We start from the raw sequence: 115,343 nt of genomic DNA, 5'->3' as shown, positions 1-115,343 counted from the left end.
CTGGGAAATGGCAATCTTATTCTTACGATCCCTCAAGCGTATCTTGAATATTCGGCACCAAACTGGGATCCACCTTCTCGGTGGGATCATGGTATCTCAGGAGTACTGTTTGACTATAACGTTAATGCTAATGTGACCGATCCCGCTAATGGAAAACAGCGCCAACAAGTTACAGGCTTAGGAACCGTGGGAGCAAACCTTGGTGTTTGGCGTTTCCGTGCCGATTGGCAAGCAAGTTATCAGCATACAACGGGGCTTCCTGATAGCACTGAAAATAGTTGGAAATGGAACCAGCTTTATCTTTATAGAGCAATCACGCAATTAGGGGCTCGCCTAGTGATGGGGGAGACTTACTCACGTTCTGATATTTTCGATAACTTCCGTTTTACTGGGGTTAACTTGTCTACGGATGACAATATGCTGCCACCTAACTTAAGAGGATATGCCCCTGAAGTAACGGGTGTGGCAAAAACGAATGCGAAAGTGACAATTAGTCAGCAAGGCCGTGTGATCTATGAAACTCAGGTTGCTCCAGGACCGTTTCGCATTCAAGACATCAATGATGCAGTGAGTGGCAAATTAGATGTACGTATTGAAGAGCAAGATGGATCTGTTCAAGAATTCCAAATGGATACAGCAAGTATTCCTTATTTAACACGTCCTGGCCGAGTGCAATATAAATTATCTGCGGGTAAACCGTCGGATATGGACCGTAATATGGAAGGTCCTATTTTTGGTATGGGTGAATTCTCATGGGGGATCAGTAACGGTTGGTCACTTTATGGTGGTTCATTAGTCTCGGGCGATTATAACTCGGTTTCTGCAGGTATTGGTCGTGACCTAATGGTGCTGGGGGCTATCTCTTTTGATGCGACACATTCTTGGGCCAAAATACCAAATGATAACAAGCGTTATCACGGTGGTTCTTATCGCTTAAGTTACTCAAAACGTTTTGAACAAATAAATAGCCAAGTGACATTCGCAGGCTATCGATTCTCTGAACGTGACTTTATGAGTATGAATCAATATTTAGATCGCCGTTATCGTGACGGTGAAGAAGATAACAATAAAGAGCTTTATACCATTATGTTTAGTAAGCAGTTCCCTGAATGGGGTTTGAGTGCTTACTTAAACTATAGTCATCAGACTTATTGGAATAAGCCTAATAACGATAACTATAACTTGTCATTAGCTAAAACGATGGATATTGGTAACTTTAAAAATATCAATCTTAGTCTGTCGGCGTTTCGCAATAAATTCAATGGCACCAATGATAATGGTGTTTATATGAATGTCAGCATGCCTTGGAGCGATCGTGCAACCATTAGCTACAACACGGTGATTAATAAACACGGTAATTCACATAATGTCAGTTATTACGATCGTATTGATGACAATAGTAGCTATCGTGTTGGTGCTGGTTTAAGCAGTAACGGTAAACCATCTGCAGATGCCTATATCATGCATTACGCTGATGCTGCATTGGTCACTGCTAGTGCGAGCCATATTAATGGTGAATACACATCAGCCACATTATCACTACAAGGTGGGGCAACTTTAACACCAAAAGGTGGTGCATTACACCGTACAAGTCGTACTGGTAGTACTCGTTTACTGGTTGATACCGATGGTATTTCAGATGTACCAGTGAAAAGTATCGGCGCGATTACTCGTACTAATGCTTTTGGTAAAGCAGTACTGCCTGATATCAATGATTATTACCGTAGTAGTGCCAGCATCGACCTTGATCAGATGCCTGATAACGCTGAAGCATTACGCTCAATTCAGCAACTTACCCTAACAGAAGGCGCAATAGGCTACCGTCACTTTGATGTGATATCGGGACAAAAAGCCATGGCTGTCATTCGCTTACAAGATGGAACTTATCCGCCATTTGGTGCCAGTGTCACAACCGAGAAAGGGCGTGAGCTTGGTATTGTCAATGATGGAGGGAATGTCTATCTGACTGGGATTAACAGTGATGATGTATTGAGTGTACGTTGGAATGGGCAAGATCAGTGCAAAGTCCGTATACCAACATTAGTTGAAGGGGTATTTATGTCTTCATTATTACTGACTTGTAGTGATGGTGAATCAACACCTTCGACAATTAATCAAAGAACAGAGCCCTTACCTAAACCTCAACTGATTACGAAATAAGGTTAGGAAAGAAGGGAAAGATAAAAATAATTTCAGACAAAAAGAGTAATTTAAGATGATGTTATCAAAGCGCTTATTCATTGTAACAACCACTTTATTGACTGGAATGGTCTTTACTAGTCAAGCCCTTGCTGCGATTGCTTTAGATAGAACGCGTGTCATTTTTAATGGTGCTGATAAATCTATTAGCTTAAATGTCAGTAATCAAAATAAAGAGCTACCTTATTTGGCTCAAGGCTGGATGGAAAATGAAAATGGAGAACGTATTGACAGTCCATTGTTAGTTTTACCGCCTATTCAGCGTATTGAGCCGGGTGATAAAAGCCAAGTAAAAGTGCAGTCCTTACCCGATATTGCCAAATTACCACAAGATAGAGAAAGCGTTTTCTATTTTAACTTGCGTGAAATTCCACCTCGTAGTGATAAACCCAACGTGTTGCAAATTGCATTACAAACACGAATTAAGTTGTTTTATCGCCCAGCATCGATTTATGCCACACAAACGGATCTCACCCATCCTTGGCAGGAAAAAATTACCTTAATAAAGAAAGGTGATCGCTATGAAGTGAATAACCCAACACCTTATTACGTGACATTAGTGGATGGGTTAACAGGGTTACAAGGAAAAAGCCTCGATGGTTTTGAACCGATCATGATTGCCCCTAAAAGTACAGGAACGATAAATCTGCATGCTTCTGCGTTTGGGGCATCACCTGTACTCAGTTACATCAATGATTATGGTGGACGTCCACAGATGAAATTCACTTGTAATGGCAATGAATGCAAAGTTACAGAAACATCAGCAGGAAACTAATAGGTCTATTTTATGAAAATGGAACAGCGGTTTAGCCTAAGCAAAGCAGTGTTGATTCTTATTTTGGCAACGTTTACTGGAGGCCTAAGTTTTACTGCTGTTGCGAATTTACCCGCTAGAGCGGTGAAAGATGTTATTCCTGGAATCGTTTATATCAATATTTCAGGGAATGTCATTGCGCCACCGCCTTGCTTAATTAATGACGGCAAAATGATCGAAGTTAATTTTGGTGAGGTGATGAGTACACGTATTGATGGTGTTCGTTATAAAGAGCCTATCCACTACACAGCAACTTGCCAAAAAATGCCAACCAATGCCATGAAAGTTTATATTACGGGTGGCGCAACTGGATTCGATTCAAATGCGCTACAAACAAATATTACGGGGTTGGGGGTGCGCATTCTGTATCAGGGAAACTTATTAGATTTAGGTAAGGCGGTGAATTTTACCTATCCCAACTTACCTGAATTAGAAGCAATTCCAGTTCGTGATCAGAATGAAGTCTTAGTGGGTGGTGATTTTGTCGCAAGTGGCACACTGCATGTGGATTATCAGTAAGAGGTCAGAAGATGAATAAATTAAAGTACATATGTCTGATTGCATTACTGAATTCTTATTCTGTCATGAGTGCAGACGCACCTAATATGAAATTATATGGCACTTTATTAGTACCGCCTCCTTGTGTCATTAGTAACAACGAACTGATTGATGTCTATTTTGGGCACAATGTAGGTATTCATAAAGTAGATGGCATTAACTATACCGAATCAGTGAATTATCGATTGGTCTGTGATCCAAATTTAAAAGGTTGGGATTTAGGGCTTTCTATTATTGGCCCTAAAACACAGTTTGATGAAGCTGCGCTACAAACCAATATTCCAGATCTAGGTATTCATCTAACGCAAGATGGTAAGCCTTTTAAATTAAACGAGCGTATTGCGATATCACCGGATAATCCACCTGTGATCCAAGCGGTGCCCGTTAAAAGACCCGGTAGCACTTTGCCTGAAGGTGCATTTGAAGTTTCGGCAACACTGCTTGCTGAATACCAATAGGAGCGTATTGATGAATATTAAAAGATTATCGATCCCGTTCATATTGGGTCTAGTTACATTTACGGGATTAACATCAACTGCTTTTTCAGCGCCGGACAATATGCGTTTTCACGGCATATTAGTTGACGAGCCTTGCACCATAAAACCCGGTGACGAAACTGTTGAGTTAGATTTTGGCAATATTCCGGACAAAAACCTTTATGCGTATCAAAGAACACCAAGCAAGTTGTTTCAAATACGCTTGTCTGAATGTGATTTAACGATTGGTAAAAGTGTCAAGATCACCTTCAAAGGTGATGAAAATCAAGCCATGGCAGGGCAAGGTTTTTTAGCAATTAGCCCAAGTAGTCAAGCGTCGGGTATTGCTGTTGGTTTGGAATCTGAAAATGGAAATGCGCTACCTGTTAATAAAGAAACAGACAAAATGTCATTAAATGCGGATGACACGATTTTAAATTTTTATGCCTTTATTCAAGGGGAGCCAGATGCGATTGCTAACCAATCCATTAAACGCGGCCCATTTAGTGCGATTGCCACATTCCATTTGAATTATGACTAATTATTAGGGTTGAGGTTTTATATGTCCATATTAAAGCGACTTCCAGCTTTATGTATTGCAATAGGTTTGCTGTTTTCAGCGCCTGCGATGGCATCCATCTTTTCTTATATAACCAAATCAACAGGAACACCAGCAAATGCAACCTATACCTATGTTATTCAACGCTGGGATCCTGAAGATCCTTACACTCCAAATCCTTGTTATGGTTGGAGTCAATGCTGGATAACAATTAACCATAAGCATGATGCTAATGGTTCTCCAGGATCGGCGGTAAGAAGCATTGTCCGTGTTGAAAAAGAGCCTTATTTAGCTGGCGTTCGTGATGCGGTAATGCGAATGGAAAGCTTTCCAATACAAGGCACGGCACGGCATGTTGGTGATCCGCTTACCTCAAATCAAGAATGTGTCGGGCTATTTTATGAATCTAAGGAAGGAGGCTGGTCACCAAATGGACGTTTATTACCGGGATCACTATGTGGGATTGCGCCACCACCTGTTGGTGCATGCAAAATAACAGAAGGAGCTGTAAACCTTAATTATGGTGATATTGACGAAGCGAGTTTAGAAAATGCAACACGAGCTAAAAATATTAATGTGACTTGTAATTTAGCTATGAAAGTTCTGGTTATTGCATCAGGCTCAGACAGTGGCCGAGTACCATTGCGACCTGATAATAGCCTTTATGCCGATTTGTTTCTTGATAATTATCCTGGTGAAAAAGGTACAGTAATTAATGTTCCTGCAAATGGAACCATACCTGTAGAGGTTAAATCAATTTTACACACGAATGGTCGCGTTGCACCGGGCTATTTCTCTGGTTCGGGCTCAATTATTTTAACGATGCCTTAATCATGATAATAGGTGAATATATGATGAATTACGATTTTACAGATATTAATGTTAATGCGTTAGTTGGAAAACGAATTCAGAAAAAGCGTAAAGAATTAGGTTACACTGGTATGCAAATTGCTAAAAAAATTGGTGTAAGCCAACAGCAATTCTCTCGATATGAGCGAGGCATGAATAAAATTGATTTAAGTTATCTTGTTTTATTAGCCAATTATCTTAATACACCTATTTATTGGTTTTTTGAAGATTGTTTTATACCAAAATCCTCATCAGAAAATTCGCGCATTGATAAATGTAGCAATATCATCGCTGAAGCAACACCTGATGTTTTTTCATACTAGTGCATATCGCTAGAGGATACTCAAACTTGGTGTTTTAATGCGTATTTTTATTCTTTGATTGATTACCAAATTGGTAAGGCAGGGACATCCCTGCCCTTTTTTTGTTCATAGAAAACCCCTGCAAGGCTGGGGGATCCCGTAAAGCTTTCAGCTTTGAATAAGCTATTAACTCCTTTTTAATTTGTTAAAACATCTTGCGGTCTGGCAACTGCAAGAGTCAAACAAAAAATCAGAAAGGGGTTCCATGGGGGACGAAAAGAGCTCAGCGTGTACAGGCATGATGGAATTGTAAATATCACATTTTATCTTTCAAATATCTGTGACATTCTTTTAAATATTTATTTTACGGTTTCTAATTCTCTTTTTTAGATCAGCAATTCTTCATTTTATGTATATTAATACGTTTAATATCTACTGCAAAATCACTTCATAATGTTACAAATAATCTAAAGTTTTAACCTAATCTGACTGTTTATTCGTCATTATTTTTTCTTTTATAGTAATTACGACCGTTACTATCAGGTTTGCCTGAGTGTTTAATCGTTTCTGATTATTAATTCAAGGTGTTTTTATCTGCTTTAGGTTAATAAATAATCATAATTATGTTAAAAAATGTTACCTTATGCACATTTTTTAATTTTAGATATTATAAATTAATTTTAATATAAGTGATTTGTAATTGTGTAATTTTCTTTTATTTTGTTGTTTATTAAGGTAAAAAATATTTAACCTGATAATTTTATACTGATATTTATCCTAAATAAGATGCTTATAAATAGGATTAACAGATAGTCATAACAAAAAGGGTTGTGTACTGTGCATTTTCTGTTTTTTTATAAAAAGGATAAATGATGCAAACAAAAAAACAGGGAGGCAGTCGCTTTCTACGCACAGTGGAATGGCTAGGAAATGCGCTACCCCATCCCGTCATTTTATTTATTATTTTAATTGCTATTTTACTTGTCTCTTCTGCCGTTGGCGAATACTTCGGTGTTACGGTACAAGATCCTCGGCCGGAAGGTGCCAAAGGACGCGCAGAAGATGGCTATATCCACATTATTAGTTTGTTAGATGCAGATGGTATTCGTCGTATATTGGCAAATGTTGTCACAAACTTTACAGGGTTTGCACCATTAGGTACGGTGCTGGTGGCGTTATTAGGTGTCGGTATTGCTGAACGTGCAGGTTTATTATCTGCGGTTATGCGTTTAGTGGTAATGAAAGCACCTCGTAAAATGACCACTATGGCAATTGTTTTTGCAGGTATTATGTCTAATACTGCGGCTGAATTAGGTTATGTCGTACTGATACCGTTATCAGCAATTATCTTCCATTCGTTAGGACGGCATCCTCTTGCTGGTCTAGCGGCTGCATTTGCAGGGGTTTCAGGTGGTTATTCTGCTAACTTACTCTTAGGAACGATAGATCCGTTATTATCAGGTATTACGCAACAAGCAGCGCGCATTATAGATCCAGCTTATATCGTTGGTGCTGAAGCAAACTGGTACTTTATGTTTGTCAGTACATTCCTTATTACTTTCTTAGGTTACTTCATTACAGAAAAAATCGTTGAGCCTCAGCTAGGGCCTTATAACGGTAACGAACTTGATGATGAAGAAAATGATTTAAGGAATGCTGCTGAAGTCACGCCCCTAGAAAAGAAAGCATTATGGGCTGCAACAGGAACCTTTATTGTTATGGGGGTGATTTTAGCGCTAACGGTTGTTCCTGAAAATGGTATATTGAGAAACCAAGAGACAGGGTTAATTGGCAATTCTCCTTTCTTAAAATCTATTGTTGTCTTTATTTTCTTATTCTTTGCAATTCCGGGTATTGTTTATGGATGGATTGCTAAAACAATGCGTACAGATAAAGATATCGTTGATGCTATGGCTAATTCGATGAGTACGCTTGGGCTCTATTTAGTCATTATTTTCTTTGCGGCTCAGTTTGTTGCATTCTTTGGTTGGACAAACATCGGTCAGGTTATTGCTGTTAAGGGTGCAGCACTACTTAATAGTATTGATATGCCGAGTGGATTACTATTTTTAGGCTTTATTTTAATCTGTGCATTTATTAACTTAATGATTGGTTCAGCATCAGCACAATGGGCGGTTACAGCACCTATCTTTGTACCAATGTTAATGCTTGCAGGCTATGCGCCAGAGACAATTCAAGCAGCCTATCGAATAGGAGATTCTGTTACTAATATCATTACACCAATGATGAGTTATTTTGGTTTGATATTAGCCGTTGCAACAAAATATAAGAAAGACACGGGGATTGGTACTATGATCTCTATGATGTTGCCATATTCTATTATTTTCTTAATTGGTTGGTCATTATTATTCTACTTATGGGTATTTGTATTTAACTTACCTGTAGGGCCTGGCTCACCAACGTACTATTCTCCAACAGCAGGTTAATTTTCTGCGATGAAAAAAGCTTATACAAGGATGTATAGGCTTTTTCTATTCTGATATTTCATTATTTTTGATCTACTTCTTTTTTATGATTTGCCAATTTTTCTGTTAGTTGTGTAGCATAGTCTGCATGTAAAAACTGAGTATCTAAACCTGCTTGTTGTAATTTTAATTCAAGCAATACTAAACGCTTTTGTAGTGATTCATGCTCTTCTCCTGCTTCATTCAGCGTACTTAGGATTTCGGCTAGAGATAATGCTTCTTTTCTATCTTGCATTTCAGGAGGTAAGAAACCTGCATTTTTTAACAAATGATAGCTAGCTCTAAGTGACTCAGGTACATGACTATTATCATCAATGATCAGCGGTTTACCTTCACCTTTAAGTGATGATAGCTCACCTTTTTGTAGTGCTTGTTCAATATGGCGTTCAGCCCATTCATCAATAATTGACATTGTAAACCTCGTTATTTTGAGCTTATTTTAAGCAGAAAAGATCACTATGCTTAATTTATCTTGATCAAATTATATAATTTGATATTATATTTTTATATTATATAAAAATATATATTAATAAAGGGATATCTAATGAGTAAGTACAAAGAAATAGTAACAGACATTGCTAGTAATATGGGGGCATTGTCTCAAAATATTCCAGAAGTAATGAAAGCTTTTATGAGCACGACAAAAGCGGGTGGTAAAGAAGGCGCTTTAGATGCAAAAACAAAAGAATTGATCGCTATCGCCATTGCTGTTGCCAATCGTTGTGATGGTTGCATTGGATTTCATACTAAAACTTTAGTCGAACTCGGTACAACAGAACAAGAACTTGCAGAAGCATTAGGTGTTGCTATTTATATGGGCGGAGGGCCTTCAGTTATGTATGCATCCAACACCATGGGCGCTTTTAAAGAGTTTAGTAAATAAGATCCTTATATATCATATAATTTAATAAAATAATCAAAAACCAGAATAAGTTCCTTCTGGTTTTTTGTTTATCTGCTGTTTATGTTTAATTTTTTACCTTCTATCTTTATTTCAATACTAATTAGATTAATCTTTTGATCAAAACTCGCTGCTACTAATAAAAGATTAATAACGCAATATTTAACTTTCCAACTGAATTACAGTTTATCATATTGATTAATATTGAAGATCTTGGTTTTTGATACTCTTTTTTTGGTTAAAAATAAAGCAATATAATAATTAATTATAATTTAATAAATAATAATTGAATCTTTTATAGGATAGCTATTCTAAGTGAATAGTTTGTATAAAGTGATATTGTTTTATTTTAACGAGGAATATATGCGTGTTGATTTTGTAGAAAGATATAAATGGTTTCTACTTTTTATTTTTATATTTTTAACTTATTTCATTCCTCTCGAAACCCGACTACTCTGGCAACCAGATGAGATCCGCTATGCTGAAATTAGTCGAGAAATGCTTGTATCAGGTAATTGGTCTGTACCTTATATGCTGGATATTCGCTATTTTGAAAAGCCAGTGTTGGGGTATTGGCTTAACAGTATTGCACAATGGTTATTTGGTGAGGGGAATTTTTCTGTTCGTATTGTCGTTGTCACTTCAACTTTATTAACTGGCTTATTTGTTTATCGTGCCGCTATGCTAGTTTGGCATAATCGTAATTTGGCGTTTAATGCACTAGTGGTCTTTTTATCCTCGTTTCTGGTATTAGCTATTGGTACCTACAATATTCTTGATCCTATAGTGACAATGTTTGTCACTATTGCGATGTATTATTTTTTAAGAGGATTATCTGCACAGAATAGAAAACCAAAAATCAGTGCTTATATTTTAGTTGGTGTCTTCTGTGGATTAGGTTTTTTAACTAAAGGTTTTATTGCTGTTGTATTACCTGCATTAGTTTTTGTTGTAACTGCAATTAGCTTATCTCGTTTTAAAGAAGTCCTTTGTTATGCACTAATCGCGCTTATTTCTATGCTTATTATTGCTGGTCCATGGGTTATTTCGGTTGCACTTCAAGCTTCTGATTATTGGCACTATTTCTTTTGGATTGAGCATGTTCAACGCTTTGTTGAAAAGGGGTCTGCAAGATCACAACCTATGTGGTTTTATTTACCTATTATTATTTTAGGTATTTTGCCTTGGTTAGGATTCTTATTTGGGGCTATTAAATCAGCTATTTTATTGAAAAAAGGGACGCTTTATTTTTCATTTTGGTTCTTTCTATTTTTTTCTTTTTTTTCTGCCTCTAGCGGTAAGTTATTAACCTATATGTTACCTTGTTTTGTGCCACTTTCTATCTTGATTGCACATTACATAGAAGAGCTAAGAAATGAACAAAATGAAAAAATTCATAATATTAATGCAATTATAAATACTGTTTTTGGGCTTGTCGGCATTTCTATTATTATTTATTCACTTTTCTCTACACGATTTACGTTATATGAAACAAATGAGCAATATAAAGCATTGCTGGGTATTGTTGGTTTTTTATGTTGGAGTGTGATGGGAATTGCTTCATTCTTTAAACCTACTCGGTTACTGACTTTATTTTGCTCAATAGGATTAAGTCTAGTAATTGGATATGTTATTCCTCATAAAATAGAAAGCAAAAGCACCCCTGAAAAGGAAATTAATCATTATTATAATGAGTTAGCAAATAAGCCTTATATTTTAACTGATGAAGTTGGGATTGGAACGTCTTTAGCATGGGGGTTAAAACGCACTGATATTCGTTTAACAGAGACGAAAGGAGAGTTAGCTTATGGTCTAGCATATCCTGATTGATGTGCAAAATAAATATTATGATATTAAGCAGCTAGTTAACTTAATTGAAGCGAATAACTACCAAGGGATTGCAATTGTTTTGGTTCGTCCAGAGCGGAAAGATATATTATCTATTATAAGCCAGTTAAAGGTAAAACCTATCGTAGAAAAGCAGGGTGATTTAACATTTGTTTTCTTTAATTAACTGATTTTAAAATTATTTCTTTCTTTAAATGCGGTTATAAAAGAGTAAATAAATTTAACTTTAAAAATGACATTGATTTGATTTTTTGTGTTGTTTTTATGTGATCAAAGTCCAAAAATGGATTTTGTTGAAAAATATATTTTGCTCTTTGGGGTTTTAATGATAGGTTTAAAATGTGTCCATTAAATCGGAGTTAGCTAAGCATTATATGACAAGTCACTTTACTTTATCAGAGCCCCCGCCCAAACAGAATGTACTTATGAATGGGGGTAATTTATGCTGATTTTCCTAGCTGAGTGTTTTATCGGTCTGGCATCAATTGCTCTTACTCACCGTGTACTAACGTTGTACGGTAATAAAAAGAAGTGATGATACCCGCTAGCTAAAATAAGTAATTAACGATTACTTATAACTAAAAGTCCTATATCTATCCACGATCTAGGACTTTTATAATTATACTCATATCTGTTATCAAAGATAATTAACAATTCTATTGAAAATAGTCTTCAATTAATTTTATTTTTTCAATATCTAATGTATTAGTATATTGATGCAATAATGCCCAAGCCTGAATGTAATCATATTTAGCTTTAATTAAATCTTGTTGAGAACGATATAATAATTCTTCAGCATTAAGAACATCAACCATTGTTCTTTGTCCGCCAATATAACTTTTTTGAGTTGCATCTAATTGCAATTTAGCAGAGGAAACGGATTGCTCATAGGCATTCAATTTAATATTACTGGTTGTACATATTTGGTATTGATGACGTAATTCTTGCGTGATTTTCTGGATGATTGCATCTCTTTCAAAAGCACTCATCTGATACAAGGCAGTAGATTGGCGCATTGAGGCTGTTGTTTTTCCGCCATTAAGTAAAGGCAAGCTGACATAAAATCCAACGTTTGCTGATTGATATTTTTGATTTACGGTATTATTGCTATCAGAATCACTATTAGAATAAGAAGCATAGAGTTGCACTGTTGGGAAAAATTCACCTCTATTTTTTTCTATTTCTTGTTTTGCTATTGCCATTTCATAACGAGCGGTTTGAATATTGAGGTTGTTTTGCATAGCCTCATTTTCCCATGATTCATAATTATTGGGTGTGATTGGTTGTAATATAAAACTATTATTATTTAATCTTGCTATATGTTCAGCATCAGGTAGTGGTGTACCAATCATTGAACTTAGTTTATTTTTAGCGTTATCTAATTCAAGCTGGATATCTGTATATTGCGATTGAGTTAAATATAATCGTGTTTGGATCTCTGAAATATCTGTTTTTGTTCCTTCTCCTAATTCGAATAAACGCTGGCTTGATATTAGCTGTTGTTTATAAATTTCTTGCTGTGATAGATTTAATAATAATTTATCCTGCGCATAAGCCAATTCTATATAATTATCCACTAATCTGATCACTAGTTCGGAAAATTTAACTTGATAACGACTGTCTGATAATAATGTTTTGATTATTGATGATTTGTAATCACTAAATGCCGTGTAATCAAAGAGTGGTTGGCTAATAATGGCACTGACAGAATGGCTTTGGTAATTTTGATATTCTATTCTTTCCATTTCTCCTTTACTTGTATTAATAGGATAAACTTTTCGTTGCCAATTTCGTGGGTTATTTTGATAATTGACATGTACGCTTGGGAGTAATTGAGATAATCCAATATTTTCATACTCTTTACCTGCAATCTGCTCTTTAATCGCAGCATTAAATGTAGGATCATTTTTTATTGCTAAGAAATAAAGATCAGACAGAGTGATCGCAAAAGCGTGAAAACTTAGCATCCATATAAATAAAATGGCAGAGAGTTTTTTTATTCGCATTATTATTCTTCCGTCAATGAAGTGTGGATCCTATCTAAAACAGGCTTGAAGAGATAATTTAGTAATGAGCGATCGCCTGTGTTAATGAATACATCAACTGGCATTCCTGCCTTTAATTTATTTTTATCGTCTGTAAGGAGGTCATTATCTTTAACATTAATAAATACTTGGTAATAAGGTTCTGTTGTTCTTTCATCAATCAGTCTATCTGCTGAAATTAATGTTACCTCTCCAGGAATTTTAGGTGTTGTATTTTGATTGAATGCACTAAACATTAAATCAACAGGAAGACCAAGAGTAACTTTATCAATAAGGTGAGGGGCTAAGCGTGCCTCAATAATTAATTGATGATCTTGAGGAACGATATCCATTAATGTTTGACCTGTTCTTACAACACCACCTTGAGTAAAAACAGATAAATCCATTACTATTCCCGAAATAGGCGCAGTAATTTGCATCTTTTTTAGTTTATCTATTTCAATGATAAGTTGTTTTTCTGTTTCACTTATTTGTAACTGAACTTGGTTAAGTTCAGTACGAGCTGATTGGTAAAAATTAGCATTACGCTGCGATATTTTTTGCTGATATTCCAATTTTTGTTTTTCTAATGTACTTATTTGCCCATATGTATCATTAAGATGGTTATTATTTTCAGCGAGTTCTCGCTCAATTTCTTGATAACGATGACGAGGAATATAGCCTTCATTAGCAAGTATGTATAAATCTTTGATTTGATTTTTTAAACTATTGATTTGATGCTGTTTATTTATCGTAGATTTTTTTAAATGAATTAAACGATTAGAAATACCATCAATAATTGCATTATAGCCATTTATTTCACTATGCAATTCAATATACTTTTCATTAAGTAATTTATTTTGTAGCTGGGATAATTTATTTAAATTCTCTGAATGAGAATAATATTTTTCATTAGGATCTAAGATAAATTCTGTTTTTTCATTTAATTGAGCATATAAGCGTTGTTGAGTAACAAGTAAATTATCATATTGTTCTGATAAGGATTTTACTAAGGCTTTTGATTGAATAGGGCTTAATTGAATAAGAGTTTGCCCTTCAATTACGCTATCGCCATTCTTCACTAAAATGTCAGTAATAATACCTTCTACTGAAGCTTGAACACTCTTTTTATTACCTGAAATTGAAACATTACCTTTCGTAGATACGCCTTTATCTAAAGGTGCAAAGGCAGCCCAAAAAATAAAAATAGCAAGACCTAAAAGAATAACTGACCATCCTATTATTAAGAATTTTCTAGGATCATCTGAAATACCATGAACAATATCGATTTCATTTTTTTTGTGATCATAATAATCTTCTCAATATTAAATATTGCTTTGTGTAATAGGTGTGGTTGTCGGCGTACTTTTGATTACTGATGATTTATTTAACTCTGCAATAACTGCTGTTGTAGAGCCAAATAATTTGGTGTGACCATCGAACAGAACTAAGAGTTTATTGGTTACTGAGAGCAATTGTTTTTGATGAGTAATTAATATAACGGTTTTTTTATTTTTTTTAAGTATTTGAATTGCTTGTATTAAAGCTTTAATGCCTAAATCATCTAAATTAGAATTGGGTTCATCTAAAACGACTAGAGCAGGATCACCATACAATGCTCGAGCTAATGCAATACGTTGTTGTTGTCCTCCTGACAATCCTTCGCCATGAGCGCCAATAACGGTTTCATAGCCATCAGGAAAACGTAAAATCATTTCATGAACATTTGCCATCATTGCAGCTTGAGTGACTTTCTGAGGATCTATTTCAGAAAATCGGGCAATATTTTCGGCAATTGTACCGGGAAAAAGGGCGATTTCTTGAGGAAGGTATCCAATATATTGTCCAACTTCACTTTTATTCCATTGATATATATCTGCATTATCAAGACGTATGTCTCCAGTTTTAACTTCCCATATTCCAACAATAAATTTAGCTAAAGAGGATTTTCCTGAAGCACTAGGGCCAATAATGCCAAGTACATCACTGGGACTTAGTGAAAAATGAATATTATTTAATAGCGTGCGTTCTGTTTGAGGGTATTGAGCTTGTTTAATATTTACTGTTAATTCGCCTTTAGGAGCAGGTAGCGCCATTTTTTTATTTTCTTCCGGATACGTTTTTAATAGTGTGGTTAGCCTTTTGTATGCTTCTTTACTACTATCCCAGTTTTTCCATACACCAATAACTTGTTCGATTGGCGCTAAAGCACGACCTAGTAGTATTGATCCAGCGATCATCATTCCTGGGCTAATTGTATTATCTATTGCTAGCCATCCACCAAATCCTAGCATTAAAGATTGCAGTGCCATTCGAGTCACTTTTGTTATTGCATTAACACCAGCTGCACTATCACTTGCATGAGTTTGTGCCTGTAGATATTTAAAGTGAGTAATTTGCCATTGATTACGTAAATAACCCAACATTCCCATTGCTTCAATAGGCTGTGGATGTTCAAAATGATGACCTTGTATTACTTGTGCTTGATTAGCAAACTCATTGGCTTTTTTTAATGATGATCGAGATAAATATTCATTTAGAATTGCCAAAGAAAATAAAATGACTGCACCACATAATGCAAATAATCCTAACCATGGATTAAATAATGCAATAACAAGAAGATAAATAGGGAACCATGGTAAATCAAAAAAAGTAAAAATGGCGTGACTTGTAATAAATTGCCTAATAGTCACTAAGTCATTAAATGCTAAAGAAGAATTAATTCCGGGGGTTTTGTTTAATTTTGCTTGATATGCAGCAGTATAAATTCTTGAGTTTAAGGATAAATCAAGTTTATTACTCATTCTAATGACAATAATACTTCTTAAGTATTCTAATCCTCCCATAAAAATAAATAATGCTAACATAATAAGTGTCAGCATTAATAAAGTCATTTCATTACCTGAAGGTAATACTCGATCGTAAACTTGTAACATATAAATGGAAGGAACTAACATTAAAATATTTATTAAGGCTGTAAATATTCCAATGGAAAAAAATACTTTCTTTCTCTCTTTTATAATATTGGTTATTTCATTATAGTTTTCGCTTACTGACATAATGTTATTCCTGATTTTATTCCTATCTGTTTTATTGTTATTTACTGCATTTCTTCTATCAACACGGAGTGATAACTCTATCTTTTTTTTAATAAGATAATATAAAAATAACTCCTTATAGTTAAAAGAATGGTAGGAGAAATGTCTTTCTCCTACTCGATGATAAATTAAACAATAAAGTCAGTTTCGTAATTAACAAATCCTACAATGTCAATTTTGAAATCAGGGCTATATCCATAACCATAAGCGTTAATAGCGAGTTCGCTTGAGTTTGTTGATTGATCATATTTAACGGTTGCTTCACCCGAGCGACCTGTAAAATTGTCAACAAAATTAAGGAATTTATGGCTAAAGGTATTTTCGATTAATTCTGATAAATCAATCTTATCAATACCCGATTTGAAGTCCATTATCTTGTCAGCAGCAGAGGCAAGAGAGTCGGAGATCTCTTTATAAACAAAGGTATTGCTACCTGTATCGCCCCATAATATATCTTGACCACCGCCACCATACAGTATGTCGTTACCACCGCCACCGATGAGAATATTATCAGCATCATTTCCATAGATAATATCATTACCAGAGCCACCGATTGCATTTTCTATTGTAACACCTTGTGCAATCGAAACGTTTTTCTGTAGGCCGCCAACATCAGAGAAATGACCCTCACGTAAATCAATAATTTGATCTTGATAAAATCCTGAGAAGTCGAAAGTATCGTTACCACTGCTATCCCAAACTGAGAATATTAATTTATCATTACTGCTTGTTGCAGTGTAATAATCAATACCTGTATTTGAGTTGAAACCGTAAACATCATCACCTGTTCTGGTCGTTGTATTTGCGCCATAAAGGTATTGCATTGCTGAAATATCATGAAGTAGAGGAGCACCCGCATAAGCACCTTGGAAATGTGCGCCCGTTTCATATTCATCCCAATAGCTCATCACTGTATATTGGCGACTATCTTCAGCGTAATCAGATTTTAAATAGCCAGGTACATTTTGGCCTGCGTTATAATCACCAGGATGCATTAAACCAAGTGTATGACCAATTTCATGGATAATAGTTAAACGACCATAATTACCTAATTCAGGTGTTGTGTTACCTGCATAATAATAGTCACTAAACCAAGCTTGGCCTGAAAGATCACGGCCATAACTATAGGTATTTGGTAAAGTTGCATAAGCTTGGAATTGACCATACGGATCAGTAATATTTCCAAAAGTAATATCTGATTTTGTGCCTGGTGCTACTTCTGTAAATTTGATATTTGCAATATCAGACCATGCATCTAAAGATTGTCTTGCATGATCTTTTTGTGTTGAATTAAACCCATAGGGATTTTTATCACCAAAATCATTAAATTTTTTACCAGCCCAAGTTGGAAATGAATATGTCACTTCTGCTGCTTGCCCAATAATATGCTTCCCATTCCATGTGGAATTTTCGCGTGCAATATGCTTTCCTGCAGTATCATAATCAAAAGAAGGAAGAGTCTTAGCTGAGAAATTATAAAAAATTCCACTTTTATCTAATAAATCGGAAACATTAGATAATCCTACTGCTTTTTTTAATAAAGAAGAACCCATAATATCCTCCGGATATCAAGTTTAGGTTAAGTTTATTTTCATATTGAAAATAGTTTTATTATCTGGTGAATGCCAGCGATAATAAAGATAGCCACTTATTGATATTAATCTAGAGGGGGAAAATATGTTTTTAAATAATTGTGAAGTGAGGTGTGTTTTAAGTCAGAATAATTTAATGATGTAAATAAATCCAAAGTTATATTTTCTACAGCGATTTTTTTTATTGTTATTATTATTTTGGATAAGAAAATTTTATACCTTTATAGAATATCCTATATTTTATAAAGTATTTATTTATAACTGAAGTAATTTACTATATTAATTGATAATTACTCATCAAGTAATATAGTAAATAATAGAAATGGTTAATTAACAGAATAAATCTTCATATTCGTATTTTCCTATGAGGTAAATATTTAAATATTTAGGTGTTAATGTTTCTGTTGTATTTATTTTTAAATTTGTAATGTTATTATTATTGTCATAATAAAGTTTACCTTCATTGTTATTTAGATGATTAGAGTTAACAATATTAATTTTTTCTATAAAACTACGATCATCTGTTTTTTTATAAAAAAATAATTTATCAATACCTGATTCAAAATCAGTAATTATATTTGAGGAATCATTATCTTGAGTATTAAAACTAAAAGTATCATAACCTGTACCACCTTTTAATGTGTTATTACCCATTCCAGGATCTAAATGATCATTGCCTTCACCGCCATTAAGTTCGTCATCACCGTCACCACCAAATAAAACGTCATCACCCAACCCGCCATCAAGAATATTATCTCCCTCAGAATCCCAAAGATAATCATCTCCTTGTCCACCATATAGGTGATCGTTGCCATCAGAATCCACTAGAACATCATTATCTTGCTCTCCATATAAGTAATCATTACCTTTTTCTCCATAAAGATGATCATTTCCTTGTCCACCATATAAAATATCATTGCCTCCTTTACCATATAAAGTGTCCTCACCGAGTTTACCAAAGAGGCGGTTATTAGCATCATTTCCAGATATAATATCTGTTTGACTACCGCCTATTGCGTTTTCAATAACAGCATCATAGGCAATAGAAATATTTGCACGTAGTCCTCCTACATCAGAAAAGCTCCCTTCATTCAGATCTATTTTTTGGTCAACGGTATATTTTGAAAAATCTAATGTATCTATTCCACCAGTATCCCAAATACATGCAACAATTTTATCTTCAGATGTTTTTAATGAATAATAGTCTTTTTTTGTATTAGAATTAAAACCATAAATGGTATTACCAATGCGTGTAGCTTTATTCTGTCCATATGTTTCTTGAATAGCGCAAATATCCATTAACTGTGGTGTTAAAGGATCCATACCTTTAAAATCGGCATGTTCATATTTAGGTACGCTATATGCCATTACTGAATATTTGTGGCTGTTTTCTTCACAATTAATTGATTCTTTACGCTTGAATGTATGATGTAGACCAAGAGCATGGCCTATTTCATGATTAATTGTTCGCTGAAAATCGAGTTTATCTTCAAATATATTTTTTGTATTATTAATATGAGACCAAGCATTACTGTTTTTCATGATTAAATAATAGTCATCAATTTCTTCAACCACATGATAAATAATATTTGCTGTAGATTTAAATTGATTTACTCTTATTTGTTGCTCTGGAGTTATTTCTGATTTACGAATATATTCAATATCATCCATTTTAGACATGTTTATCCAAATTTGCCCATTACTACTATAATCTTCAGCTTTCTCTATTTTATTCTTTTTTTTATAATTATAGTACATATTGTATGGAGAATAGGCAAATCCGTTCGTTGAATAGCTTTTATAATTTGCGAGCTCATTAATATTATTATACAGACCAAATTTAATATCTGTATCTTGTTCTCTACTTACTTCAATAAATTTAATATTCGCAACTTCTTCCCATTGCTGGAGTTTTTCTCTAACTAAATCTTTTCCTTTTTCTGTAAATGTTGTAATTGTTGTATATTTGTTACCTCTTAATGCAGACCAGTTAGGAAAGCTATAGGTTATTTCAGTATAACCCTTTTCAATATTATAATTTTCCCATTTACCAGTATATTTATTGGTTTTCATTATATTGTAAATATAATTAAATTGAGGTGATGTATATTTTAAATACTTATTCATAATTAATACTCCTTTATTATTTGAACGGCGGGTAGTTTATCAATAACCTGCTAAATACCTTTCAAAAAAAGAAATATTTAAAATTATTTTGAAGCTAATTAATCTTGTGAATTGGTGTTTCAATGAAAGGTGATAAAATTTATCATTATGTAATTCTCTATTTATGTATTTACATCACAGGCTTATTTAATGAGTAATTTATATGGTTTCATTGATTTTATGGATTAATAAATGTTAGTCAATGGATAATAGTGAATAATAAAAAAGTGCTGTTATATCCATTAACAGCACTTTTTGTTTTTTTATTGTTAATTTTTACTGCTTTAACCCTGGTGAGGTTACCTGCTAAAAGCAGGTTTATTGATATAGACTAACTTTTTGCTGCAAACTACTTTTATTTACTTCATTGTGAGGAAGGTGATTCTTTTTATTTTTGGTTTAATTTAAACTATCTGAACTGACGCCTTATTATTGTGCCGTTACTTTACCCTGGTACTTTGTGCATTTGGGAGCCAATTATAAATATGCCTTACATACCTAGAGAAAAAATAGATTACCAATCCATTGGATATCGCTTGCGTGCTTACCGTATAGCCTCTTCATTAAAAGCTGAAGATGTGGCTGAAAGCTTGGGTATTTCTCGTGCTGCTGTATATCGGTTAGAAAAAGGCGAAATTGTTAAAATTGAAACACTTGATAATCTTGCTAAATTATTAAATACCTCGTTAACCAGTTTGTTGGGTATTAATACTGAATATTATTCAAGTGCAAATGGCTTTTTTGAACGAATGCGCCAACTTGAAACTCAATCTTCACATATTTACACCCACTTCGAACCTTTCTCTTACTTATTAACTTCAGATTGTTATGACAAAACATTGGTTGAAATGCTAACTGAGGCATCACCTTTAAACCTTCTGTCTGAGAAACAACAAGAAGTTTTGTCTATTTTAAAAGAGCGTAAGAAACATCAGTCCTTACATTCACCTCATATTTATAACCTTATTAGTCAACAACAAATTGAGAAATTTCTTTATGTTGGCATGTTAGGTTCGGTTAATTTAACTAAAACACTTCAACAAGAAAGAAAAGAACGAGCAAAAAATGAAATTCTTCATTTAATTGAAAAGTTAGAACAAAAAAATAGTTATCTTAATATTGCAATCATTTCAGATACTATGCCGTCTTTAACTTTCCAATTATTCTATCAAGATAAAGTACCGCTTTCTTTAGCTGTTAGCCCGTTCCGCTTAGGTGAATTCCCTAATGTCAGTACGGGCATTGCCACTGTAACCTCTTCAACTGAGGCGATATTTCAATATCAATCTCTTTTTGATAAATTATGGTTAAAAGCGACCAAAGGGAGTGATGCAATTAACCTTTTAAAACAAATAGTCAGTCATTATTGATTTGCTAATGTACCTAATGTTTCTGCTAATAAATCTGCAGCGACAGCAATATCACTAAATTCGGTAAATTCATCTGGGTGATGACTAATACCAGCAACTGAAGGTGTAAAGATCATTGCTGTTGGATAAAGTGGCGCTATATTCATTGAGTCATGACCTGCGCCACTTAGCATTGTCATATAGCTGATATCGTGTTTTTGGCACAAACTTTCAATAACTTGGCAAATTGAATCATCTAATTTTACTGGCGATTCAGCAGAAATCGGTTGAACGTCAATAGCGACACCAAAATCTTTTTCTGCTTTTTCAACACTATTATTTAGGCGCTGTACAACACGTTGAATACTTTCTATATCAATACCTCGAATATCAACCGAAAATTTTACTTGCCCTGGAATGACGTTCATGGAGTTCGGGATAACATTGAGTTTACCCACTGTACCTACTGTGCCATAAACGGATTCAGTACATGCTGCACGGTTAATATCGGTAATAATCCCAGCGCTTGCTACTAGAGCATCTTGACGTTGATACATTGGCGTTGCACCAGAGTGATCCGCATGACCATTAACAGTAACTGAAAAACGTGTTGGTGCTGCAATACCGTTGACAATACCAATAGTTTTTTTGTCATTTTCAAGGCGTTTACCTTGTTCAATATGAAGCTCAACAAAGGCACTAAAACGATCTTTTGTGATTAAGCAATTATCAAAATTATCATGCTGATAACCTAAAGATTTTAGCACTTCAAAGAAGTTATTACCGTCATCATCTCTATTTTGTTCCCAACGAGCTTTATCTATTTTTCCTGTTAATACTTTACTGCCAATACACGAAAAGCCAAAACGACTAGATTCTTCTGCGCGGAAAACAACTAGTTCAAGGTCACGTTTAAGTTGTTGTGGTTTGTATTGCATTAAGGCATAAAATCCTGCGATAACACCTAAAGCTCCATCATAAGCGCCACCTTGAGGAACGGTATCAAGATGAGATCCTGTACCTACTGCCGGTAATGAGCGATCTTGACCTGGTAATCGTGCGTAAAGTGTACCAATACCATCACGATAAACTTCAAGACCCGCTTCTTTCATTAAACTAGCAAGATACAGATGTGCGGCTTCATCTTCTTCGCTATAGGCAATGCGAGTGATCCCCTTGCCACTGTTATCTTTTTTATAAATTTGCATTGTCTCGATTAATGCTTTCATATCATCAATCGAATAATGAGTTGCTGTATCTTGTTTAGTCATAAGGTAATTCTCCCGTGGTTTCTGTAATATCACTTTGTCTAAAAAATGAGACAATTTGAGGATTAAAAAAGCCATCTTCAAAGATGGTCACTGTTTTTATGATCATTGCTTATTATATTTACTGCTGAAGTTATATTTCGTCAATGATAATTAGGGTGAATTTCATATTCTGTGAGGTAGGTATTAATTAAAAGGAGATATATATCTGGAGTATTTCTTAAATGAATTTAAATTGTATGATAAATGTTATAAAACAGATCGCTTTTATTTATAATGCATTAGGCTTTATTTTTTATTTCACTTATTAAAAGTGAAGAGGGGAAGTAGATAATGCATTTAAGAAAGAAGATAGATAAATGACGCCTCTATAGTTTAGAAGGCGTCAATTTATTATATTTTTATATCGAAAATAATGGTAAATATAAATTATCGTTCACGTAAACTCTCTTTTACGGATTCTTCTAGAGGACTGAGAAGATAACTTATTATGCTCCGCATACCTGTTTTAATTTCAGCATTAACAGCCATACCTGAACTTAATGGAATATTTTTATTTCCAATTGATAAATTATTTTCTTCAATAGAAATAATAACATTAAAAACAAGTCCTAATTGTTGGTTTTCTATAGCATCTAAATTGATATTTTTTACTTTACCAACTAAATAACCATATCGAGTATAAGGAAAAGCTTCTACTTTAATAATAACGTCTTGCCCAACATCAATAAAACCAATATCTTTATTTTGTATTAATGCTGTGACTTCTAATGTATCATTTTCTGGCACTATTATCATTAGTGTCTCAGCGGTTGTTACAACACCACCTTCTGTATGTACTTTCAATTGTTGAACTTTCCCAGAAACTGGTGCTGTTATTACTGAAGCTTGTTGACGTTGTTCATTTTTCTCTAATTCTAGTGCTAATAACTTAACACTATCTGTTGTTTGTCTTATTTTATCTAAGATTTCATTTTTAAATAACTGAGTGACTAGTTGATATTCTTCTTTTGCTAATAAAATTTCACTTTCAATCTGCTCTAATTGAGTTTTATAAATACGTAGTTCATTTGCTGCCTCAAGGTATTTATTTTCCTGCTCAAGTACAGCATGTTTTGAAATAGCTTGCTTTTGCAATAAATTCTTAAAATCATCTAAACGACTCTTTTCAATTTGTGATAATTTTTCATAGCGATTTATGCGTGCAAGTATTGTTAACCTTTCTGCTTTTTTCTTATCTAAATTTAATTCTTTTTGATATTTCTGATTTTGCCAAGTTGAAAATTGTTCTTCAATTAAAGATGTTAAACGTAACATTTCATCTTCAGAAATATTTTGAAGATCGGGATCATTAGGTAATTTTATCTCTGGTAATTTATTTGATTCAATTGATTTAGCCAGCATTTGATAACGAAACTGTTCCAACTTCGCTTGTAGTAATGACGATTGCGATTTTAATGTATCAGCTTCGGCGCCTAATGCTGTAAGTTTTAATAATACATGACCTTTTTTAACTAACTCTCCTTCTTTTACCATAATTTCTTGAACTATTGAGTTTTCAATAGGTTTTATTTCCTTACTTCGCCCGCTTAATGCTAATTTTCCATTTGCAGTGGCAACAATTTCAACTTTACCTAAAATTGATAAAATAATAGCAATCACTAAAAAAGCCATAATAAAATAAGCGATTAAACGTGGGCGCTTAGATACGGGAGTTTCAATTAATTCCAAATGTGCAGGTAAAAATTCATGTTCATCTTTTTCACGTATAGGCGCATCTAATTGTTGGCGGATCTTCCAAGTTTCACTCCAAACTACTTTATAGCGTAAAAAAAACTCATAAACACCCATTAACCATGTTTTCATATTATTCTTCTCTTTTTATTAATCTGATTGTAATTGATGTAAATAGTGATATAGGCTTTCAGGATCAGAGAGAAGTTCCTTGTGTTTGCCTTGTTCGATAATTTGTCCTTTTTCCATGACTATAATACGATCCGCGTTTTTTACTGTAGATAAACGATGAGCAATAATAATGACAGTTCTACCTTGGCAAATTTTGTGCATATTACGCATAATGACATGCTCAGATTCATAATCTAAAGCACTGGTTGCTTCATCAAAAATTAAAATCTTGGGATTGTTGACTAACGCTCTCGCAATAGCGATTCGCTGGCGTTGCCCACCAGATAATCCCGCACCTTGTTCACCAACAATTGTGTTATAACCTTCACGTAATTCTGAAATGAAATCATGAGCACCGGCTAATTTTGCAGCATAAATAACTTTTTCTACTGGCATACCTGGATCTGCCAACGCAATATTATCAATAATACTACGGTTAAGTAGTACATTATCTTGTAATACAACACCAACTTGACGACGTAACCAGTTGGGATCGGCTAGTGCAAGATCATGTCCATCAATAAGTACTTGGCCATTTTCAGGAATATAAAAACGTTGAATTAGTTTAGTTAATGTACTTTTTCCTGAACCTGAACGTCCCACAATACCGATGACTTCGCCTTGTTTAATATCTAAGTTAATATTATTTAAAATAATTGGTGCGTCAGGTTTATAACGAAATCGAATATTACGAAACGAGATATCGCCATTAATTTCTGGTAATGCTAATTTTCCTTGATAACTTTCAGTAGGATAATTAAGTACATCACCTAAGCGAGTTACAGAAATACCGACTTGCTGAAAGTCTTGCCAAAGTTGAGCGAGACGGATCACTGGTGCAACAATTTGCCCTGCTAGCATATTAAAAGCAATTAATTGACCAATACTTAAATCACCAGAAATAACCAAATGTGCACCTAGCCAAAGATTAATAATCATAACGGCTTTTTGTATTAATTGGATCCCTTGTTGGCCTATAGTTGCTAATACCGTTACTTTAAATCCAGCTGCAACATAACCCGCTAATTGTTTATCCCATATATTTGTCATTTGAGGTGAAACAGCCATGGCTTTTATTGTGTTAATTGCTGTTACAGACTCAACTAGAAAAGATTGATTATCTGCATTACGAGCAAATTTATCATCTAAACGACGGCGTAAAATTGGACTAATAAAAATAGACCAGGCAGCATAACAAGGTAATGAAAATAAAATCACTAATGTTAATTTTGGACTGTAATACCACATTACAGCAAAGAATATAAATGAAAATAATAAATCTAAAATGGAGGTTAATGCTTGGCCAGTTAGAAAATTACGAATTTGATCTAATTCTCTTACTCGAGCAACAGTATCACCTACACGACGACTTTCAAAATAAGAAATAGGTAGTGCTAATAAATGTCGAAAAAGTTTTGCACCAAGTTCAACATCTATACGACTTGTACTATGCGCAAAAATATAAGTACGTAAGCCACTTAATGTAATTTCAAATATGACTACGACAGCTAATGCAATAGTAATAATATTGAGTGTTGAGAAGCCTCTGTGTACTAAAACTTTATCCATAACCACTTGAAAAAAAAGTGGGGTAATTAAAGCAAATAATTGTAAAAATACAGAAACGATTAATGTTTCAATAAATATTTTTCTATATTTAATAACAGCAGGAATAAACCAAGTAAAATCAAACTTTGCTAATTTACCTATGACAGAGGCTCTTGAGGTAATTAAAATAACTTTATCTTGATATAATTCGCAAAACTCATCCTGAGTAAGAACTCTTGGGTTTCTCTGTTCTAAATCATAAATTAAATAACGATTTGAGTCTTTACTTACTTTAGTTAAAATAAAATGCTTTCCATCTTCACGCCAAATTAATGCTGGAAGATAAATAAATTCTAATCTGTCTATTGTTTTTTTTACTGGCTTTGCTTTTAATTCCAGTGATTTTGCTGCAAGTAGCCATGACGTTAAATCTAATCCTTTTCCATTAATATCAAATTTATGTCTAATTTCTTCAGGATTAATAGCAATGTTATGGTATTGGGCTAATATTTCTAATGCATATAGCCCATAATCATTTTGATTATTAAAATCCATAGTGACTCCAAAAAAATAGCAATCCTATTTGACATAGTCTTATAAGATTGCTATTAAAAATTAAAATATTATGCTACAGAAGGAGCTAAATTTATTGCGTTACTAGCAATATTTATTCCATTATTAGAAGACACTAGTAACGAAGCAGCTGCAGGTTTTTCTTTATTGGTATCAAAATTACCAGCAGATAAAATAATTTTATTAATCTCATTATTTAATGGATTTAGGTTATTTTTATCTGCATAACGGCTTAATGCATTATACCCATTTACATAATTAAGGCGATTCTTGCTTTGGTCTTTTAACGCATTTTCAAGAGATTCCGCTGTAATGACCCGACCATCTTTATCAAAGAGTTGCTCTATTTTATAGTTATAAGCACCTTTTTGGTCTTTTTTGAACCAATTTTTAAATGTAATACCATTTTTATTACCAATTGAAATGGCATTATTTTCCGCTTTATACATCACTAGGTCATCGCCTTCTTGTTTAAATACAACATTCTTGAAGTCAATGTTTAGTAAGCCAAGTTTATCGTTATTTCCACCTTCATCTTCGATGATATGATGGCCATATTCAGCAAAGTAGCGGTAGATATCATCGCCATTGCCACCTTTTAGAATGTCATCACCTTCTCCGCCATCAAGTAGATCAACGCTTTCACTACCGTATAATTTATCGTTACCTTTACCCCCTAGTAGTATATTGTAATTTGTCTTATTACCTTGTACTTGTAACTCATCGTCACCATCTCCGCCACTTAGGTAATTATTACCGGAGCCTCCTATTAATTTGTCATTGCCATTACCGCCATATAATCGGTCATTACCGTGCCCACCTCTCAAAGTATCATCGCCATCATCACCATATAAACGATCGTGACCGTCATTGCCTTCAATTGTGTCATTACCTTTGGTGCCATGGAAAATATCATTGAATTTACTACCGAGGAAAGTATCGTTGCGGTCACTACCAATAATCTCTTCCACCGAATGCAAATTATCTACTGCTTTTAAATCTTGAGAATAAATGTGTTTAAATTCATAATGGCGATATTGTGTTTTTTCAGTTCTTTTTCCAACTGAAACTTCTTGTTCCTTAACTGTTTCTTGTAAGATCTTAACGTCACCACCCAGCAGTCTCGTAACGGTATAGTGACCTGCTTCAGTTGCTTTTGTGCCATCAATAGTTAAATAGCCAGTGTCTGTTTTATCATAATAAACAGTATCGTGACCGTTACCTGCAAAAACATCGGCAGAACCTGCAGCTAAGAAAACTTTGTCATCTCCATTACCTAATTTTGATTCAATACGAATTTCTCTATATTTGTTATTTCCAATACCTGCATGCTGGATTAAGTTAGAGTAGTCATATACAGCATTTTTATTTTGGACTCCTTTTACTGTCCATCTATCAACATCATTGACTAACAGTTCTGTTATATATTGATATTTGCCTGATTGTTTTCTGTGACGAATTTCTTCGCCAGGTGTTAATAGGGGAGTGACAAATTTAAGTAATGATGAATCCTTAATATCAGATAGATCTATATTTCCTTTTAATGGATCAAATATCTTTTTCTCAAATTCATCAGATTTTTTTTCTAGATGTTTACCTTCTTTGTAGTAATCAACATAAGCTTTGCCACTAAATACTCTTGCTCCATTTTTAGTGACACCTGCTAATTCACCAATGAGGTCATCCCAATGTTGTTGTGTGATAAGAATGGATAATTCAGTAGAATGTTCTTTACTGTATTTAGATAATAATTCGAAGTTATCTTCTAAGAATGCAGAGTGGCGGGCATCATATCCATTTTCAAAATAGTTTTTACCATGTTTTTTCTCCCATTCTGCAATGGTATTAGCCATTTTGTTTGCAACATGTTCAAACATAGATTGTTTTGACGCTTCTAAAATACCAGTAATAATACCTGATACAGCACCGACTAATGCACTTATTGGTGCGCCAACAAGGCTTGCTGTTGTCGCTGCACTAACACCAGCAGATACAGAATTCAATACTGTGCTAATAGTTGTTAATGCTGCATCAATAGCGCCGGTTTCTTTACGGAATGCAGCAAGTAAGCTATCACCTTCATAACCAAGTTTCTTAAAGCGTTGAGCATATTCTTCAATTTGGTTTGCTCGCTTAAATTGATCAGAAATAGCTAAGAATGATAATGGACTAATTGCGAGTGAAACCGCTGAAGCAATTAAACCTGCACTTGCTGCTGTAGTTGATAATCCTTGAGCAACACGTTGTGCGAGGATATATTGAGAAACAGCTTTACCTACATTACCTAATATTTTGGTTGTCAATTCAACACCAGCAGCAGCTTTGGTACCCGCATCTGCATCTGCATTACTTAAAATAAAACTTGCTGAAATAGCGGATAAAATACCTGAAACGGTATCTAATCCTGTACCTAACTTACCAAGATCAGGTAAATTTTGTAATTTATTACCAACACCACTTAGGTGTTTTGTATTAGACAGAACACTACCTAAGTTATTCAATTGTTGTGAAAAAGCATCAATATTATTATTGATACTTGAGGCTGTATCTATGAGTTGATTAATGAGATCGATACTTGCTTTTGCTAGTTCTGTTGAGCTGACATCTTCACCATTTCTTTGTTTTTTTATTAACTCATTTATTTGCATTGACGAAAGTGCAGTCCCTAAAAAGTTTTGAAGGGTTGAAAAAATCCCGCCAACTTTACCTAAGTGACTTCCTAGATTTTCTGCGCTTCCACCAAGTTTATTACCTACGTTTGGATATTTCTGCAACAATTTATCTAATTGTGGTGCAAATATAGCGACTCCTCGTTCTGTTAATCCAAGTAATTTTTCGCCTGTTCCAAAAAATTGTTTGGCTATCTCTGTACTGTCTTTTTCTTCATACTGAACTTCAATACCAAGTTCATCAGCGGCTTTAACTAGATCATTCAGACTTGAACCTTGTCCTTGATAATCTTTAGGTATCAATAAAATAAGCTTATCACCAGCTTTGCGTGCTTGACCTGCTGCTTTTTTTAACGCGTTTTTTGTTGATTGTCCTGCGGACTGTAATTTTTTCGTCGCTGATTGTTTAGCTGATTGAAGCGATGTTTTAATTTGAGTGGTTGTTATTGTTGGCATTATAATTTACCTTTAACTTATCAATGAAAATTTAAAGTCGGGATAGTTTTTAACTTCAGTTATTAATTCATGGTGATATTGTTTAAATATTTTATTTGCCAATTGTTTATCTATTTTACCTCCGTGAAATTCTGACACTTTACCAATCTGAGTTTCAGGATCTACTCTGATTGCCCTAAATAATTCATTAGGAAAGTTTTTTCGCATATATTTATATAGTGCTCCGTTATCCCCAAAAGGGGCTATCCAATCAATGAACCATTTACGATCACCAGAAGTCCAGTCCTCTGCAATTAAAGAAGTCACATCATTTAGATATTTAACTTCATTTTCTAAATTTAAATTAGCCCAGCTACAATATGCGACAGGGAAACCATCTCGAGTTAATAAAGCATATTGGTTAGCTTGTATTGCGGGTAATACATTTATTGCGAATAAAGATACAGGCCAATTTCTATGTAAAGGGGAGCTTGCCCATAACCATACAATATGACCAAGAATATCTAATGAATTATTTCTATTCATTTTTTTTCCATGAAATATGTTTGATTGATAGATTTTGATAATAACTTTTCCGCGATTCTATAAAAAAAATAAAAATGGAAAATTTTACGATTTAATATTTCTTTAATATAAATTTAATTTTTCTATGAAATAAAAAAATGCACATCGCTATTTGTTAAGTATCTGTTAATTCTGTGTATCTGTTTAACTTTTTTGTTTTCTTGGGATTTTTTTTATTGTGTTGTTTTTATTTGATTTGTTTTTTATTTTTTTTGTTTTTTTACTTTTTGTCTTCATTTTTTTAAACTGATTTTGTTTTTTTAATGAATGTGATTTATTTTTTATTGACAGCCTACCTTCTGGTAGGTAAATTTTTTCTTTAAACTTAGGTTATATTATTTTTTATAGAAAGAATTTGGAGTAATTAACTTTTTGAAATCTCTCTAAAATAGAATTGATTTGATGATATGGCTTTATTTCTATAATGATAGAAGAATAATATTCTTATGTAATCGCATTATACCTATAAAACAAGGATTATTAATGACAACATATGATAAGATATTGCATCAGGCGAATATACTTATTCAACAACGCGGTTTTTTAGGGTTTAGTTATGCTGATCTAGAGAAGAGAATAGGTATTAGGAAAGCAAGCATACATCATTATTTTCCGAGCAAAATAGATTTAGGATTAGCATATTGTCAATATAAAAAAGAGGGATTTATCCGACTTGAAGGATCTTTATATAATATACCCTCTGGATTACAACGATTAAAAACGTATTTAAATGCTTTCTCTGATTGTGCAAAGAAAGGAGAAATGTGTGGTGTCTATGCGATGTTATCTGATAGCCATCAATTCCCGTTAGAGTTGCAAGAAGCCGTTAATTTATTGGCTGATTTTGAATTAAATATATTGAAGAATATTTTAATTTTTGGTCAAGAGAATGGTGATATTCGGCTTTTTTCTGCGGCTAATGAGCTAGCTGTAATTGTTTGTTCTTCATTGAAAGGAGCATTAATGCTTAATCGAATACCTCCGCATAATGCTTATTTTGAAACAGTAAAAGTATTACTTACGATGCTTGATTCAAAGCAATAGATTTATCGTTATCTCATCATTATTATCATTTTTAGAGGTTCTAATGAAAAATCTTATTAAACGTTTTATTAATTCAGATTACGATATCGTTTTTCTTCGATTATCCGTCATTGGCATACTCATGTTATTTGGTACTTATAAATGGTTTGATTTTGAGGTAATGGCATTAGAACCTCTTATATCTAAATCTTGGTTGAATATTTTATATACTTTATTTGGTGTGTATGGAGGAAGCTATTTCCTTGGTATAGTAGAAAACCTCACTTTTCTCGCTTTAATTGCAGGCTTTTATAAACCTGTGATTGGTATGATGGGAGATATCATCGTTATTGGTATTGGCGTTATTACTCTTAGTTTATTACCCCAGTTAGGAAAAGTTGATAGTTTTATTATAAAAGATATTCTTCTCATTGGTGCTGGTATCGTTTTACTTAAATATGATTTAAAACGTCACTTAACTATTTGTTAATAGATGTATTAAATATAAAATTATTCTAATTAAATGAATAATTATATTTTATACACTCAAACTTAATAATTATGATGTTAGTTTATCGCGTGATTATTTGTGTTGGTATTTTTGTTAGGGAAATTAAATAGACAATATACGATTTAATAAAAACAAATAGTTAAATATAAATTAAAAACATTTAATATATTTTTAAGTTAAATTATTGACAGGATTTTATTGAAAAAATAAAATCTGCCACCTTATTGTTCTAGTCATTTTTTATTTTCATTTACATTTATATATTATGGGTTTGTGATCATGAAGAAAACATTAATCGCTTCTTTAATTTTTACTTCTTGCGTAGCAAATAGCTATGCCGCAGATGCAACATATAATGCAGGTGATCGTAGTAAAGCAGACAGTGATTATGCTACTGCTATTGGTGTATCGGCGAGTGCAACAGGAAATTCATCGTCTGCAATAGGTGCTAATTCATCAGTTAATGGTCATAATTCTGTTGCCATTGGTTCATTTAGTAAAGCTTCAGGTCATTCAAGTTTAGCTAATGGTGCAGCGAGCGAGTCGGCAGAAAATTCTACGGCTGTTGGTGCTGTTGCAAAGGCGACAGGAGAAAACAGTGTCGCTTTAGGGAATTCTACATCATCAAAAGGCCAAAGATTCCATTGCTATTGGTGCAGGTGCCCATTCTGATATGGAAGGTGCTATCTCTATTGGATCTGATAGTCAGGCTATGCATATGGGAAGTGTTTCTATTGGTCATGCAAGTACTACTGATAGAGAAGATTCTGTTTCTTTCGGAAATGAAAACATAACAAGACAATTAACGAAAGTTAAAGCAGGTACAATGGATACTGATGCTGTAAATGTAAAACAACTGAAAGATCATACAGCACTAGAAATCACAAATAATAATAAAGTTATTAACCAACGCATGAAGGAAGTTGTGCAATTAGGGCAAAAGGCGGCTAACAACGCTGAAAGAAATGCAAATGACTATACAGATGCAAAATTTAACCAAATTGATAATAGAATAAATTCATCATTTCAACAGTTGAATGACAAAATCGACGAGAATGCAAAGAAAGCTAATGCGGGAATTGCATCTGTTGCCGCAATGACTAATATTCCTTATGTAAATTATCAAAAATTTAGTGTTGGTGCTGGGCTTGGTAATTATAGAAATGGGAATGCTATTGCTGTAGGCATGCAGTATAAATTAAATGAAAATACACATGTGAGAGCATCTACATCATGGAATAGCTCAGATAGTGCAGTATTTGGTGGTGGTATTGCCATTGGTTGGTAATATACTGTGATAAAATGATTTCTATTTAGAATAATAATTCTAAATTTCATCTTAATTGTAAGAGATTTAATTGTTTTTTGTACACTGCTGTTATGGCAGGTGACTATTTTTATTATTATTATCTCTATTATTATCTCTATTTTTTTCCCAAAAGTTGGGTTTCGATCCAACTTTTGTTTTTTTATATTTATAATTAATAGCGATGATGGGTATTAGGTTTTTCTCTAGTTTAAAAAAGAGAAAGTAAGGATGGTATTATATATTTTGAGGAGAACGTAATGGTTCAAAATATTATATTTAGAGACTATGAGAAAGTAATTAAAGCAAAAGCTTTTACTTCATCTTCTGCAGACGAGTTGCATTTTATTGAACATTCTCTTATTTGTATTGATAAATTAGGTTTTATTGCAAAAATTTATCATTCTAATGAAGAAGATTATTTGCCTCTTCTATCTTGGGCTAAAAATAATAATATTCTTCACGAACTTAAATCTGATCAATATCTATTACCTGGTTTTATTGATTTACATGTGCATGCACCACAATGGCCTAACCTTGGTAAAGCATTAGATCTTCCTCTGGATCAATGGTTACAAGAATATACTTTTCCACTTGAAGCTCGTTATTCAGATTTAGAATTTACCCGTAAAACTTATCAGCATCTAGTGCAAACATTATTAGAAAATGGAACAACAACAGCTGTTTATTTTGCGACTATTCACAGAGAGTCGAGTGTAGAATTAGGGCGGATCTGCCTTTCTCTTGGGCAACGAGCTTTAATTGGTAAAGTGGCTATGGATGATCCTAATTCTTGCCCAGATTATTATCGTGATAAATCAGCTAAAAGTGCAATTGAAGAAACACATCTATTTATTGAGGATATAAAAAAATTATCGGGTAATGAGAATAATCAAATATTACCTGTTATTACTCCTCGTTTTATACCTAGTTGTACAACAGAGTTACTCAAAGGATTAGGAGAACTTGCACAAGAAACACATTGTCATGTTCAGACACATTGTTCGGAAAGTGATTGGGAACATAATTATGTATTAGAGCGGTATGGTGTAACAGATGCTCAAGCTTTAAATAATTTTGGCTTAATGACTCGTAAAACTATTTTAGCACATAGTAATTTAATTTCTGATGATGATATCAATATCATTAAATCTAAATCAGCAGGGATCGCACATTGTCCTTTATCTAATTTCTATTTTGCGAATTGTGTTTTTCCTTTGCGTAAGGCACTTAATCGACATGTTCATGTTGGATTAGGAAGTGATATAGCTGCGGGACATAGCCCTTCAATTTTTGATGCTTGTCGTCATTCAATTACAGCAAGTAAGGCGCTTAATGATGGTGTTAATTCACAATTATCAGCAGAACAACGAGGATGTTCTGGTTCTGAAATTACATTTAAAGAAGCTTTTTGGTTAGCAACAGGTGGTGGTGGTGAAGTGCTTGATTTGCCTATTGGCCAATTGAGAGAAGGATATTTATTTGATGCAATGGTTATTGATACCAATGTAACGAGTTCTGATATTCTTATTCGTGAAGAAGACTCTAGCCATGATATTTTACAAAAGCTTATTTATAATACTCAGCGAATTAACATTACGGATATTTGGGTTGGAGGAAAAAAGGTTTATTAATTATCAAAAAAATTAATATAGAGTATATGCAATAAATATATCGATTTTTTATTTAAATAATAATCCCAATTAATTAACGATTAATTGGGATTGCTATTTATATAGAGTGAAATAGAGTTCTATAAATAATAGTGAAGCATTATCTTTTATTCAACATTTTATAAGGCAAAGCACATAAAGTATTTTTATATTTTATTGTGTTTATTCAGTCCCAAGTAATTTTATTTTTTTACGATATTCGCCAGGAGTACAGTTAAATTCACGTACAAAAGCCTTATGAAATGATGATTCATTGGCATAACCTACTGATTCAGCTATCACCACTATTGGTAATGTTTCACGAGATAAAGTTTGTGCAGCTATTTGTAGTCGTAACATTGTTAATACAGACATCGGTGTAGTGTTAGATATTTTACGAAAGAGTTGTGCAAAACTAGCTCGTGACATATAGCTCTGTTGAGCTAGCTCTTTAATTGTCCATGGGTGTGATGGATTTTCCATCATTTGTGAAATAACTAGACCCAGTCGAGGATGTAATAGCAAATTGAGTAGATTCTTCTCAGTAGTAACTTGAGTTAGCCAATTACGAATTGCAAGTGTGAATAATGTAGAACATTGCTGGCTACACAATGCATCGGACCCTAACATACCCGTATCAGATTCTTGTTGTAAAAAACAGATAACTTCCTTAAGCCAATAGAACTCTAAGCTATTATTTGATGGAGCTAGATATAGCACTTCAGGCAATGTGGTTAAAAAATGACGTGCTGAATATTGTAATCGTAGACTGCCACAAATAATGTGTGTTGGCTCATCTTCTAATTGATTTAAGCAATGAGCGGAATTATGAGGTAATAATACAATCCTTCCCGGTCTTAAGGTAAATGTTTGGCCTGTCGGTGTTTCTATTTTTGCGGCACCTTGAGTGACAGTATGCCAGCGAACCACTGAAAATTCCCCTGTTGTATGATGAATTTTCCAGCTATCACCTAAAAGGCAATTTTTATCGATTGCTCCTTCTAGTATATTCAGAATTAGCAAACGGCTAAGCGTATCCATATAAAGCTCCCGAATATCATATAGGATATGATGTTATATCTTCTTCATTGTATTTTGATTTTTCATTATCATAATATTGAAATTACTATTTTTTCAGTACTTTTTATGTTGACTTCGATATTTTAGACTCTAAGACAAAAATAGTCATTTTATGGAAAATTCGTATTTCTTCTTGTTCAACTATCATAGAGTAAATTAAATAAATATTTACTGATAGGTGGAATTAATATGAATAAATATCAGGCAGTAATTATTGGTTTTGGAAAAGCGGGTAAAACGCTGGCTACCACATTGGCTAAAGCTGGATGGCGCGTTGCTATTATTGAACAGTCAAAGAGTATGTATGGAGGTACTTGTATTAATATCGGCTGTATTCCAACTAAAACATTAGTACATGAAGCGCAATTACATAAAGATTTTTCTTCCGCAATGCAACGTAAAACTGATGTTGTTAAGTTTTTACGTAATAAAAATTTTCACAATCTTGCTGATATGGATAACATTGATGTTATTGACGGTCGTGCTGAGTTTGTTGATAGCAATACGATACTTATACATCAGTCTAATGGTGAGTTGAAAATAGTGGGTGAGAAGATATTCATTAATACAGGAGCACAAACAGTGTTACCGCCTATTTCTGGATTAACCACAACTCCTGGGGTATATGATAGTACGGGAATACTTGATTTGGACTTTTTACCAACACACTTAGGTATCCTTGGTGGCGGGTATATTGGAGTAGAATTTGCATCTATGTTTGCTAACTTTGGTAGCAAGGTGACAATATTTGAAGCAGCCCCATTATTTCTACCTAGAGAAGATCGAGACATTGCGGATGCTATTGCCAATATTTTGAGTGAACAAGGAGTCGATATTATTCTCAATGCTAATGTGAATAGCATAAATCGAAAGGATGATAAAATTCAGGTTCACATGACTCATGGTTCACAGGATGTTGATATATTGTTGGTTGCTTCTGGTCGTAAACCTGCAATAGAACAATTACAGTTACAAAATGCGGGTGTAGCTGTAAATGAGAATGGCGCTATAATTGTTGATAAACATTTGCATACTACAGTAGATAATATCTGGGCAATGGGGGATGTTACTGGTGGACCTCAATTTACTTATATATCGTTGGATGATTTTCGTATAGTGAAAGATGAATTATTAGGTGATGGCAAACGTAGTACAGATCTACGGCAAAATATCCCTTATTCTGTTTTTATGACACCACCATTATCACGTATAGGAATGACAGAAGAACAAGCTGTGGCAAGTGGCGCTGAAATTGAGATTGCTACTTTGCCTGTTGCTGCGATCCCAAGAGCTAGAGTTATGAATGATACTCGCGGTATATTGAAAGTAATAGTTGATCGCAAAACACGGTATATTCTTGGTGCTTCATTACTATGTATTGAGTCTCATGAAATAATTAATATTATAAAAATAGTAATGGATGCAAAATTACCATTTACTGTGTTACGAGATCAAATATTTACCCATCCTAGTATGAGTGAATCGCTTAATGATTTATTTTCATTAATAAAATAAGAAATATATTTATTTGTTTTGAATTTATATAGTTGTTTTTTGATTGTTTACCACCCTCTCCTAGAGGGTGGTGTTATTAAAGAGTATATTATCAAAGCTATCGGTTATGAGAGAGATATTTATATATTTAAAATTTAATAAATTGATAAAATAATAGAATGTTTCGATATTTTTTGATTTTTTCTTATATTTTTCCACTATTATTATAGTGTCTTATATGTGTCGGGCGTTTTCATTTTACATAAACCTCAGAAAGCAAAAAACTAGCTCTAAGGCTGGTTTTTCTAAATAGAGGTGTTCGAACTCGGAATCGAACCAAGGACACGGCGATTTTCAAGCTTAAAGCATAAATAAACGTAGGTTATCTGAACTAATTCAGGTGGCTTATATGCAGGTAATTTCAGTTATTTCTACAAAAGGTGGGGAAGGTAAATCCACTTATTCTGCAAATCTCGCAGGAATATGTGCTGATGCAGGGTTAAAACACTACTTATTGATGCAAACAGTGGATCTTAATCATCCAGAACGATTAATTTTCCATACTTGTATTCGTAATCCATATCGAGCTTCATATCAAAAGTCGTCAGGAAGAAGGTATTTCAAAAAGAACACTTCAAAACGAAATGGCAGGCATTCGGAGTATTTTAGCAGTTGCTGGCAGAACAAAGCCTGCCTCACCTCAACATGAAAAGCTAAGTAATCATGCGCTTGGTTTATCAAATGCGAGCCGTGATGGCACGAAAGTAGCTATTAGCGAAAGAAGCACAAAAGGTAGGAGTAGAACCGACAGATCAAGTGTTCAATGTTGGGTGGTTTGATGTGATGAAAATAACAGGAGGAGTATCAAGATTTGACAGTGATTAGGAAAGAAAGTAAAAGGTACAAATAAAAAAACAGCCTTGATTTGAGCAAGACTGTTTAGTTTAAGAGTTTCAACATAAAGTGACAGTGCCAAATTATATTTTTCCACTCTTGTTTGCCCTCTCAGTGATTTAAGTCACTGACGAACAAAAGAAAGATGGTGCCCGAACTCGGAATCGAACCAAGGACACGGGGATTTTCAATCCCCTGCTCTACCGACTGAGCTATTCGGGCAACGGGGCGTATTAAACCCGATATCGCTTTGCTCGTCAACGTTATTTATCACAAAACCGTTTGATTGCTGTTTTTTTAAACTTATTGATTAATAAAACGCTATTTTTCATAAAAAAAGAGCAAAAGTGAAGTTAAAAAGGTTTAGTGGTATACATAACAAATGATGATAGAAATGTGATAAGACGAGCTATCGAATCGTAATTATAGAAAAGCTTCCCCAAACTTATTGAGGAAGCTTTATTTTTTAGACTAATTATTAACTAACGATAGTTACGTTGAGCTGTACTGACCTTCTCAAGATAGCGACGAGATTGGTCGGCAGGGTGCTTATTACGTAATGTGGTATACACTTGCGTTGGTTCTAAGTTGTTAATCATGGCAGCTGCTTGTTTCTTATCGTTATGGAAGATCCGTAACACACTACCTGCACCACCGTTATAAGCCTGTATAACGGCATAGCGGCGGGAAATAGGATCTTTGATATCACCAAGATAGCTGTTTTGTAGTATTGAAATATAAGCAGCACCTGCATCGATATTATTAGCAGGATCAAACAAGTAACTGCGGCTTGGTTGTCCTGATTTACCTTGCATACGGAATACATCTCGACCAGCCGTTGCTGGCATGATCTGCATTAAACCTAGAGCATCAGAACTACTCACGGCATATGGGTTAAAACTTGATTCAATTTGCATAATAGCTAGGATAAGCGAAGGCTCAACACCATATTTAGCTGCCGCTTGTTGAACTAACGGTAAATATTTATGAGCACGTTTATCAAGGTGGTTAGGAACAAGATTAATGGTGACATACCAAATTGTATTTATACCAGATTGGCGTTTTTGTAATTTATTAGCAATCAGGTAATCAGCAAACTTATTGGCTCTCCATTCCCAGCGTATAGGTTGCCCTGTATTATCAAGAACCTGCCCAGATAAAAAAGGTTCTGTACTGTGAGGGATGTTATTGACATCAGAATAGAGATCGATAGAGCCTGGATCTTCGCCCATCAATAACGTTGTGACAATCGCCTTATGTAATTGAAATTGAGGAGCATCACCACCTAATGTTTCTATCGTGATGGTACCCGCTTCAAAGTTAATATGACTACGGGTTTTATAAGCGTCAGTATATTTTACGTAGTCTTTAGGACCGGCTATTAAAACTTCCTTCATACCCCAAATCATTTCGATATTATTGGCAAATTGTCCCATAAGAATATCGAACGCATTGGTGTCCTTTGCATAATCAGGTTCAAATGTCTTAGAGGGTTGGCTACTACATGAAATGAGTAGTGGGGCGATAATTAGCAAGAGAAGGATTTTTTTCATGGTCAATTGAATCGCTATGGTGAATAAAATACCAGAGCCTTAAAGACTCTGGAAAAGTGAATATTATTTTTCAGGCGGAGTGTAGCCGTCAATATGAACATCATGGCCTTCAAATAAAAATCGTACCATTTCTTGTTCTAATAGTTTGCGATCATCAGGGTTCATGGTGTTAAGTTTTTTCTCATTGATAAGCATGGTCTGTTTTGCCATCCATTGGGCCCATGCTTCTTTTGATATCTCATTGAAAATGCGCTTTCCAATTTCTCCTGGGTACAACTGAAAATCAAGTCCATCAGCTTCTTTGTTTAGGAAAGTACAAAAAATAGTTCTGCTCATAATAAATCCTCAATATCGCAGGGATTAGCTTAGGCTAATTGTCTAAGTAAATTCTCTACAGGTGCTGCTAACCCTATGTTTGCAGGAGCCTGTAAGTTATACCAAAGTCCTTTTTGCTCCTCCATCATAGAGGTAAACGCTGAGAGTTTTACGCAAATTGGCACAATATCTAAATGAAAGTGGCTAAAAGTATGCCTAAATGAAATTAGTTGTTCTGATTCATTATTATCGAGCCCATGCTCAGTTAACCACTGTTCTAAAAGCGCTTTTGTTTCAAATTGAGGAAAGGCAAATAATCCCCCCCCATATTCCTGCTGGCGGTCTTTTATCTAACCAAACCAGATTATCATATTGTAAAATAAGAAAATAAGTTATTTTCTCTGGGATAACTTTTTTAGGTTTTTTCCCAGGATAATCCGCCCAATTGTTTTGAGCATAAGCGATACAACCTGTATTTAGTGGACATAGTTCACATTTAGGTTTGCTTCTAGTACAAACCATTGCACCTAAATCCATCATTGCCTGATTAAAATACTCGACACCTACAGTTGGGGTAACGTTTTCGCTGATCTCCCACAATTTTTTTTCAACTTCTTTTTTACCCGGCCAGCCTTCAACGGCATAACAACGAGCTAAAACACGTTTCACATTACCATCAAGGATTGGGTAAGGTTTTTTCAGTGATAACGATAAAATAGCACCAGCAGTTGAACGCCCAACACCCGGTAAAGCACAAACGTCCTCAAAGGTATCAGGAAACTGTCCTTGATGTTTATCTACAATGTGTTGTGCTGCTTTATGTAAGTTTCTGGCTCTTGCGTAATAACCAAGGCCCGTCCATAAATGAAGCACTTCATCTAATGGTGCTTTAGCTAACGTAGCGACATCAGGAAAGCGTGAAATAAAACGCTCAAAATAAGGAATAACCGTTGCAACTTGGGTTTGTTGTAACATTACCTCAGATAACCAAACGTGATAAGGCGTTTTTTCTTGCTGCCAAGGGAGCGTTTTACGCCCATATTTGTGATACCAATTAAGTACGACTTGCGAAAATTGCAGTGCTTCCATCATGTTTTATTTTATTAACTCATGTTCTGATTAAGATAAGATTGCACCACAGAGAGAATAAACTGTAAACACTCTTAATATTTATCTTATAGAGTGATGCTTCTATAAACGACTCTTGCTAAACTTAGTGATCTTTGGATAATGTCGGTTAAGTTGCACTATAGCGACATTATCACGGTTTTAAGTAAATAATTGGCCTAACGACTGACAGTATTAGACATGATCAAAAATGTAATTTCTCCGGAATTCAATGAAGAAGGGCGTGCCTTACGACGCGTTCGTAGTTTTGTTCGTAGACAAGGCCGTTTAACGCCTCGTCAAGAGCAAGCATTAGAAACACAGTGGCCTGTCTTTGGTATTGAATATCAACCGGAACCCATCGACTTCAGTCAGGTTTTTGGACGCGAAGCGCCTGTAATTTTAGAAATTGGCTTCGGCATGGGCGCATCGCTCGTGACTATGGCAAAAAATACACCAGAAAATGATTATTTCGGTATTGAAGTACACGCACCGGGTGTGGGTGCTTGTCTGGCAAGTGCTGAAGAAGAACAAGTAACTAATTTGCGAGTCATGTGTCATGATGCGATTGAAGTACTCAATCACATGATCCCAGATAATAGCTTAAAAATGGTTCAGTTATTCTTTCCTGATCCGTGGCACAAAGCGCGTCATAATAAACGCCGTATTGTTCAAGTGCCTTTTGCAGAATTAATTTTAAAAAAATTAACGTTAGACGGTGTTTTTCATATGGCGACAGATTGGGAACCATATGCAGAACATATGCTTGAAGTGATGACAAGTGTTGAAGGTTATCAGAATTTGTCAGAAACTCAGGATTATGTACCACGACCAGCAACACGCCCAGTGACTAAGTTTGAGAAGCGTGGTCATCGTTTGGGGCATGGTGTATGGGATCTTATGTTTAAGAGGGTAAAATAATGGCTAAACAACGTAGTCGCCGTTTACGCAAAAAAATGCGTATCGATGAATTTCAGGAATTAGGTTTTTCAGTTAAATGGACTTTCCCAGAAAATACCCCTATTGAGGAAGTGGATCGCTTTGTTGATGAACTGATCCTCAAAGTCATTGAGCCAAACGGGCTGGCATTTGATGCAAGTGGTTACCTGAGCTGGGAAGGCCTAATCTGCTTACAACAAATTGGTAAATGTACAGAAGAGCATCGCCAATTAGTCGAAAACTTCCTAAAAGAGAATAAAATGCAAGATGTACAGACCTCTGAACTATTTGATGTTTGGTGGGACTGATAGAAAGTTATACATTTAGCAAATAATTACAAGGGCATCCAAAAGGATGCCCTTGTCTGTCTGGGGAAGGGACTGTGACTACAACGTTATCTAACGCATTACTGTCAGATATTTTGCAACAAATTCGCCCATTAATCGGGCAAGGAAAAGTCGCGGATTATATCCCCGCGTTAGCCCAAGTATTGCCAGAACAGCTTGCTATGGCTGTTTATACGGTGGATGGTGAACTCTATCAATCGGGTATGGCAGACAAACGTTTTTCTATTCAATCTATTTCTAAAGTACTTAGTTTGACACTCGCCTTAACTCGTTATGAAGAAAATGAAATTTGGCAACGAGTAGGAAAAGAGCCTTCAGGTCTGCCTTTTAATTCCTTAATACAATTAGAGATGGAAAAAGGGATACCTCGGAATCCTTTTATTAATGCAGGTGCTATTGTTATCACTGATATGTTGCAGTCTCGATTAAGTGCACCAAAGCAAAGAATGTTAGAAGTTATTCGCTTTTTAACGGATGCTCCTGATATTTGTTATAACTCAGTGGTTGCAAAATCAGAGATGGAACATCTTAATCGAAATGCATCAATTGCTTATCTGATGAAATCTTTTGGTAATTTTGAGAATGATGTTATTACGGTGCTGGAGACTTATTTTCACTATTGTTCAATAGAAATGAGTTGTACTGAATTAGTGCGATGTTTTAGTTATTTAGCTAATCAGGGGGCAAGTGTTGGGAATAAAAATCAGATTATTACGCCAAGACAAACCCGCCAAATAAATGCGTTAATGTTAACTTGTGGTATGTACGATGGTGCCGGTGAATTTGCATTTCGTATTGGGATCCCAGGAAAATCAGGTGTTGGAGGTGGCATTATTGCTGTCGTTCCTGATGCTTTTACCGTTGCAGTTTGGTCACCAGAGCTGGATAAATCAGGTAACTCATTAGCAGGTTGTGCAGCACTTGAATTATTAGCAAACAAAGTTGGGCGTTCGATTTTTTAGCCATGTTTTCAGGAGAGTTGTTATGAATTTAAGAAATGTTGCTGTTGCACTGTTTTTTGTTGCAGGCTCTGCCAATGCATCTCCCAGTTTTGATTGTGCTGTAATGCCAAAAGATGATTTACGCATAACCTCTGAATTTGTTGAAGTCGCTGGTTCAAATGGTTTAATGGTAATTTATCCTGACGGGTCATTATTTCAAAATGAAAAAAGCGCCACATTGACACCACAGCAACAAGAATTAGCCAAAAAATATCAAGCTACAGTAAGACGAGACGTACCTTGGTTAAGAACTGAAACAGGGGCAAAACTGCAAGATTCTCGCAAAGTACTTGATAAAGTAGTAATTGAAGCTTTTGGTAAAGAAAGCAATATTCTCAATAGATTAAGTAGGTTAGAAAAAGATCTTAATCAACAAATGGATAGAGTGGTTAGTATAGAACCAAATAACATCACCTTTCATGCTCAAGCGATTAAAGAAGTTGAAGCCAAAGGCCGTGAAATCGTAGAAAGCAGCCTAGGTGGTATGTTGCAAGACAGCATTAATGAATTGGGGAAAAAACAGTTATTAGCGGCTGCTGGTGGTGACAGTAAAAAAGCATTAGGTGGGTTATTAGGAAGCTTAGATGGTTTCCAAAAGATTATAGATCAGGAGTGGAAGCAACAAGAAGCAGCGTTTACTCAATTTGGTCAGCAAGCTTGTAGTAAGATAACTCAAATGGAAAATCAGCGAGTTGAATTAATTAATGCATTAAAGAAGTAGCTGCTCCATTTCTCTAATGATTGAGTTATTAACCAGATAGTTAATAAGCTTTATAAATGACGAATTCACAATAATTGAAAATAACAATGAAAATCATTCTTATTCAATTGACTTGTGAAGGGAGCTGTTTAGAATGCCCTGTTTGAGTATTCCACTTAAACAGGGCAAAAATTAATGAAGAAGATCCTTCCTTTAGTTATCGCATCTATCCTTTCTGTAACGAGCTTCTCTGTGTTAAGCAAAACGCCAATTGAATATCAACCTAACCAAGTTATTAGTCAGCAGAGTGACAAGATGGTGATTAAACATCAGTTGGGTGAAACAACGGTCGCTAAGAACCCATCAAAAGTGGTTCTATTTGATTTTGGTCTCTATGATTCTTTAGTTCAGTTAGGTTTAGCCGATAAAGTGGTCGGGTTACCGTTAGGTAATGCGCCTGCTTATATTAAAGGAAGTATTGCAAGTAATGTTGCTAATGTCGGTGGCATGAAAGCACCTGACTTAGAAAAACTAGCTGAAATTAAACCTGATTTAATCATTATTACTGGTCGACAAGGTGCCTCTTATGAGGCTTTAGCGAAAATTGCACCTACTGTTAATTTAGGTACTAATAGCGCTAATTATCTTAATTCAGTTGAGTCGAATATCAAATTATTAGGTGAGTTATTTGATAAACAGCAAGCGACTCAAGAACAAATAGCTAAATTAAATGCCGTTATTGAGCAAGCTCAGAAAAAAGCCACTGGATCTGATAAAAAAGTATTAGTGTTATTACACAATGCTGGCAATTTAATGCCTAATAATCAAAGTGTTGTTTATGATGTTGTTAAAGCAAAAAGAGCAGAATTACCACCTGTTGCCGAGGAAGATAAAGGTAAACGTCGTATAGTTACATCAGAAATGATCGCAAAAGCTAATCCAGATGTTATTTTTATTGTGGATCGTAGCGAAGCGATTGGCGCGGATAAATTAGAAAAAAACGCATTTGAAGATGATGCTATAAAAACAACTTCAGCCTATAAAAATGGAGATATCGTTTATCTGCAAGCTGATCTTTGGTATCTCTCTGGTGGTGGTTTAGATAGCTTAACTAAACAAATTGAAGCAGTAGAGAGTGCGCTTTAATTGATTAATTTTTAAGGTTTGTTATTAAAGAGAAATGCCCAACTGAGAATAACAGTATGGGCATTTTTCAAGCGAACTATTTGAAATCAGTAATATTATAGAAATAGTTCAAGCAATGAGTTGAGGAATAGCTTGCCATGAGGCGTAATTTGCCAGTGTGTGTCTGTTTCACTGATATAACCTAAAGCCAAAGCTTCATCTATCTGATGGCGAATAACCTCTTCAGAAAGCCCAGTATAATCGCTGAAATCCTGTCTTGGAAATGCTTCTAATAGACGAAAACGGTTCATAAAAAATTCAAATGGACGATCATCATTATCAACAAAATGTTGCTGGTCAAGATAACGGCCTTCCATAAAACCTTTAGGGTGCTTGGTTTTTACTGTTCGCATGATGCGACCATCTTCAAAGCTTATTTTTCCATGAGCACCACAACCGATACCTAAATAATCCCCAAAACGCCAATAGTTTAAATTGTGTTCACACTGAAAGCCCGGTTTGCAATATGCCGATGTTTCATATTGTTGATATCCTGCGGCTGTCAATAATTTATCGCCTTCTGAAAAAATATCCCACAGCATATCGTCATCAGGTAATTTAGGCGGACGGGAACCAAATTGTGTGTTGGGTTCAATGGTTAATTGATACCAAGACAAATGGGGTGGCGATAATTCTATTGCTTGCTGTAAATCCGAAAGCGCTTGAGATAATGATTGGTCTGGTAAACCATGCATTAAATCTAAATTAAAGCTCCGTAAGCCTAATTTTTTGGCTAAACGAGCCGCATTTTTAGCTTCATCTGCATCATGAATGCGCCCTAAGCGAATAAGTTTATCATTACCGAAACTTTGCACACCAATAGAAATACGATTTACGCCAGCACGTTGGAATCCAGCAAAGCGCTCAGCTTCTACGGTTCCTGGATTCGCTTCCATGGTAATTTCTGCATTCGGGCTAACAGCTAGGCGTTCTTTAACGCCATAAAGCAAATCAGCCATTGATTCAGCACTTAATAAACTTGGTGTTCCACCACCAATAAATATTGTTTGAACTTCACGAGAACCAACATGAATAAGATCAGCATCTAAATCATTGAGTAAATGTTGCACATATTCCTGATGCGGTACTTCACCCTTTAAGGTGTGTGAGTTGAAATCACAATAAGGGCATTTTTGTACGCACCAAGGAATATGAATATATAAACTTAATGGGGGCAACTTAAGCATTCTTAAGGGCATCCAACATTAATTTAAGTGCTTTACCACGATGCGAATGCTGATTTTTTTGCTCTTTAGTTAATTGCGCAGCAGTGCAATTTAATTCAGGAACAAAGAAAATAGGATCGTAGCCAAATCCTCCTTCACCGTGCATTTCAGTGCTTAATACGCCGTGCCAAATACCGTGGAAAATCAGCGGAGTGGGGTCGTTCTCATGGCGCATATAAACCAATACACAGTTAAATTGTGCTTGGCGTTTTTCAGCAGGAATATCTTTCATTGCATTAAGCAATTTATCCAGATTTTGCTGATCGCTTGCATCAATACCTGCATAGCGTGCTGAGTAAATACCCGGAGCACCGCCTAACGCATCTACCGAAATACCTGAGTCATCAGCAATTGCTGGAAGACCTGTCACTTTTGCCGCATGACGTGCTTTAATCAGTGCATTTTCAACAAAGGTTAAGCCAGTTTCTTCAACTGAATCAACACCAAGTTCTGTTTGAGCAACAATATCTAAACCAAAATCAGAAAGCAAAGAGGCTAGCTCTTTGACCTTTCCCGGATTTCCTGTTGCGAGAACAACTTTTTGCATGAGTGTCATCCTCAGTAAAGCGTTACGCTAAGTAACCATTGTAAAACGTCTACGCGCAGATAATTTAGAGCGTAAAGCACAAGAATAACAATCATTGCAGAGAAATCTAAACCGCCCATTGCCGGAATGATACGACGAATGGGTGCCATTAAAGGTTCTGTTAATTGAAATAAAAGATGATCAATTGGGTTACGTCCTTGGCTTACCCAGCTAAGAATTGCGCGGATAATGATCAACCAAAAAATCATCTTACCTGCTGCTGTGAGCAGTTCAATAAAGGCAAATGGGAACATTAAAGAGAAAGGAATTGATGTTCCTGATAAGTAAGATGGAATAATAATGCCAAGCAGAATGAGTATATAGGCTAATAAGACTGAAGCGGTATCAATAGGGCCAATAGAAGGAATAACGCTTCTTAATGGGCGAACAATTGGTTGTGTGATCTTGACGATAAATTGTGAAAAAGGATTATAAAAATCAGCTCTGACACATTGCATCCAAACACGTAATAGAAGGACGGATGTGTAGAGTTGAAGAAGAGTCAGAATGACGAAATTTAAAAAATTCATTAGTTGGCCCTGATGAAATTAAAATTGTTTTTCCATTTCTTGCGCACGTTTAATCGCAGCTTGCATGGCAGAAGCGACGTTTTCAGGTAATTTACCTTCATAAAACTGCATAAGTGCAGCCGCTGTCGTTCCACCTTTTGATGTTACCTGTTCGCGTAAAGTTGAGAAAGGTAACATATGTTGTTTTTCAGCTAAGGCAGTAGAACCACTTGCTGCTTGTTGCACGATGGCTCTTGCTACATCAGGTGAAAAACCTAAACGTTCAGCTTCTTGTTGCATTGATTCCATAAACAAGAAGAAATAAGCAGGTGCACTACCAGCAACGGCGATAATATCATTGATGGCAGATTCTTGCTCTACCCAAACAGTTGTTCCGACACTTTTCATTAATTCGTCGGCAAACTGTTTATCTTGAGATGAAAGTGAATTGTGCGCGAACATACCACTTAAGCCTTTACCTACCAGTGCTGGAGTATTTGGCATAATACGAACGAGTTGTAATTGAGTTGCAAAATAGTCGTTATATCGTGTAGCAGGAATACCAGCCGCGATAGTGAGGACTAACTTTTTACTCATTGCGATATTTTGTAAGGGCTTACAAACTTCTTCCATCATTTGTGGTTTTACTGCCAGTACAATAACATCTGCTTTTTGAACAGCATCAATATTGTCATTAGTACTATGAATGCCGAACTCTTTTTCTAAAGGTTCACGGCGAACGGAAGAAGGTGAACTGACGGTTATCTTATGTGCAGGATATCCACCTTGAACCAACCCTGCAATAATGGCCTGAGCCATATTTCCAGCGCCAATAAAAGCGATGTTACGATGTTCCATATAAACCTCTATTTTTACTTAGTCGCGTAATTCCTTGCGCCAAAAATTGCTGTACCAATACGAACGAGTGTTGAACCACAAGCAATAGCTGCTTCCATATCACTCGTCATTCCCATAGATAACGTATCTATATCGGGATATTGAGATTGTAATTGCTTAAATGCAAGATGCATTTTTTCTAACACTTCAACTTGTTTGTCATACTTGCTTTCAGGTGCTGGGATAGCCATTAATCCGCGTAATTTAATGCCTGAAAGAATAGAAATTTGTGCCGCTAACCCATCAAGTTCAGTGAGACTAATCCCTGATTTGCTGTTTTCATCACTGATATTGATTTGAATAAGTACATTTAATGGTGGCAATGAAGCCGGACGTTGATCACTTAATCTTTGCGCGATTTTTAATCTATCAATGGTATGGCACCAATCAAAATTCTCAGCAACAAGGCGTGTTTTATTTGACTGTAAAGGGCCAATAAAGTGCCAAACTAAGGTGTGGTTATCAGCAAAATAATGGATTTTATCAACGCCTTCTTGGACATAATTTTCACCAAATTCAGTTTGTCCACACGCGATTGCTTTTTCGATGTCGCTCGCAGGTTTTGTTTTGCTCACTGCAAGTAGTGTTATTTCTTCTGAAGAACGGCCGCATTTCTGCGCTACTGTGTCAATGTGAGACCTGACATTGACGAGATTCTGTTTAATAGTATTCATGGCAACTCAGGAGATAATAAGATGAAAATGGAAAATTTAATTGCGTATAGTGTAAAGCATAACGCGTCTGATCTGCATCTTTGTTGTGGCGATGTACCACGATTACGGATCAATGGAATACTTTATCAACAAAATCAATGTAAACCTATCACTTCAGATAGTTTACTAACGTGGTTCAGGCCTTTTTTAAGTGATGTTCAAAAGCAAACTTTTGAAAATGAAGGGCAGGTTGATACCGCGCTTACACTGTCTTGTGGACAACGACTGCGTGTTAATTTATTTCGTCAACAAAAAGGTGTTTCTGCAGTATTAAGAATAATTGAAACACAAATTCCTTCTTTAGATAAACTTCGAGTACCTAAGTCGGTTTCAACATTATTAGATAATTATTCTCATGGGCTTATTTTAGTTACTGGGGCTACAGGCAGTGGCAAGTCATCAACATTAGCCGCGATGATCAATCATTTAAATCAATATCAACGTCAGCATATTTTGACATTAGAAGATCCAATCGAATTTATACATAGCAATAAACAAAGTGTTGTTCAGCAACGAGAGATTGGACGTGATGTGCAAAATAGCGCAAGTGCAATAAAGAGTGCTTTACGTCAAGATCCAGACGTTATTATGCTAGGTGAGTTAAGAGATGTACAAAGCATTAAGTTGGCATTAACGGCAGCAGAAACAGGACATTTGGTGTTAGCAACATTGCATACCCAAGGGGCGGTACAAACGCTTGAGCGCGTGACTAATGTATTTACAGGTAATGAGCGACAATGGATTTCATCACAATTAGCGTGCAGTTTGAGGGCGATAATTTCACAAGAGTTGGTGCCTTCAACTGATGGTGGGCGAGTGGCATTATTTGAAATAATGCAGGTTACGCAAGGCATTTCACATCTTATTAGAGAAGGGAAATATCACCAGGTAACAACATTAATGCAAACGGGTAGTGAATATGGCATGCAAACCTTCATGTTAAGTCGCCAACAACGTCAACATGAAGGATTAATTCAACGAGATTAATTGATTAAGAGCGAGATTAATAAGAACAGTCGTTTTACATGACTGGCACTTGTTAGCATTGCTGTTCAAACCAGCTTTCAAGAATAATAACGGCAGACGCTGCATCTACACTGCCTTTATCTAAGGAACGGTATCCACCTCGTTCAAAAAGATGAGCGCGAGCTTCTACGGTGCTAAGGCGTTCATCATGCAATGCAATTTGTACCCCAAACCGACCATGAAGGCGATTAGCAAACTTTTTGGCTTGAGCTGTGACTAACTGTTCGGTGCCATCCATATTAAGAGGTAAGCCGACAACCACTAAGTCAGGTTGCCACTCTTTTATGATTTTTTCAATTTGAGCCCAATCAGGAATACCATCTTTTGCTTTAAATGAAGCTAAAGGTCTTGCTGTTCCTGTAATTTCTTGACCGATAGCGACGCCAATACTTTTAGTACCGAAATCGAATCCCATTACCGTTTTGTTTGACATTATGCGTGACCCGCTATCGGTGAAATGGTGTGGATATTAATTCCAATTAATTCAGCGGCTTTATGCCAACGTTCAGCAATAGGAGTATCAAAAATAATTTGAGGTGAGGCTTCAACGGTTAGCCAGCTATTTTCTAAAATTTCTTTCTCTAATTGGCCTTGTTCCCAACTAGAATAACCTAGAGAGACCAATGTTTTTTCTGGTTGTCTTGCTGTGCCCAAGGTTTCTAATACATCTTTGGATGTTGTGATCATGGTGCTATCACTGATTTTTATGCTAGAGCTAAAACCGGACACCGGAGTATGTAAGATAAAACCATGCTCTTCTGCAACTGGGCCTCCTGACATCACAGGTTTTTGTAAGCTAATCGCTTCGTCTCTGTCCGTTGAAAAAATTTCCAGTTGATCTAATACGCCTTCCACTGAGATATCTTCGATAGGTTTATTAATAATTAAGCCCATCGCACCGTTTTCATTATGTTCGCAAACATAGACGACCGAACGCTCAAATAACGGATCGCTCAATGAAGGCATAGCAATAAGAAAATGGTTAAGTAAATTCATAATAGTAATACTGTTCCCTGATTATTTTTAGTAAAAAACCTAGCCCTTTTATACATTGTATTTCTTAATGTACACCACTTATTTATATGTAGGGGCTAGGTTCAGACTTTTAAACCCTTTAATGAGAGTGTCTAAAAGTTAGTTTTTTTTGTTTAAGCGTACTTCAATCGCATCCATTAGCATGCCTGTTATAGATACATCAGGATAAGCCGCTTCAATTTCACGCGCACAAGTTGGGCTTGTGACGTTAATTTCAGTCAAGCGATCGCCAATAACATCTAAGCCAACAAAAATAAGGCCCTTTTGCTTAAGAATAGGTGCAACTTGACGGGCTATTGCCCAATCACTTTCTGTTAATGGACGTGCTTCACCTCGGCCACCAGCCGCTAAGTTGCCTCGTGTTTCACCTTTCGCAGGAATTCGAGCTAAGCAATAAGGCACCGGTTCGCCATCAACAACAAGAATACGTTTGTCGCCGTTAACAATTTCAGGTAGGAAATTTTGTGCCATACAAAAACGATGACCATGTTCTGTCAATGTTTCAATAATAACACCTACATTTGGATCATCTTTTTTCAAGCGGAAGATTGATGCTCCACCCATACCATCTAGTGGTTTGAAAATAACATCACCGTGTTTTTCATGGAAAGCACGTAAATGTTTAGCTTCACGAGTGACTAATGTGTCTGGTGTTAATGTTGGGAACCATGCAGTAAAGAGTTTTTCATTACAGTCACGTAAACTTTGAGGCTTATTAACTATCAGTGTTCCCATATCTTCAGCGCGTTCTAAAATATAGGTTGCGTAGATAAATTCGGTATCAAAAGGCGGATCTTTACGCATTAAAATGGTATCTAGTTCACCCAAAGCAATATCTTGCTCTTGACCAAACTCAAACCATTTTTCTGGGTTTTCTTCTACGCTGAGTAAACGAGTGTGAGCGCGTGCTTCACCTTGGTGTAGGTAAAGATCGTTCATCTCCATATAATGAATTTCCCAGCCACGACGTTGTGCTTCTAACAGCATGGCAAAGCTGGTGTCTTTTTTGATTTTGATGGATGAAATTGGGTCCATCACAATACCTAATTTAATCATTACTTCTCCTTTATCCCAGATCGCCGAACCGAACCTGTAAAGCGGTGATTGCGGTGAGTGCTGTTGTTTCAGTTCTTAATACACGAGGACCTAATAAAATATCAGTAAAATTGTGCTCTGCTGTCATAGCGATTTCTTCAGGGGAAAGTCCCCCCTCAGGGCCAATCAACAAGCGCACTTTTTTAACAGGTAAGGGTAAGGTATTAATACGTTGGTTAGCCCGAGGATGTAAATTGAGTTTTAAACTACCATCATCTTGAGCACACCATTCTTCTAATGACATCACTGGCATTAATTGTGGGATGCTATTTCTACCACATTGCTCGCATGCCGAGATAATAATTTTTTGCCATTGCTGATGTTTTTTCTCTAAACGGCTAGGGTCAAGTTTAACACCACAGCGTTCTGAGATCAGTGGTGTGATCGTATTAACCCCTAACTCAACTGATTTTTGAATAGTAAACTCCATTTTCTCGCCTCGTGAAAGCACTTGCCCTAAATGGAGGTCGAGAGGGGATTCTTTATCATCAACAATGCCTACATTAACTTGCACTGTGACTGACTTTTTTGTGCTTTCTATGATTTCAGCATCAAATACCTGATTTGAACCATCGAATAGAGCCAGTTTTTGCCCAGTAGACATTCTTAATACACGCCCAACATGATTAGATGCTTCTTCACCTAATATTGTTTGAGTACCTGCTGTGAGTGGTTCTGGATGATAAATGCGAGGAATACGCATAACGTGAAACCCTTACGTAAAAGATGGTTAACCGTGATAAATAAAATATGTGATATGCATCATACGCATGACATTATGGCATGCAAGTTATCACTTTGCTTTTGTTGTTATTATAGCGTGGATCTTATTGCGTGTTTTGTCGCAAAATTTCATGTTTTCATCGTTATTATAAAGAAAATTCTCGGTATCAAATAAATCCTCTTATACAGTCATTTAACAAGGATAACGAGGTATCTAAGGAGTAGATATTTATGCCATTAAGCCGTTGTTGTTTTATAAAAATACCTTTACTTTCTTTTTTGCATGATTTTTTTGTTTTTATTAAGTTTTGTCTGCCTTTTTCACTATTATTTCTGTTACCTAAAACCCGCCGTAAACAACTTGCTATAAGCTATATTATTGTTTGTTTATATTGGTTTGTTTCAATTAATTCGCTTTCATTATTGATATTATTTTCTATATTAAGCTTTTATTTGTTAATACTCTCTTTCTTTGATGCGGACTATTTTCTTCTGCCTAATACATTGACTTATTGGTTAATATTTTTAGGGTTGTTGTGTAATTATACTGCATATGGATTAGTGCCTTTCGATCATGCTTTTTATGGTTTTTTAGGTGGTGTAGGGCTTTTTTATGGCATCTATCTGTGGGGATATTTTATCTGCCAAAAATGTGTTTTAGGTTTTGGTGATGTGAAATTATTTGGGGCTATTGGTGCATGGTGTGGATTAGAAAAGTTGCCCTATATTCTTTTATTAGGTTCTTTTTTAGGATTAAGTATTTATTGTGCAGTATTTATCACAACAAAAGATCGTATAGAAAAAGTGGCATTTGGTTCTTGCCTTTCATTTTCAACATTAATGGTATTAAGTTTCTACTTTTCGTCTTATCACTCCTTTAATTAATTGGTTTCAATCTTCTTGGTTAGAAAATTATAACAAGGCCACCAAAGAGTAAGAATAGAAATAAAGAAGGCAGTGTGCGGAAATTAATCAGCACACTGAAAAGGAGATCATAGATTTTCTGTTATAAATTGTTGCCAACGTTTTGTATCGCCTAAATATTTTTCAACTGGTATTAGGTGATAACCTTGAGCATCTTCAATAAATAACGTAGGAAAACCGCGACCATTAACTTGAGCCATTAATTGCTGTGTCTGGCTTAAATGTTGTTGAATTTGTGTTTCACTAATTTCAGATAGTAAGGATGCAAATTGTTCAACATCAAAGCCAAGTTTTTTCACAATAAATAACAGTGTGTCTTTATCACTGATATTTAAGCCATCAAGGTAATAGGCTTCTTGTAGTGCTTTTAATAAATAAACATCTCGCTTTCCCATTCTTTCAGCAATAAGAATGGCTGAAATAGGTAGCAGTGAGTTTAATACCATTTCAGTGTTGCCAAGAGTGTCTCGGTATGCGTGACTAAAAACTTGACCTGATAACTGGCTAATACGTTCATCAATAGGTGTGACGTGCTCTTTCCACGATTGACCACCCGTTACGGCTCTTGCAGATGTAAATAATCCACCACCATGTAACTTAATGGAATTAGGAAATGCATTGCTTACGACTTCAATCAAAGGCGCAATGCCGTAGCACCAACCACACAGAGGATCATAAACATAGTGCAATATTTTAGTACCTTGGGTATTACCTGTATTGCTTGCTACTGAGGCCACTGCATCTCTCCTTTTAGTACTTTTGCACTAAGTTCTAGGCTTGATTTATCAGCTAAATTCTGATGATTTTTTTCCATAGCTGCAATAAATTCATCTGAATTTTTCGTCTTTTCAAGATTTTTCTCAGCTTCAATTAGGTAATTCATTGTAAAGTCAACAGCTTGTAGATTGTACGTTGCTTTTGGTAAATAGTGACCAGGAATAACCGTTTTTGGGGATAGTGATTTTATTTGTTGTAACGCACTAATCCAATGTTGGCGTTCTTCCACAGTTTGAGTGTCTGCCAGCCAAACATGAATATTTTCAGAAACTAAAACACCGCCCATTACTGCATTAAGTTTTGGAACATAAAGGTATGTTCTATCTGGAGATTGTCCGTCTAACCCTTTGACTGAAATGGTTTCACCTTCTAGCGGAAAACTATCACCTTTTAGTACTTCGGGAAGGATGATTTTCTGAGGAGCATTTTCTTTAAGTACAGGCCCCCAGTAGGCAAGTTTTCCTGCTTGAGTTTCATTAATGGCTTTAATTGTGGGTTCTGTAGCAATCACTTTGGCATTTGGAAATGCATCAGTAATGACATCTAACCCAAAATAAAAATCGGGATCAGAATGGCTGATATAGATATAAGTCAGGTTTTTTCCAGAGGCTTTTATCTTATCAACTAACGCTTGTGCATCATTTTTTTGAAACTGTGCATCAATTAAAACAGCATCTTTATCACCATAAATTATTTCAGATGAAACAGGAAAAACACTCGCTTCTCCTGGGTTATAAATATCTAATGTTAAATCAGTTGCTAGTGTTGATGTTGCGAAGAACGCAGTAGTTGCAAGTGTTAAAGGCAGTAATTTTTTCATCTTTTGTTTTCTCCATAATGTTGTTGCTGACTATAATATGTTGCATAAAACAAGAGAAAAACCCTATTTTAGGCAATTAATTGTTGCGTAAATCGAGTAAATAGAATGGATAAAATAAAAGCATCAGAAGTGTTTGTAACCATTGTGAAACAAGGAAGCATGATAAAAGCGGCTGATTATCTAGGTATGTCTAGAGCCATGGTGACGCGTTATTTAAATGAAATGGAAGAGTGGGCTGGCGTGCGCTTATTGCATAGAACGACACGCAAACAAAGCTTAACATCAGTTGGTGAAATGGTTTATGAGCAGAGTTTACAGCTATTAGAAATGGCTGAACGTATTCCTGCCAATATTCCGAAAGAACGTCATCAAATCAGTGGGCTTGTTCGTATTACCAGTTCACAATCGTTAGCAAATAGTATTTTGTCAGTGGCGATATGTGAGTTTATGCAACGTTATCCTTTAATTGCGGTTGATTTACAAATTACTAATCAAACCGTGAATTTGGTGGAAGAGCGTATTGATATTGCCTTACGTATTACCAATCATCTTGAACCTAATTTAATCGCACGCTCACTAGCGACATGTCTTTCGGTAGTGTGTGCTCATAAAGATTACTTAGCAAAAAAAGGTATACCTCAAACGCCAGATGAACTGGCTCAGCATCAATGTTTAACTTACCGATTTTTTGGTCGTAGTTTGTGGGAGTTTAATTTGGGGGATGAACGTTATTCTGTGCCTGTTGGCGGTAATTTAAGTGCAAATGAATCGGTTGTTTTATTGCAAGCCACGTTAAAAGGAGCGGGCATATCGCTACAACCTTATTATTCTGCCAAACCTTATCTTGATAATGGAGACTTAGAACAAGTCTTGTCTGACTATCAAGCTCAACCCATGGGAATTTATGCGGTTTTAGCGAGCCGGCAAAATATGCCTGCCGCTGTTAGAGCATTGTTGGATTTCTTAGTTGAATGGTTTTCATCATCACCTTATTGGTTCGCTTTATCGGGCAAAAGCTTGAGTTAGTTGTTTGGGGTAATCTGATAATGCCTCTTTCATTACATCAATAAAATAGGAAACAAGTTGTGATGAAGGGCGATGTGATGGAGTAATTAAGCTGATGGTAAAGGGAATAGAAAAACTTAAAGGACGAAGACAAATAGATTTATCTATGTAATCAAGTGCGGTGATAGGGTTAACTATTGAAATGCCGATATTCTCGCTTACCATGGCACAAATAGAGGCTGCACTTTGCGTTTCCATCACGAGTTGTCGCCCAATTCCATCTTTAATAAATACGGTGTCAATTAATTGTCGGTAGCTATCATTGGCAGACAAGCTAATAAAGCGCTGACTTTGAAAATCCGCAGGGTATAACAATCGCTTTTTACATAATGGGTGAGATTTAGGTAACACAGCGACTTCATTGAGTGTAAGTATGGTTTCTTGTTGAGTTCCTGCTGGTGTTTGTGTGTGTTCAGTCAATCCTAAATCATAATGTTGAGCGGATAACCACTCTTCTAATAAAGGGGATTCTTGAGGAACGATGGTCAAGTTGACATCAGGATATGTATCTAGAAATTGTCGACATATTGAAGGTAATAATGATTGAGCAAATGCGGGCAAGCAGGTGATATTCAATTCTGCTTGGTTAAAATAGCGAATGTTTTCAGCTGCGTTAATTATTCTATCTAAGCCATAATAAGAACGTTGTACTTCCTCAAAAAAGCGTAATCCTTCAGTCGTGGGTTGTAAACGGCCTTTTATTCTATCAAATAATTTAAATGCTAATAGATGCTCGAGACGAGATAACTCTCTACTGACAGTGGGTTGTGATGTTTTTAGTAACTCTGCAGCTTCAGTAAGATTTTGAGTAGTCATCACAGCATGAAAAATTTCAATATGCCGCCAATTAAAAGGAGTTTTCATGGCCTATTCCTATATCACAAATGAATAGAGTGTAGCTTATTTGATATTTTTATTCCCTTTTAAGTTAATAAATAATGATTTTATTCACCTGTGACTTTTATGAGTAGATAACATGACAACATCAATAACTATGGCTCAATACCAATTAGCACAAACTTATGGAACGCCATTATGGATTTATCAAGGCGATACAATTTCTCAGCGTATTGCTCAGCTTAACTCTTTTGATGTGGTTCGTTTTGCTCAAAAAGCATGTTCCAATATTCATATCTTACGCTTAATGAAAGCACAGGGTGTGAAAGTTGATTCTGTTTCATTAGGGGAGATTGAACGTGCTTTAGTTGCGGGTTATCAAGGTGGTAGAGAAAAAAGTGAGATTGTTTTTACGGCTGATTTACTTGATGAAAGAACCATTGAACGTGTTGTTGAATTAGATATTCCTGTTAATGCAGGCTCTATTGATATGCTTCGTCAATTAGGTAAACGCAATCAAGGGCATGCGGTTTGGATTAGAATTAATCCCGGCTTTGGGCATGGTCATAGCCAAAAAACCAATACTGGTGGTGAAAATAGTAAGCATGGTATTTGGTATGAAGATGTGCCTGAAGCGTTAGCTGTGATCCAACAATACAATCTAACTCTAGTTGGTTTTCATATGCATATTGGCTCTGGTGTTGATTATCACCATCTTTCTAGTGTCTGTGATGCGATGGTAGAGCAAGTGCTTACCTCTCAAGTTGATATTCAAGCTATTTCGGCAGGAGGCGGATTATCAACGCCTTATCAAGAAGGGGATGCGACGGTCGATTTGGATCACTATTTTTCTTTATGGGATAAGGCTCGCCAACGTATTGCACAACATTTAGGGCATTCAATTGAGTTAGAAATTGAGCCGGGGCGTTTCTTAGTGGCTGAATCAGGTGTATTGATTTCACAAGTGAGAGCCGTTAAATCAATGGGAAGTCGTCATTATGTGCTGGTGGATGCTGGATTTAGTGATTTAATGCGCCCAGCAATGTATGGCAGTTATCATCAAATTTCAGTTTTAGATAGCCATGGTCAAATTAAACCAATGACAGAATTACAAGAAACGATTGTGGCAGGTCCTTTGTGTGAGTCTGGAGATGTTTTTACTCAGCAAGAGGGAGGTATGGTTGTTCCTCGTTTATTGCCTCAAGCACAGGTAGGTGATTATTTAGTGATTCATGATACAGGGGCTTATGGTGCTTCAATGTCATCAAATTATAATAGTCGACCACTTATTCCTGAAGTATTGATAACAGAGGGTGTTCCTCAATTAATTCGTCGTCGCCAAACAATAGAAGAGTTATTAGCATTAGAGTTAGATCTTTAATTCATTTTTTGCTTCTCAATAATTTGGTTTGGATAAAAACACCTCATGACTAAAAGTGATGAGGTGTTTGTGTTTTATCAGTGGAGATATTTCCCTTTATATCTGTTGTTAAGCAGCTTTGTCTGTTTTGATTAGGTCAGTTTTCGGCTTTTTTGCAGGCACCGCCAATGCATCAAAGTCAAATTCATCAACATTGATACTCCGTAAGCGACTCTGCTCTGCTTTGCGTAAGATATCAGCTTCTTCTTGAGTTACTCTTTTATCAGCCAGTGCTTTGTCTGCTAATTTATCTAATTGAGTAAAACTGAATTTTTTCTCGTAGAGGCGACAAATGCGGTCGAAAATAGGTTCTGCTGCCAAAATATCAAGCAATGCTTCTTCCATTAAACCATGTGGATTATGTTCACTTGGTGTTAAGAATTGGCCTCTACCAATACGATCGCGAGTTTCAGATGGTTGTTGAATAATTTGAGCCACTTTACTGTCTAGTTTATCGGATGGCAGTTTTTGCGCTTTACCTAGAGGGAAAATAATAGCGCGCATAGTACCTGCAATCATTCGGCTCGGGAAATTACGTAACAGTTCATCAATTGCATTTTCAGCTTGGTATAGACACTCTTTCACACTCCAATGCACTAATGGCAAATCGGCAGTATGACGACCTTCATCTTCATAGCGTTTTAAGACCGCAGAAGCGAGGAAGATATGGCTTAAAATATCACCCAAACGAGCAGAAATACGCTCACGACGTTTTAAACTTCCACCTAAAACTCCCATTGAAACATCAGATAATAGCGCCATATTGGCACTCAAACGGTTAATTTGTTGATAATAACGACGGGTTTCATCATTAGTGGGTGAATTACTTAATCGACCATGAGTGATACCTAACCACAAACTACGCAGGGTATTACTTACCACATGACCGATATGACCAAATAAAGCACGGTCAAAATCATGTAGGTTATTATCTCGTGCGGCTGCGATTTCATCTAATACATAAGGATGGCAACGGATAGCACCTTGACCATAAATTATCATACTACGAGTTAAAATATTGGCACCTTCAACAGTGATTGCAATAGGGGAACCTTGGTAAGAGCGAGCAACAAAGTTTGAAGGGCCAAGGCAGATCCCTTTACCACCAACAATATCCATTGCGTCGATAATGCCTCGTTGCGCTCTATGAGTACAATGGTATTTGACTATGGCGGATAATACGGCAGGTTTTTCACCTAACATGATACCTGTGGTAATTAAAGTGGATGCAGCATCTAACAGATAAGCATTTCCAGCAAGGCGAGCTAATGGCTCTTCAATACCTTCCATTTTACCAATAGGAATTTTAAATTGACGACGGACACGAGAATAAGCCCCTGTTGCCATTGCTGCACTTTTTAATCCACCAGTAGAGTTTGATGGTAATGTTATGCCACGTCCAACAGAGAGACATTCCACTAGCATTCTCCACCCTTGCCCTGCCATTTTTGGTCCACCAATAATGTAATCGATAGGAACAAAAACATCTTTACCGCGAGTCGGTCCATTCATAAATGGCACGTTTAATGGGAAATGACGATGACCGATTTCAACACCTTTGACATCAGTTGGAATTAACGCGCAGGTAATACCTGGGTTTTCGTCATTGCTTAATAGATGGTCAGGATCACGCAATTTAAACGCTAGTCCTAATACGGTCGCGATAGGCGCAAGCGTGATATAGCGTTTATTCCAATTTAAGCGAATACCTAATATTTGCTCACCTTGCCATTCACCCATACAGACAACGCCACTGTCAGGGATAGCACCAGCATCAGAACCAGCTTCAGGGCTTGTTAAGGCAAAGCAAGGAATTTCATCCCCTTTGGCTAAACCAGGTAAATAGCGTTTTTTCTGTTCATCAGTACCGTAGTGTTGTAATAGTTCACCAGGGCCTAAGGAGTTAGGTACACCAACTGTGATGGCTAAAATACCAGATACCCCAGCTAATTTTTGCAATACACGAGATTGTGCATAGGCAGAAAACTCTAATCCGCCGTACTCCTTTTTAATGATCATCGCAAAGAAGCGATTATCTTTGAGGTATTGCCAAATTTCAGGAGGTAAGTCAGCGAGTTCATGAGTGATTTCAAAGTCATTTGTCATGCGACAAACTTCTTCTACTGGACCATCAAGAAAAGCTTGTTCTTCAGCCGTTAGCTGTGGTTTAGGGTAATTATGAAGTTGTTTCCAATCTGGAGCACCACGGAAAAGTTCACCTTCCCACCATGTTGTTCCTGCATCAATGGCTTCTTGTTCTGTTTTAGACATAGAAGGCATGACTTTTTGAAATGCTTTAAGTGCGGGTACTGAGATATAGGCTCTACGAATAGAAGGGATAGTAAAGGGTAATAAAACCAATGCAACGGGAAGGAGTAACCAGTAACTCCAAATATTGGTGAGACCCATAACTAATGTATAAGCAATAAGCGCGAAACTACTTACTGCGATACTGAATTTGCGATAACTAAGTACGCCAATAAGAACAATAAAAAGTACGATACTGAGTAGTGTCATAATAAACTCCTGCATTTACCAAGAGATCAGAGGTCAGACCTGTTGTTTGTTATTTAGATCTAATTCAGTCACCAACTTTTATCAATATATTTACATTCTAATTACAATATAGCTCACAATTTATTCGTAAATGAGAGAAGTTAGCATTTGTCGATCATAGGTATCTTCTTTCATGACATTTAATCCGTTACACTGAGAAACAGAAAATTTCGATTACCCTTTCTGGAGTAAAAATCCTATGTACCAAGATCTTATCCGTGGTGAGTTAACAGAAGCAGCAGATACCCTTTCTCGCTTTCTTCAAGATGATGCAAACATTGAAGCTATTCAAAAAGCGGCTGTATTATTAGCAGATTCTTTTAAAGCTGGTGGCAAAGTATTATCTTGTGGTAATGGTGGTTCTCATTGTGACGCCATGCACTTTGCAGAAGAATTAACTGGACGTTACCGCGAAAATCGCCCTGGCTATCCTGCTATTGCTATCTCAGATGTAAGCCATATTTCATGTGTAAGTAATGATTTTGGCTATGAATATATCTTCTCTCGTTATGTTGAAGCTGTGGGTAAAGAAGGTGACGTTCTGCTAGGTATTTCAACCTCAGGTAATTCAGGCAATATCATCAAAGCAATTAGTGCTGCACGAGAAAAAGGCATGAAAGTCATTACTCTGACAGGTAAAGACGGTGGCAAAATGGACGGTACAGCGGATATTGAAATTCGCGTTCCTCATTTTGGTTATGCTGATCGCATTCAAGAAATCCATATCAAAGTTATCCATATTCTGATCCAATTAATTGAAAAAGAAATGGAAAAATAATTTGTTGATATTGCTATAAATTAGTAATAAACATCGGCAAGAAGGAGTGAGCGATGTGTGAATTGTTAGGCATGAGTGCAAATGTACCGACAGATATTAATTTCAGTCTAAGTGGGTTAATTCCAAGAGGGGGCAAAACAGGGCCTCATAAAGATGGTTGGGGAATTACTTTCTACGAAGGATTAGGATGCCGTACATTTAAAGATCCTCAAGCTAGCGCAATTTCGCCAGTCGCTCGCTTCGTGCAAGAATATCCAATTAAATCAGAGGCAGTGGTCGCTCATATTCGTCAAGCGAATCGAGGGAATGTCTCTTTAGAAAATACCCATCCTTTTACCCGTGAATTATGGGGAAAAAATTGGACTTATGCGCATAATGGTCAACTAAAAGGTTATCAATCTCTTGAAACAGGGCGCTTTAGAGCCATCGGTCAAACAGACAGTGAAAAAGCTTTTTGCTGGATCTTAAATCAGCTCGAGAATCGTTATAAACGAACCCCTGTGAATTGGCCAGCTGTATTTCGTTTTATTGCTGTTTTAGCCTCTCAATTAAAGCAAAAAGGGGTTTTTAATATGCTGTTGTCAGATGGCCGATTTGTAATGGCATATTGTTCAACGAATTTACACTGGATCACACGTAAAGCGCCTTTCGGCAAAGCCAAATTACTTGATCAAGATGTAGAAATCGATTTCCAGCAACACACACAATCCGATGATGTTGTTTCTGTTATTTCAACATTACCATTAACTGGAAATGAGTCTTGGCAGCGTATTCCTGCAGGTGAGTTTGTCTTATTTGATCGTGGTGTTCGTATTCTGTAACCATCTGTTTTCACTATTTTGCGATAAGTTAATTACAGGGGTTACACTATTAGGTGAAGCCAAAGTGCTATTAACGAAATAACGCCCATCTTGAACAGTAATAGATGGGATTTTTTTGTATGCTTCAACATATTGGTAGGCAGGCATAAGTTGTTGCCAAAAATCCATATCTTTTGAATACTGGTGTTTTTTCATATTTTCAGCAGTCATTTTAAATGGAAAAATATGAATGTTAATCGTAGATTGACCTCTTTGTAGCGCCAATTCAGCATACTGATAAATTTCATCCATCACAGGATCTGTCATTGCATAGCAACCTACTGATTTACATGCACCGTGGATCATTAAAAAATCGCCAGTGTATCCTTTTGATTTATCATATTGATTAGGAAATCCTAGGTTAATAGCTCGGTAAAATCGACTGTTCGGATTTAATTGTGCGAAATTAACCTGATAAAAACCCTCAGGGCTTTTTAAATCACCTTGAAACTTTTTAGGTCCAAGACCTCCAGAATAGCTACAAATAGGGTAGGTACGTACTTTTTCTAATTGTCCATCTAATTTTTCCGTATACAGTTCAAGTAAACTTTCTTCTTTGAAAATCTGAATATAGATGGGTTGACCTGTACTTTTTTTAACAGGTTTCATTAGAAAACTTAAACTGTTCTCGGCGTTAACTAATAAGGAAATTAACATTAATGTTAAAAAACTGATTAGTTGTTTTGCGTGACTGGTCATGGTTTTATCAGAAAAATAGCTTAAAATTTGTTGATAAAGTAGATCGTAGATTGCTATGAAGCAATAAATTTGTAAATTAAAATCTGATATAGTTTCTTTTCTTTTACAAAATATTCTGTATGAAATTTAATCGCTAGTCGAAAAAGATGATATTTTAATTCGGTTTATACGAGTTGTTAACGTTTCAGTCAAAATAATATTCCCATTTGCTTGAGCTAAATCACTCGAATAGTCAGACAGGTTCAGGCTGAGATGATAAAATTCAGTTCGGCGGAATAAGAGAAAATAGTAACAATTATCGGAGATAAATAACTTAGGGTTCAAAAACACCTTAAGATGTTTTTATTACAGAGTCGCTACATTTTCGGGGTGAATTTGTAGCTTAGGGTTTAACTGATAAACTTGTGCAAATCTTATGATTAAAATTAAAAAAGGACTCGACCTCCCAATTGCAGGAGCGCCTGCCCAAGTGATAGAAGACGGACCCGCGATTCGACGCGTAGCATTGCTAGGTGAAGAATATGTCGGTATGCGTCCTTCTATGATGGTTTCGGAAGGTGAGCATGTAAAAAAAGGGCAAATTCTTTTTGAAGATAAAAAGAATGCCGGTGTTGTTTTCACCAGCCCAGCTTGTGGTAAAGTCGTTGAAATTAACCGCGGCGAACGCCGTGTGTTCCAATCTATCGTTATCGAAATTGATGGCGATGAAGAAATCACCTTTAACCGTTATGATAGCTCAACGCTTTCAGACCTGACCCGCGAACAAGTCGAAACTAACCTTGTTAATTCGGGAATGTGGACTGCGTTAAGGACACGTCCTTATAGTCGTACTCCGCATTTAGGCACAACACCTGTCGCCATTTTTGTCTCTGCGATGGATACTAATCCACTAGCAGCCGATCCTATGGTTATTATAGAGCAAAATGAGAAGGCATTTAATGATGGCCTTGTTGTTTTAACTCGTTTAACCGAAGGTAAAGTCTATGTTTGTCATGGTGAAAAATCGCCGACAAAATTAAATGACGGACAAATTAGCTATAACCAATTTGCAGGCCCACATCCTGCAGGATTAGTCGGTACGCATATCCATTTCTTAGAACCTGTGAGTACTAAGAAAATGGTTTGGCATTTAAATTATCAAGATGTCATTGCTATTGGTTATCTGTTTACAACAGGTTCTTTATATACAGAACGTGTTGTTGCATTAGCCGGCCCTCAAGTAAAAGCACCTCGTTTAGTGCGTACTTATTTAGGGGCTGATCTCTATGAGTTAACGAAAGATCAATTAGTTGATGGTGAGAATCGCATTATTTCTGGCTCTGTATTATGGGGATGGAAATCTGATAAGGCTCATCACTATTTAGGTCGTTTCCATAACCAAGTTTCTGTATTGCGTGAAGGTCGTGATAAAGAGTTATTTGGTTGGGGTATGCCAGGTAGCGATAAATTTTCTATCACGCGTACAACTATCGGTCACTTCTTAAAAAATAAACGCTTTGCATTTACAACCACAATGAATGGTGGTGAACGTTCGATGGTACCAATTGGTAACTATGAGCGAGTGATGCCTTTAGACATTATGGCAACGCATTTATTACGTGATTTAATTGTAGGTGATACTGACAGTTCTCAAGCTTTAGGTTGTTTGGAATTGGATGAAGAAGATTTGGGATTATGTACTTATGTTTGCCCAAGCAAATATGAGTATGGCCCAGCACTGCGCCAAGTATTGACCAAAATTGAGCAGGAAGGGTAACTCATGGGTTTGAAAAATTTATTTGAAAAAGTAGAGCACCATTTTGAGCCCGGTGGCAAATTAGCAAAATGGTATGTGCTTTATGAAGCAGTTACCACGGTATTTTATACGCCAGGTACTGTCACGCGTAATGGTGGTCATGTTCGTGACACTATTGACCTAAAACGCATGATGATCTTAGTTTGGTTGTCCGTTTTCCCTGCAATGTTTTGGGGAATGTATAATGTCGGTCATCAAGCGATCCCTGCACTTAATCAGTTATATAGCGGTGTTGAATTACAGCAAATAATTGCTTCAGATTGGCACTATCGTCTTGCTGAATTCCTCGGCGCATCATTAACAACAGATGCTGGATGGGCAAGTAAGATGCTACTTGGTGCAACTTACTTTTTACCTATTTATCTTGTTGTTTTTGTGGTTGGTGGATTTTGGGAAGTTCTTTTTGCCTTTATTCGTGGTCATGAAATTAACGAAGGTTTCTTTGTTACATCAATCTTATTTGCCTTGATCGTACCGCCAACATTACCACTTTGGCAGGCTGCATTAGGTATTACGTTTGGTGTGGTTATTGCGAAAGAAATCTTTGGTGGTACAGGACGTAACTTCTTAAACCCAGCATTGGCAGGTCGTGCATTCCTGTTCTTTGCATATCCTGCTCAAATTTCAGGTGATCTAGTTTGGACTGCGGCAGATGGCTTCTCAGGTGCGACACCATTATCACAATGGTCTGTATCGGGTGAAAGTGCATTATTAAATACCGTCACTCAACAACCTATCTCTTGGATGGATGCTTTCCTTGGAAATATTCCAGGATCGATCGGTGAAGTTTCAACATTGATGATTTTAATCGGCGGTGCTGTCATTCTTTTTGCCCGAATTGCTTCATGGCGTATTGTTGCTGGGGTAATGGTAGGCATGATTGTAATGTCATACCTATTTAATTTTATCGGTTCAGATACCAATCCTCTCTTCTCAATGCCTTGGCACTGGCACTTAGTATTAGGTGGTTTTGCTTTCGGTATGATGTTTATGGCAACAGATCCAGTATCTGCATCGTTTACCGATAAAGGTAAATGGGCATACGGTATTTTGATTGGCGTAATGGCTGTGCTTATTCGTGTCGTCAATCCGGCTTACCCAGAAGGTATGATGCTGGCAATCTTATTCGCAAACTTATTTGCACCACTGTTCGATTACGTGGTTGTTCAGGCGAATATTAAGCGGAGAAAAGCTCGTGGCTAAAGAGAAAAACAAAGATAGCGTCGCAAGAACGTTCCTCGTTGTATTTATTCTATGTCTTGTGTGTTCTGTGGTAGTAGCAGGAGCTGCTGTTGGGCTTAAGTCTAAACAAGAAGAACAGAAACTTCTTGATAAACAACGTAATATTCTTGATGTTGCGGGTCTGCTCGTACCGAAAATGAGTGCGACAGATGTACTGAAAGTGTATGACACTCGAATTAAAGCAAAAATTGTTAATTTTCAGACAGGTGAGCTGACTGATAGTAAAGGCAATTTTGATTTAAATGCTGAATTACGTAGCGATGAAACATCTATTGCGTTATCGCCAGCTGAAGATATTGCTAAAATTCGTCGTCGTGCCAATACCGCTGAAGTTTACTTCGTTCTCGATGCTCAAGGTAAAACAACGGAAGTTGTGCTACCTGTATATGGTTCAGGTTTATGGTCTGTCATGTACGCTTTCGTAGCTGTAGATATTGATGGAGTAACAGCGAAAGGGATTACTTATTATTCACATGGTGAAACACCAGGGTTAGGCGGTGAAGTCGATAACCCACAGTGGAAAGCACAATGGAAAGGTAAGCGTTTACTGACTGAAGAAGGTATTCCCGCGATTAAGATTGTGCGTGGTGGCGCATCTGACAGTCCTTATGGTATTGATGGGCTTTCTGGAGCAACATTGACCTCAAATGGTATCCAGCATATGTTCGATTTCTGGTTAGGTGAAAAAGGTTTCGGCCCATTCCTGAAAAAAGTTCGTGAAGGAGAGATCAATGGCTGATACAAAAGAAATTAAACGAGTTTTACTTGGGCCATTGTTAGATAACAACCCGATTGCCTTACAGGTGTTAGGTGTGTGTTCTGCATTGGCGGTAACAACAAAACTTGAAACTGCATTAGTGATGACAATTGCGGTGACTTTAGTTACTGCATTTTCAAACTTTTTTATCTCACTAATCCGTAATTACATACCAAGTAGTGTTCGTATTATTGTTCAAATGGCGATTATTGCTTCATTAGTTATCGTTGTTGACCAAGTTTTACAAGCTTATGCCTATGAGATTTCTAAGCAACTCTCTGTTTTCGTTGGCCTTATCATTACTAACTGTATTGTAATGGGGCGTGCTGAAGCTTACGCAATGAAATCGCCTCCTATTGAAAGTTTTATGGATGGTATTGGTAACGGCTTAGGCTATGGCGTTATCTTGATCCTTGTTGGTTTTTTACGTGAGCTCTTTGGTTCAGGTAAATTATTCGGCATTACCGTGATGGAATCTATTCAGAATGGTGGCTGGTATCAGCCTAATGGTTTATTCCTGTTAGCTCCAAGTGCATTCTTTATCATTGGCTTGCTAATTTGGGGATTACGTACATTAAAACCTGCACAGGTTGAAGAGGACTAATCGCCATGGAACATTATATAAGCCTATTTGTTCGTGCTGTTTTTATTGAGAATATGGCGCTCGCATTCTTCTTAGGGATGTGTACATTTCTCGCTGTTTCTAAAAATGTAAAAACAGCTTTTGGATTAGGTATCGCTGTTACCGTTGTTCTAGGTCTTTCTGCACCGTTGAATAACTTGGTTTACAACTATGTGTTACGTGATAATGCATTAATGGAAGGTGTTGATTTAAGTTTCTTAAACTTTATCACTTTCATTGGTGTGATTGCAGCACTGGTACAAATCCTAGAAATGATTTTAGATCGTTATTTCCCAGCGCTGTATAACGCACTAGGGATCTTCTTGCCACTTATTACCGTTAACTGCGCCATCTTCGGTGGTGTGTCATTTATGGCACAACGTGACTATAACTTTAGCGAGTCTATTGTTTATGGTTTCGGTTCCGGAATTGGTTGGATGTTAGCCATCGTATTACTGGCTTCTATCCGTGAGAAAATGAAGTACGCGGATGTACCGGCAGGTATGAAAGGGTTAGGCGTTACTTTTGTCACCACAGGGTTGATGGCATTAGGTTTCATGTCCTTCTCTGGTGTTCAGCTATAAAGGGTGAGAAGAACTCATGGATATAATTATTCTAGGTGTCGTGATGTTTACCCTGATTGTATTGGTATTAACAGCGTTGATTTTGTTCGCAAAATCAAAACTGGTCAATACAGGGGATATTTCTGTTGAGGTCAATGGAGACCCAGACAAAAGTTTTAATGCACCAGCAGGTGATAAATTACTTAACGTATTATCAAATGAAGGTATTTTTATTTCATCAGCTTGCGGTGGTGGTGGCTCTTGTGGTCAGTGTCGCGTTAAAGTGCTGGAAGGTGGTGGTGATATTTTACCGACAGAACTTTCACATATTAACAAACGTGAAGCTAAAGAAGGTTGTCGTTTAGCGTGTCAGGTAAACGTAAAAAATAACCTGAAATTAGAATTACCAGAAGAAATCTTCGGTGTTAAAAAGTGGGAATGTGAAGTTATCTCAAATGATAATAAAGCCACTTTCATTAAAGAATTAGTGTTAAAAATCCCTGAAGGTGAGGTTGTACCTTTCCGTGCTGGTGGATTTATTCAAATCGAATGTCCTCCTCATACGGTACGTTATGAAGATTTTGATGTACCAGAAGAGTATCGTGAAGATTGGGATAAATTTAATTTGTTCCGTTATGTTTCTGAAGTAAAAGAAACCACAGTACGTGCTTATTCAATGGCAAACTACCCAGAAGAGCATGGCATTATCATGTTAAACGTGCGTATTGCAACACCTCCGCCACGTAATCCTGATGTGCCACCAGGAATTATGTCATCGTATATTTGGTCGTTAAAACCGGGTGATAAGGTGACAATTTCAGGGCCATTTGGTGAATTCTTCGCTAAAGAAACTGATGCAGAGATGATCTTTATTGGTGGTGGTGCAGGTATGGCACCAATGCGCTCACACATTTTTGATCAGTTAAAACGCTTACATTCTAAACGTAAAATCAGCTTCTGGTATGGTGCTCGTTCTGTGCGTGAAATGTTCTACACTGAAGACTTCGATATGCTTGCAAAAGAAAACGAAAACTTCACATGGCATGTCGCACTTTCAGACGCCTTACCTGAAGATAACTGGACTGGATATACTGGATTTATTCACAACGTGTTGTTTGAGAATTACCTCAAAAATCATCCAGCACCAGAAGATTGTGAATTCTATATGTGTGGACCGCCAGTGATGAACGCAGCTGTTATTAAAATGCTCAAAGATTTAGGCGTTGAAGATGAAAACATTATGCTGGATGACTTTGGCGGTTGATCCTAACCTCCGATCAAGCATAAATGAATGAAATGACAAGCGCCCACTTATGTGGGCGCTCATGATCAGAAGAGAGAGTTATGTTAAAAAGAAAGATGATAAATTGGATAGTGATGCTGTCCGCATTAGTTCTATTATCTGCATGTGGTGAAAAGCAGCAGGTATTAGAAGGCGAAACCATGGGAACTTATTACTCGATTAAATATGTTCCTGACAGTAACTCCCCTCCACAAAACGTCTTACAAACAGAGATTGATCGTATTCTTGAAGAAGTTAACGATCAAATGTCAACATATCGTCCTCATTCTGAATTGAGTCGTTTCAATCAAAGCCGTGAAATTAATACCCCATTTCCCGTTTCGCCTGCTACCGCTAAAGTTGTGAGTGAAGCCATTCGTATTAATAAAATGACTGATGGTGCTTTAGATGTGACTGTTGGGCCGTTAGTCAATTTATGGGGATTTGGCCCAGAGGGTCGATTTACTCACCAGCCTTCTGAAGATGAATTATCAAAGCGTAAGCAGTGGATTGGCATTGATTACTTATCTGTTGAAGGAAATACACTGATCAAAAAGATCCCTGAGCTTTATGTCGATCTCTCTTCTATTGCTAAAGGATATGGTGTTGATGCTGTTGCTGAGTATTTAATATCACAGAATATCACTAACTATATGGTTGATATTGGTGGTGAAGTAAGAACACAAGGTGTAAATGGTAATGACAAGCCTTGGCGTATAGCGATTGAGAAACCAGCTAATGATGGTACAAAACAGAGTGTTCAGTTAATTATTGAACCGGGTGATAATTCAATTGCAACCTCTGGTGATTACCGTAACTATTTTGAAGAAAACGGTATCCGTTATTCCCATACTATTGACCCAACCACAGGCCATCCTATTAAACATAATCTTGTTTCTATCACTGTGATTGTACCAACTTGTATGAGTGCTGATGGTCTTTCGACAGGATTGAATGTGTTAGGACCTGAAAAAGGGTTAGAAGTAGCAAATAAACTAAATATTCCTGTCTTTATGATAGTGAAAACTGAAAATGGGTTTGAAGAGCGTTATAGTAAAGCATTCGCCCCATTCTTAAAAAAATAGAATTTAAGGAGAGAAGGTTATGTTAAAAATATTTCTTTTTGCCTTCATCTTATTCTTGATTGCCTTCTTTGGAATGGCGTTAGGATATATTGTAAAGCGTAAAAGCCTTCAAGGCAGTTGCGGTGGTTTAGGGGCTATGGGTATAGAAAAAGAGTGTGATTGCCCTGAACCTTGTGATGCACGTAAAAAACGTATGGCAAAAGAGTCTGCACGAGAAGAGTTACTGAAAAAGAATCGAATTCTTTAATAATAAAAAATATATTTAGATAAAAAAAGAGTGATGAGATTTATATCTATCACTCTTTTTTATTTCACTCATTCTGTAAATACGAAAACGCTAAAAGGTTTTTAATAAAATAGAAGTAGGATAATAAAAAGCAACACCTATTAATAAAGGTTTACTTCCATGGATAAGGGTTTTGCCCCTCCCATTCTAAAACTTCTTTTTTGGCTTCTTCGTAGGTATAGCCATAATGTTCTTGAAGTTTACCAATCAATTGCTCTCTAGTGCCTTCGATAACATCAAGTTCATCATGCGTGATTTTTCCCCACTTTTCTTTTACTTTTCCTTTGAATAAATTCCAGTCACCAGAGATTTTATTGTTTAACATTTTATTCCTCCTTACTTATTTCTATCGGATGATATTATTAAGTGTAGAAGAGAATAACGTGAAGATAAAAGTGTAAACCTAAATAGGGTTATTTATCCTTTTCTAAATATTTTCATTTTTGCTGGAGAGTCGACCATAACAGCATCAGCACCTAATTCTGTGGCTTGAGTATAATCTTTCTCTGTATTGATCCCGAAAAGAACAATATGAGCATTGCCACCAGCACGAAAACAAGACATGGCATCCTTATCCCAACTCAGAATAGATTTTGAGCGAGCTTCACCTAGTGTGTACTTCTCAACGACCTCTACTTTGCGGTGAAGCTCAAGTCCATACCAACGAGTAATATCTAAATTTTCAGGTAGCAGGCAAACATGGCTCATTGTGATATTGGCTAAAATATCACGAGTAATATCACGACTTTCAAAACGCTCTACATTAGTCGGGAGTGCTTCAAGAAAGGCGGTATTAGTAGAATAAACACGGGTTCTATCAAGTGCATTATGTTTACTGAGAACTGTAGCTAACGCTTCACCTTGAATAACGGGATCAGCATCTGGTGATTTTAAATCAAGATAAAACTGTGTTGTGGGGAATTGAGTTAAGATCTCATCCAATGTCGGAATAGTGACACCTTTATTTCGATAAGGAAATTGTTGTGCTTCACCAAATTTATAGCCCGCATCCCATTGTTTAAGCTGTTGTGCAGTAAAGTCAGAAATACTACCTTGCCCATTTGTTAAGCTTTTTAAGTCGCTAGGGCGGTAAAGAACAGGAATATTATCTTTCGATAATTGAATAGTGATCCAAATTGCATCAGCTTGATTAGAGAGTGCTGTTTTTATAGCAATTTCAGTATTTTCTGGGGCATCAGCTGTGCCACCACGATGTGCGATAATTTTAGGAGATGCCATAAGAATTACAGAATAACAAAAGAGAGAAATAGCGATGAATAATTTGATCATGAAAAATTATTTCCTTGTTTTATATATAGTTACAAAACAATATTTAAAATTAATGTAATTAGTCAACGAGCAAAAACAATTTATCACCACTTTGTGACAATTCTATAAATAAACAGACTAATTCAGATTTTTATGAGAATTACACCTCAATAGAGGGAGATGAGAAGGAATAAAAATTGTAGTTAATATTTATTTACTGTATATTTAAACAGTAAATAAGGTGAGGTTATTGTATGCGTAAAATTATTCATGTTGATATGGATTGTTTTTATGCTGCGATTGAAATGCGAGATAATCCAGCACTAAAAGAGATCCCCATTGCGGTTGGAGGTAATGCTTCTAGCCGAGGAGTGATCTGTACGGCGAATTATCCTGCCCGTCGTTTTGGTGTCCGTAGTGCTATGTCAACGGCAACAGCCTTGAAGTTATGTCCCCAATTAAAAGTTTTACCTGGTAGAATGGCTCTCTATAAAGAGACATCAGCAAAGATCCGCCAAATTTTTTCTCGTTATACTCATCTTATTGAACCTCTTTCACTCGATGAAGCTTATCTTGATGTCTCTGACAGTAAGCATTGTTACGGCTCAGCAACATTGATAGCTCAAGAGATTCGCCAACAAATTTTTGATGAGTTAAATCTCACTGCATCCGCAGGCATTGCACCAATTAAATTTCTGGCGAAAATTGCTTCTGATATTAATAAGCCTAACGGGCAATTTGTTATTACTCCTGAGCAAGTTGATGATTTCATTATGAAATTACCGCTTAATAAAATACCAGGTGTAGGTAAGGTAACATTTGCTCGCTTGCAAGAAATGGGGCTAGAAACTTGTGCTGATATTCGCCGTACCGATGTTATTTCTTTGGTAAAAGCATTGGGGAAATTTGGTCAAAATTTATGGGAGCGCAGTCATGGTATCGATGAGCGTGAAATAACCCCTGATAGACTTAGAAAATCAGTGGGAGTTGAACGTACTTTTGCTTCAGATATTAATTCTTGGGATGATTGCTTGGCATTACTCGATGGATTATATAGTGAATTAGAAAGGCGACTGACAAAAGTGAAACCTGATTTAAGGATAGCAAGACAAGGCGTTAAACTAAAATTTGATGATTTTCAATTAACGACACAAGAACATACTCATCCTATTTTAGAAAAAGCTGATTTAATAAATATTGCCTACCAAGCATGGCATGAACGCCGAAATGGTCGAGGTGTGCGATTAATCGGATTTCATGTCACTTTGCAAGATCCACAACTAGAACGACAACTTCTTTTAGCATTATAAGAATAAAAAAACCATAGCCGATCAATAGATAGGCTATGGGTAACGCAATTAATTTATGTGGTTAATCTATGTAGTTAATCTATATAGTATTACCAGCGATAATTCATTGTTGCTGTCATTGTTCTGCCGATCCCATAAAAACATGCGGTATCACCAGCACAAGATGCAACATAATGTTTGTTCGCAATGTTATTCATATTAAGCTGAATTTCAGCCCCTTTTAAAGAAGGTGATAACTCACCTAATGAATAACCTATCATCGCATCATATAAGGTTACCGCAGGGACACTGATTGTATTTTTGGTATCACCTTGAGATACACCTACATATCTCACACCAAAGCCTGCTTTAGCTCCATTAAATAGCCCAGAGATTTCATCATATTGACCCCAGAATGATGCCATATGCTTAGGAACTCTAGGTAACTCTTTTCCTTGTGTTCCTGCAATAATGGTTTTTCTGACCTCTGTATCGGTATAAGCATAGCTACTAATGAAGGAAATATTTTCAGTTAGTTGGCTATTAATTTGTGCTTCGACACCACGACTTCTAATTTCACCCACGGGTTCAAAATACGCTTTTTCAGCATTATAGTTGGTAACATTGCGTTGTTGTAATTGATAAACAGAGAGTGTTGCCAATGTTTGTTCATTAGGTGTGAGGTATTTAATTCCTGCTTCTAATTGACGACCTTCGCTAGGCTCAAAAGGGGCACTTCCTGGTGCTCGGCGAGTTTGTAAATTAGGCTCAAAAGAGGTGCTGTAACTTATATAAGGTGAAATACCATTATCAAAAGCATATAAAATACCAGCACGACCCGTTAGTTTACTATCATCTTGCTGATCATATGTGGCTGCTAAGAAATCATGAGTTCGTACTTGCGCCCAGTCTTGGCGTAAACCGGTAAGTAATATCCAATTTTTCCATTGGATCTGATCTTGTAAATATAATCCGATTTGATCGCGTTTTTGCAACTGATCTGTTGCAGGTTTCTGTAAGTTCATATTAATCGGATAATTATAATTAGGATCACGCCAATCCAGATCGTACTCTGAGCCTGTAGCCCTGCGTAAATTATCTTGATCTTTACTCCACTGATAATCAATACCTGCAATCACCGTATGATTAAGTTTTGCCGTAGTAAAGTCGGCTTGTAAGCGAGTATCTATTCCTAAAGTATCTGTTTCTCGTTGCTCTTGTTGCGCTCGGCGCTCAAGGACATAAGGGTTATCTTTTTTTAAAGATCCAAATACAAGATATTTATATTTCTGATTAATATGGCTATATCGTGCATTTTGTACAATTTTTAGTGAGTCACTAAATTCATGTTCAAATTCATAGCCTACGCCATATTGTTGACGCCACGATTGGTGGTAATCAGGGTTGTTTACGTCGAAATCAAAAGGAATAGTACCCTCAGGTGTTTTTTTCACCGTACCATAAGCGGGTAAAAAGTTACGATAACCCGCTTCAGGCTCTTGCTGAATAAAGCTTAATAACGTTAAACGTGTTTGTTCATTAGGTAAAAAAGTAATAGCAGGAGCGAGGGCAAAACGCTCTTCTTTATAGTTTTTTATTTGAGTGTGCTGTGTTTTGGCAATACCATTTAGACGATAAAGAACACGATTGTCATCACTTAATGCACCTGAAAAATCAAAAGCAGTTTCTGCCAATTTATCATTACCAGCTCGTATTTGAATGTGGCGAATAGGGGATGCAGTTGGTCTTTTACTTGTCATTGCAACGAGGCCGCCTGGGTTTACTTGGCCATAAAGAACAGATGCTGGCCCTCTAACAACTTCAACGCGCTCTAATAACCATGGGTCAAGTGCTCCTGTTGATGATGATGCTCCCATTCCATAGCTTAGGCCGTCAAGAAAACGTGGTGCATAACTGTATCCACGAATAAAAACCTCGTCATTACGATTAGAACTCCCTCGATATTCGGTGAAAACGCCGGGTGTATAACGTAGCGCTTGAGAAACTGAACTGACATCTTGAGCGTCCATTTGGTCACGTGTGATCACGCTAATGGATTGCGGTGTTTTTTCAATTTCAGTTGGTGTTTTATTTGTTGATAGTGTTTTTGTGGCAATAAAGCCTGAAACAGGAGATTGTGGGTCCTGTGATGGAGCGGAGGTGACAATTATCTTTTGATTAACTGCCGCATGAATTTGAACAGAGAGTAAACTTAAAGGTAAGGCGAGAATGACGCTAGCAACGCAATCTTTGTTAGACACAATAGGATCCTTTGGATTTTTATTTTTTAACTTTAAATGCGGAAGGCATGAAAATACCACTCAATAAACATTAATGCTAATGATAATAATTAGCATTCTATAAATTATCTTTATTAAGATTATTTCTTTATTCCAAACTTGAATAAGTTGGATTGGTATTTGTTCTATAAGGAATAAATTATGATACTTAAGGAAAATAGAGTGTGTAGAGGGATAAATTATTTCTTTATGGTAGCGTTAGTAACAAAAAACCCGCCAATTAAGCGGGTTTCATTATGATATTTAAAGCAAGATTATTTAGCAGGGATCGCTTTTAAAATTGCTGTTAATAACTGCCAGTATTGACCAACGCTTTTAATGTGAACGCGTTCGTCTGGTGAGTGAGCACCACGGATTGTTGGTCCAATAGAAACCATATCCATATCTGGGTAAGGTTTTTTGAATAGACCACACTCAAGGCCTGCGTGGATTACCATGATGTTTGGCACTTTATCAAACAGTTGCTGATAGGTATCACGAACTAAATGCATAACAGGTGAGTCAGCATCAGGTTTCCAACCAGGGTAACCGCCTTTTGTTTCGATATCAGCTTTAGCTAGTTTTGCTAATGCAGTCAGCATGCTGACAACATAGGTTTTTCCGCTATCAATCAGAGAACGGATTAAGCAAAGTATTTCTACTTTATCGTCAACAATGCTAACAACACCAACGTTTAATGATGTTTCAACAACACCGTCAACATCATCACTCATACGAATAACACCATTTGGCATTGCATTAAGTAGGTTGATCAATCGTTCTTGGCAGTCAGCTGTGAAAACTTTTTTATCTGTTGTTGTATCAATTAACTCAATTTTCAGATTTTTTTCAGCGATAGCTAATTCTGTTTTTAACAGAGCTTCAAATTTCGATTTTACTGTTTCTAGTTGGCTTGCTTTATCTGCTGGAATTGCAAATACGATATTTGCTTCACGAGGAATAGCATTACGCAGTGTACCACCGTGGAAATCAATTAATTTCAGTGATAATTCTTCTGCGTGACCTGCTAAGAAACGTGCTAATAATTTATTGGCGTTACCTAAACCTAAATGGATATCACCACCAGAGTGACCACCATTTAATCCTTTCAGAACCAGTTGTTTAACAACGTGGCCAGCTGGAATTGCATCGTAAGAAAGGTTTACCGTGGTTTTAACATCAATACCACCCGCACAACCCATGTAGATTTCGCCTTCTTCTTCAGAGTCTGTGTTGATAAGAATATCAGCTTGTAACCAACCTGGTTGTAAACCAAATGCACCGTCCATGCCTGTTTCTTCAGTCATAGTTAGTAGCACTTCTAATGGGCCGTGCTTAACAGTGTCATCAGCTAAAACTGCTAATGCAGATGCCATACCTACGCCATTATCAGCACCTAATGTGGTGCCTTTAGCTTTGATCCATTCGCCATCAATGTAAGGTTGAATTGGATCTTTAGTGAAGTCGTGAACAGTGTCGTTGTTTTTTTGTGGCACCATATCTAAGTGTGCTTGTAAAACAACGGCTTTACGATCTTCCATACCTTTGGTGGCTGGTTTACGAATTAAAATATTGCCAACTGCATCGCGCTCTGCAAAAAGTCCTTTTTCACTTGCCCAAGAAAGAATATGGGTAGCTAAGGCTTCTTCATGATGTGATGGATGTGGAATCGAACAAATTTTTGCAAAAATATCCCATAGTGGTTGTGGGGATAGAGTAGATAGTTCAGACACGATGGATCTCCTCTAACAGCATCTGTGTTATTGATAGCCTACCGCTTTTTTAAGGGTTAGCTTTATTATTCTGAGCGTTATACGCCAATATAGTTGAGAATATCACTTTCTTCTGATGAATGCGTCATTCTATTCACATCTCTATCTAAGAAATTAAGTCCCCATTTTGCATTCATTTTTTATATGGTTTGTTTTTTAATCAGAAAAAGGCATTACAGAAAAAAATAAGGATAATCTCACCTGTTTTCACGTTTTCTCTGGTTTTTAGGCGTTCAAATCACTATAATCTCGCGCAACCTTTTTTTCCGCAAAAAAGCTTCTCTCGAAATTCAAGTAGCTAGGATCACAATATTATGAGCGAAAAATATGTTGTAACGTGGGATATGTTGCAAATACATGCCCGTCAATTGGCGCAACGTTTATTACCAGTCGAACAGTGGACAGGCATTATTGCTGTCAGCCGTGGGGGATTAGTCCCTGCTGCATTACTTGCTCGTGAATTAGGTATCCGTCATGTGGATACAGTTTGCATTTCTAGCTATGACCATGATCATCAGCGTGACCTCAAAATCTTAAAAAAAGCAGAAGGTGATGGTGAAGGCTTTATCGTTGTTGACGATTTAGTCGATACAGGTGGTACTGCTAAAGTTATCCGCGAAATGTATCCAAAAGCCCATTTTGTGACTATCTTCGCAAAACCAGAAGGGCGCCCATTAGTGGATGATTTCGTGGTTGATATTCCACAAAATACTTGGATTGAACAGCCTTGGGATATGGGGGTCGCCTTTATTCCGCCAGTTTGCGATCAAAAATAATTTGATAACATTTATTTGGCTGTTTTAATTGAGATCCTCGCCTTGGCGGGGATTTTTGTTTTTATGCATTTATTCTTCCTTTGTGTTATATCTTCGTGCTATCACTTGTGGTGATACACACTGTTCATGTTGATTTCATGCTATGATAAAGCCAGACTTTTAGCCCCTTTTATTCGATATCGACTGATTTGAAGAGTGATATGGCAAATAATACAAACCTTTCTGAAACGCTATTTAAACCTAGAGCAAAGCACGCTGAAACTTCAACACTAATTCAGTACACTCATCCAAAATCAAATATCAATACCTATACTGTGCTTAATGGTACAAGTCAGCAAAATTGGTATCGTACTATTCAACGTTTACTGTGGATTTGGCGTGGAATTTCTCCTATTGAAATAGAAGAAGTGTTAAGTCGAATTGCTGTACATGATGCCCCTCGTAGTGATGATAAATTTATTGATACTGTTGTGGGTTACCGCAAAGGTGGCTGGTCATATGAATGGTCACATCAAGCGATGATTTGGCAACAAAAAGCATTGAGAAAAGAGTCAGGAGATGCGGCCGCTGATTGTTGGTTGCGGGCTGCACATCTGTATAGTATTGCTGCGTATCCTTTTATTAATGGTGATTTTTTAGCAGATCAAGCCGTTACTTTGTCGATGAAAGCATTTGAGAATGCGACAAAATTTTCATCCTTTGAGGTGAAAAAACTTACATTTAAATTAGAGGGGAAAGGGTCGACAACGGGTTTTCTGCATTTACCTAAAGATTGTAGAGGTCCATATCCTACAGTATTATTTTGTGGTGGGTTAGATGGTCTTCAAAGCGATTATGTTAGCTTCTTCCGTGATTACCTTTCCTCTAAAGGTATTGCAATGTTAACACTGGATATGCCTGGAATTGGTTATTCAGTAAAACAAAAACTAACGGAAGATACATGCCAATTACAAGGTGAGGTTCTGAAACAACTTTCTGAAGTGCCTTGGATTGATCATACTCGCGTTGGTGTGATGGGCTTTCGCTTTGGCGGTAATATTGCTGTGCGATTGGCTTATATCTACCCAAAATTAATTAAAGGTGTTGTTGCTTTAGGTCCTTTGATCCATGCTTTCTTTACCCAAGCTGAATTGCAGAAAAAGATCCCTGTGATGTATCTTGATGTATTAGCAAGTCGCTTGGGGTTATGGAATATTGATGAGAATAATCTTCGATTATCGTTGAGCAGTTATTCCCTGAAAAACCAAGGCTTGATTGGGCGACGCATGCCCGTTCCTATGATGGGCGTTTACTGGAAAGGGGATGAAATGAGTCCTAAAGAGGATTCTCAGTTAATTGCTCGCTCCTCTATGGATGGTGATATTCTTGCTATCAATGAAAAACCGTTTTATGAAGGTTTAGAGCTAGCGTTACAAAAAAGTGCTGATTGGATCTATGACAAATTAATATAATTAATTATGAACAATAACTTGCTAATTACATTAGATTATATAACAGTAGAGTTTCTAAGGAGACTGAATTTATGACTTCATCTTTGAACCCTACCCGAGGTAAGTTATTAAAGCGTTTTGCTCAAATCGGTCCTTATATCCGAGAGCATCAATGCCAAGAGAACCAGTTCTTTTTTGACTGTTTAGCTGTTTGTGTAAATAAGAAAATCGTACCAGAAAAACGTGAGTTTTGGGGCTGGTGGATGGAATTAGAACGCAACAATGAACAGCTCATTTATCATTATCAGATTGGGCTATTCGATAAAAATGGTGATTGGATACATCAGAATATAAGTAAAAATGATGTTGTTGAATCAATCAATGAAACACTGATCCGTTTTCATCAATTTCTTAAAACGGCAGCGAGTGAATTAGATATGACACTTATGCCAGATGAAAAAATGAACAATTTTCCGCTCCCCATCCAGCCCTAATTTTGTGTTAGGGCAACTTTTCATAGATTTTGCGTTATGTCGGTTGGCATAACGCTTCTCTCCTGATAAAACTGTGTATTATCTTTTTAAATAATCAACAAGAATGGTAAATGTTATGAGTAGCAGCCAAACACTGGTTGTTAAATTAGGGACAAGTGTACTAACTGGTGGTTCACGACGTCTGGATCAGTCTCATATTGTTGAGCTGGTTCGCCAATGCGCTAAACAACACGAAAAAGGTCACCGGATTATTATTGTTACTTCTGGTGCAATTGCAGCAGGGCGTGAGTATTTGAATTATCCTGATTTGCCGGCAACTATTGCTTCAAAACAGTTGTTGGCCGCTGTAGGGCAAAGTGCCTTAATTCAAGTATGGAAACAGTTATTTGCTATCTATGGTATTCATATTGGTCAAATGCTATTAACGCGTGCTGATATTGAAGATAGAGAACGTTTCCTAAATGCGCGTGATACATTACATGCACTGTTAGATAACCATATTATCCCTGTTATCAATGAAAATGATGCTGTTGCTACCGCGGAAATTAAAGTGGGTGATAACGATAATTTATCAGCATTAGCTGCTATTTTAGGTGGTGCAGATAAACTGTTATTACTAACAGATATTGAAGGGCTTTATACGGCTGATCCGCGTAGTAATCCAGATGCTAAATTGATCCCCGAAGTTTTTGATATCAACGATAAATTACGCCAAATGGCTGGTGATAGCGTATCCGGCTTAGGTACGGGGGGCATGGCAACAAAACTGCAAGCAGCAACTGTTGCAGGGCGCGCGGGTATTGATGTTGTCATTGCAGCCGGTGTACAACCTGAAGTTATTGCTAAAGTTATCAATAATGAACCTGTTGGAACATTATTCCATGGCTTAAAAAGCCCATTAGAAGCGCGTAAACGGTGGATCTTTGGCGCGCCAATTGCTGGTGTGATTGTGGTTGATGAAGGAGCTGAAAAAGCAATTAAAGAAAAAGGTAGCTCCCTTTTACCAAAAGGTATCAAAGAAATTAAAGGCGATTTCTCTCGTGGGTGTGTTATCCGCGTTCAAAGTTTACAAGGTAAAGATCTTGCTCATGGTGTTGCCCATTATAATAGTGATGCACTGCGTTTAATAGCAGGACACCATTCACAAGAAATTAGTCAAATTTTAGGTTACGAGTATGGCAGTGTTGCTGTGCATCGTGACGATATGATTGTTAGCTAAGGAGCCTTCTGATGTTAGAACAAATGGGTAAATCTGCAAGAGAAGCCTCTTGGCATTTAGCTCAACTCTCAACAGAGCAAAAAAATCAGGCATTATTAGTCATGGCTGATTTATTAGAACAACATGAGGCCTCAATTCTTGCGGCGAATGAAAAAGATATGCAAGCAGCTCGTGAAGCCAATATTAATGCCGCTATGCTTGATCGTTTATTGCTAACTTCTGAACGTTTAAAAGCTATTGCTGATGATGTTCGACAAGTATGTCGCTTGGAAGATCCGGTAGGTCAAGTTATTGATGGTCGTATGTTAGACAGCGGTTTACGTTTAGAACGTCGCCGTGTGCCGTTAGGTGTTGTTGGCGTTATTTATGAAGCTCGCCCTAATGTTACAATTGATGTCGCTTCTTTATGTTTGAAAACAGGTAATGCTGCCATTCTTCGTGGTGGAAAAGAGACTCACCATACCAATCAAGCGGTAGTTGCCGTTATTCAACAAGCTTTAGAAAAATGTGGTATTCCTGCTGGTGCTATTCAGGCGATTAATAAGCCTGATCGTGAGTTAGTCGCTAAAATGCTAAAAATGGATGAGTATATTGATATGCTTATTCCTCGTGGTGGTGCAGGATTGCATAAACTTTGCCGTGAACAATCAACTATTCCAGTTATCACCGGTGGCATTGGTGTCTGTCATACTTTTGTAGATGAAAGTGCAGATTTAGAAAAAGCATTAACGGTTATCGTAAATGCAAAAGTACAACGCCCAAGCGCGTGTAACTCTTTAGAAACGCTCTTAGTACATGAAAATATTGCAGATCTATTTTTGCCACAGTTAAGTGATGCCATGGCTACTCAAAAGGTAACTTTGCATTCAAGTGAGAAAGCATTGGTAGGGCTGAAAAAAGGCAGAGCTACTGTAGTTGATGTGAAAGATGCTGATTATTGCGATGAATGGTTGTCACTTGATTTAAATGTAGAAGTAGTGAGTGGGTTAACAGAGGCAATTAGCCATATTCGCCGTTATGGTACCGCGCACTCTGACGCTATTTTAACACAATCTATCTCTAATGCTGATCGTTTTGTTCGCCAAGTTGATTCTGCTGCTGTGTATGTTAATGCAAGCACACGTTTTACCGATGGTGGACAATTCGGTTTAGGTGCCGAAGTTGCTGTTAGTACACAGAAATTACATGCTAGAGGCCCGATGGGATTAGATGCTTTAACGACCTATAAATGGATTGGTTACGGCGATAATACAATTCGTAGCTAATTATTAAGATAATGAAATAAGCCATACTTTCTAAAGTGTGGCTTTATTTTTTTGTTACATCAGGTATGATATTTTATACTTTACAGTATGTAAACTTTTAATTACAACCCTAAAAGGGAACACACTATGGAGATAGTGCATTTTATGGAAAGTACAATTTACCTTATCGGACCTCGAGGTGCAGGGAAAACAACAGTAGGTAAAGCGCTTTCTCTCTCTTTAAATTATAGATTTATTGATACGGATTATTGGATAACCAAAAAATATCAACAAACTATATCTTCTATGGTGGAAGAGAAAGGTTGGGATTTCTTTCGTCAAATTGAATCAGAAGCACTAATCCAAGTAAGCCAACCTAACCAAGTTATTTCAACGGGTGGTGGTATGGTTTTAGCAGATAAAAATCGCGCTTATATGAAAACCTCGGGTGTTACAATTTATTTACAGGCCTCACTTGAAACATTAGTTGAACGTTTATCCCAAGATCCAAATGAAGCACAAAGACCTAGTTTGACAGGTAAAACATTAGTTTCAGAAATGCATGATGTTTTAATTAAGCGCGAACCTTTATACATGCAATGCGCAGATATTATTGTTGATGCTGGGTTATCTATTAATGAAATTATTGCGGTAATTCTCGCAAAACTTGCCAAATAATTAGGAAGTCGTCTGATATAAAGGACAAAACAGAGGTCATCTATTTTATTTTCATCACATCCTATTTATAGTAAGGCTAATTATAGCAAAATGAGATATGGATATGATGTTAATAGCGTTTTTTAAAACACTATTTAAGTTCTTATTTAGAATAAGAATTGAAGGACTTGTTAATCAGTTTTCCCAATATGAAAAATGTATAATTACACCAAATCATACTTCTTTTATTGATGGTATATTATTACGTTTATTCCTACCTATTAATCCTGTGTTTGCTGTTTATACTTCAGTGGCTTCTGCAAAAACGACAAGATGGTTAGGTCGTTATGCTGATATTGTACCTTTAGATCCCGCCAATCCAATGGCCGTGCGCCAGTTAGTTAAAGAAGTGGATAAAGGTCGTCCAATTGTGATTTTCCCAGAAGGAAGGATCACAGTAACAAATGGTTTGATGAAAATTTATGAAGGTGCTGCTTTTATTGCCGCAAAATCAGGCGCTAAAGTTGTTCCTGTTAGAATTGAAGGGGCTGAATTCAGCTATTTTTCACGAATACGTAAAAGTTTACGAGTAAAGTCTCAATTCTTTCCTAAAATCACTATCAAGGTGCTTCCTGCAGTTAATTTACCGATGCCAAAAGCTGAAAAATCTTCTGAGCGTCGCCGATTAGCGGGGGAAGCTATGCGTGATATCATGATGGAAGCTATCATGCAAACACGCCCTAATCTTACGTTGTATGAAGCATTTTTACAGGCAATGTCTCAATATGGCCGATTTAGTCCGCTAATTTCTGATATCAGCTTAAAAGAAGATTCTTATCAAGGGTTACTGAAAAAAACGTTAGGGCTCAGTCGTTTGATTGAACGCTACACAGAACCCAAAGAGCGTATAGGTTTACTGCTTCCAAATACAACAGTAACTGCGGCTGCGCTATTAGGTGCAACAATGCGTCAACGTGTTGTTGCAATGCTCAACTACACGGCAGGTAGTTTAGGTGTACAAAATGCGATGAAAGCCGCATCAATCAAAACCATCTTTACATCACGCCAGTTTTTAGAAAAAGGGAATTTATTACATATTCCTGAGCAAACCCCTGAAGCTAATTGGGTTTACCTTGAAGATCTCAAAGATAGTGTGACGAGTGAAGATAAACGCTGGATCTTCAAACACCTTATTACGCCACATAAAGCGATGTTACCGCAAGATGCACATGATGCAGCCGTTATTCTATTTACATCAGGATCGGAAGGGACGCCTAAAGGCGTTGTTCACAGCCATTCGAGTTTACTGGCTAACGTTGAGCAAATTCGTGCTATTGCTGACTTTTCACCGAAAGATAAATTTATGTCAGCATTGCCGTTATTCCATGCATTTGGTTTAACAGCTTGCTTGCTAACTCCCATTTGTTTGGGGGCACGTGTTTTTCTTTATCCCAGCCCGTTACACTATCGAGTTATACCCGAATTAGTCTATGACCAAAACTGTACGGTGTTATTTGGGACATCAACCTTTTTAGGAAACTACGGAAAATTTGCTCATCCTTATGATTTTGCCCGAGTGAGATATGTGGTTGCTGGCGCTGAAAAACTCTCTGAATCAACTCGTGTTTTATGGCAAGAGAAATTTGGTATTCGTATTTTAGAAGGTTATGGCGTAACAGAATGCGCACCTGTTGTGTCAATCAACGTGCCTATGAGTGCCAAAACTCATACTGTAGGGCGTTTATTACCCGGCATGGAAGGGCGTTTAATTCCAATGAATGGCATTACTGATGGCGGTAGACTACAACTACGTGGCCCTAATGTAATGATGGGGTACTTACGCGTTGAATCCCCTGAAAAATTGGAAACCCCAGTCGCAGCTAATGCTGAAGGTATTGATGAGGAAGGTTGGTACGACACCGGTGATATTGTTGCTATCGATAGTGAAGGTTTCTATACAATTAAAGGACGGGTTAAACGCTTTGCAAAAATTGCAGGTGAAATGGTTTCTCTCGAAGGGGTTGAGCAACTTGCACGCAAAGCATCTCAAGGTGAGCATGCGGTTGTATCAATAAGTGATAAGCGCAGAGGTGAATCATTAGTTCTTTTTACAACAGATAAACAATTAGATCGTAGTGTACTATCAACACTGGCAAAATCTGAAGGTGTTGCCGAAATCGCTGTACCAAAAGACATTCGTTTTATCAAAGAGATTCCTGTATTAGGAAGTGGAAAAACGGATTTTGTTTCATTGAAGAAACTTGCTGAACAGGAAAATAATTAATGCCAGAGAATATTAGTCAGCCTCCTTTAATGAGTAGGGGAATGAAAGCGGTACTTTTGTCGCAATTTCTTTCTGCTTTTGCCGATAATGCCTTACTGTTTGCTATTCTTGCGCAGTTTAAATCATCACTGTATCCAGAGTGGAGTCAGCCTGTTTTACAGATGGTTTTTGTGCTGGCTTTTATTCTTTTAGCTCCTTTTGTAGGGCAGTTTGCTGATCGTAATCCTAAAGGTAGGGTAATGCTCAGTGGTAATCTGTTAAAATTTGTAGGCGCATTTCTTATTTGCGTTGGCTCTGATCCTTTCCTTGGCTATGCTCTCGTTGGAATTGGTGCCGCTGTTTATTCTCCTGCTAAATATGGCATCTTAGGTGAATTAACCGATGGCGAACGTTTAGTTAAAGCAAATGGTTTAATGGAAGCTTCTACTATTGCCGCTATTCTATTGGGATCTGTCATTGGTGGTTTACTATCAGATTGGAGCATTGTTTTTGCATTAGGTGTTTGTGCGGCAATGTATGGTTTAGCGGTATTTGTTAACTTTGGTATACCTAAATTATCAGCTGCTCAAATTGGTCGTGGTTGGAACATTAAAAAAATGTTTACACAGTTTCTTGAGGCTACACGAACTTTATGGGCTGATAAAAAAAGTCGCTTTTCTTTAGTGGGAACCAGCATGTTTTGGGGGGCAGGAGTAACATTGCGCTTTTTACTTGTGCAGTGGGTACCTATTGCTTTAGGTATGACTGATAATACAACCCCAACAGTATTAAATGCGATGGTTGCGATTGGTATTGTGGTCGGTGCTGGATTAGCTGCTAAATTTGTGACTCTGAAAACAGTACGGCGCTGTATGCCTGCAGGTATTTTAATTGGTCTTGGTGTTGTTTATTTCTCATTGCAAACTTCAATTATTCCATCCTACTTAATTCTTATTATCATCGGTGTTTTTGGTGGCTTCTTTGTCGTGCCATTGAATGCGTTATTACAAGACAAAGGAAAGCACAGTGTTGGTGCTGGTAATGCTATCGCTGTACAAAATCTCGGTGAAAATACAGCAATGTTATTAATGCTTGGTTTATTCTCATTGGTTACAAGCATTGGTGTATCTGTTGTTGCTATCGGAATAGGCTTTGGGGCTATTTTTGCCCTAGCAATTGGTGGTCTATGGTTATGGGATTGCACTAGGAAGAAATCTTAAACACTGAGATTTATAATAGAGGTTAGATGAACCTTAATGATAAATTACGATGAAATGACCCGTCTAAGTATTGAAATGGGTAAAGTGTTACTTGAAAAGAAGCGTACGATAACAACAGCTGAATCTTGCACTGGCGGATGGATTGCGAAAGTTATCACTGATATTGCAGGAAGCTCTGAATATTATCAGCGTGGCTTTGTAACATATAGCAATGAAGCGAAGCATGAAATGATAGGTGTTGATGAGCAAACCTTGATTAAATACGGCGCTGTTAGCAAAGAAGTTGTTCTTCAGATGGCGAAAGGCGCACTTAGCGCGGCAAATGCAGATTTTGCTGTTTCAGTTAGTGGTATTGCAGGCCCTGGTGGTGGTAGTGAAGAAAAACCCGTTGGTTTAGTTTGGTTTGGCTTTGCAATGAAAACATCAACAGGTATTCAAACTACGGCAACACACTGTATATTCAGTGGTTCTCGAGATCAAATAAGAGCTGAATCTGTTATTTTTTCTTTAAAATCAATTCTTAAAGAAATTATTAATAATTAACTTGATACTGTATGATTATACAGTATAATGAGTTTCAACAAGCAAAATCATATACGTTTTAATGGTAGTGACCCATTTTTATGCTTCACTGCCCAGAGGGAGATAACATGGCTATTGATGAAAACAAGCAAAAAGCATTGGCCGCAGCACTTGGTCAAATTGAAAAGCAATTTGGTAAAGGGTCTATCATGCGTCTGGGCGAAGATCGTTCCATGAACGTTGAAACCATCTCTACGGGTTCTTTATCATTAGACGTTGCTTTAGGTGCTGGTGGTTTACCACGCGGGCGTATTGTTGAAATCTATGGCCCAGAATCTTCTGGTAAAACAACATTAACACTACAAGTTATCGCAGCTGCTCAACGTGAAGGCAAAATTTGTGCATTCATTGATGCTGAGCACGCTTTAGACCCTATCTATGCTCAAAAACTAGGCGTAGATATTGATAACCTGCTCTGTTCTCAGCCTGATACTGGTGAACAAGCCCTAGAAATTTGTGATGCATTATCTCGTTCTGGTGCAGTTGATGTTATCGTTGTTGACTCCGTTGCAGCTTTAACACCAAAAGCAGAAATTGAAGGTGAGATTGGTGATTCACACGTTGGTTTAGCTGCTCGTATGATGAGTCAAGCTATGCGTAAGTTAGCGGGTAACTTGAAAAACTCCAACACTCTGCTTATTTTCATCAACCAAATTCGAATGAAAATCGGTGTTATGTTTGGTAATCCAGAAACCACAACAGGTGGTAATGCACTTAAATTCTACGCATCTGTTCGTTTAGATATTCGTCGTATCGGCTCTGTTAAAAACGGTGATGAAGTTGTTGGTAGTGAAACACGCGTTAAAGTGGTGAAAAACAAAATTGCAGCACCATTTAAACAAGCTGAATTCCAAATTATGTATGGTGAAGGCATCAATACCTTTGGCGAATTGATTGATTTAGGTGTTAAACACAAATTGGTAGAGAAAGCTGGTGCATGGTACAGCTACAATGGTGAGAAAATTGGTCAAGGTAAAGCCAATGCAACAACTTATTTAAAAGAACACCCTGAAATGTACAATGAGTTAAACACTAAACTTCGTGAAATGTTATTAAATCACGCAGGTGAATTTACTAGCGCAGCTGATTTTGCTAATGATAGTGATGACGCTGCAGATATTGAAGAAACAGAAAAATAATTTTTTACTAATGCCTAAATTGCACATTGAATGTATATTAAAACATATTACGATCATTGCAGTTGTTAACCATTAGCCAATTAATGTGATTTAACTCACTTAAAAAAGGAAGCTCTCAAATGGCTTCCTTTTTGTTATATGTTGTATCTTTTATTCAAAAGAGGATTAAAATTAGTCTTATTTTGTTTTCTTTCCATGAAAAATAGCCTTTAACACTACTTTATTTAATATAACGATATTTTTTACTAATTTGTTTTTGATAGTTATATGAAAATTTATATAGTGAAATTTTGGTGATATATCCTTGCCAATAAAAAATAGAAATAAGAATCATTATTATAATCTGATTGCACCAGATAATAAATAATTGACATATAAAGATAAATATCTTCAATATATTTGGATCTAATTTAAATTGTATTTAAAGATTTGTTGAGATGTAAGGTGTGTTTTTTAGTAATAAGTGCTTTTATTTTAGTAAGTTATCGCTATATCAACATATTGTTTAAGTAATAATTCTTATGTTTTTGTTACTACTTGCCATGAGAAAAAGAGATTATTCAAAGGAAAAAAACGTATAGCGAGTCATCTCATAAAAAAGCAGTAATAACAAATACTTTTTAATAATTACAAAATGAAAATACTTTAAGTTGCTAACATTTTCCAAGATAATTGCTCTTAAATAGAGAAAAGTCCCATTCTCAGATAACAATCCCACTTTCAGAAAAAAACTAGACGATTTACAATGTCAACACGAATAAGTTTATCGGGGGTTTTACTTCTGACAGAAGAAATTCTATCTTATCCCTACTTATGTATTCGTTGGCTAAGTAGAGGTAATAATAAACCTCCTCTAACTAGATTTCTAATTTCTGTTTTTCCAGCTTGATTTCGGGATAATTATGAGCAAAAGCACCGCTGAGATCCGTCAGGCGTTTCTCGACTTTTTTCATACTAAAGGACATCAAATAGTACCTAGCAGTTCTTTGGTTCCAAATAACGATCCAACATTGCTGTTTACAAACGCAGGGATGAACCAATTCAAAGATGTATTTCTTGGATTGGGTAATAGACCTTATTCCCGAGCGACAACTGCGCAACGCTGTGTGCGCGCAGGTGGTAAACATAACGATTTAGAAAATGTGGGTTATACCGCTCGTCACCATACTTTTTTTGAAATGCTAGGTAATTTCAGTTTTGGTGACTATTTCAAACATGATGCAATCAATTTTGCTTGGGAATTATTAACAAGCGAAGAGTGGTTCAATTTACCTAAAGAAAGACTTTGGGTAACGGTATATGCCACAGATGATGAAGCTTATGATATTTGGAATAAAGAAATTGGTATTCCAGCAGAAAGAATTATCCGCATTGGTGATAATAAAGGTGCACCATTTGCATTAGATAACTTCTGGCAAATGGGGGATACAGGCCCTTGTGGACCTTGTACCGAAATATTTTATGATCATGGTGATCACATTTGGGGCGGACCTCCTGGATCACCAGAAGAGGATGGCGATCGCTATATTGAGATCTGGAATATCGTCTTCATGCAATTTAATCGTCAGTCAGATGGCACTATGGATCCACTGCCGAAACCATCTGTTGATACGGGAATGGGGTTAGAGCGTATTACTGCTGTTTTACAACATGTAAACTCTAACTATGACATTGATTTATTCCGTTCTTTAATTAAATCTGTTGCACAAGTGACTAATGCAACGGATTTAGAAAATAAATCATTACGCGTTATTGCCGATCATATTCGTTCTTGTTCATTCCTTGTCTGCGATGGCGTTATCCCTTCTAATGAAGGCCGTGGCTATGTTCTGCGTCGTATTATTCGTCGTGCAGTACGTCATGGTTATATGCTTGGCGCCAAAGATACCTTCTTCTATAAGTTAGTAGCTCCATTAATTGAAGTTATGGCAGAGGCAGGTGAAGAATTAAAACGTCAACAAGCTATCGTCGAAAAAGTATTAAAAACGGAAGAAGAGCAATTTGCTCGTACATTAGAACGTGGTCTTCAATTATTAGATGAAGAACTGGCTAACTTAACAGATGACATTCTTCCGGGTGAAACCGCTTTCCGTCTTTATGATACATATGGTTTTCCTCTTGATTTAACTGCCGATGTTTGTCGTGAAAGAAATATCAAGGTTGATGAAAACGGCTTCGATGTCGCGATGGAAGAGCAACGTAAACGTGCGCGTGAATCTAGTGGTTTTGGTACTGACTATAATAGTCTAATCAAAGTGGATAGCCGTAGTGAGTTCTCTGGTTATGATCATGATGAACAACAGGGCACAATCACCGCTATTTTCCATAACGGACAATCAGTCACTGAATTGAAAGCAGGCGAAGAAGGTATTATCTTCTTAAATAAAACCGCATTTTATGCAGAGTCTGGTGGACAAGTTGGTGATAAAGGTGTTTTAACAGGTAAAGATAGCCTGTTTGAAGTCACAGATACGCAAAAATACGGTAAAGCGATTGGTCATATTGGTAAAGTTAACGTAGGGTCATTTATTGTTAACCATAAAATTAATGCCACTATCGATATTGCTCGCCGTGATGCTATTCGTTTAAATCACTCTGCGACGCACTTATTACATGCCGCATTGCGCCAAGTTCTGGGTACGCATGTTACTCAAAAAGGCTCCTTGGTTAACGATAAATATCTGCGTTTTGACTTTTCTCATTTTGAAGCAGTTAAGCCAGAACAATTACGAGAAATTGAAGATATTGTCAATGCGCAAATCCGACTTAACTCACCAGTTGTCACTGAGTTAATGGATCTTGAAGATGCGAAAGAAAAAGGTGCGATGGCACTCTTTGGTGAAAAATACGACGAACGAGTTCGTGTTTTAACAATGGGTGACTTCTCTACTGAACTTTGTGGTGGTACTCACGCTTCTAGAACGGGGGATATTGGTTTATTCCGCATTGTCAGTGAGTCAGGCACTGCTGCTGGTATTCGTCGTATTGAGGCAATTACTGGTATTGCAGCAATTGAGAGTATTCATGAACAATCAGATCTTATCTCTCTTGTTGCACAAGTTCTAAAAAGCGATGGTACAAACTTGGTCGAAAGAATCAAAACAGTCCAAGAAAAATATCGTTTATTAGAAAAAGAACTCCAACAACTAAAAGATCAGCAAGCTGCTCAAGAGAGTTCCTCTTTAGGTAGTCAGGCTAAAAATGTGAAAGGTATCAAACTTTTAGTTCGTGAGCTTAATGGTGTTGAGCCAAAAATGTTAAGAACAATGGTTGACGATTTAAAAAATCAATTAGGTTCTGCAATTATTGTGCTTTCCACTATTTCTGATGGTAAAGTGAGTTTAATTGTTGGGGTCACTAAAGATTTAACTGCTAAAGTTAAAGCAGGTGAGTTAATTAGTTTTGTAGCACAGCAAATCGGTGGTAAAGGTGGCGGTCGCCCTGATATGGCTCAAGCTGGTGGTACTGATATTGACGCTTTACCTGCGGCTTTGGCAAGTGTTGACGAGTGGGTTGAATCGCATCTGTAAGCGATAATAACCTGAAAAAAGGCGCTATTCCTGATTTATAGGGATAACGCCTTATTGAGATATTGATAATCCGTTAAATAATCAATCACTAAATTTATATTTTGTTATGAAGTATAAGTTACTTGTGATAAATAATGATTATACGAATTGACAATGTATGATGGATAATGGCCGGGAAATTCTAGAGACCCGACTCTTGTAAATTTTCAAGGAGCAAAGAATGCTTATTCTAACTCGTCGAGTTGGTGAAACGCTTATGATAGGCGATGATGTGACCGTAACCGTTTTAGGGGTTAAAGGTAATCAGGTACGGATTGGCGTAAACGCACCTAAAGAAGTATCTGTCCATCGTGAAGAGATCTATCAACGAATTCAGGCCGAGAAAACTCAGCCTACTGATAACTACTAAATAATTCCTATTTTAGTTAGTCACAATTCATTCGTAAGCGTCCACACTTTTGCCGGGTTTGGGCGCTTTTCTCTTTATAAGACGTTTGATTCCCTTCTTTGTTCCTATCTTCTCTTTCCTTGAACTGTATTTATTATTGCACTATCCGTTTATTCTGATTGACAGAATTGAAAGTCTTTTTACCTCTAATAATTCGATTCATAATAATTTGATGTGCGAATGAATTTATTAACTAAGAGAATAAAATACTTGAATGATTTTTCATCAGCGATATCATTGTGTTCAGGACTTTTTTAGCCAATCTTGCTGATAAACGCATCAGTTTGTTTGTGAAGTGTTCAAACAAACGTATATTCGTAAAAAGTTGAGAAAAATCGTTTGACTTCTTAGGCTGAGAAAGTAATATGTGCGCCACACAGAGACGAGATGTTCAGTAAGAACTTCTTCGAGTGGTTCTAAATATGGTGAGATGGCCGAGAGGCTGAAGGCGCTCCCCTGCTAAGGGAGTATGCGGTCAAAAGCTGCATCGAGGGTTCGAATCCCTCTCTCACCGCCATTTAGATTTGCATCCTTAGCTCAGCTGGATAGAGTACTCGGCTACGAACCGAGCGGTCGGAGGTTCGAATCCTCCAGGATGCACCATATTCCAACCCCATGATTAATGTATGGGGTTTTTATTTTGGTGCAAATGGTGAATAATTTGCATTAAAAGCGTAAAGTATTAAAACGGCGCATCCTTAGCTCAGCTGGATAGAGTACTCGGCTACGAACCGAGCGGTCGGAGGTTCGAATCCTCCAGGATGCACCATCTCATTACTCAGATTGCTAATTGCAATATGAGCAGCTAGAAAAATAACTACGATGCATCCTTAGCTCAGCTGGATAGAGTACTCGGCTACGAACCGAGCGGTCGGAGGTTCGAATCCTCCAGGATGCACCATCTTTTATTAGATAACTTAGTTTAATTATTTCTAGCAAAAACGTCAGACCTGCATCCTTAGCTCAGCTGGATAGAGTACTCGGCTACGAACCGAGCGGTCGGAGGTTCGAATCCTCCAGGATGCACCATATTAAAAGCCCCGCTATTGCGGGGTTTTTTGCTTTCTACCATTCTATTATTTTGCATAAATGACGTTTTTGTTTAGCACCAACTAACAATGCTAACATCATCTAATAAGCGACAATTTAGTGACTTTGCGATAAAGTAACTCCTATCTATTTACTAACATCAATCAACGCGGGAGGTCACCTTTGATCCCGGACGTATCAAAAGCGCTTTCTTGGTTAGAAGCACACCCTAAAGTTTTATGTGGCATCCACCGTGGTATAGAGCGTGAAACTTTAAGAGTTACGCCAGAAGGCAATTTAGCATCAACAGAGCATCCTATTTCATTAGGTAAATCATTAACTCATAAATGGATCACAACTGATTTTGCTGAGTCTCTATTAGAATTTATTACACCTGTTGATGACAACATTGCACATACCTTGCATTTTTTAGGTGATTTACATCGCTATACAGCACGTCACTTAGATAATGAACGTATGTGGCCTATGAGTATGCCTTGCTTTATTGAAGCGGAAGATAAGATTACGCTGGCTCAATTTGGCACATCAAATGTTGGGCGTTTTAAAACACTCTATCGCGAAGGGCTTAAAAATCGTTATGGTGCATTAATGCAAACCATTTCGGGTGTGCATTACAACTTCTCATTACCTATCGAATTTTGGCAAGCATGGGCAAATGTAAAAGATGAAGAGAGTGGAAAAGAGGCGATTTCTGATGGTTACTTACGTCTTATTCGTAACTACTATCGCTTTGGCTGGATCATTCCATTTTTCTTTGGTGCATCACCAGCAATTTGTGGATCTTTCTTAAAAGGAAGAGAAACAAATTTACCATTTGAAAGTACGCTTAAGGGGGCGAAGTATTTACCTTATGCAACTTCATTACGTTTAAGCGATTTAGGGTATACCAATAAATCTCAAAGCGATTTAGATATCACCTTTAATCATCTTGAAACTTATGTCAAAGGGCTCAAAAAAGCGATTCATAAGCCTTCAGAAGAGTTTGCTAAATTAGGTGTTAAGAAAAACGGTGAGTATATTCAGTTAAACACCAATGTGTTGCAGATTGAAAATGAACTCTATGCACCTATTCGTCCTAAACGTGTGGTTAAGGGGGATGAATCGCCTTCTGATGCGTTATTACGTGGTGGTATTGAATATATCGAAGTTCGTTCACTTGATATCAATCCATTTACCCCTATTGGTGTTGACGAAACACAAATTCGCTTCCTTGATTTATTCCTGATTTGGTGTGTATTAGCTGATGCTCCAGAAATGGATGCTTCTGAATTAGCGTGCTGCCGTTCAAATTGGAATAACGTTATTCTAGAAGGGCGTAAGCCAGGTCAAGTTATTGGAATGGGTTGTGGCGAAAGAAAAGAGCCATTAGCGCAAGTAGGTAAAGCCTTATTTGCTGATTTAGCACGTGTTGCTAATGTTCTTGATTGTTGTTCAGGCACTAAATATATGGAAGTTTGTGTTAAGTTAGAAGAAATGTTCGATAATCCTGAATTAACTTTTTCAGGCAGACTTTTAGATAAAATTAAAACACAAGGCATTGGTGGTTTTGGCTTGTCTTTGGCTGAAGAATATTACCAAGAATTAATTAAAACACCTTATGAAACGTTAACTGATGAAGCTTTTGAACATGAGAGAATTTCATCCATAAAACGTCAAGAAGAGTTAGAAAAGAGTGATACCATTTCTTTTGATGAGTATTTGAAGATCCATGCGGGGACTAACACCGATAATGTGGCTTCCTAAACTTAGATAGAAAAAAGCCACACTAAGATTTGTGTGGCTAAAAAATTCTATAGAGAAATAGGGATGATAACATTTTGCGCGTATTCGTTACTAAGACCGTGCTACTTGTAGAAAGTTTCATTTTTTCTTAAAAATATTTAAATTTTTCTTAGGAGGTTTTTTATGCCTTTATTGGATAGCTTTACTGTTGACCATACGCGTATGTCAGCACCTGCTGTACGCGTTGCTAAGACCATGAAAACGCCATCAGGTGATACTATTACGGTATTTGATTTACGTTTTACGGTACCAAATAAAAAAGCCATGCCTGAGAAAGGAATTCATACTCTAGAGCATCTGTTTGCTGGATTTATGCGTAATCATCTTAATGGTAATGGTGTTGAGATAATTGATATTTCCCCAATGGGATGTCGTACAGGATTCTACATGAGCTTAATTGGGCAACCTGAAGAGCAACGTGTAGCTAATGCATGGAAAGCCGCAATGGAAGATGTTTTGAAAGTAAAAGATCAAAACCATATCCCAGAACTAAATGTGTACCAATGTGGTACCTATGAAATGCATTCGCTGACAGAAGCACAAGATATCGCACGTGATATTTTATCTCATAGCATAGGTATTAATCATAACGATGAATTAGCGTTGCCTGAAGAGACTTTAAAAGAGTTACATATTTAAGTAATCGCTAATTTATAATATTAGGGGATAATAGATCAGGAAATTCGCATTCTGATTTATTGTCTCTTTTTTATTTGCAGGCGTGAAGAATATGTAGCTGATTATTCTTATCAACCAGCATTAAACTTAGTTATGTGGGTTAAAAATCATGGTTTTTTATTCTGATTATCAACAAGTAAAGCCAGCCAAATTAGTACAAGAGCAAGCGATAGAGCCTTTCTATATGAAATCTGCCAGAGAGTTTGATTTTCGTAATAGCAAATTACGATTTGAGTTAGGATAAACAGCCAAAATAAGCACCTTTTAAGGCTAAGGCGCTTATTTCTTTTTACTAATGATGTGGGATTGAAAGATGGCGAATTAACGCCTTTTTGATGACGTTATCCTGAACTTCAAGTATTTCAAATTCATAGTCACTCACAGTTATTTTATTACCAACAACAGGTAAGTCACCTAACTCTTCAATAATAACGCCGTTGATCGTTCGAGCTTCATCTTCAGGTAAATGCCAACCGAAAGCTTTATTGATATCTCGAATATTTGTCGTACCATCAACTAATAATGAACCGTCTTTTTGAGGAATAACTTCTTCAGCTAAAGATGGGGACATCGAAGTAGTAAAGTCACCAACAATCTCTTCAAGAATATCTTCAACGGTTACTAAACCTTGAATTTCACCATATTCATCAACCACAATCCCCGCTTTTTCATTGTTACGTTGGAAATTGACGAGCTGTAGGTTTAATGGTGTGCTTTCTGGAATAAAGTAAATTTTATCGGCAGCTTTCATCAGAATTTGTTTGGTAAATTCTTTTTTCTCGGTCATTAAGCGATAAGCTTCTCGTACTCGCAACATACCAATCGCATCGTCTAAAGTATCACGATAAAGCACAATCCGACCGTGAGGAGAATGAGTTAACTGTCTTACGATAGATTTCCATTCATCATTGACATCGATACCAAAAATTTCATTTCTTGGCACCATAATATCGCCAATCGTCACTTTTTCTAAATCTAAAATCGACAGCAACATATTCTGATTTCTTTGCGAAAGTTTTGATTTAGATTCATGAACGATAGTTCTTAACTCTTCTTTTGAGACTGCATTCCCTTGTATTACTGGAGATTTGATACCAAAAATGCGCATTAATATTAATGTGAGTTTATTAAAAAACCAAACAATAGGTAGCATCAATTTTTGTAAAGGAGAGAGAATTACACTGCTTGGATAAGCAAAACGCTCTGGATAAAGTGCTGCGATTGATTTTGGGAGCACTTCAGCAAAAATAAGGATAATAAAGGTCAGTACACCCGTAGCTATTGCTACACCTGCATCACCATATAAACGCATACCGACAATGGTAGCTAGCGCAGACGCAACAATATTAATCAGATTATTGCCAATCAATACTAAACTAATCAATCTGTCAGGACGTTGTAATAATTTTTCTACACGTTTTGCAGAGCGATTTCCTTGTTTCGCAGCATGACGGAGACGATAGCGATTAATCGTCATCATACTGGTTTCAGTCCCAGAAAAATAAGCTGAGGCAATAATCATACAGACAAGTATGATAATGAGCGTAGTTGTCGACACATGCTCCAAAATTGAGATCCTTTTGCAACCCTAAAATAGAAAATTAATTAAGTACTAACTCTTGTAATAAACGATTACCAAAAAAAGCTAATGTCAAAATAAGAGCGCCAATTAAATTAAAAATAATGACTTTCTTTCCTCTCCAGCCTTCTCGGAAATGTCCCCATAATAAAATGATGTAAACAAACCAAGCAATGATAGAGAAAATAGATTTATGGATGTTTTCTTTACCAAAAATATTATCCATATACACCAAACCTGTACATAAGGTCAGTGTCAGTAATACCACACCCACTTGTGTGATATGAAACATTTTACGCTCAATTGACATTAATGGTGGCATTTGAGGTGAGAATTTTAGTTTCTTATTTTTTAGTTGATAGTCGAGCCAACTAAGTTGTAATGCATATAAGGCGGCTATTAACAGAGTGGCATAGCTTAATAACGCCAATCCAATGTGAATAAAGAGTGATGTGCTACTTTCAAGATGTGTAACAAATTCACCCGGCATCAGTGCTGCAATAACAAGATTGACTATTGCGAAACAATAAACAATAGGCAGTAAGAACCATGCACGACCACGAGAAGCCACAATCGTCATGATAACGCAGACCATTAGGCTAACAATTGCACCTAGATTAGTGAGTGAAAGATTCTGTCCACTGTGAGGACGGAAAATTAAAAATTTTAATGAGATGGCATGTGCAACAAGTGCAATTACCGCAAATAGCAGAGCTAATCCGCGGTATCCATTCTGCTCTTTTCGTAACAGACCGGGTAAAAACATTACCAGACTGAGTAAATAAGCGCAGACAGCGACGATAGAGATTGATATAACGGGCATAGTTTCGCTTACATATATTGTTTGAATAACTTCCTAGTATAGCGCTAGGAGCATACGGCTCCAACTATTGAAGTCATTAAGCTTAAATCTCTATGCAGAGATCCGCGAGTCATCGTGATATAATCGGTGGCATACATGACCGATAAGCCCAACTTTAACACTGAGCTAAGATAATGTTTGAGAATTTAAGTGACAGACTATCGCGCACATTGCGCAATATAAGCGGTCGAGGAAGACTGACCGAAGAAAACATTAAAGAGACACTGCGTGAAGTGCGTATGGCTTTATTAGAAGCTGACGTTGCCTTACCCGTGGTTCGTGATTTTATTGCGCGCGTCAAAGAGAGCGCAGTAGGGCATGAAGTTAACAAAAGCCTGACACCGGGTCAGGAGTTTGTGAAGATTGTTCAAAATGAACTCGTCAATGCGATGGGGGAAGTGAATACTGACCTTGACCTATCAGCACAACCGCCAGCTGTTGTGTTAATGGCTGGTTTACAAGGTGCGGGTAAAACAACCAGTGTCGCAAAATTAGGTAAATTTTTAAAAGAGAAAAAGAAGAAAAAAGTTCTTGTTGTTTCTGCCGACGTTTATCGTCCAGCAGCGATTAAACAGCTTGAAACGTTAGCCGAAACGGTTGGCATTGATTTCTTTCCTTCGACTGTTCAAGAAAATCCAGTCACAATTGCAAGTAATGCATTAAAACATGCGCAACTTCAATTCTATGATGTATTGCTGGTGGATACAGCAGGTCGTTTACACGTAGATGAAGGCATGATGGAAGAGATCCAACTTCTCCATAAAGCCATTAATCCTGTGGAAACCTTATTTGTTGTTGACGCCATGACGGGTCAAGATGCGGCAAATACAGCAAAAGCATTTAATGAAGCATTGCCATTAACCGGGGTTGTATTAACCAAAGTTGATGGTGATGCGCGTGGTGGGGCGGCATTATCAATTCGCCATATCACTGGTAAGCCAATTAAATTCCTCGGTGTTGGGGAAAAAACAGAAGCTTTAGAACCTTTTCACCCAGATCGTATCGCCTCCCGCATTTTAGGCATGGGTGATGTTCTGTCTTTAATTGAAGATATTGAAAGCAAAGTTGATAGAGCACAAGCTGAAAAGTTAGCGACAAAACTTAAAAAAGGTGATGGCTTTGATTTAAATGATTTCTTAGATCAATTAAAGCAAATGAAGAACATGGGCGGCATGGCAAGTATGCTGAGCAAAATGCCGGGTATGTCTCAGGTGCCAGATGCAGTGAAATCACAAATGGATGATTCAATTTTAGTGAAAATGGAAGCGATTATTAATTCCATGACTAAAAAAGAACGCCAAAAACCGGAAATCATTAAAGGTTCCAGAAAACGCCGTATTGCTACAGGTTCTGGAACACAAGTGCAAGACGTCAACCGTTTATTAAAACAGTTTGATGATATGCAACGTATGATGAAAAAAATGAAAAAAGGTGGCATGGCTAAAATGATGCGTAGCATGAAAGGTATGATGCCACCTGGATTCCCTGGCCGATAAAATCAAAAAGCTGGAAAAAAAACGTGCTTTGGATTGCTTTTTTCGCCAAAGTGAGTAAACTTTTCGGGCTTTTTATATGACAACCGGACTCCGTTCCTCGATGGCGTCTGGTTGTTTTATTAACTAATGAGGATGTTATGGTAACAATTCGTTTAGCTCGTGGCGGCGCAAAAAAGCGTCCGTTTTATCAAGTAGTAGTAACCGATAGCCGCAATGCGCGTGATGGTCGTTTTATTGAACGCGTAGGCTTTTATAACCCACTGGCAACCGGTAATGCAGAAGAATTACGTTTAGACGTAGACCGTGTTGAACACTGGGTTGCTCAAGGCGCAACTGTTTCAGAACGTGTTGCTGGCCTGATCAAATCAGCGAAGAAAAGCGCTTAATCTGTCGCGGTGGTAACAATGAGCGAACAAAAAACCTTAAAAGAGCCTGTAGAACCTATTGTTATGGGTAAGTTGGGCTCACCTTACGGGATCCGTGGTTGGCTCAGAGTTTTTTCTTCCACCGAACACGCCGAAAACATTTTTGAATATCAACCGTGGTTTATTCAGCGTCATGGACAGTGGGAAACCATTGAAATTGAAAGTTGGAAACATCACAACCAAGATATTATCGTCAAGCTAAAAGGTATTGATGACAGAGATGCGGCTAACTTCCTGACTAATTTTGAAATTGTCGTGAATGCTTCGCAACTTCCAGAACTTGAAGGTGAATATTACTGGAAAGATCTGATGGGTTGTCATGTGGAAACGGACAAAGGCTACGATCTGGGTGTCGTTACAGACATGATGGAAACGGGCTCAAATGATGTCATGGTGATTAAAGCGAATCTGAAAGATGCGTTCGGTATCGGGGAACGGTTAGTTCCGTTTCTTGATGGGCAGGTTATCAAGAAAGTCGATCTCTCAGCGAAAAAAATTATCGTTGATTGGGATCCTGGTTTTTAGATTATCCGGTTAACGGTTCTCAATAGTGGGACACTAAAATGTGGATTGGGGTAATTAGCCTATTTCCAGAAATGTTCCGCTCTATAACCGAGTACGGGGTGACTGGTCGGGCAGTGAAGCATGGTCTGCTCAATGTAGAATGTTGGAATCCCCGAGATTTTACATACGACAGACACAATACTGTTGATGATCGCCCATATGGCGGTGGTCCTGGTATGTTGATGATGGTTCAACCTTTAAGGGAAGCTATTCATCAAGCAAAAGCTGCGGCAGGTGATGGAGCAAAGGTGATTTATTTATCACCTCAGGGACGCAAACTCGATCAACAAGGAGTTTGTGAACTGGCAACAAATGAGAAGTTAATTCTGGTTTGTGGCCGGTATGAAGGTATAGATGAGCGCGTCATTCAGACTGAAATCGATGAAGAGTGGTCTATTGGTGATTACGTATTAAGTGGTGGGGAACTACCTGCCATGATAATGATAGATGCAGTAGCGCGTTTTGTTCCGGGGGTTCTCGGACACGCAGCCTCTGCGAAAGAAGATTCTTTTGCTGAAGGTTTACTTGATCATCCTCACTATACTCGCCCAGAGGTTTTAGATGGTATGGAAGTTCCGGCTGTTTTACTGTCAGGAAACCATGCACATATTAATCGCTGGCGTATGAAACAATCACTGGGTCGAACCTGGCTAAGAAGACCTGAGCTTCTGGAAAGCCTAGCTCTGACTGACGAGCAAAGAGTGCTGTTAACAGAGTTCCAACGGGAACATCTGTCAGGAACAGCAGAGTAAGTCTGACACAAGATGTCATTAATATCAGTTTACCTAGGGTAAGAGAATTATTATGAGCAATATTATTAAACAAATCGAACAAGAACAGATGAAGCAAGATGTTCCTTCATTCCGTCCTGGTGATACTTTAGAAATTAAAGTATGGGTTGTTGAAGGTTCTAAAAAACGTCTGCAGGCATTCGAGGGCGTGGTTATCGCTATTCGTAACCGCGGTCTGCACTCTGCATTCACTGTTCGTAAAATTTCTAATGGCGAAGGTGTTGAGCGTGTATTCCAAACTCACTCTCCAGTCGTAGATAGCATCACTGTGAAACGTCGTGGTGCGGTTCGTCAAGCTAAACTGTACTACCTGCGTGAGCGTTCAGGTAAGGCTGCTCGTATCAAAGAGCGTCTTAACGCTAAATAATACGCTTTCGCACATCCGAAAGTTATTGTTAAAAGGTCAGCATTTGCTGACCTTTTTTTATATCTCACGATGTTGAAAATATTGTTTGTGAGTTTTTCATCTCTGTTGCCTCTATATTCCTATCTTATTTATTATTCGTATATTGAGACTCATTAAAAGATAAGTTGTAAACATATTATTACGAATTAGTATTTTAGTCCAATCTTGATCACATTATCTTTGTTTTCTATATTGATATAACTTATTGTTATTTAACATTTGTTTTCATCTTTAATTCAATTTGTAAACTTGGGTTTACGATTTTATCAAAAACATTAAAAATATGGATTGATTTCTTTACATCGCATGTTATCTTATCTTTCAGACACACAAAAATCACAATGACAGATATAAAAAGGTAAAGATTATGATCATGCAAAAAGACGCACTCAATAATGTGAATATCAGCGAAGAGCTGGTTTTAATTACTCCAGAAGAGTTAAAACAAAAATACCCATTGAGTCGCAATGATCTGCATGCCATTGCTCAGTCACGTCAAACAATTTCTGAAATTGTCCAACGTCGTGATCCTCGCTTACTCGTGGTATGTGGGCCTTGTTCCATTCATGATATTGATGTTGCGTTAGATTACGCAAAACGTCTGAAAGTCTTAGCCTCTGAATTAAGTGATAGCCTGTACATTGTGATGCGTGTCTACTTTGAAAAACCTCGTACTACTGTTGGCTGGAAAGGTTTAATCAGCGATCCATTTATGGATGGCAGCTTTGAAATGGAAAAAGGATTACATATTGCCCGTAAGTTATTGACTGAACTAGTGCAATTAGGTTTGCCTTTAGCAACAGAAGCGTTAGATCCTAACAATCCACAATACTTAGGTGATTTATTTAGTTGGTCTGCTATTGGAGCCAGAACAACAGAATCTCAGACTCACCGTGAAATGGCATCGGGGCTTTCAATGCCAGTTGGATTTAAAAATGGTACAGATGGTAATCTAGATACTGCAATTAACGCGATGAAAGCGGCTTCTATGCCACATCGATTTATGGGAATTAATCAATCAGGGCAGGTTTGTTTATTGCAAACACAAGGTAACCCAGATGGTCATGTGATTTTACGTGGTGGTAAAACACCAAATTATCATGAAGAAGATGTTGCTCAGTGTGAAGCTCAGATGGTAAAAGCTGGATTAAAACCATCATTAATGATTGATTGTAGCCATGGTAATTCTAATAAAGATTTCCGTCGTCAAACGGCGGTAGTTGATTCAGTGATTGAGCAAATTACTAAAGGTAATGAATCTATCACTGGTATTATGTTAGAAAGTCACATTAATGAAGGCAATCAATCGTCAGAGCAGCCTCGCAGTGAAATGAAATACGGTGTCTCAGTAACAGATGCATGTATTAGTTGGGAAACAACGGAATCAGTGTTAAGAAATTTACATGCTCAACTTTCCCCGATTCTGGCTCAGCGTGAAGCACAGTTAAAAAAAGTTAGTTAATCATAAATAAAAAGAGGCAAGCATAGATGGCTGAAGAATTACAAAATTTGCGTGAGCAAATTGATCAGGTAGATAAATCACTGCTTTCTTTACTCGCAAAAAGAATGCAACTTGTAGCTGAAGTGGGAGAAGTTAAAAACCGTTATGGCTTACCGATTTATGCACCTGATAGAGAGGCCTCTATGCTTGCTTCTCGTCGTAATGATGCTCAAATGATGGGGATTTCCCCAGATTTGATTGAAGATGTGTTACGCCGAGTAATGAGAGAATCCTATACTAAAGAGAATGATAAGGGATTTAAAACGCTTAATCCTCAATTGGGTAAAATCGTTATTGTGGGCGGAAATGGGAAAATGGGTAAACTATTTTCTCGTTTGTTTACACTCTCTGGTTATCAAGTTGAAAGCTTAGAAGCTGATGAATGGCAAACTAAATCACCTGCTATTTTTGATAATGCAGGAATGGTAATAATTAGTGTACCTATCCATTTAACCGTTGAGGTTATTGAGAAGCTTCCTCCTTTACCTGAAAGTTGTTTGTTAGTGGATCTCGCTTCTATTAAAAAACAACCTTTAGATGCAATGTTAAAAGCACATAGTGGGCCAGTTTTAGGTCTTCATCCAATGTTTGGCCCTGATGTGCCCAGTTTAGCAAAGCAGGTTGTGGCTTATTGTGAAGGACGAAATCATCAAAAATTTGAATGGTTGTTAGAGCAATTAATGGTATGGGGAGCAAGAATTGAGGCGATTACGCCGGAAGAGCATGATAAAAATATGAGTTTTATTCAAGCACTTCGACATTTTACAACCTTTGCTTACGGCCAGCATTTAGCAAAAGAAAAAGTTGATTTAGCCAGTTTACTGCGACTTTCATCTCCTATTTACCGGTTAGAATTGGCAATGATAGGGCGCTTATTTGCTCAGGATCCACAACTTTATGCTGATATTATTTTGTCATCGAAAGAGAATATTGAATTAATTCGTCGATATCATCAGTCATTAGGTCAAGCTATCGATTTATTAGATATAAATGCAAAGAGTGAATTTGTTCATTCGTTTAATAACGTGAGTTATTGGTTTGGTGATTATGCTTCTCAATTTATGAAAGAGAGTGGAGTCTTATTACAAAAAGCAAATGATAGCCGAATATAATTTAAAGCTTCATTTTATAAAAAGCCAGTCAATTAATTGTGTGAAGTGACTGGCTTTTTATTTATAACATTAATCTAATATTTATTGATTATTATCAATCATCACAGGGGGAGAAAACACATGATTCTTAAGGTGTTGTGCTGATTGATATACTATAAAGATTAGTAATATCGCTATTAGTTTTTTCATCATAAATAGATGACGTATAACTACTAAATAATAGTGTTGTGATTAATATGAATAGTTTACTCATATTAGAATCTTTTTAATCTAATAATCCTTAGGATTAGGACATGGGCTAACAGTATAATGAAGCTGGTTTATCGAACTTACTGTTACTTCAGAATAAGAAATTTGTGATGCATAAGCATTTGCTGTGAAAAAATAAAAATTATATTTAAAATCAATAATGTAAAATTATTCATATAACCATCCTATTTATGCTTAAAGCATAATTCTATTTTATCTAACAACCTCTCTGGTATTTCATAAGAAGTAAACCAATCATGTATACGTTATATCGGAAAAGTAAGTGATTAAACTTCTATTTTTAATAGGATTTTAATGTTTTTTGATAATTGGAAATTATTAATTTTTATATACAGTAATGTCTTGTTATTTAATTGTTATTACTTGGTTTAATTACATAATAATTAATGTTCAATATTGTCTCTTCGTTAAAAGTTATTTGTTGATGAGATCTTAAAACTGAATGAAATTGAAAGGTATTATGTAAACTATAACAATGATCAAAAAAATGATTATAACAATTATCGTAAATTATATTTTATAGACTCTTTTTTTTGCAAGAAGTGCTAAAAATTCAATTGTATTATTTTTTATTTATATTCCGACGTGTTTTTCAAGGGGTAATTTATGGATTTTTTAATACAACTCGCCATTATATTAGTGTGTCTATTTTATGGGGCTAGGAAGGGCGGAATTGCATTAGGTTTATTAGGTGGTGTAGGTCTAGTTATTTTAGTTTTTGTTTTTAATCTCCCTCCGGGAAAACCACCTGTTGATGTAATGTTAGTTATTATTGCCGTTGTTTCTGCATCAGCAACATTACAAGCATCTGGTGGATTAGATGTTATGTTGCAAATAGCAGAAAAATTATTACGAAAAAATCCCAAATATATTTCTATTGTTGCACCACTCGTAACTTGTACTCTTACAATATTATGTGGTACTGGACATGTTGTTTATACTATATTGCCAATTATCTATGATGTGTCGATAAAAAATAATATTCGCCCTGAAAGACCAATGGCAGCAAGTACAATCGGTTCGCAAATGGGGATTATTGCAAGCCCCGTTTCCGTTGCCGTTGTTACATTAGTCGCAATGCTCGGTGATGTGACTTTTAATGGTAAACACCTTGAATTTTTAGATTTATTGGCAATTACTATACCTTCTACTTTTATCGGTATTTTAGCCATTGGTATCTTTAGCTGGTTTAGAGGAAAAGACTTAGATAAAGACCAACGTTTCCAAGAGTTTGTTTCAGTTCCTGAAAACCATGATTATGTTTATGGAGATACAGCGACACTTCTAGATAAAAAGCTCCCTATGAAAAACTGGGTGGCAATGTGGATATTTTTAGGTGCAATTGCTGTTGTTGCAATATTAGGTGCTTTTTCTGAAATACGTCCTGTATTTAATGGCAAACCGTTATCTATGGTGCTCGTTATTCAGATGTTTATGTTATTAGCAGGCGCATCAATTATTATTATCTGTAAAACCAATCCGTCTCTTATATCTAAAAATGAAGTATTCCGTTCAGGGATGATAGCAATTGTTGCTGTATATGGTATTGCTTGGATGGCAGAAACCATGTTCTCTGCACATATGAAAGAAATAGAAGCAGCATTAGGACAATTAGTACGAGAATATCCTTGGGCTTATGCCGTTGTCTTACTATTGGTATCTAAGTTTGTTAACTCTCAAGCGGCAGCTTTAGCTGCAATTGTTCCTTTAGCACTGGGTATTGGTGTTGATCCTGCTTATATCATTGCATCGGCACCTGCTTGTTACGGTTATTATATTCTGCCAACTTATCCTAGTGACTTAGCGGCAATTCAATTTGACCGTTCTGGTACAACTCGAATAGGGCGTTTTGTTATTAACCATAGCTTTATTTTACCAGGGTTAATTGGTGTAACCGTTTCCTGTGTCTTTGGCTGGGTGTTTGCTGCGATGTATGGTTTCTTATAATTAATTTTAAAATAAGAGCCAAAAAGAAAAGCCAGATAGTTATATGCTATTTGGCTTTTATCTGCGAGTGAGTTTATTTTACTTCAACAGGAACAACATTTTCTGAAGGATAACAGCCTAGTATTTTTAATGAACGTGTTGTTTGTGATAAATCGTGTAAGGTCTTTTGCATATTGATGTCACGTAAATTTGCTTGAACATCAATATAAAACATCTCTTCCCAAGGTGTGCCATTAATAGGACGAGATTCAAGTTTTGTCATAATAATGTCGTATTTTTTTAAAATCATTAATGCATCAACTAATGCACCTGCTTGTTGTCCTGTTGCCATTAAGAAGGTTGTTTTAGCAGGTACTTGCTCTGAAACATCTATGGCTTTTCGTGCAATAACAATAAAGCGTGTTACGTTTATTTGCTGGTTTGCTAAATTATTAGCTAAAGGTTTTAAACCATAAAGAAAGCCACCAGCTTCACTACCAATAGCCGCAACATGTGGCGATTGTGCGAGAGCCACTTTTTCCATTGCAGCGGCAGTACTTTCACAGTATTCAATTTTCCAGTTTGGATACTGGTTTAAATAATGGCTACATTGTTGGAAGGGTTGAGGGTGACTATAAATAGTTTGCAATTCTTCTGTACTGCTATCAACACTTGTTAAAAGCGCATGATTAATAGGGATTCGAATTTCACCAACAATAGAGATTGATGTTGTTTGCAGTAAATCGTAAACATCATTAATTGCACCCGAACTAGTATTTTCAATGGGCAGTAAACCGTAATCAGCTTGACCTGTATCGACAAGTGTAAAAATGTCGTCAAATTTCTGACAAGTGCAATCAACGTAGGTATCAAAATGGCGGGCTGCATATTGACGGGCAGCAATATGTGAATAAGAACCTTTAGGTCCTAAATAAGCAATTCTGGCTGATTCATTGGGGGTTGCATTAAGATGTTGTTGTAGAATGGCTTGTTGCGTTAATACAGAGTCTTCAATGATCATTTGAAAAATACGACTAATATAAAAACCATCTAGTCCAACTTTTTTTCCTTTCTCAATTAATAAATCAAGTAATTCACGCTCACGATTTTTATCTCTAATAGGGCGATGTGTATTCAATTTAAATTGAGCTACGTCAGCAGATAATTGGCGTCTGTTTGCTAACAACGTTAGTAATTCTGAATCTAACGTTGTAATTTTATCTCTGATTGCTAATAAATCGAGTTTTTCCATGTTTAAGCCCTATACCGTTATGTCATACCATCATAAATAAAAAAGCCTCCAACTTGGAGGCTATTGTCGTTCTTACTTTTCTTTCTGAAATGACAAAGCCTCTTAATGAAAGAGTAGAAAGAAAAAGAAGAAAGGCAAATGTGGATATTTGTTCATTATATTGATTGGTAAATTATTTAATATATCGCTATCAAACATGATGATGTGAAAGGAGTCAAGAAAAATACAACAAAAAGCGCATCACGAGGATGCGCAGAGGCGTTTTGAGTCAGTGATTTATTCTAATTTTTAATCTTGCTTTACTATTTACATTTCATCGACAAGTAAATTCTCTTCTTTCAGGCTGTTATTCGCCCGGCGAGATTCATTTTTATGCTGAACTTTGTTCAATTGACGTTCAAGTTTTGCGAGTAAGTCATTAATTGCAACATACATATCGGCGTGTTGTGCATTAGCGACCAATTGCCCATTTGGAGTATGAATGCTGGCATCAACACTAAAACCCTTAGGATCTTTCGTAAGAATAATATGAGGATTGATTAAATTCACCTGCCATTTATTAAGTTTAGTTAGACGGCTTTCAATGTGTTCTCGTAGTGCTGGGGTAATTTCCATTTGTTTGCTAGTAATATTTATAATCATATAGTTACCTCTTTATTACTCCATCTTCGATAAATTCAGAATATCGTGATACACAATTTAAAACATGATCAAAATCACTTTTTGTTAGATGTATGTGTAACTAGTAATAAAAACGTGACAAATGATAAATAGCTGAAAAAGACCGCTTGTTAAGTTGTATTTATTCGGTCATATTAGGAAGGTTGGGCTGATGAAAAGTAAAGACAATTTAGCTAGCAAAGAATAAAAAAACAGCAGCGATAAGCTGCTGTTTTTGATAGTGAGGCTTTAATTAGGCTGGATTGGCTGCAATCAGTGAAGCTACTTTTTCTGCTTCTTGTGTCAGACCTAATTCTTTATAAGCGTTTTCCATATAAACAAGCGCGTCGCGAGTGGCTTGTGTATCAGGATAATCACGCATCATTTGCTCTACTCTATTAATAACCGCGACATAAGCCCCTCGTTTAGTATAGAATTTTGCAACAGAAAGCTCATACTTCGCTAAACGGTTTTTAAGAAAGACAAGACGTTTAGTTGCATCAGCGGCATAAAGGCTGTCTGGATAGTAGCGAACTAATTGACTAAAATCTTTGAATGCTACAATTGCATGTTGAGGATCACGGTCTGAACGATCAATACCAAAGAACCCTTGTAATGCACTATCATCTAATGCCTGAGCCGTTAAGCCACGCATATAAAGAACATAGTCGATATTAGGATGGGTTGGATTTAATCGCATAAAACGGTCGATTGCCGAAATCGCCATTGGTAGTTCCGCTGATTTATAATAAGCATAAATCAGATCGAGTTGAACTTGTTGCGAGTAAGGGCCAAAAGGATAGCGATTATCGAGAGACTCTAATTGTTTGATAGCCGCTCCATAATTGCCATCTAGCAATTTTTCCTGACTGGTTGAGTAAAGCTCAGAAGGCGACATATCGGCAGTAGCGTCTTTGTCTGAACTCGAACAGCCAGCAAGTAACAGGCTTACAGTGGCCGCTGCCACTAGGTATTTAATGCGTCTCATCACGTATTGATTATCCTCTGAATAGGTTTGGGGAGTCTCTCCGTGAAGCTCCCCTGAAATCGGTTACACTATAACTCATTTTAAATGAAACGGCTGTGCCGTCAAAACACTAACTTAATTAATAGAAAATTATTTATGTCTCAACAAATACGACTTAATGCTACAGTCGCAGATTCACAGCTGGGTCAACGCTTAGATCAGGCTTTGGCCGAAATGTTCCCTGATTATTCAAGATCTCGTATAAAAGAGTGGATCTTAGACAATAGAGTGCAGGTTAACGATAAAATCATCAATAAGCCAAAAGAAAAAATGCTTGGCGGTGAAAAAATTGAAATCGATGCCTTAATTGAAGAGGATGTTCGCTGGGAGCCTCAGAATATTCCGTTAAATATCGTTTATGAAGATGATGATATTTTAGTTATCAATAAGCCAAGAGATCTTGTTGTACATCCTGGTGCGGGTAACCCTGATGGCACCGTATTAAACGCATTACTTTATCGTTATCCAGAGATTGCTAATGTACCTCGTGCTGGTATTGTCCATCGTTTGGATAAAGATACAACAGGTTTAATGGTTGTTGCAAAAACAGTTCCTGCTCAAACGCATTTAGTCGAAGCTTTACAACGTCGTGAAATCACGCGTGAGTATGAAGCGGTTGCAACAGGAAGAATGACAGCAGGAGGATTAGTGAATGAACCTATTTCTCGACATCCAACTAAACGTACACATATGGCTGTACACCCAATGGGTAAACCTGCAGTAACACATTATCGTGTTATGGAGCATTTCCGTGCTCATACACGTTTGCGTTTACGTTTAGAAACCGGTCGTACTCACCAAATTCGTGTTCATATGGCACATATACATCATGCTTTAATTGGTGATCAGCTTTATGCAGGAAGACCTCGCCCTTTAAAAGGGGCTTCAGATGAATTACGAGAAACGTTACGTTTATTTGATAGACAAGCTTTGCACGCAACGATGCTACGTCTTTATCATCCAATAACAGGTATTGAAATGGAATGGCATGCACCATTACCTGATGATATGGTTAAGCTTATCGATGTGCTAAAAGCTGACGTTGAACAGTTTAAAGATGAAATGGATTGGTAAATGACTTCATTGGTTTTTCCAGATTGGCCACAACCTGAAAATATTGGGTCTTGCAGTACCTTGAGAGAGGGGGGGTTAGTCTGCCACCTTATAATAGCCTCAATCTAGGTGCTCATGTTGGTGATAAATTATCTGATGTTGAAGAAAATAGACGCAGACTTTGTCAGCAAGCTCAACTGCCTGAAATGCCATTATGGCTTGAACAAGTTCATGGTACCCATGTTGTTACGCTAAATACTGAGAAAAATAATGAAGTACGAGGTGATGCCCTTTATACCGCTACTGAGAAAAAAGTTTGTGCAATTATGACGGCAGATTGCCTACCTGTTCTTTTTACAACTATTGATGGAACAGAAGTTGGCGCAGCTCATGGTGGATGGCGAGGGCTTTGCCATGGTGTATTACAAAATACACTAGCGAAGTTTAAAGCACCAAAACATCAAATAATGGCATGGTTAGGGCCAGCAATTGGGCCAACTGCTTTTGAGGTAGGCTCTGAAGTCCGTTTGGCCTTTATTGAAAAAAATAAGGCCTTTGATCCTGCATTTATTCCTCATAATGGTAAATATTTAGCTAATATCTATATGTTAGCGAGAATAATTTTACAGGAAAATGGGGTAACTCAGATTTACGGTGGTAATTTCTGTACTGTGACAGAGAAATCGCGTTTCTTTTCATATAGACGCGAACAGATAACAGGTCGAATGGCGTCATTAATCTGGATTAAATAAACTTCTCTTAACCGTTTTTCTCACTTATCTCAAATACTGATAAATATTTTTGCTCAAAATTTTTATTTTGAGCTTGAATATTGTCAAAATGACCTCATCTATTCTCCAGTTACGAATTTTACTTTAAATTTTACTTGGAGGTGTTATGCGTCTGGATAAATTAACCAATAAATTCCAGCAAGCTCTCGCAGACGCCCAGTCATTGGCACTTGGGAACGATAATCAATTTATAGAACCCATACATTTACTGAGTGCGTTATTTAATCAACAAGGTGGCTCAATTCGCCCTTTATTAACATCTGTAGGTGTTAATGCATCGCAATTTAATGAGCGAATTAATGATGCTTTATCTCGATTACCTAAAGTCGAAGGTGCTGGTGGAGAGGTTCATCCCTCAAATGATTTAATTAAACACCTTAATTTGTGCGATAAGTTGGCACAGAAAAAAGGTGACGAATTTATTTCGTCAGAGCTCTTTCTTTTAGCTGCCATGGAAACGGGTGGTCAAGTTGCTGACATGCTAAAAGCGGCCGGAGCGAATAAAGCGACTCTTGAGATAGCGATTGAAAAAATACGTGGTGGAGAAACAGTGAACGATCAAAATGCAGAAGACCAACGTCAGGCATTGAAAAAATATACTGTGGATTTAACGGAAAGAGCAGAACAAGGCAAACTCGATCCTGTTATTGGTCGTGATGAAGAAATAAGAAGAACCATTCAAGTTTTACAACGTCGTACTAAAAACAACCCTGTACTTATTGGTGAGCCGGGTGTGGGTAAAACGGCGATTGTTGAAGGTTTGGCTCAACGTATTGTTAATGGTGAAGTTCCTGAAGGTTTAAAGAATAAGCGCGTACTTTCCTTAGATATGGGCTCGTTATTAGCAGGTGCTAAATATCGAGGTGAGTTTGAAGAGCGTTTAAAAGCTGTTTTAAATGATTTATCTAAACAGGAAGGTAGTGTCATTCTGTTTATTGATGAATTACATACGATGGTTGGTGCAGGTAAAGCCGACGGTGCTATGGATGCGGGAAATATGCTAAAGCCTGCATTAGCTCGTGGTGAATTACACTGTGTGGGGGCAACAACACTTGACGAATATCGTCAATACATTGAAAAAGATGCTGCATTAGAGCGTCGTTTCCAAAAAGTGTATGTGGCTGAGCCTACAGTTGAAGATACTATTGCTATTTTACGTGGTCTAAAAGAACGTTATGAACTTCATCATCATGTTCAAATTACAGACCCAGCTATCGTTGCAGCTGCGACTTTATCTCATCGCTATATTTCTGACCGTATGTTGCCAGATAAAGCAATTGATTTAATTGATGAAGCGGGTGCAAGCCTACGTATGCAGATGGATTCAAAACCAGAAGCACTAGATAGACTTGATAGACGTATCATTCAGCTCAAACTTGAACAACAGGCACTGCAAAAAGAGTCTGATGATGCAAGTAAAAAACGTTTAGAGATGCTAAATGAAGAACTTGCTGAGAAAGAGAAAGAGTATTCTGTTTTAGAAGAAGAGTGGAAAGCTGAAAAAGCAGAGCTTACTGGCACTCAACATATTAAATCTGAATTAGAGCAGGCTCGTATTGCTTTAGAGCAGGCTCGTCGTAGTGGTGATTTAGCGAAAATGTCGGAGATCCAATATGGACAAATCCCGACATTAGAAAAACAGCTTGCTGAGGCGAATAAAGCTGAAGATAAGCATATGAAGCTGTTACGTAATAAAGTCACTGATGCTGAAATCGCTGAAATTTTAGCGCGTTGGACAGGTATTCCTGTATCTAGAATGTTAGAAGGGGAACGTGAAAAACTGCTAAGAATGGAACAAGAGCTACATAGACGTGTTATTGGTCAGGCTGAGGCTGTAAGTGCAGTATCAAATGCGATCCGCCGTAGTCGTGCTGGGTTGTCTGATCCTAATCGCCCAATTGGTTCGTTCTTATTTTTAGGACCAACAGGGGTGGGTAAAACAGAATTATGTAAAGCATTAGCAAACTTCTTGTTTGATAGTGATGATGCAATGGTTCGTATCGATATGTCTGAGTTTATGGAAAAACACTCCGTTTCTCGTTTAGTGGGTGCGCCTCCAGGATATGTTGGTTACGAAGAAGGTGGATATTTAACAGAAGCAGTTCGTCGTCGTCCTTATTCAGTCATCTTATTAGATGAAGTTGAAAAAGCGCATCCGGACGTATTTAATATCTTATTGCAAGTATTGGATGATGGTCGTTTAACGGATGGACAAGGTAGAACAGTCGACTTTCGTAATACAGTTGTGATTATGACATCGAACTTGGGCTCTGATTTAATTCAAGAACGTTTCGGGACAATTGATTATCCAGAAATGAAAACTATTGTGATGGATGTTGTTGGCCATCATTTCAGACCAGAGTTTATCAACCGTATTGATGAAGTTGTGGTATTCCATCCATTAGGCAAAGAAAACATTGCAGCGATTGCACAAATTCAGTTGCGTCGTTTATACCAGCGTTTAGAAGAGCGTGGTTATCACGTTACTATTACTGGGGCTGCATTAGAGAAATTGAGCGAAGTTGGATTCGACCCAATTTATGGTGCTCGTCCATTGAAACGGGCTATCCAGCAAGAGGTTGAAAACCCATTAGCTCAAGACATCTTGTCTGGTAAATTATTACCAGGTAAAGAGATTATCTTAGATTTGGACAATAATAAGATAATTGCAAAACAGTAATAGAGCATCCTCTCTATAGTAATAAGAGATGTCGTGAAACTGAAAAGAGGCTTATTTAAGCCTCTTTTTTATGCTCTTAATTTATAAATGAAGATTTAACCGTTAAATCGCTAAGAATCACAGATAAAATTGAAACTTTTTTAAACAAACGATGTCTATTTTTTATACCAATATGGGGTGTTTGCTTATAAAGCATTCGCTTGGTAAGTTTTTTTAAAAAAACACTTGCGCTAATCCGAGATCTCCCTATAATGCGCATCCACTGACCGGCGATGAGCAAACAACAAGCCACGCAGGACGGTGAAGAGAAAAGAAAAAAGTTTGAAAAAACTCTTGAC

Annotated in this window: 99 protein-coding genes, 6 tRNA genes, 4 pseudogenes and 1 other annotated feature (1 of these 110 running past the window's edge); of the genes and pseudogenes, 70 read left to right on the top strand and 39 right to left on the bottom strand. The window is 36.8% G+C overall.

All coding sequences use genetic code 11. From position 1 onward, the window contains the following. The 8 genes from CUB63_RS16535 to CUB63_RS16500 form a co-directional block, all read left to right on the top strand. Positions 1–2,160: the 3' portion of an outer membrane usher protein gene (locus tag CUB63_RS16535; protein ID WP_109848532.1), read on the top strand. Its footprint begins 456 nt before the window's first position; the window shows 2,160 of its 2,616 coding nt (coding positions 457–2,616); the start codon falls outside the window, past its left edge; it ends in the stop codon at positions 2,158–2,160. Positions 2,161–2,215: 55 nt separating this feature from the next. Then, positions 2,216–2,974 carry a fimbria/pilus periplasmic chaperone gene (locus tag CUB63_RS16530; RefSeq protein WP_036911923.1) on the top strand — a complete coding sequence of 253 codons (759 nt, stop codon included), beginning with the start codon at positions 2,216–2,218 and terminating at the stop codon, positions 2,972–2,974. Positions 2,975–2,986: 12 nt separating this feature from the next. Beyond that, a complete protein-coding gene (locus tag CUB63_RS16525; protein WP_006534894.1) occupies positions 2,987–3,532 on the top strand; it encodes a fimbrial protein in 546 nt (181 codons plus the stop codon). A gap of 11 nt (positions 3,533–3,543) precedes the next feature. Further along, on the top strand, positions 3,544–4,029 hold the full coding sequence (locus tag CUB63_RS16520; RefSeq protein ID WP_072063565.1) for a fimbrial protein: 486 nt from the start codon (positions 3,544–3,546) through the stop codon (positions 4,027–4,029). 10 nt (positions 4,030–4,039) lie between these two features. Then, complete coding sequence (locus CUB63_RS16515) at positions 4,040–4,588, top strand: fimbrial protein (RefSeq protein ID WP_006534892.1); 549 nt, start codon at positions 4,040–4,042, stop codon at positions 4,586–4,588. Between the two features lie 21 nt (positions 4,589–4,609). Further along, complete coding sequence (locus CUB63_RS16510) at positions 4,610–5,437, top strand: MrpH family fimbial adhesin (protein WP_072063564.1); 828 nt, start codon at positions 4,610–4,612, stop codon at positions 5,435–5,437. Between the two features lie 20 nt (positions 5,438–5,457). Beyond that, entirely contained in the window at positions 5,458–5,778 is a 321-nt protein-coding gene (locus CUB63_RS16505) for a helix-turn-helix domain-containing protein (RefSeq protein ID WP_109399221.1), read from the top strand. Positions 5,779–6,629: 851 nt separating this feature from the next. Continuing rightward, complete coding sequence (locus CUB63_RS16500) at positions 6,630–8,204, top strand: AbgT family transporter (RefSeq protein ID WP_072063562.1); 1,575 nt, start codon at positions 6,630–6,632, stop codon at positions 8,202–8,204. A 61-nt stretch (positions 8,205–8,265) separates the two neighbouring features. Here the strand turns inward: CUB63_RS16500 and CUB63_RS16495 are convergent, their stop codons facing one another. Then, positions 8,266–8,655, bottom strand: a complete 390-nt coding sequence (locus CUB63_RS16495; protein ID WP_072063561.1) for a DnaJ family domain-containing protein — start codon at positions 8,653–8,655, stop codon at positions 8,266–8,268. 132 nt (positions 8,656–8,787) lie between these two features. Here CUB63_RS16495 and CUB63_RS16490 point away from each other — a divergent pair, with 132 nt between their 5' ends. Next, complete coding sequence (locus CUB63_RS16490) at positions 8,788–9,126, top strand: carboxymuconolactone decarboxylase family protein (protein ID WP_006534886.1); 339 nt, start codon at positions 8,788–8,790, stop codon at positions 9,124–9,126. Between the two features lie 381 nt (positions 9,127–9,507). Next, positions 9,508–10,974 carry a lipid IV(A) 4-amino-4-deoxy-L-arabinosyltransferase gene (arnT, locus tag CUB63_RS16485; protein WP_232240054.1) on the top strand — a complete coding sequence of 489 codons (1,467 nt, stop codon included), beginning with the start codon at positions 9,508–9,510 and terminating at the stop codon, positions 10,972–10,974. 674 nt (positions 10,975–11,648) lie between these two features. Here arnT and CUB63_RS16480 read toward each other — a convergent pair. The 5 genes from CUB63_RS16480 to CUB63_RS16460 form a co-directional block, all read right to left on the bottom strand. After that, positions 11,649–12,998, bottom strand: a complete 1,350-nt coding sequence (locus tag CUB63_RS16480; protein WP_202608858.1) for a TolC family outer membrane protein — start codon at positions 12,996–12,998, stop codon at positions 11,649–11,651. A 2-nt stretch (positions 12,999–13,000) separates the two neighbouring features. Next, a complete protein-coding gene (locus tag CUB63_RS16475) occupies positions 13,001–14,287 on the bottom strand; it encodes an HlyD family type I secretion periplasmic adaptor subunit (RefSeq protein WP_232240071.1) in 1,287 nt (428 codons plus the stop codon). Between the two features lie 54 nt (positions 14,288–14,341). Further along, positions 14,342–16,075 (bottom strand): type I secretion system permease/ATPase, encoded by a 1,734-nt coding sequence (locus CUB63_RS16470; protein ID WP_109848529.1) that lies wholly within the window; start codon positions 16,073–16,075, stop codon positions 14,342–14,344. Between the two features lie 167 nt (positions 16,076–16,242). Continuing rightward, positions 16,243–17,667, bottom strand: coding sequence for a ZapA family metalloprotease (locus CUB63_RS16465; RefSeq protein ID WP_109848528.1), 1,425 nt, complete (start codon positions 17,665–17,667; stop codon positions 16,243–16,245). Between the two features lie 369 nt (positions 17,668–18,036). Further along, positions 18,037–19,833, bottom strand: coding sequence for a M10 family metallopeptidase C-terminal domain-containing protein (locus CUB63_RS16460; RefSeq protein WP_109848527.1), 1,797 nt, complete (start codon positions 19,831–19,833; stop codon positions 18,037–18,039). Positions 19,834–20,357: 524 nt separating this feature from the next. Here CUB63_RS16460 and CUB63_RS16455 point away from each other — a divergent pair. Then, positions 20,358–21,242 (top strand): helix-turn-helix domain-containing protein, encoded by an 885-nt coding sequence (locus CUB63_RS16455; protein ID WP_109399214.1) that lies wholly within the window; start codon positions 20,358–20,360, stop codon positions 21,240–21,242. Here the strand turns inward: CUB63_RS16455 and CUB63_RS16450 are convergent. The 5 genes from CUB63_RS16450 to CUB63_RS16430 all read right to left on the bottom strand — a co-directional run bounded on the left by CUB63_RS16450 (position 21,236) and on the right by CUB63_RS16430 (position 30,165). Further along, positions 21,236–22,492, bottom strand: coding sequence for a Zn-dependent hydrolase (locus tag CUB63_RS16450; RefSeq protein WP_072063553.1), 1,257 nt, complete (start codon positions 22,490–22,492; stop codon positions 21,236–21,238). The two genes, CUB63_RS16455 and CUB63_RS16450, sit on opposite strands and share 7 nt — an antisense overlap. Positions 22,493–22,918: 426 nt before the next feature. Then, positions 22,919–24,355, bottom strand: a complete 1,437-nt coding sequence (locus CUB63_RS16445) for an HlyD family type I secretion periplasmic adaptor subunit (RefSeq protein ID WP_109848526.1) — start codon at positions 24,353–24,355, stop codon at positions 22,919–22,921. 18 nt (positions 24,356–24,373) lie between these two features. Next, positions 24,374–26,497, bottom strand: a complete 2,124-nt coding sequence (locus CUB63_RS16440) for a type I secretion system permease/ATPase (protein WP_109848525.1) — start codon at positions 26,495–26,497, stop codon at positions 24,374–24,376. Between the two features lie 68 nt (positions 26,498–26,565). Continuing rightward, positions 26,566–29,640, bottom strand: a complete 3,075-nt coding sequence (locus tag CUB63_RS16435; protein ID WP_109848524.1) for an RTX family hemolysin — start codon at positions 29,638–29,640, stop codon at positions 26,566–26,568. A gap of 12 nt (positions 29,641–29,652) precedes the next feature. Then, positions 29,653–30,165 (bottom strand): toxin-activating lysine-acyltransferase, encoded by a 513-nt coding sequence (locus tag CUB63_RS16430; protein ID WP_006534857.1) that lies wholly within the window; start codon positions 30,163–30,165, stop codon positions 29,653–29,655. 522 nt (positions 30,166–30,687) lie between these two features. Between CUB63_RS16430 and CUB63_RS16425 the strand changes: the two genes are divergently transcribed. The 5 genes from CUB63_RS16425 to guaD all read left to right on the top strand — a co-directional run bounded on the left by CUB63_RS16425 (position 30,688) and on the right by guaD (position 34,678). Beyond that, positions 30,688–31,248 carry a TetR/AcrR family transcriptional regulator gene (locus tag CUB63_RS16425; RefSeq protein WP_109848523.1) on the top strand — a complete coding sequence of 187 codons (561 nt, stop codon included), beginning with the start codon at positions 30,688–30,690 and terminating at the stop codon, positions 31,246–31,248. Positions 31,249–31,291: 43 nt separating this feature from the next. Then, on the top strand, positions 31,292–31,717 hold the full coding sequence (locus tag CUB63_RS16420) for a DUF417 family protein (protein ID WP_006534854.1): 426 nt from the start codon (positions 31,292–31,294) through the stop codon (positions 31,715–31,717). A gap of 300 nt (positions 31,718–32,017) precedes the next feature. Beyond that, positions 32,018–32,410: a hypothetical protein gene (locus CUB63_RS16415; protein ID WP_109848522.1), complete on the top strand. Its 393-nt coding sequence runs from the start codon at positions 32,018–32,020 to the stop codon at positions 32,408–32,410. A gap of 1 nt (position 32,411) precedes the next feature. Continuing rightward, positions 32,412–33,026 carry a YadA-like family protein gene (locus CUB63_RS16410; protein ID WP_232240053.1) on the top strand — a complete coding sequence of 205 codons (615 nt, stop codon included), beginning with the start codon at positions 32,412–32,414 and terminating at the stop codon, positions 33,024–33,026. Between the two features lie 278 nt (positions 33,027–33,304). Further along, a complete protein-coding gene (guaD, locus tag CUB63_RS16405; RefSeq protein ID WP_109848521.1) occupies positions 33,305–34,678 on the top strand; it encodes a guanine deaminase in 1,374 nt (457 codons plus the stop codon). A 201-nt stretch (positions 34,679–34,879) separates the two neighbouring features. Here the strand turns inward: guaD and rclR are convergent, their stop codons facing one another. Beyond that, positions 34,880–35,737: a reactive chlorine-specific transcriptional regulator RclR gene (gene rclR / locus CUB63_RS16400; RefSeq protein ID WP_109848520.1), complete on the bottom strand. Its 858-nt coding sequence runs from the start codon at positions 35,735–35,737 to the stop codon at positions 34,880–34,882. A 228-nt stretch (positions 35,738–35,965) separates the two neighbouring features. Between rclR and rclA the strand changes: the two genes are divergently transcribed. The 3 genes and pseudogenes from rclA to CUB63_RS16385 all read left to right on the top strand — a co-directional run. Next, entirely contained in the window at positions 35,966–37,291 is a 1,326-nt protein-coding gene (rclA, locus tag CUB63_RS16395; RefSeq protein WP_109848519.1) for a reactive chlorine resistance oxidoreductase RclA, read from the top strand. Positions 37,292–37,679: 388 nt separating this feature from the next. Further along, positions 37,680–37,775: pseudogene (locus tag CUB63_RS18020) on the top strand (ParA family protein); the annotation flags it as partial. A 73-nt stretch (positions 37,776–37,848) separates the two neighbouring features. Further along, positions 37,849–38,049 (top strand): annotated as a pseudogene (locus CUB63_RS16385) (phage integrase N-terminal domain-containing protein); the annotation flags it as partial. Between the two features lie 261 nt (positions 38,050–38,310). Here the strand turns inward: CUB63_RS16385 and CUB63_RS16380 are convergent. The 4 genes and pseudogenes from CUB63_RS16380 to mutY form a co-directional block, all read right to left on the bottom strand. Further along, positions 38,311–38,386 (bottom strand) — tRNA-Phe (locus CUB63_RS16380). A gap of 260 nt (positions 38,387–38,646) precedes the next feature. Beyond that, positions 38,647–39,717, bottom strand: a complete 1,071-nt coding sequence (gene mltC / locus CUB63_RS16375) for a membrane-bound lytic murein transglycosylase MltC (RefSeq protein WP_006534841.1) — start codon at positions 39,715–39,717, stop codon at positions 38,647–38,649. A 63-nt stretch (positions 39,718–39,780) separates the two neighbouring features. Further along, positions 39,781–40,053: an oxidative damage protection protein gene (locus CUB63_RS16370; RefSeq protein ID WP_006534840.1), complete on the bottom strand. Its 273-nt coding sequence runs from the start codon at positions 40,051–40,053 to the stop codon at positions 39,781–39,783. A 29-nt stretch (positions 40,054–40,082) separates the two neighbouring features. Continuing rightward, a pseudogene (gene mutY, locus CUB63_RS16365) lies at positions 40,083–41,124 on the bottom strand (A/G-specific adenine glycosylase). A 216-nt stretch (positions 41,125–41,340) separates the two neighbouring features. Here mutY and trmB point away from each other — a divergent pair. From trmB to CUB63_RS16340, 5 genes are all read left to right on the top strand, one after another. Next, a complete protein-coding gene (trmB, locus tag CUB63_RS16360; protein WP_006534837.1) occupies positions 41,341–42,060 on the top strand; it encodes a tRNA (guanosine(46)-N7)-methyltransferase TrmB in 720 nt (239 codons plus the stop codon). Next, on the top strand, positions 42,060–42,386 hold the full coding sequence (locus tag CUB63_RS16355) for a YggL family protein (RefSeq protein ID WP_006534836.1): 327 nt from the start codon (positions 42,060–42,062) through the stop codon (positions 42,384–42,386). Before trmB ends, CUB63_RS16355 begins: the two co-directional genes overlap by 1 nt. Before the next feature lie 74 nt (positions 42,387–42,460). Then, a complete protein-coding gene (gene glsB, locus CUB63_RS16350) occupies positions 42,461–43,387 on the top strand; it encodes a glutaminase B (protein ID WP_072063548.1) in 927 nt (308 codons plus the stop codon). 22 nt (positions 43,388–43,409) lie between these two features. Continuing rightward, a complete protein-coding gene (locus tag CUB63_RS16345; protein ID WP_006534833.1) occupies positions 43,410–44,147 on the top strand; it encodes a DUF2884 family protein in 738 nt (245 codons plus the stop codon). Between the two features lie 174 nt (positions 44,148–44,321). After that, positions 44,322–45,272 (top strand): siderophore ABC transporter substrate-binding protein, encoded by a 951-nt coding sequence (locus CUB63_RS16340; RefSeq protein WP_109848517.1) that lies wholly within the window; start codon positions 44,322–44,324, stop codon positions 45,270–45,272. 95 nt (positions 45,273–45,367) lie between these two features. On the opposite strand, the gene hemW is transcribed toward CUB63_RS16340, so the two are convergent. The 5 genes from hemW to CUB63_RS16315 are packed head-to-tail and all read right to left on the bottom strand — an operon-like array spanning position 45,368 to position 49,203. Next, entirely contained in the window at positions 45,368–46,498 is a 1,131-nt protein-coding gene (hemW, locus tag CUB63_RS16335; RefSeq protein WP_109848516.1) for a radical SAM family heme chaperone HemW, read from the bottom strand. Beyond that, complete coding sequence (locus CUB63_RS16330) at positions 46,491–47,084, bottom strand: XTP/dITP diphosphatase (RefSeq protein ID WP_072063545.1); 594 nt, start codon at positions 47,082–47,084, stop codon at positions 46,491–46,493. The genes hemW and CUB63_RS16330 overlap by 8 nt, the downstream gene beginning before the upstream one ends. A gap of 11 nt (positions 47,085–47,095) precedes the next feature. Next, a complete protein-coding gene (locus CUB63_RS16325; RefSeq protein WP_006534828.1) occupies positions 47,096–47,653 on the bottom strand; it encodes a YggT family protein in 558 nt (185 codons plus the stop codon). Positions 47,654–47,671: 18 nt separating this feature from the next. After that, a complete protein-coding gene (gene proC, locus CUB63_RS16320; RefSeq protein WP_072063544.1) occupies positions 47,672–48,490 on the bottom strand; it encodes a pyrroline-5-carboxylate reductase in 819 nt (272 codons plus the stop codon). 14 nt (positions 48,491–48,504) lie between these two features. Further along, entirely contained in the window at positions 48,505–49,203 is a 699-nt protein-coding gene (locus CUB63_RS16315) for a YggS family pyridoxal phosphate-dependent enzyme (RefSeq protein ID WP_109848515.1), read from the bottom strand. Between the two features lie 21 nt (positions 49,204–49,224). Here CUB63_RS16315 and CUB63_RS16310 point away from each other — a divergent pair, with 21 nt between their 5' ends. Further along, positions 49,225–50,229 (top strand): type IV pilus twitching motility protein PilT, encoded by a 1,005-nt coding sequence (locus CUB63_RS16310; protein ID WP_072063542.1) that lies wholly within the window; start codon positions 49,225–49,227, stop codon positions 50,227–50,229. A 52-nt stretch (positions 50,230–50,281) separates the two neighbouring features. On the opposite strand, the gene ruvX is transcribed toward CUB63_RS16310, so the two are convergent. The 4 genes from ruvX to rsmE all read right to left on the bottom strand — a co-directional run bounded on the left by ruvX (position 50,282) and on the right by rsmE (position 53,101). Beyond that, positions 50,282–50,701, bottom strand: coding sequence for a Holliday junction resolvase RuvX (gene ruvX, locus CUB63_RS16305; RefSeq protein ID WP_006534822.1), 420 nt, complete (start codon positions 50,699–50,701; stop codon positions 50,282–50,284). After that, positions 50,701–51,264, bottom strand: coding sequence for a YqgE/AlgH family protein (locus tag CUB63_RS16300; RefSeq protein ID WP_023581015.1), 564 nt, complete (start codon positions 51,262–51,264; stop codon positions 50,701–50,703). The genes ruvX and CUB63_RS16300 overlap by 1 nt, the downstream gene beginning before the upstream one ends. A 138-nt stretch (positions 51,265–51,402) precedes the next feature. After that, on the bottom strand, positions 51,403–52,359 hold the full coding sequence (gene gshB / locus CUB63_RS16295; RefSeq protein WP_023581014.1) for a glutathione synthase: 957 nt from the start codon (positions 52,357–52,359) through the stop codon (positions 51,403–51,405). Positions 52,360–52,369: 10 nt separating this feature from the next. After that, positions 52,370–53,101 carry a 16S rRNA (uracil(1498)-N(3))-methyltransferase gene (gene rsmE, locus CUB63_RS16290; RefSeq protein WP_109848514.1) on the bottom strand — a complete coding sequence of 244 codons (732 nt, stop codon included), beginning with the start codon at positions 53,099–53,101 and terminating at the stop codon, positions 52,370–52,372. 251 nt (positions 53,102–53,352) lie between these two features. On the opposite strand from rsmE, the gene CUB63_RS16285 reads away from it, so the two are divergent. Further along, complete coding sequence (locus tag CUB63_RS16285) at positions 53,353–54,006, top strand: prepilin peptidase (RefSeq protein WP_109399044.1); 654 nt, start codon at positions 53,353–53,355, stop codon at positions 54,004–54,006. Positions 54,007–54,113: 107 nt separating this feature from the next. On the opposite strand, the gene CUB63_RS16280 is transcribed toward CUB63_RS16285, so the two are convergent. Together CUB63_RS16280 and CUB63_RS16275 are read right to left on the bottom strand one after the other, a co-directional pair. After that, positions 54,114–54,782, bottom strand: coding sequence for a DsbA family protein (locus CUB63_RS16280; RefSeq protein ID WP_109848513.1), 669 nt, complete (start codon positions 54,780–54,782; stop codon positions 54,114–54,116). Next, positions 54,770–55,642 carry an MBL fold metallo-hydrolase gene (locus CUB63_RS16275; RefSeq protein ID WP_006534812.1) on the bottom strand — a complete coding sequence of 291 codons (873 nt, stop codon included), beginning with the start codon at positions 55,640–55,642 and terminating at the stop codon, positions 54,770–54,772. Before CUB63_RS16275 ends, CUB63_RS16280 begins: the two co-directional genes overlap by 13 nt. Positions 55,643–55,747: 105 nt before the next feature. On the opposite strand from CUB63_RS16275, the gene CUB63_RS16270 reads away from it, so the two are divergent. Continuing rightward, positions 55,748–56,668, top strand: coding sequence for a LysR family transcriptional regulator (locus CUB63_RS16270; RefSeq protein ID WP_109396335.1), 921 nt, complete (start codon positions 55,748–55,750; stop codon positions 56,666–56,668). Here the strand turns inward: CUB63_RS16270 and CUB63_RS16265 are convergent. Then, a complete protein-coding gene (locus tag CUB63_RS16265) occupies positions 56,645–57,571 on the bottom strand; it encodes a LysR family transcriptional regulator (RefSeq protein ID WP_109848512.1) in 927 nt (308 codons plus the stop codon). The genes CUB63_RS16270 and CUB63_RS16265 overlap by 24 nt on opposite strands. A 112-nt stretch (positions 57,572–57,683) precedes the next feature. Between CUB63_RS16265 and lysA the strand changes: the two genes are divergently transcribed. Continuing rightward, complete coding sequence (gene lysA, locus CUB63_RS16260; RefSeq protein WP_109848511.1) at positions 57,684–58,925, top strand: diaminopimelate decarboxylase; 1,242 nt, start codon at positions 57,684–57,686, stop codon at positions 58,923–58,925. Between the two features lie 108 nt (positions 58,926–59,033). Here lysA and fadE read toward each other — a convergent pair whose 3' ends face one another. After that, entirely contained in the window at positions 59,034–61,481 is a 2,448-nt protein-coding gene (fadE, locus tag CUB63_RS16255) for an acyl-CoA dehydrogenase FadE (RefSeq protein WP_109848510.1), read from the bottom strand. A gap of 238 nt (positions 61,482–61,719) precedes the next feature. Between fadE and lpcA the strand changes: the two genes are divergently transcribed. Together lpcA and CUB63_RS16245 are read left to right on the top strand one after the other, a co-directional pair. Then, positions 61,720–62,298 (top strand): D-sedoheptulose 7-phosphate isomerase, encoded by a 579-nt coding sequence (lpcA, locus tag CUB63_RS16250; protein ID WP_006534804.1) that lies wholly within the window; start codon positions 61,720–61,722, stop codon positions 62,296–62,298. 53 nt (positions 62,299–62,351) lie between these two features. Next, complete coding sequence (locus CUB63_RS16245; protein WP_109399037.1) at positions 62,352–63,119, top strand: class II glutamine amidotransferase; 768 nt, start codon at positions 62,352–62,354, stop codon at positions 63,117–63,119. Here CUB63_RS16245 and CUB63_RS16240 read toward each other — a convergent pair. Further along, positions 63,090–63,857 (bottom strand): L,D-transpeptidase family protein, encoded by a 768-nt coding sequence (locus tag CUB63_RS16240; protein ID WP_109848509.1) that lies wholly within the window; start codon positions 63,855–63,857, stop codon positions 63,090–63,092. The genes CUB63_RS16245 and CUB63_RS16240 overlap by 30 nt on opposite strands. 415 nt (positions 63,858–64,272) lie before the next feature. On the opposite strand from CUB63_RS16240, the gene CUB63_RS16235 reads away from it, so the two are divergent. From CUB63_RS16235 to nqrM, 8 genes are all read left to right on the top strand, one after another. After that, complete coding sequence (locus CUB63_RS16235) at positions 64,273–65,613, top strand: Na(+)-translocating NADH-quinone reductase subunit A (protein WP_109848508.1); 1,341 nt, start codon at positions 64,273–64,275, stop codon at positions 65,611–65,613. Between the two features lie 3 nt (positions 65,614–65,616). Beyond that, entirely contained in the window at positions 65,617–66,855 is a 1,239-nt protein-coding gene (locus CUB63_RS16230; protein ID WP_109399035.1) for an NADH:ubiquinone reductase (Na(+)-transporting) subunit B, read from the top strand. Next, entirely contained in the window at positions 66,848–67,633 is a 786-nt protein-coding gene (locus tag CUB63_RS16225; RefSeq protein ID WP_006534795.1) for a Na(+)-translocating NADH-quinone reductase subunit C, read from the top strand. The genes CUB63_RS16230 and CUB63_RS16225 overlap by 8 nt, the downstream gene beginning before the upstream one ends. After that, the gene (locus tag CUB63_RS16220) at positions 67,626–68,255 is read left to right on the top strand and encodes an NADH:ubiquinone reductase (Na(+)-transporting) subunit D (RefSeq protein ID WP_004244801.1); all 630 of its coding nucleotides are present in this window, start codon (positions 67,626–67,628) and stop codon (positions 68,253–68,255) included. The genes CUB63_RS16225 and CUB63_RS16220 overlap by 8 nt, the downstream gene beginning before the upstream one ends. A 5-nt stretch (positions 68,256–68,260) precedes the next feature. Then, the gene (gene nqrE, locus CUB63_RS16215) at positions 68,261–68,857 is read left to right on the top strand and encodes an NADH:ubiquinone reductase (Na(+)-transporting) subunit E (RefSeq protein ID WP_109848507.1); all 597 of its coding nucleotides are present in this window, start codon (positions 68,261–68,263) and stop codon (positions 68,855–68,857) included. A 16-nt stretch (positions 68,858–68,873) separates the two neighbouring features. Continuing rightward, on the top strand, positions 68,874–70,100 hold the full coding sequence (gene nqrF / locus CUB63_RS16210) for an NADH:ubiquinone reductase (Na(+)-transporting) subunit F (RefSeq protein ID WP_072063525.1): 1,227 nt from the start codon (positions 68,874–68,876) through the stop codon (positions 70,098–70,100). A gap of 80 nt (positions 70,101–70,180) precedes the next feature. Continuing rightward, complete coding sequence (locus tag CUB63_RS16205) at positions 70,181–71,203, top strand: FAD:protein FMN transferase (protein ID WP_006534789.1); 1,023 nt, start codon at positions 70,181–70,183, stop codon at positions 71,201–71,203. A 19-nt stretch (positions 71,204–71,222) separates the two neighbouring features. After that, positions 71,223–71,450 carry a (Na+)-NQR maturation NqrM gene (gene nqrM / locus CUB63_RS16200; RefSeq protein ID WP_036932601.1) on the top strand — a complete coding sequence of 76 codons (228 nt, stop codon included), beginning with the start codon at positions 71,223–71,225 and terminating at the stop codon, positions 71,448–71,450. Positions 71,451–71,601: 151 nt separating this feature from the next. Here nqrM and CUB63_RS16195 read toward each other — a convergent pair whose 3' ends face one another. Both CUB63_RS16195 and CUB63_RS16190 read right to left on the bottom strand, forming a co-directional pair. Beyond that, positions 71,602–71,814 (bottom strand): CsbD family protein, encoded by a 213-nt coding sequence (locus tag CUB63_RS16195; RefSeq protein WP_006534787.1) that lies wholly within the window; start codon positions 71,812–71,814, stop codon positions 71,602–71,604. Positions 71,815–71,906: 92 nt separating this feature from the next. Further along, the gene (locus tag CUB63_RS16190) at positions 71,907–72,779 is read right to left on the bottom strand and encodes a glycerophosphodiester phosphodiesterase family protein (protein ID WP_006534786.1); all 873 of its coding nucleotides are present in this window, start codon (positions 72,777–72,779) and stop codon (positions 71,907–71,909) included. A gap of 233 nt (positions 72,780–73,012) precedes the next feature. On the opposite strand from CUB63_RS16190, the gene dinB reads away from it, so the two are divergent. Then, positions 73,013–74,068, top strand: a complete 1,056-nt coding sequence (gene dinB, locus CUB63_RS16185) for a DNA polymerase IV (protein WP_109848506.1) — start codon at positions 73,013–73,015, stop codon at positions 74,066–74,068. Between the two features lie 89 nt (positions 74,069–74,157). Here dinB and CUB63_RS16180 read toward each other — a convergent pair whose 3' ends face one another. Continuing rightward, positions 74,158–76,308, bottom strand: coding sequence for a TonB-dependent siderophore receptor (locus CUB63_RS16180; protein ID WP_109848505.1), 2,151 nt, complete (start codon positions 76,306–76,308; stop codon positions 74,158–74,160). A 293-nt stretch (positions 76,309–76,601) separates the two neighbouring features. Continuing rightward, positions 76,602–78,059 carry a beta-Ala-His dipeptidase gene (gene pepD / locus CUB63_RS16175; RefSeq protein ID WP_109848504.1) on the bottom strand — a complete coding sequence of 486 codons (1,458 nt, stop codon included), beginning with the start codon at positions 78,057–78,059 and terminating at the stop codon, positions 76,602–76,604. Positions 78,060–78,412: 353 nt separating this feature from the next. Between pepD and gpt the strand changes: the two genes are divergently transcribed. The 20 genes from gpt to CUB63_RS17885 all read left to right on the top strand — a co-directional run bounded on the left by gpt (position 78,413) and on the right by CUB63_RS17885 (position 96,854). After that, the gene (gene gpt / locus CUB63_RS16170; protein WP_006534780.1) at positions 78,413–78,874 is read left to right on the top strand and encodes a xanthine phosphoribosyltransferase; all 462 of its coding nucleotides are present in this window, start codon (positions 78,413–78,415) and stop codon (positions 78,872–78,874) included. Positions 78,875–79,074: 200 nt separating this feature from the next. Further along, positions 79,075–80,325: an esterase FrsA gene (gene frsA, locus CUB63_RS16165; protein ID WP_109848503.1), complete on the top strand. Its 1,251-nt coding sequence runs from the start codon at positions 79,075–79,077 to the stop codon at positions 80,323–80,325. Positions 80,326–80,396: 71 nt separating this feature from the next. Continuing rightward, positions 80,397–80,798 carry a sigma factor-binding protein Crl gene (crl, locus tag CUB63_RS16160; RefSeq protein ID WP_006534776.1) on the top strand — a complete coding sequence of 134 codons (402 nt, stop codon included), beginning with the start codon at positions 80,397–80,399 and terminating at the stop codon, positions 80,796–80,798. A gap of 115 nt (positions 80,799–80,913) precedes the next feature. Continuing rightward, on the top strand, positions 80,914–82,017 hold the full coding sequence (gene proB / locus CUB63_RS16155) for a glutamate 5-kinase (protein WP_072063515.1): 1,104 nt from the start codon (positions 80,914–80,916) through the stop codon (positions 82,015–82,017). A gap of 11 nt (positions 82,018–82,028) precedes the next feature. After that, positions 82,029–83,282 carry a glutamate-5-semialdehyde dehydrogenase gene (locus CUB63_RS16150; protein ID WP_109399027.1) on the top strand — a complete coding sequence of 418 codons (1,254 nt, stop codon included), beginning with the start codon at positions 82,029–82,031 and terminating at the stop codon, positions 83,280–83,282. Between the two features lie 144 nt (positions 83,283–83,426). Continuing rightward, the gene (gene aroL, locus CUB63_RS16145) at positions 83,427–83,939 is read left to right on the top strand and encodes a shikimate kinase AroL (RefSeq protein ID WP_072063512.1); all 513 of its coding nucleotides are present in this window, start codon (positions 83,427–83,429) and stop codon (positions 83,937–83,939) included. A gap of 103 nt (positions 83,940–84,042) precedes the next feature. Next, entirely contained in the window at positions 84,043–86,202 is a 2,160-nt protein-coding gene (aas, locus tag CUB63_RS16140) for a bifunctional acyl-ACP--phospholipid O-acyltransferase/long-chain-fatty-acid--ACP ligase (RefSeq protein ID WP_109848502.1), read from the top strand. Then, on the top strand, positions 86,202–87,401 hold the full coding sequence (gene lplT, locus CUB63_RS16135; protein WP_109848501.1) for a lysophospholipid transporter LplT: 1,200 nt from the start codon (positions 86,202–86,204) through the stop codon (positions 87,399–87,401). The genes aas and lplT overlap by 1 nt, the downstream gene beginning before the upstream one ends. A 36-nt stretch (positions 87,402–87,437) precedes the next feature. Continuing rightward, on the top strand, positions 87,438–87,944 hold the full coding sequence (gene pncC, locus CUB63_RS16130; RefSeq protein ID WP_006534768.1) for a nicotinamide-nucleotide amidase: 507 nt from the start codon (positions 87,438–87,440) through the stop codon (positions 87,942–87,944). A gap of 107 nt (positions 87,945–88,051) precedes the next feature. Continuing rightward, positions 88,052–89,122, top strand: coding sequence for a recombinase RecA (gene recA / locus CUB63_RS16125; protein WP_072063509.1), 1,071 nt, complete (start codon positions 88,052–88,054; stop codon positions 89,120–89,122). Positions 89,123–90,024: 902 nt separating this feature from the next. Then, positions 90,025–92,652, top strand: a complete 2,628-nt coding sequence (gene alaS, locus CUB63_RS16120) for an alanine--tRNA ligase (protein WP_109848500.1) — start codon at positions 90,025–90,027, stop codon at positions 92,650–92,652. A 220-nt stretch (positions 92,653–92,872) separates the two neighbouring features. Then, positions 92,873–93,061 carry a carbon storage regulator CsrA gene (gene csrA, locus CUB63_RS16115; RefSeq protein ID WP_004244778.1) on the top strand — a complete coding sequence of 63 codons (189 nt, stop codon included), beginning with the start codon at positions 92,873–92,875 and terminating at the stop codon, positions 93,059–93,061. A 463-nt stretch (positions 93,062–93,524) separates the two neighbouring features. Further along, positions 93,525–93,617 (top strand) — tRNA-Ser (locus CUB63_RS16110). Between the two features lie 9 nt (positions 93,618–93,626). After that, positions 93,627–93,703 (top strand) — tRNA-Arg (locus CUB63_RS16105). A gap of 89 nt (positions 93,704–93,792) precedes the next feature. Then, positions 93,793–93,869 (top strand) — tRNA-Arg (locus CUB63_RS16100). A 55-nt stretch (positions 93,870–93,924) separates the two neighbouring features. Further along, a tRNA-Arg gene (locus tag CUB63_RS16095) sits at positions 93,925–94,001 on the top strand. Between the two features lie 51 nt (positions 94,002–94,052). Then, a tRNA-Arg gene (locus CUB63_RS16090) sits at positions 94,053–94,129 on the top strand. A gap of 183 nt (positions 94,130–94,312) precedes the next feature. Then, positions 94,313–95,893 (top strand): glutamate--cysteine ligase, encoded by a 1,581-nt coding sequence (gene gshA / locus CUB63_RS16085; RefSeq protein ID WP_109399023.1) that lies wholly within the window; start codon positions 94,313–94,315, stop codon positions 95,891–95,893. A gap of 162 nt (positions 95,894–96,055) precedes the next feature. Then, positions 96,056–96,571, top strand: coding sequence for an S-ribosylhomocysteine lyase (luxS, locus tag CUB63_RS16080; protein WP_006534759.1), 516 nt, complete (start codon positions 96,056–96,058; stop codon positions 96,569–96,571). 148 nt (positions 96,572–96,719) lie between these two features. Continuing rightward, positions 96,720–96,854, top strand: coding sequence for a hypothetical protein (locus CUB63_RS17885; protein WP_006534758.1), 135 nt, complete (start codon positions 96,720–96,722; stop codon positions 96,852–96,854). A gap of 48 nt (positions 96,855–96,902) precedes the next feature. Here CUB63_RS17885 and CUB63_RS16075 read toward each other — a convergent pair whose 3' ends face one another. Next, the gene (locus CUB63_RS16075) at positions 96,903–98,177 is read right to left on the bottom strand and encodes an HlyC/CorC family transporter (protein ID WP_072063506.1); all 1,275 of its coding nucleotides are present in this window, start codon (positions 98,175–98,177) and stop codon (positions 96,903–96,905) included. A 34-nt stretch (positions 98,178–98,211) separates the two neighbouring features. Further along, positions 98,212–99,012 carry a cytochrome C assembly family protein gene (locus CUB63_RS16070; protein ID WP_072063505.1) on the bottom strand — a complete coding sequence of 267 codons (801 nt, stop codon included), beginning with the start codon at positions 99,010–99,012 and terminating at the stop codon, positions 98,212–98,214. A gap of 173 nt (positions 99,013–99,185) precedes the next feature. Here CUB63_RS16070 and ffh point away from each other — a divergent pair, with 173 nt between their 5' ends. From ffh to CUB63_RS16030, 8 genes are all read left to right on the top strand, one after another. Next, entirely contained in the window at positions 99,186–100,547 is a 1,362-nt protein-coding gene (ffh, locus tag CUB63_RS16065) for a signal recognition particle protein (protein WP_109396311.1), read from the top strand. Positions 100,548–100,684: 137 nt separating this feature from the next. Next, the gene (gene rpsP, locus CUB63_RS16060; protein WP_004244772.1) at positions 100,685–100,933 is read left to right on the top strand and encodes a 30S ribosomal protein S16; all 249 of its coding nucleotides are present in this window, start codon (positions 100,685–100,687) and stop codon (positions 100,931–100,933) included. An 18-nt stretch (positions 100,934–100,951) separates the two neighbouring features. Beyond that, on the top strand, positions 100,952–101,497 hold the full coding sequence (rimM, locus tag CUB63_RS16055) for a ribosome maturation factor RimM (RefSeq protein ID WP_006534751.1): 546 nt from the start codon (positions 100,952–100,954) through the stop codon (positions 101,495–101,497). A 38-nt stretch (positions 101,498–101,535) separates the two neighbouring features. Then, a complete protein-coding gene (gene trmD, locus CUB63_RS16050) occupies positions 101,536–102,288 on the top strand; it encodes a tRNA (guanosine(37)-N1)-methyltransferase TrmD (protein WP_109848499.1) in 753 nt (250 codons plus the stop codon). Positions 102,289–102,340: 52 nt separating this feature from the next. Beyond that, a complete protein-coding gene (gene rplS, locus CUB63_RS16045) occupies positions 102,341–102,694 on the top strand; it encodes a 50S ribosomal protein L19 (RefSeq protein WP_006534749.1) in 354 nt (117 codons plus the stop codon). 406 nt (positions 102,695–103,100) lie between these two features. Beyond that, positions 103,101–104,195 carry a 3-deoxy-7-phosphoheptulonate synthase gene (locus CUB63_RS16040; RefSeq protein ID WP_109848498.1) on the top strand — a complete coding sequence of 365 codons (1,095 nt, stop codon included), beginning with the start codon at positions 103,101–103,103 and terminating at the stop codon, positions 104,193–104,195. A gap of 26 nt (positions 104,196–104,221) precedes the next feature. Continuing rightward, positions 104,222–105,346: a bifunctional chorismate mutase/prephenate dehydrogenase gene (gene tyrA, locus CUB63_RS16035; protein WP_109848497.1), complete on the top strand. Its 1,125-nt coding sequence runs from the start codon at positions 104,222–104,224 to the stop codon at positions 105,344–105,346. 876 nt (positions 105,347–106,222) lie between these two features. Then, entirely contained in the window at positions 106,223–107,563 is a 1,341-nt protein-coding gene (locus tag CUB63_RS16030; RefSeq protein WP_006534743.1) for an anaerobic C4-dicarboxylate transporter, read from the top strand. A 73-nt stretch (positions 107,564–107,636) separates the two neighbouring features. On the opposite strand, the gene pheA is transcribed toward CUB63_RS16030, so the two are convergent. The 3 genes from pheA to bamD form a co-directional block, all read right to left on the bottom strand. After that, positions 107,637–108,794, bottom strand: a complete 1,158-nt coding sequence (gene pheA / locus CUB63_RS16025; RefSeq protein WP_109848496.1) for a bifunctional chorismate mutase/prephenate dehydratase — start codon at positions 108,792–108,794, stop codon at positions 107,637–107,639. A gap of 35 nt (positions 108,795–108,829) precedes the next feature. Then, positions 108,830–108,946: a sequence feature (Phe leader region), on the bottom strand. A gap of 154 nt (positions 108,947–109,100) precedes the next feature. Beyond that, positions 109,101–109,436 carry a ribosome-associated translation inhibitor RaiA gene (raiA, locus tag CUB63_RS16020; RefSeq protein WP_006534738.1) on the bottom strand — a complete coding sequence of 112 codons (336 nt, stop codon included), beginning with the start codon at positions 109,434–109,436 and terminating at the stop codon, positions 109,101–109,103. Between the two features lie 271 nt (positions 109,437–109,707). After that, the gene (bamD, locus tag CUB63_RS16015) at positions 109,708–110,442 is read right to left on the bottom strand and encodes an outer membrane protein assembly factor BamD (RefSeq protein ID WP_006534737.1); all 735 of its coding nucleotides are present in this window, start codon (positions 110,440–110,442) and stop codon (positions 109,708–109,710) included. A gap of 135 nt (positions 110,443–110,577) precedes the next feature. Here bamD and rluD point away from each other — a divergent pair, with 135 nt between their 5' ends. From rluD to clpB, 3 genes and pseudogenes are all read left to right on the top strand, one after another. Continuing rightward, positions 110,578–111,555 carry a 23S rRNA pseudouridine(1911/1915/1917) synthase RluD gene (rluD, locus tag CUB63_RS16010; protein ID WP_006534736.1) on the top strand — a complete coding sequence of 326 codons (978 nt, stop codon included), beginning with the start codon at positions 110,578–110,580 and terminating at the stop codon, positions 111,553–111,555. Beyond that, a pseudogene (yfiH, locus tag CUB63_RS16005) lies at positions 111,556–112,286 on the top strand (purine nucleoside phosphorylase YfiH). 145 nt (positions 112,287–112,431) lie between these two features. Next, entirely contained in the window at positions 112,432–115,005 is a 2,574-nt protein-coding gene (gene clpB, locus CUB63_RS16000) for an ATP-dependent chaperone ClpB (protein WP_109848495.1), read from the top strand. The last annotated feature ends 338 nt before the right edge of the window (positions 115,006–115,343 follow it).

The sequence above is a fragment of the Proteus penneri genome (assembly GCF_003144535.1).
Classification (GTDB): domain Bacteria; phylum Pseudomonadota; class Gammaproteobacteria; order Enterobacterales; family Enterobacteriaceae; genus Proteus; species Proteus penneri.
The sequence above is the reverse complement of the archived record's forward strand: the minus strand, read 5'-3'. Positions and strand labels throughout refer to the sequence as shown.

Bases quoted from the DNA above. Each gene is read 5' to 3' on its own strand.
- CUB63_RS16520 (WP_072063565.1), top strand. From the start codon at position 3,544: ATGAATAAATTAAAGTACATATGTCTGATTGCATTACTGAATTCTTAT.
- rpsP (WP_004244772.1), top strand. From the start codon at position 100,685: ATGGTAACAATTCGTTTAGCTCGTGGCGGCGCAAAAAAGCGTCCGTTT.
- CUB63_RS16270 (WP_109396335.1), top strand. From the start codon at position 55,748: ATGGATAAAATAAAAGCATCAGAAGTGTTTGTAACCATTGTGAAACAA.
- CUB63_RS16495 (WP_072063561.1), bottom strand. From the start codon at position 8,655: ATGTCAATTATTGATGAATGGGCTGAACGCCATATTGAACAAGCACTA.
- csrA (WP_004244778.1), top strand. From the start codon at position 92,873: ATGCTTATTCTAACTCGTCGAGTTGGTGAAACGCTTATGATAGGCGAT.
- CUB63_RS16410 (WP_232240053.1), top strand. From the start codon at position 32,412: ATGGAAGGTGCTATCTCTATTGGATCTGATAGTCAGGCTATGCATATG.
- CUB63_RS16230 (WP_109399035.1), top strand. From the start codon at position 65,617: ATGGGTTTGAAAAATTTATTTGAAAAAGTAGAGCACCATTTTGAGCCC.
- dinB (WP_109848506.1), top strand. From the start codon at position 73,013: ATGCGTAAAATTATTCATGTTGATATGGATTGTTTTTATGCTGCGATT.
- CUB63_RS16460 (WP_109848527.1), bottom strand. From the start codon at position 19,833: ATGAATAAGTATTTAAAATATACATCACCTCAATTTAATTATATTTAC.
- CUB63_RS16450 (WP_072063553.1), bottom strand. From the start codon at position 22,492: ATGACTAAACAAGATACAGCAACTCATTATTCGATTGATGATATGAAA.
- lpcA (WP_006534804.1), top strand. From the start codon at position 61,720: ATGTACCAAGATCTTATCCGTGGTGAGTTAACAGAAGCAGCAGATACC.
- trmB (WP_006534837.1), top strand. From the start codon at position 41,341: ATGATCAAAAATGTAATTTCTCCGGAATTCAATGAAGAAGGGCGTGCC.
- aroL (WP_072063512.1), top strand. From the start codon at position 83,427: ATGGAAAGTACAATTTACCTTATCGGACCTCGAGGTGCAGGGAAAACA.
- CUB63_RS16315 (WP_109848515.1), bottom strand. From the start codon at position 49,203: ATGAATACTATTAAACAGAATCTCGTCAATGTCAGGTCTCACATTGAC.
- CUB63_RS16245 (WP_109399037.1), top strand. From the start codon at position 62,352: ATGTGTGAATTGTTAGGCATGAGTGCAAATGTACCGACAGATATTAAT.
- CUB63_RS16340 (WP_109848517.1), top strand. From the start codon at position 44,322: ATGAAGAAGATCCTTCCTTTAGTTATCGCATCTATCCTTTCTGTAACG.
- CUB63_RS16275 (WP_006534812.1), bottom strand. From the start codon at position 55,642: ATGAAAAAATTACTGCCTTTAACACTTGCAACTACTGCGTTCTTCGCA.
- CUB63_RS16490 (WP_006534886.1), top strand. From the start codon at position 8,788: ATGAGTAAGTACAAAGAAATAGTAACAGACATTGCTAGTAATATGGGG.
- CUB63_RS16355 (WP_006534836.1), top strand. From the start codon at position 42,060: ATGGCTAAACAACGTAGTCGCCGTTTACGCAAAAAAATGCGTATCGAT.
- CUB63_RS16330 (WP_072063545.1), bottom strand. From the start codon at position 47,084: ATGCAAAAAGTTGTTCTCGCAACAGGAAATCCGGGAAAGGTCAAAGAG.
- CUB63_RS16470 (WP_109848529.1), bottom strand. From the start codon at position 16,075: ATGTCAGTAAGCGAAAACTATAATGAAATAACCAATATTATAAAAGAG.
- CUB63_RS16515 (WP_006534892.1), top strand. From the start codon at position 4,040: ATGAATATTAAAAGATTATCGATCCCGTTCATATTGGGTCTAGTTACA.
- nqrF (WP_072063525.1), top strand. From the start codon at position 68,874: ATGGATATAATTATTCTAGGTGTCGTGATGTTTACCCTGATTGTATTG.
- mltC (WP_006534841.1), bottom strand. From the start codon at position 39,717: ATGAAAAAAATCCTTCTCTTGCTAATTATCGCCCCACTACTCATTTCA.
- hemW (WP_109848516.1), bottom strand. From the start codon at position 46,498: ATGCTTAAGTTGCCCCCATTAAGTTTATATATTCATATTCCTTGGTGC.
- CUB63_RS16195 (WP_006534787.1), bottom strand. From the start codon at position 71,814: ATGTTAAACAATAAAATCTCTGGTGACTGGAATTTATTCAAAGGAAAA.
- lplT (WP_109848501.1), top strand. From the start codon at position 86,202: ATGCCAGAGAATATTAGTCAGCCTCCTTTAATGAGTAGGGGAATGAAA.
- recA (WP_072063509.1), top strand. From the start codon at position 88,052: ATGGCTATTGATGAAAACAAGCAAAAAGCATTGGCCGCAGCACTTGGT.
- CUB63_RS16465 (WP_109848528.1), bottom strand. From the start codon at position 17,667: ATGGGTTCTTCTTTATTAAAAAAAGCAGTAGGATTATCTAATGTTTCC.
- CUB63_RS16425 (WP_109848523.1), top strand. From the start codon at position 30,688: ATGACAACATATGATAAGATATTGCATCAGGCGAATATACTTATTCAA.
- arnT (WP_232240054.1), top strand. From the start codon at position 9,508: ATGCGTGTTGATTTTGTAGAAAGATATAAATGGTTTCTACTTTTTATT.
- CUB63_RS16435 (WP_109848524.1), bottom strand. From the start codon at position 29,640: ATGCCAACAATAACAACCACTCAAATTAAAACATCGCTTCAATCAGCT.
- CUB63_RS16445 (WP_109848526.1), bottom strand. From the start codon at position 24,355: ATGAAAACATGGTTAATGGGTGTTTATGAGTTTTTTTTACGCTATAAA.
- CUB63_RS16300 (WP_023581015.1), bottom strand. From the start codon at position 51,264: ATGAATTTACTTAACCATTTTCTTATTGCTATGCCTTCATTGAGCGAT.
- rplS (WP_006534749.1), top strand. From the start codon at position 102,341: ATGAGCAATATTATTAAACAAATCGAACAAGAACAGATGAAGCAAGAT.
- CUB63_RS16420 (WP_006534854.1), top strand. From the start codon at position 31,292: ATGAAAAATCTTATTAAACGTTTTATTAATTCAGATTACGATATCGTT.
- CUB63_RS16430 (WP_006534857.1), bottom strand. From the start codon at position 30,165: ATGAATAGAAATAATTCATTAGATATTCTTGGTCATATTGTATGGTTA.
- CUB63_RS16150 (WP_109399027.1), top strand. From the start codon at position 82,029: ATGTTAGAACAAATGGGTAAATCTGCAAGAGAAGCCTCTTGGCATTTA.
- CUB63_RS16235 (WP_109848508.1), top strand. From the start codon at position 64,273: ATGATTAAAATTAAAAAAGGACTCGACCTCCCAATTGCAGGAGCGCCT.
- rimM (WP_006534751.1), top strand. From the start codon at position 100,952: ATGAGCGAACAAAAAACCTTAAAAGAGCCTGTAGAACCTATTGTTATG.
- CUB63_RS16480 (WP_202608858.1), bottom strand. From the start codon at position 12,998: ATGCGAATAAAAAAACTCTCTGCCATTTTATTTATATGGATGCTAAGT.
- rsmE (WP_109848514.1), bottom strand. From the start codon at position 53,101: ATGCGTATTCCTCGCATTTATCATCCAGAACCACTCACAGCAGGTACT.
- alaS (WP_109848500.1), top strand. From the start codon at position 90,025: ATGAGCAAAAGCACCGCTGAGATCCGTCAGGCGTTTCTCGACTTTTTT.
- nqrE (WP_109848507.1), top strand. From the start codon at position 68,261: ATGGAACATTATATAAGCCTATTTGTTCGTGCTGTTTTTATTGAGAAT.
- gshB (WP_023581014.1), bottom strand. From the start codon at position 52,359: ATGATTAAATTAGGTATTGTGATGGACCCAATTTCATCCATCAAAATC.
- raiA (WP_006534738.1), bottom strand. From the start codon at position 109,436: ATGATTATAAATATTACTAGCAAACAAATGGAAATTACCCCAGCACTA.
- CUB63_RS16345 (WP_006534833.1), top strand. From the start codon at position 43,410: ATGAATTTAAGAAATGTTGCTGTTGCACTGTTTTTTGTTGCAGGCTCT.
- luxS (WP_006534759.1), top strand. From the start codon at position 96,056: ATGCCTTTATTGGATAGCTTTACTGTTGACCATACGCGTATGTCAGCA.
- CUB63_RS16415 (WP_109848522.1), top strand. From the start codon at position 32,018: ATGAAGAAAACATTAATCGCTTCTTTAATTTTTACTTCTTGCGTAGCA.
- pncC (WP_006534768.1), top strand. From the start codon at position 87,438: ATGATAAATTACGATGAAATGACCCGTCTAAGTATTGAAATGGGTAAA.
- pheA (WP_109848496.1), bottom strand. From the start codon at position 108,794: ATGGAAAAACTCGATTTATTAGCAATCAGAGATAAAATTACAACGTTA.
- trmD (WP_109848499.1), top strand. From the start codon at position 101,536: ATGTGGATTGGGGTAATTAGCCTATTTCCAGAAATGTTCCGCTCTATA.
- proB (WP_072063515.1), top strand. From the start codon at position 80,914: ATGAGTAGCAGCCAAACACTGGTTGTTAAATTAGGGACAAGTGTACTA.
- CUB63_RS16440 (WP_109848525.1), bottom strand. From the start codon at position 26,497: ATGGATTTTAATAATCAAAATGATTATGGGCTATATGCATTAGAAATA.
- CUB63_RS16205 (WP_006534789.1), top strand. From the start codon at position 70,181: ATGTTAAAAAGAAAGATGATAAATTGGATAGTGATGCTGTCCGCATTA.
- CUB63_RS16530 (WP_036911923.1), top strand. From the start codon at position 2,216: ATGATGTTATCAAAGCGCTTATTCATTGTAACAACCACTTTATTGACT.
- frsA (WP_109848503.1), top strand. From the start codon at position 79,075: ATGGCAAATAATACAAACCTTTCTGAAACGCTATTTAAACCTAGAGCA.
- tyrA (WP_109848497.1), top strand. From the start codon at position 104,222: ATGGCTGAAGAATTACAAAATTTGCGTGAGCAAATTGATCAGGTAGAT.
- CUB63_RS16500 (WP_072063562.1), top strand. From the start codon at position 6,630: ATGCAAACAAAAAAACAGGGAGGCAGTCGCTTTCTACGCACAGTGGAA.
- ruvX (WP_006534822.1), bottom strand. From the start codon at position 50,701: ATGTCAAACAAAACGGTAATGGGATTCGATTTCGGTACTAAAAGTATT.
- nqrM (WP_036932601.1), top strand. From the start codon at position 71,223: ATGTTAAAAATATTTCTTTTTGCCTTCATCTTATTCTTGATTGCCTTC.
- CUB63_RS16220 (WP_004244801.1), top strand. From the start codon at position 67,626: ATGGCTGATACAAAAGAAATTAAACGAGTTTTACTTGGGCCATTGTTA.
- rclA (WP_109848519.1), top strand. From the start codon at position 35,966: ATGAATAAATATCAGGCAGTAATTATTGGTTTTGGAAAAGCGGGTAAA.
- aas (WP_109848502.1), top strand. From the start codon at position 84,043: ATGATGTTAATAGCGTTTTTTAAAACACTATTTAAGTTCTTATTTAGA.
- CUB63_RS16265 (WP_109848512.1), bottom strand. From the start codon at position 57,571: ATGAAAACTCCTTTTAATTGGCGGCATATTGAAATTTTTCATGCTGTG.
- CUB63_RS16190 (WP_006534786.1), bottom strand. From the start codon at position 72,779: ATGATCAAATTATTCATCGCTATTTCTCTCTTTTGTTATTCTGTAATT.
- CUB63_RS16070 (WP_072063505.1), bottom strand. From the start codon at position 99,012: ATGCCCGTTATATCAATCTCTATCGTCGCTGTCTGCGCTTATTTACTC.
- CUB63_RS16310 (WP_072063542.1), top strand. From the start codon at position 49,225: ATGAAAATGGAAAATTTAATTGCGTATAGTGTAAAGCATAACGCGTCT.
- CUB63_RS16325 (WP_006534828.1), bottom strand. From the start codon at position 47,653: ATGAATTTTTTAAATTTCGTCATTCTGACTCTTCTTCAACTCTACACA.
- rclR (WP_109848520.1), bottom strand. From the start codon at position 35,737: ATGGATACGCTTAGCCGTTTGCTAATTCTGAATATACTAGAAGGAGCA.
- clpB (WP_109848495.1), top strand. From the start codon at position 112,432: ATGCGTCTGGATAAATTAACCAATAAATTCCAGCAAGCTCTCGCAGAC.
- gpt (WP_006534780.1), top strand. From the start codon at position 78,413: ATGAGCGAAAAATATGTTGTAACGTGGGATATGTTGCAAATACATGCC.
- fadE (WP_109848510.1), bottom strand. From the start codon at position 61,481: ATGACACTACTCAGTATCGTACTTTTTATTGTTCTTATTGGCGTACTT.
- CUB63_RS16030 (WP_006534743.1), top strand. From the start codon at position 106,223: ATGGATTTTTTAATACAACTCGCCATTATATTAGTGTGTCTATTTTAT.
- bamD (WP_006534737.1), bottom strand. From the start codon at position 110,442: ATGAGACGCATTAAATACCTAGTGGCAGCGGCCACTGTAAGCCTGTTA.
- CUB63_RS16040 (WP_109848498.1), top strand. From the start codon at position 103,101: ATGATCATGCAAAAAGACGCACTCAATAATGTGAATATCAGCGAAGAG.
- CUB63_RS16510 (WP_072063564.1), top strand. From the start codon at position 4,610: ATGTCCATATTAAAGCGACTTCCAGCTTTATGTATTGCAATAGGTTTG.
- crl (WP_006534776.1), top strand. From the start codon at position 80,397: ATGACTTCATCTTTGAACCCTACCCGAGGTAAGTTATTAAAGCGTTTT.
- CUB63_RS17885 (WP_006534758.1), top strand. From the start codon at position 96,720: ATGGTTTTTTATTCTGATTATCAACAAGTAAAGCCAGCCAAATTAGTA.
- CUB63_RS16285 (WP_109399044.1), top strand. From the start codon at position 53,353: ATGCCATTAAGCCGTTGTTGTTTTATAAAAATACCTTTACTTTCTTTT.
- CUB63_RS16240 (WP_109848509.1), bottom strand. From the start codon at position 63,857: ATGACCAGTCACGCAAAACAACTAATCAGTTTTTTAACATTAATGTTA.
- lysA (WP_109848511.1), top strand. From the start codon at position 57,684: ATGACAACATCAATAACTATGGCTCAATACCAATTAGCACAAACTTAT.
- CUB63_RS16505 (WP_109399221.1), top strand. From the start codon at position 5,458: ATGATGAATTACGATTTTACAGATATTAATGTTAATGCGTTAGTTGGA.
- rluD (WP_006534736.1), top strand. From the start codon at position 110,578: ATGTCTCAACAAATACGACTTAATGCTACAGTCGCAGATTCACAGCTG.
- CUB63_RS16455 (WP_109399214.1), top strand. From the start codon at position 20,358: ATGCCTTACATACCTAGAGAAAAAATAGATTACCAATCCATTGGATAT.
- guaD (WP_109848521.1), top strand. From the start codon at position 33,305: ATGGTTCAAAATATTATATTTAGAGACTATGAGAAAGTAATTAAAGCA.
- proC (WP_072063544.1), bottom strand. From the start codon at position 48,490: ATGGAACATCGTAACATCGCTTTTATTGGCGCTGGAAATATGGCTCAG.
- CUB63_RS16370 (WP_006534840.1), bottom strand. From the start codon at position 40,053: ATGAGCAGAACTATTTTTTGTACTTTCCTAAACAAAGAAGCTGATGGA.
- ffh (WP_109396311.1), top strand. From the start codon at position 99,186: ATGTTTGAGAATTTAAGTGACAGACTATCGCGCACATTGCGCAATATA.
- CUB63_RS16525 (WP_006534894.1), top strand. From the start codon at position 2,987: ATGAAAATGGAACAGCGGTTTAGCCTAAGCAAAGCAGTGTTGATTCTT.